Raw genomic sequence first — 112,639 nt, 5'->3', positions numbered from 1 at the left:
GCAACCACCCTCGTGCACGGCGAACGGCCTGTTCAACGGCTGTCAGAGCGCTGTGGCACGGAGGTGACCGTTCCGCAACGCGGGAACCATCGGCCCTCCGGCGTCGTCACCTGACCAGACCGGACACAAGCGAGGAAGCCGTGGAGGTGGGCGATGGGCGGCTGGCAGCCGCTGCCGGACGATCTGCCGCCGGAGGTGCGGCACTTCGTGGAGCAGTTGCGCCTCCTGAAGGACCGCACGGGGCTCAGCCTCGTCGCACTCGGCGCCCGCACCGCGTACAGCAAGTCCTCCTGGCACCGCTACCTCAACGCCACCCAGCCGCCGCCCCGGCAGGCGGTCACGGCCCTGTGCCGGATCGCGGGCCTGGAGAGCGCGGAGGCCGAACGCTTCACCGTGCGCTGGGAACTGGCCGTCCAGGCCTGGCCCCGCCCGGCGAGGCCCGCCGGGGACGAGAGCGCGCCGGAGTACGAGGACGACCCCACCCTGCCCTGGTGGGACACCCCCGAGGAGGCGGCCGGGCGCAGGGCCGGCGCGGGGCTGATCCTCTACGGCGTACTGCTCCTCGTCCTGATGCTGCTGATCCTGCTCGTCGCCGCCGTCGCGTTGGGGTGAGTTGCCCCTGAGTGGGATGAATGCGGCCGTGACGCCTGGGGTTGTCCATGTGTGTCTGCGGTGTCGATGTATTGGCAAGTTCGCGGATTTGACACGGAGTTGTTCGCCGCGCCAGCTAGCGTGAACGGGTCCGGCCGGGCGGTGGAGGGGGCCGTCGGCGGGACACTGGACCATGGCCGGGTCGGCGTGCAACGGTGCTTGCCGAGCCGCCCGCACGCTCCCGTGCGCCCCCATCCCGGGAACTGAGATCCTTGTCGGGCGCATCCCTGTGGGTAGCCACAACGGGCATCACGCGCGGGAGATCTGCGAGGAAGACCAGCACCAACCGGGGGGAAGAGGGGGGAAGCAATGCCTCGTTGGAGGGCCTTGCCGGACGAACTCGATCCACAGGTCAGGGAGTTCGCGAGCCAGCTGCGGCGGCTCGTGGACCGCAGCGGCCTGAGTATCGCGTCGGTGGCCGACCGCACGGGCTACAGCAAGACGTCTTGGGAGAGATACCTCAACGGCCGGCTGCTCGCGCCCAAGGGGGCGATCGTGGCGCTGGCCGAGGTGACGGGCACCAATCCGGTCCATCTGACGACCATGTGGGAGCTCGCCGAGCGCGCCTGGAGCCGTTCGGAGATGCGTCACGACATGACCATGGAAGCCATCCGCATCTCCCAGGCGCGGGCCGCGCTCTCGGAGTTCGGGGCGCCGCCCGCCGACGCGAAGGGCGGCAAGGCGGCCCGCAGATCAGGCAGCGCGACGGCGACGCCGGGTGTCGCGGGACCGGCGGGAGTGGCCCCGTCGGTGCCGTCGCAGCCGACGGGGCCCGAGGTACGGGACGCGGAGCCCACCTCCGCGCAAGGACCGCAGGCTCCGCAGACCTCACAGGCTCCGCAGACCTCGCAGACTGGCTCGTCCGGCGCCAACTCCTGGGGGCTGGCCGGTTACAAGGGCCCGGCGCCGACCGGTGCCCGGCCGACGGGGACCGGGTCGCCGACGCCCGCGACCACACCCCCGTCGGCGTCCTCTGCTGAGGATCCTGCCTGGACGCCGGGCACACCTCCGAGCCCGTTCGGCGAGCCGCCGCAGGGTCCGCGGCCCGGCGGAGGTCCTTCCTCGCAAGGCGCGGGCCGGCGCAGGCTGACGATGTTCCTCGCGGGTGTCGTCGGAGTGCTGGTGGTGATCGCAGGCGTCTTCTTCCTCACCGACCACGGCGGCGGCAAGAAGAACGAGGGCGGCGCCAAGCCGTCCCCGTCCGCCAGTGCGCAGACCGATCTGCCGCCCGGTGTGAAGTGCGCCGGGGCCACCTGCACCGGCAAGGACGCGGAGGCCATGGGCTGCACCAAGGACGTGACCGCCGTGACCACCGCCAAGACCGCGGTGGTCGGCGCGACCACCGTCGAGGTGCGCTACAGCAAGACGTGCGGCGCCGCTTGGGGCCGTATCACCCAGGCGGCGCAGGGCGATTCGGTGCAGGTGACCGCGGGTGGTGCCGCGCAGGACGACAGCATCACCACGGCCGGGGACACCATCGCGTACACCCCGATGGTCGCGGTGAAGGACGCGGGCGAGGCGCGGGCCTGCGCGACGCTGGCGTCGGGCCAGAAGGGGTGCACGAAGTAGCCCACAGAGGGGGCGGCCGCCCGTCCGGGAGAGGGGGGACAGAGGCGGCCGCCGCTGGGGGATACCGACTGTGCCGGACTCCCGTGGGGGTAACGGTTCGCGTGCCCGGGTTGGAAGGGACTATTCCTGCCGCCCGGGTTTTCTTCGTACGGGGCACGCTCTGTGGGGCGGGCCACACGGACCCGGACGTCCGGGGTTCGGGATGCGCGATAGCCTGACCGGTGGATCTCTCTTGACACCAAGAGATCGATCATTTGTACGTCCGTCCGCACCCCAGGGCAAGGACGCCCACCGACAGCTGTCATACGGAGAACGCCATGACCCGCACTCCCGTGAACGTCACCGTCACCGGCGCGGCCGGCCAGATCGGTTACGCCCTCCTCTTCCGCATCGCCTCCGGCCAGTTGCTCGGCGCGGACGTGCCGGTCAAGCTCCGCCTCCTCGAGATCACGCCCGCGCTGAAGGCCGCCGAGGGCACGGCCATGGAGCTCGACGACTGCGCCTTCCCGCTGCTGCAGGGGATCGACATCACCGACGACCCGAACGTCGCCTTCGACGGCACGAACGTCGGTCTCCTCGTGGGCGCCCGTCCGCGCACCAAGGGCATGGAGCGCGGTGACCTCCTTGAGGCCAACGGCGGCATCTTCAAGCCGCAGGGCAAGGCCATCAACGACCACGCCGCGGACGACGTCAAGGTCCTCGTCGTCGGCAACCCGGCGAACACCAATGCCCTGATCGCGCAGGCCGCGGCGCCGGACGTACCGGCGGAGCGCTTCACCGCGATGACCCGCCTCGACCACAACCGCGCGCTGACCCAGCTCGCGAAGAAGACGGGCTCCACGGTCGCCGACATCAAGCGGCTGACCATCTGGGGCAACCACTCCGCCACCCAGTACCCCGACATCTTCCACGCCACGATCGCCGGCAAGAACGCCGCCGAGACCGTGAACGACGAGAAGTGGCTGGCCGAGGAGTTCATCCCGACCGTCGCCAAGCGCGGTGCCGCGATCATCGAGGCCCGTGGCGCCTCCTCCGCCGCGTCGGCCGCCAACGCCGCCATCGACCACGTGTACTCCTGGGTCAACGGCACCGCGGACGGCGACTGGGTCTCCATGGGCATCCCGTCGGACGGCTCCTACGGCGTCCCGGAGGGCCTGATCTCCTCCTTCCCGGTCACCACCAAGGACGGCGCCTACGAGATCGTCCAGGGCCTGGAGATCAACGAGTTCTCCCGCGCGCGTATCGACGCCTCCGTCAAGGAGCTCGAGGAGGAGCGCGAGGCGGTCCGCGCCCTCGGTCTCATCTGATCCCCCGGTCTCATCCGGGGTCTCGTCCGAGCCCTTCACGGTTTCGTCACGACCCTGCACGGGCCCCGTTCCGGTTCTCGCCGGAACGGGGCCCGTGGCCGTTTTCGCCGCTACCGTCGGACTGCGATACCCAATGGGGTGATTCGGGGGCATGTCATGAACGGTTGGGACGGCTACGACGAAGACCGCCGCTCCGGTTCGGGTCCGGAGCGCGAGCCCAGCGAGGAGAGAGGCCAGGCGGCCTGGTCCACCCGGCCGCCGGGTTCCGTGCCGCCGTGGGCGTCAGCCGAGACGCAGGCCGGGCAGACGCCACCGCCGTGGGCGTCCGCGCAGACCCACACCGGCAACCCGCGTCCGTCGGCCTGGCCGCCGCCCCCGCCGCCGCCCCCTCCGGGCCCGGCGCCGAGCCCCGTACCGACGACCGTCCCGACCCCGGCGGTCGCCCCCGCGCCACGTCGTGGAGCCCGCAATGTGCTGCTCGCCTTCGTCGCCATGGCCGTCATCGGCGCGGGCGCCGGAGCGGGCGTGTGGTACCTGACCCGCGACAACTCGACCGACGATACGGCCACTTCGGGCACGAGCGTCAGCGTCACGGCCACCACCACGCCGTCGCAGAGCCCGGCGCCCAGTGGCAGCGACACCCCGACACCCACCGGCACCGCGACGGCCTCGGCGCTCGCGTCCGCCTCGCCCTCGGTCGGCTACCGCCGCGCCCAGGACCCGGTCGGCTACACGGTCGACGTCCCCGAGGGCTGGGTCCGCAGCCAGCAGCAGGGCAAGCTGGCGCCCGTCGTCTACTACGACGCCCCTTCCGGCGGCCGTCAGCTGCAGATCTTCGAGGTCACCGAGGCCACCCCGTACGAGTCGCTGACCCTGGCCGAGACCGACTCGGGGTTCGGCTTCCGCAAACTGCCCGGCTTCCAGGTCGTCGAACGCGACCGCGGCGACACCTGGGCCGAGCTGTTCTACCGCTACGACTCCACCCAGAAGGGCCTGAAGGGCCCCCGCCAGGTCATCGACCACCGCTTCCGCGCGGCCGACGGCACGCTCTACGCGATCCGCTCCAGCGCCCCCGCGAGCGCGGACCCGGAGCAGGTGCGCGAGCCACTCGCAACAGCGGTGCGCTCCTTCTGCCCGACCGACGCGCAGTGCGGCTGACCGCTACTCGAGCCCGCGCTTGCCCGGTGCCCAGAACGGCTTGGTGAGCACGGACCGGCGGTCCCAGCCCGCGTCCCGCACCAGCACTTGCCGCACTTGCTGCACGGTGCGCGCCTCCCCGGCGACGTAGGCGATCCCGCCGGGCGCGGGGGCCAGGTCCCGTACGGCGTCGGCGAGTGAACCATCCCTGGGCAGCGACCAGTTGAGGTGGTGGCCGTGCGGCAGGGGGAGACGGTCGGCCTCCGTCGCGGTCTGGACGCAGCCGGAGATGTGCGCGTCCTCGGGCAGCGCGGCGAGCATCGCGCCGAAGGCCACGGAGGCCGTCTCGTCGCCGACGAGGACATGGTGGGCGGCGTCGGGCCGCAGCACGAACGTCCCCTCCGGCTTGCGCAACCGGACCGGGTCACCCACCGCGGCGCCGTGTCCCCACCGCGCCCCGGGCCCGCCCCCGGAGTGGTCCAGCACGCACAACTCGACGGCGCCGGCGGGGTCGTAGCGCCAGATCGAGTACGTGCGCAGGGTCAGCCCGCCGCCGACCACGACCCGTACCTGCTGACCCGGGCGGACGGACAGCCCGGACAGCGCCTCGCCCTCGATGCGCAGACGGCGGATGCGGGCGGAAAGAGCCTCGGTCTCGGTGATGGTGCCCCGGAGCGTGAGCAGGTCCAGGACCGGGGAGAGCAGGGCGGGCATGGGCGGCTCCTCGGAACGTGCAAGCGGGGAAGGGAAGTTGGGGGTCATGACCGTCCCGAACGCGATAGTGCGCGTTCCTCACCGGACGCGATAGTGCGTGTTTTCGCGCGCTTGCCGTAACCGGCCACGACCACCGCCGTCGCCGCGAGGACCAGTACGGCCACCGTCCGTAGGGCCGGGCCAATGCCGTGGGCGAAGTCGGGGTGGGCGGCCAAAACCGTGCCGGTGACGGCGATGCCGAGGGCCGCGCCGACCTCGCGGGCCGAGGTGCCGAGCCCGGAGCCCAGGCCCGCCTGCCCCGCGGGCAGCGCGGTGACCACGCCGAGTGTGAGCGCGGGCATCGACAGACCCGTACCGGCCGAGATGACCAGCAGCCAGCAGGCGTACGCCGGGTAGGACGTGCCCGCGTCCGCGGTGGACGCGCCGAGCAGGCCCAGCCCGATCAGGGCGAGGCCCCCGCCGATGACCGGCCGCGGACGCGAGGCCCAGCGCGCCGCCAGCCTCGGCACCAGTGCCATGCCGACGATCAGCGGGGTGATCGCGACGCCGGTGGTGGCCGGGCCGTAGCCCTTCACATCCTGCAGATACTGCGAGTTGACGTAGAAGAGCGAGAACAGGCCGAAGAAGCCCGTGGCCATGCCGAGTGAAGTGGCGCGCAGCCGGGCGGACTTGAAGACGCGCGGGTCGAACAGGGGGGTGCGGGAGCGCAGGGCGTGCAGGGTGAAGGCGGTCAGCAGTGCCGCGCCCGCGGCGAAGACCCCCAGGATGCGCGGTGAACCCCAGCCGTACGCCGGGCCCTCGATGATGCCGAACAGGAGGGCGACCAGGGCCGCGGTGAGCAGCAGGGTGCCGAGGGGGTCGGGGTGGTTGCCGGGGGCGCGCTCCGTGCGCGGGGTGGTGAGCGCGACGGCGAGGGCGAGCAGTGCGGCCAGCGGGACCATCACGCCGAACAGGGCGCGCCAGCTGAGGAATTGCCCGACCAGACCGCCGCCCAGATTGCCGAGCATCCCGCCGAGACCGAGCGACAGCGTCCAGGAGGCCATGGCCTGGGCCCGGCGCTCGAGACCGGCCAGACGCATCAGGATCGACAGCGTGGACGGGGTGATCAGGGCGGCGCCCGCGCCCGACAGCCCCCGCCCGGCGACGAGCACCGCCGGATCCGGTGCGAGGGCACTGGTGGCAGCGCCCGCCGCGAACAGGGCGAGGCCGGTGAGCAGGGCGCCCTTGCGTCCGTAGCGGTCGCCGAAGGCGCCGGCCGGGATGAGCAGGGAGGCGAAGACGATGACGTAGGCGTCGACGGTCCACAGCACCTCGGTGTGCGAGGGGTGCAGCGAGGACGAACTCAGCTGCGGGATCAGGAGGTTGATGGCGGCGACCATGGACTGGGCGACCAGGACGCAGGCGCACATGACCAGCAGCGTGGACCGTTTCAGGGCGTGCGGGGGCATGGCTCCTCCTCGGGAGCTCGGGCTGGTGCGGGATGCCCTGTCACCGTAGGCTCGGCACCGTCCTGCACTCCAGTGCAACCTTTGCAAGGGATCGATGCGTGTGACGCAATCCGAGAATCCGGGCGGTCCGGCGGGCCTGGACCTCAATCTGCTCGTCGCCCTGGACGTGCTCCTGGAGGAGCAGAGCGTCAGCGGGGCCGCCCGCCGGATGCATCTGTCGGAACCCGCGATGAGCCGCACCCTCGGCCGGATCCGCAAGGCGCTCGGCGATCCCGTCCTGGTGCGCGCCGGGCGGCAGATGGTGCCGACGCCGCACGCGCTCGCGGTACGGGCCGAGGTGAGCGCGGTGGTGGAGCGGGCCAGGGCGCTGTTCGCGCCGGGCCGGAACGCCGACCTGCGCACCGTGCGCCGCACCCTCACGATCATCGGGAGCGACGCCGTCGCCGCCTCGCTCGCGCCCGCCCTGTTCGCGCGCGCCGCCGAGGAGGCTCCCGGCATCCGGATCCGGTTCCTCTCCGAGAGTCACGCGGACGAGCCGTATCTGCGCGAGGGCACCGCCGATCTGGAGGTCGGGGTCGTCGACACCACGGCGCCGGAGGTGCACGTGGAGACCCTGCGCGAGGACCGGATGCTGGCGGCCGTACGGGCCGGACACCCGCTGTTGGAGGGCGAGTTGACGGCCGAGCGGTTCGCCGAGGAGGTCGATCACCTGATCGTGTCCCGGCGGGGGAGGCTGCACGGCCCGGTCGATGCCGCACTCGCCGAACTGGGCCTCAGGCGACGGGTGGTGGGGACCGTGGGTACGTTTCCGGCTTCCCTGTTCGTGCTGCGGGAGACCGATCTGACCGGGCTGATCACCTCATGGGCGCTGCCGCAGGTGACCGCACTGGGGCTGGCCGTCTACGAGGTGCCGCTTCGGCTGCCGCCGCTGGAGGTGGGGCTTGCATGGCATCCTCGGCATGATGCGGACCCGGCGCATGCGTGGCTCAGGGGGGTGGTGCGGGAGTTGTTGGCCGAGTGGGGTGGCTAATCCCTGTGGGTCGGGTGCCGGTTCGTCGTGGCTGGTCGCGCAGTTCCCCGCGCCCCTAGGGGCGCGCCTCTGAGGGGGTTGCCAAGCGCTTCTCGAACCAGTGGTGGGCGTAGATGTGGTCGACGTACGGCGGGATCTCGGTGTAGCCGGACGCCCGGTACATGGCCTGCGCTTCCGTGAGTGTGCGATGCGTGTCGAGGCGTACGACGTACAGGTCGTGTTCGGTCGCCGCGCGTTCCAGTTCGGTGAGGATGCGGCGGGCCAGGCCCAGGCGGCGGGTGTCGGGGTGGATCCAGACGTGGCGGATCTCGCCGACGCCGGGTTCCAGGCGGCGCAGCGCGCCGCAGCCCACCGGGTGCCCCTCCTCGTAGGCAACGAAGAACGCGCCCGCGTCCCCGGACACCTCCTCCGGTTTCACCAGGTCGGACTTGTCGAAGCCCTCCGGGAAGCGGGCGTCGATGTCGGCGGCGTAGGCGTCCAGGCAGGCGCGGGCGTCGGGGGCCGCGCCGTCGACGCGTTCGACGGTGATGGCGGCCAGCCGCAGCAGCCGCTGCGAGGTGGCCATCGCCTCGATCAGCTGGGCGCGCCGGTCGGCGTCGAGTGCGTCGAGCAGGCCCTCCGCGAGCGCGTCGGCCCGACGGTTCTGCTCGTCCACCTCGATACGGCCGGCCGGCGTGAGTTCGATCATCCGCAGCCGGCTGTCGGCCGGATGCACCCGCACCCGGACCATGCCCTGCGACTGCAGCGCCTTCGTCATCCGGCTCAGATACCCGGCGTCCAGGCCGAGACGGCTCCTGAGCTCGCGCAGCGAGACCCCGTCGCCGATCTCGAACAGCAGCCGTGCCTCGCCGAGCGGGCGGTCCTGGCCGAGGTAGTGGTCGTCCAGTACGCCGATACGGCGCGTGAAGTAGCGGTTGAACCGGCGGAGGGCCCTCACCTGCGCCCTCACGTCTTCACTCGCAGGCTCCCTCGTCTGCTCCCCAGTCACAGGGTGCGTACGTCCTGACTCCATGTTCTTTGACTTTAGTCAAAGGATTAACGAGCGTCCATCGGGTTACCCGTACCAGGACGTTTCTCCGTGACACGGCGCACTTTCGGCACCGATCACGCATGTATCCGAGGGCGGAGGGGCAGGCGCTCCCGGTCCTCGTGGGTGACACCTGTGTCACCCAGGGATGCGAACAGGAACGGAAGGCAACACGGAACATGGCGGACAGAGCGGAAACCCAGGGGCTGGACGCGCAGGCGACCATCCACGTGGCGGGCGAGTGGCGGGAAGCCGCCTCCGGAGCCACGCGCGAGATCATCGACCCGGCGGACGGACAGCCCTTCGCTCTGGTCGCGGAGGGTGATGAGAAGGACACGGACCTGGCGGTCGCGGCGGCCCGCCGCGCCTTCGACGACGGCCCATGGCCCCGCACCCCCGTCGCCGAGCGAGCCGCACTGCTGCGCCGCGTCGCCGACCTGCTGGTGCGCGACCGCGAGCGGCTCGGGCGGCTGGAGAGCCGCGACGCCGGCAAGACCGTGGAAGAGGGCCGGGTCGACATCGACTGTGTCGCCGACGCCTTCCGCTACTTCGCCGACCTGGTCGCCGGCGAGGCCCCGGGCCGCGTCGTCGACGCCGGCTCGCCCGACATCCACAGCGTCGTCGTGCACGAGCCCGTCGGCGTCTGCGCGCTGATCACGCCCTGGAACTATCCGCTGCTGCAGGCCAGCTGGAAGATCGCCCCGGCCCTGGCGGCCGGCAACACCTTCGTGATCAAGCCGAGCGAGATCACCCCGCTGACCACGATCGCCCTGATCGACCTGCTCAACGAGGCCGGGCTGCCCTCCGGCGTCGCGGGCATCGTCACCGGCCCCGGCCACTCGGTCGGCGCCCGGCTCGCCGAGCACCCGGACGTGGACCTGGTCTCCTTCACCGGCGGCCTGGTCAGCGGCACCAAGGTCGCCGAGGCCGCGGCCCCCTCGGTGAAGAAGGTCGCCCTCGAACTCGGCGGCAAGAACCCCAACGTCGTCTTCGCCGACGCCTGCGCCACCGACGAGGGCTTCGACACCGCCGTCGACCAGGCCCTGAACGCCGCCTTCATCCACAGCGGCCAGGTCTGCTCGGCCGGCGCCCGGCTCATCGTCGAGGAGAGCCTGCGCGAGCGGTTCGTCGCCGAACTGGCCCTGCGGGCGAGCCGTATCCGCCTCGGCCGCGGCAGCGAGGACGGCGTCGAGTGCGGCCCGCTGGTCTCCGAGCAGCAGCGCGCCAAGGTCGAGTCCTACGTCGCCTCCGCGCTGGAGGAGGGCGCCGTGCTGCGCATCGGCGGCAAGCGTCCGGACCCGTCGCCCGAGCGGCCCGAGGGCGGCTACTTCTACGAGCCGACGGTCCTCGACCAGTGCCACCGCGAGATGCGCGTCGTGCGCGAGGAGGTCTTCGGACCCGTCCTCACCGTCGAGACCTTCCGCACCGAGGACGAGGCGGTCGCCCTCGCCAACGACACCGAGTACGGGCTCGCGGGCGGCGTGTGGACCACGGACGCCGGCCGCGCCCGCCGGGTCGCGGCGCGGCTGCGCCACGGCACCGTCTGGATCAACGACTTCCACCCCTACCTTCCGCAGGCGGAGTGGGGCGGCTTCGGCAAGAGCGGCACGGGTCGCGAACTCGGCCCCGCCGGACTGGCCGAATACCGCGAGACCAAGCACGTCTACCAGAACCTCGCGCCGAGGCCGGTGCGCTGGTTCGCGGGCTGAGCCGAACCGCCCCCGACCGATCCCCCCATCCCCGGACGCCTCTTGGAGCACCATCCCCCATGCCCGAGAACAACCAGGTCTACGACTACGTCGTCATCGGCGGCGGCACGGCCGGCTCCGTCATCGCCTCGCGCCTGACCGAGAACCCGGACGTCACCGTCGCCGTCGTCGAGGGCGGCCCCAGCGACGTCGGCCGCGAGGACGTGCTGACGCTGCGCCGCTGGATGGGTCTCCTCGGCGGCGAGCTGGACTACGACTACCCCACCACCGAGCAGCCGCGCGGCAACAGCCACATCCGGCACAGCCGGGCCCGGGTCCTCGGCGGCTGCTCCTCGCACAACACGCTGATCGCCTTCAAGCCGCTGCCCTCCGACTGGGACGAGTGGGAGGAGGCCGGCGCCAAGGGCTGGGGCGCGGTGCCGATGGAGGCGTACTACGCCCGGCTGCTCAACAACATCGTCCCGGTCGACGAGAAGGACCGTAATCCCATCGCCCGGGACTTCGTCGACGCAGCTCAGCATGCGACGGGGGTTCCCCGCGTCGAGGGCTTCAACCGCGCCCCGTTCACCGAGGGCACCGGATTCTTCGACCTCGCCTACCACCCCGAGAACAACAAGCGGTCCTCGGCGTCGGTGGCGTATCTGCACCCCGTGATGGACGAGCGCGACAACCTCACGATCCTGCTGGAGACCTGGGCGTACCGGCTGGAGCTGAACGGCACCCGCGCCGAGGGCGTGCATGTGCGCACCAAGGACGGCGAGGAGATCCTCCTCACCGCGCGCAACGAGGTCGTGCTGTGCGCGGGCGCCGTGGACTCGCCCCGTCTGCTGCTGCACTCCGGCATCGGCCCGCGCGCGGACCTCGAAGCGCTCGGCATCCCGGTCGCGCACGATCTGCCGGGCGTCGGCGAGAACCTGCTCGACCACCCCGAGTCGGTGATCGTCTGGGAGACCCACGGGCCGATCCCGGAGAACTCCGCGATGGACAGCGACGCCGGTCTCTTCGTGCGCCGCGACCCCGAACACGCGGGCCCGGACCTGATGTTCCACTTCTACCAGGTCCCCTTCACGGACAACCCCGAGCGCCTGGGCTACGAACGCCCGCCGCACGGCGTCTCGATGACCCCCAACATCCCCAAGCCGAAGAGCCGCGGCCGCCTCTACCTGACCAGCGCCGACCCGTCGGTCAAGCCCGCCCTCGACTTCAAGTACTTCACCGACGAGGACGACTACGACGGCCGCACCCTCGTCGACGGCATCCGTATCGCCCGCGAGATCGCGCGGACCCAACCGCTCGCGAGCTGGCTCAAGCGCGAGGTGGCCCCCGGGTCGCACCTCACCAGCGACGAGGAACTGAGCGAGTACGCCCGCAAGGTCGCGCACACCGTGTACCACCCGGCGGGCACCTGCCGCATGGGCGCCGCGGACGATCCGCGGGCGGTCGTGGACCCGGAGCTGAAAATCCGCGGGCTGGACGGCATCCGCATCGCCGATGCCTCCGTGTTCCCGACCATGACCGCCGTGAACCCGATGATCGGAGTGCTGATGGTCGGGGAGAGGGCCGTAGACCTGATGGGAAGTGGTGCGTGATGAGTACCCCGGTCTTTTCCGTGGAGGGGCTGTGGAAGGTGTTCGGCCCGAAGGGCGACCGCGTTCCCGGCGACCCCGAGCTGACGGCACTGGAGCCCGCCGAACTGCGCTCGCGCACCGGCTGCACGGCCGCCGTCCGTGACGTCTCCTTCGACGTCCACAAGGGCGAGGTGTTCGTGGTGATGGGCCTGTCCGGCTCGGGCAAGTCCACCCTCGTGCGCTGTCTGACCCGGCTGATCGAGCCAACGGCGGGCAGCATCGTCATCGACGGCGAGGACGTCCGCGCCATGGACAAGACCCGGCTGCGCGAACTGCGCCGGCACCGCGCCGCGATGGTCTTCCAGCACTTCGGCCTGCTCCCGCACCGCACCGTCATCGACAACGTCGCCTACGGCCTGGAGATCCAGGGCCTCGGCAAGGCCGAGCGGCGCGCCCGCGCCCAGGAGGTCGTCGCCAAGGTCGGCCTGGAGGGCATGGAACAGCGCCGCCCCGCCCAGCTCTCCGGCGGCCAGCGCCAGCGCGTGGGCCTGGCCCGGGCGCTCGCCGTCGACCCCGAGGTGCTGCTCTTCGACGAGCCGTTCAGCGCGCTCGACCCGCTGATCCGGCGCGACATGCAGGAGGAGGTCGTGCGCCTGCACAGCGAGGAGGGCCGCACGATGGTCTTCATCACCCACGACCTGTCCGAGGCGCTGAAGCTGGGCGACCGTATCGCCCTGATGCGCGACGGCCGCGTCGTGCAGCTGGGCACCCCGGAGGAGATCGTCAGCCACCCCGCCGACGACTACGTCCGCGAGTTCGTCCGGGACGTGGCGCGCGAACAGGTCATGACGGTCCGTACGGCCATGCGGCCCGGCGGCTGCGACGGCACCGAGCACCCCGGCGCCCTCGACCCGGACGAGGTCGTCGCCGACGCGATCAAGGTCGTCGCCCGCAGCGGCAGGGCCGCCTGCGTCGTGGAGGACGGCCGCTGCCTCGGCGTCGTCGACCACGAGCGCCTGCTCGGGGTGGTGGCGGGAACGGAGCCGAAGAAGGAGGCCGTCTGATGGCGACGGTCACCGCATCCGCCCCGCGCGTCGGCCTGCCCGGCGTGCTGAAACACCGCGCCGCGCAGAAGCTGCTGCTGCTGGCACTCCTCGCGGCCGTACTCGTGCCCCTCGCCGACGCCCGCTGGGCCAGCGGCAGCTGGCCGCACGCCCTCACCGTCGACGTCTCCAAGCCGCTCGCCGACGCCAGCGACTGGATCATCGACAACCGCGACAGCCACCCGCTGTTCCTGTACTTCTTCGGCTACATCAGCAACGCGGTCGTGCTCTGCGTACGCGCCGTCTATCTGCTGCTGCTCGCCGCGGGCTGGGCCGGAGTCACGGCCATCGGAGCCGTCGTCGCCTGGCGCGTCGCCGGGGTGCGGCTCGCCGTCGGCACGGCCGCCGCGTTCCTGGCCTGCGGGCTGCTCGGCATGTGGGTGCCCACCATGCAGACGCTCGCGCTCATGGTCGTCGCCGTGCTCGTGTCGGTGCTCGTGGGCCTCGTGCTCGGCCTCGCCGCCGGTCTCTCCGACCGCTTCCACCGGGCCCTGCGCCCGGTCCTGGACACCATGCAGGTGCTGCCGGCCTTCGCGTATCTGCTGCCCGTCGTGCTGATCTTCGGCATCGGCGTGCCCGCGGCCGTCCTCGCCACCGTCGTCTACGCCGCCCCGCCCATGGCCCGGCTCACCGCCCTCGGCCTGCGCGGCGCCGACAAGGAGGTCCTCGAGGCGGTCGAGTCGCTCGGCGCCACCGCGCCCCAGCGGCTGCTGACCGCCCGCATCCCGCTCGCCCGCAAGGAACTCCTGCTGGGCCTGAACCAGACGATCATGATGGCGCTCTCGATGGCCGTCATCGCCTCCGTCATCGGCGCGGGCGGCCTCGGTGACCGCGTCTACCAGGCGCTGGCCTCGGTCGACGTGGGCGCGGCCCTCGAAGCCGGCATCCCGATCGTGCTGCTGGCCGTCGTACTGGACCGCATCACCGCCGCCGCCGGCGAGCGCGCGGGCGAGGCGCCCGGAAGCCGCCTCGCCTGGCTCTACGCGGCCGTCGCCGCCGTCGTCGTGGCGCTCGCCGGACGGCTGGCCGGCCGCCTCGACTGGCCCGACTCCTGGACCGTGAACCTCGCCGACCCGGTCAACCGCGCCGTCGACTGGATGACCGCGCACCTGTACTCGGGCGTGCCCGTCGTGGGCGGCACCGCCGACTGGGCGGGCCACTTCACCACCTGGGTCCTCGACCCGGTCCGCAGCGGACTGCAGTGGCTGCCCTGGTGGGCGGTCCTGCTGCTGGTCGCCGCGCTCGCCTGGCTCATCGGCACCTGGCGCACCGCGCTCACCGCGGTCCTCGCCATGGCCGGGATCGGCGTGCTCGGCGTGTGGAAGCCCTCGCTCGACACGCTCTCCCAGGTCCTGGCGGCCGTCGCCGTCACCCTGGTCCTGGGCTTCGCGACGGGCATCGCGGCCGCCCGCAGCGACCGCTTCGAACGCCTGCTGCGACCCGTCCTGGACGTCTTCCAGACCATGCCGCAGTTCGTGTACCTGATCCCGGTCGTCGCCCTCTTCGGCGTGGGCCGCGCCCCCGCGGTCGCGGCGGCCGTCGTCTACGCGCTGCCCGCCGTCGTCCGGATCACCACCCAGGGTCTGCGCCAGGTCGACCCGGCGGCGCTGGAATCGGCCCGCTCGCTCGGCGCGAGCAGCACCCAGCAGCTGCGGCAGGTCCAACTCCCGCTCGCCCGGCCCGCGTTGCTGCTCGCCCTCAACCAGGGCGTGGTCCTGGTCCTCGCCGTCGTCATCATCGGCGGCCTGGTCGGCGGAGGCGCGCTCGGCTACGACGTCGTCTTCGGCCTCGCGCAGGGCGACCTGGCGACCGGTCTGGTGGCCGGGGCCGCGATCGTGTGCCTGGGGCTGATGCTGGACCGGGTCACGCAGCCGACGCAACGCCGAACGAAGGGTGGCGTGTGACACGTGACATGTGACATTGCACTGAGCCGCAGGACAGCCCTCATCACCACCACGGCCGCCGCCCTCTGCCTCGTCACCGGCTGCGGCGCCGCCGACATGACCAAGCAGGCGTCGCCGTTCGCCAACGCGCAGGGCGCCAAGACCGTGACCCTGTCCGTGCAGTCCTGGGTCGGCGCGCAGTCGAACGTCGCCGTCGCCCAGTACCTGCTGGAGCACAAGCTCGGCTACCGCGTCGACACCGTCCAGGTCGACGAGGTGCCCGCCTGGGACGCCCTCAGCCAGGGCCGGGTCGACGCGATCCTGGAGGACTGGGGCCACCCCGACCAGGAGAAGCGGTACGTCACCGACAAGAAGACGATCACCCGCGGCGGCGGACTCGGCGTCACCGGCCACATCGGCTGGTACGTGCCGACCTACCTGGTCAAGCAGCACCCCGACATCACCAACTGGAAGAACCTCGACAAGTACTCCTCGCTCTTCCGCACCCCGGAGAGCGGCGGCAAGGGCCAGCTGATGGACGGCTCCCCGTCCTACGTCACCAACGACAAGGCCCTGGTGAAGAACCTCAAGCTGAACTACCAGGTCGTCTTCGCCGGTTCCGAGGCCGCGCAGATCACGCAGATGAAGCAGTTCGCCAAGGAGAAGAAGCCCTTCCTGACGTACTGGTACGCGCCGCAGTGGCTGTTCAAGAAGGTCCCGATGACCGAGGTGAAACTGCCGCCGTACAAGGAGGGCTGCGACGCGGACGCGGCCAAGGTCGCCTGCGCCTATCCGCACACCCCGCTGCAGAAGTACCTCAACTCCGGCTTCGCGAAGAACGGCGGCAAGGCTGCGGCCCTCCTGAAGAAGTTCAAGTGGACGACCGAGGACCAGAACGAGGTCTCCCTGATGATCGCCGACCAGAAGATGAGCCCGCAGGACGCCGCGAAGAAGTGGGTGGACAGCCATGCGTCCACCTGGAAGGCGTGGCTGTCCTGATCACCGCTGCTTGCGCAGCTCGTCGGTCATCCCGCGCAGCGCCAGCGCCGCCCACCGCAGCAGGCCCGGCCCGAACGTGATGCGCGTGGCCCCGAGTTCACCCAGTTCGGTGAGCGAGGGACCCTTGCCGTCGAGCCGGGCGAGCATGTTGACCGGCCCCTGGATGCCTGACCGCAGCAGCGGCAGTACGTCCGCCGGGGCGCCGATCGGATAGACGCAGTCGGCGCCGGCGGCGACGTACAACGCGGCCCGCTCGATGGCCTGTTCGGGGTCGCCGTCGCCGTGCGCGAAGGTGTCGACGCGGGCGTTCACGAAGAGCCGGTCGCCCGCCGCGGCCCGCACCTCGGCGAGCCAGTCCGCGTGCCGGCGCGGGTCCTTGAGCTCGCCCGCGTGCGAGTCCTCCAGATTGCAGCCCACGGCTCCCGTCTCCAGCAGCCGTTCCACCAGCTCCTTCGGCGCCAGCCCGTAGCCGTCCTCGACGTCCGCCGACACCGGTACGTCCACGGCCCGCACGACGCGCGTCACCGCGGCGAACATCTCGTCGGCCGGGGTCGAGCCGTCCTCGTGGCCGAGCGAGGCGGCGATCCCGGCGCTGGGCGTCGCCAGCGCGGGAAAGCCCGCCTCGGTGAACACCCGGGCGCTGACCGCGTCCCAGGGGCCGGGCAGCACGAGCGGGTCGCCCGGCAGCCGGCCGTGGTGCAGTGCGCGGAAGGCCTCCACCTTGCTCATGGTGTGTAACCCCCCGGCGCCACACGGCGGGTGACCATCACCCGGTTCCAGTTGTTGATGGCGACGACCAGGGCGATCAGATGGGCCAGCCGCGGCTCGTCGAAGTGCTTCGCGGCCCGCTCGTACACCTCGTCCGGCACGAAGCCGTCCGTCAGCACCGTGACCGCCTCGGTCAGCGCGAGCGCGGCCCGCTCCCGCTCGTCGAAGACGCCCTCGGCCTCCTCCCAGGCCGCGAGCAGATCGAGCTGCTGCTCGCTCACGCCGTGCTTCCGGGCGACGGCGAGATGCATGTCGAGGCAGAACGCGCAGTGGTTGAGCTGCGAGGCGCGGATCACCACCAGTTCGGCGAGGGCGGGGTCGCCCAGGCCCCTCTTGGCGGCGGCGCTGACCGCGGACATCGCCGTCCCCACCGCGCGGTCGAGCACCTGCGTACGGGCCGTCACTTGAAATCGCCCGGCTGGTAGTGACCCGGCACGGCGCGCGTGGTCACGCCGAACCGGTTCCATGCGTTGATCACCGCGATGGTGGCGATCAGCTGGGCCAGCTCGGCCTCCTCGAAGTGCTTGGCGGCCTTCTCGTACACCTCGTCCGGCACGAAACCGTCCGTCAGCACGGTGACGGCCTCCGTCAGCTCGATCGCGGCGAGCTCCTTCTCCGTGTAGAAGTGCTTCGACTCCTCCCACGCGTTCAGCTGCACGATCCGCTGGATGTTCTCGCCCGCCGCGAGCGCGTCCTTGGTGTGCATGTCGAGACAGAAGGCGCAGTGGTTGATCGCGGAGGCGCGCAGCCGCACCAGCTCCACAAGACGGGGGTCCAGGCCCTGCTTGGCGGCCGTGTCGAGGCGGGCCATCGCCTTGTAGACCTCGGGCGCGTGCGAGGCCCAGCGCATCCGGGCCGGCTGCTCGGCGGCGTACTCGGTGTCTTCGTCTGTGGTCATGCTCTCGACCCTAGGTTCCGGGCAGCCCAGGGGTATGGTCCATTCTCATGGCGAAATCGTGGGCCACTTTGGGTGTGGACCTGCATCTGGAGCCGACCGGCCCAGGGGTCCGCAGGGGTCTGACCGACGCCCTGCGCGAGGCCGTGCGCACCGGCCGGCTGGCCCCCGGCACCCGGCTGCCTTCCTCCCGGGTCCTCGCCGCCGACCTGGGCATCGCCCGCAACACCGTCGCCGAGGCCTACACCGACCTCGTCGCGGAGGGCTGGCTCACCGCCCGCCAGGGCTCGGGCACACGGGTGGCGCAGCGAACCGTCGTCCCGCCGGCCGGCGCCGCACCCCGCCGCCGCCCGCGCAGCCGCCCCGCCCACAACCTCGTCCCGGGCCTCCCCGACCTCGCGACCTTCCCCCGCGCCGAGTGGCTCAAGGCCGCCCGCCGCGCGCTCACCACCGCCCCGAACCAGGCCTTCGACTACGGCGACCCGCGCGGCCGCACCGAACTGCGCACCGCCCTCGCCGGCTACCTCGCCCGCGCCCGGGGCGTACGCGCCGACCCCGAACACATCCTGGTCTGCGCGGGCATCTCGCACGGGCTGCAGATCCTCGGCGCCGCGCTGCGGGCGCGCGGCGCACGGACGGTGGCCGTGGAGTCGTACGGCCTCGATGCGCACTGGAGGCTGCTGGCGAACGCCGGACTGCGCACCGTCCCGCTGCCCTTCGACGAACGCGGCACCGACCCGGGGGAGTTGACCGACCAGGCGGCCGTCCTGCTCACCCCCGCCCACCAGTTCCCGATGGGCGGCACCCTGCACCGCGACCGCCGCGCGGCCGTCGTCGACTGGGCGCGCCGCACCGGCGGACTGGTCGTCGAGGACGACTACGACGGCGAGTTCCGCTACGACCGCCAGCCCGTCGGCGCCCTCCAGGGGCTGGACCCCGACCACGTGGTCTACGCGGGCACCGCCAGCAAGTCCCTCGCCCCCGGCCTCAGGCTGGCCTGGCTGGTGCTGCCGCCGGATCTGGTCGAGGAGGCGGCGAGGGCGAAGGGCGGCAAGGACATGTGCGGGGTCCTGGACCAGCTGACCCTCGCGGAGTTCATCACCTCCGGCGCCTACGACCGCCATGTGCGCGCCGCCCGGCTGCGCTACCGGCGCCGCCGCGACGCGCTGGTGGCCGAACTCGCCCGGCGCGCCCCGCAGGTCCACGCCACCGGCATCGCGGCCGGCCTCCACGTGGTGCTCCGGCTGCCGCCCGGCACCGAACAGGCGACGCTCAGGGCAGCCGCCTGGCAGGACCTGGCCGTACACGCCCTGCACCGCTACCGCCACCCCGAAGCCCCGGTCGAACGACTGGACGCCCTGGTCGTCGGCTACGGCACACCCCCGGACCACGCCTGGTCAGGCGCACTCGACGCCTTGTGCGCGGCACTGCCGGACTCGCCCGAGCCGTGAACCCAGCGGTTCCTTCTCGCCGGACCCACGCCCCTGCGCGCGGCGGACCTCGACAGCTCAGGCCCTCGAATCCGCCGATTCCGTGCTGGGTGCCTCCCCGAACCGTGCCAGGGCCAGCGCCCCCGCGACGGCTACGGCACACCCCCGGACCACGCCTGGTCAGGCGCACTCGACGCCTTGTGCGCGGCACTGCCGGACTCGCCCGAGCCGTGAACCCAGCGGTTCCTTCTCGCCGGACCCACGCCCCTGCGCGCGGCGGACCTCGACAGCTCAGGCCCTCGAATCCGCCGATTCCGTGCTGGGTGCCTCCCCGAACCGTGCCAGGGCCAGCGCACCCGCGACGGCGATGGCGAACCCCGCGACCGCCAGCCAGGCCAGCCCCTCGCGGGTGCGGTCGCCGAGCCAGATCACGCCCACCAGGGCCGGTCCGATCGTCTCGCCGATCACCATTCCCGCGGTGGCCGTGGTGACCGAGCCGCGCTGAAGGGCCGAGGTCAGCAGCAGGAAGGCAGCACCCCCGCCGATGAGCAGCGCGTACGTCGCGGCATCGGTGAGCAGGTCCGACGGCGCGAGCGAGTCGATCAGCCGCACCGACACCTCCACCACCCCGAACCCGATCCCGGCGCCCGACCCCAGCACCAGCGCCCGCCCCCGCCCGGACCAGCGCCCGCCCGCCGGCCCCAGCAGCAGCACCACGACGGCGATCGCGAGCATCACCCACGGCAGCGCCGCCGGACCCTCGCGGTCCCCCTCGGCCCCGGATGCCAGCCCCAGCATCGCGAGCCCCGCGCACACCACCCCGACCGCGGCCCACTCCGTCCCGGTCAGCCGCACCTTCAGCAGCCGCGCCGCGACCACCCCGGTCACCGCCAGGCTGGAGGCGAGAGCCGCCGCGACCGCGTAGATCGGGATCGACCGCAGGGCGGCGATCTGCAGCACGAACCCCAGCCCGTCCAGCGCCAGTCCGGCCACATACCGCCACTGCCGCACGGCCCGAAGCAGCAGCGCCGCCTCCCCGCCGGCGCCCCCTTCCGCACCGGCCGCCCGCGCCGCGACCGCCTGCAACACCGTCGCGGTACCGAAGCAGACCGCCGCGCCAAGAGCGCACACCATGCCAAAGATCACAAAGTGACTGTAGGGGAGGCGCGCGACGGGTGGGGTCCCTCTCGGTGCGCTCACACCTGTCTCTAGGCTGACCTCCTGTCACATCAGCAGAACCGGCCACATCGGCCGTACCAACGGGGAGACACGGACATGGCGGACGTACGTCGGCAACTTCGCTCGGGCACGGTCGTGCTCGGCGGCATGGGCCTTCTCGCCGCGACCCTCACCGCCTGCTCCTCGGACCCCGACAAGCGCTGCGTGGACCGCGACAGCTACCACCTCGCCAAGGGCTACAAGGTCGTCTCCGACAAGAACTGCACCTCCACCAAGAGCTCCGCCCACGGGGTCTGGTACTACGGCGGCAGCAAGAACGGCTCCTGGGTCGACGACGGCTCCTTCACCAAGCCCCGCAAGGCGTCCGGCGGTTCGGGCGGCTCCGGCGGGCACGGCGTCTCCCGCGGCGGCTTCGGCGGCGGCAAGGGAAGCTCCGGCGGCTGAGCCCGGACGCGGCACACACCATGCGACGCCACACCATCACCCCCCGCCCCGACTGGCAGCGGACCGTCGAGGAACAGGGCCTCATATACCCCCTCACCCGTCACCCCGACGACTCGCTGCGCCCCTACTGGGACGAGAGCGCCTACTACTCCTTCACCCTCGACGAGGTGGAGGCGCTGGAGGAGACCGTCGAGGAACTGCACCGCATGTGCCTCGCGGCGGCGGACCACATCGTCACCGCCGGCCGCTTCGCCGACCTGGGCGTCACCGACCCCCGGGTCGCCGACGCGGTCGCCGAGGCCTGGCACCGGCGCGCTGAACTCCCCTCCGTCTACGGCCGTTTCGACCTCCGCTACGACGGCACCGGCCCGGCGAAGCTGCTGGAGTACAACGCCGACACCCCCACCTCCCTCGTCGAGGCCGCCTCGCCCCAGTGGTTCTGGATGGAGGAGCGCTTCCCGGGCGCCGACCAGTGGAACTCCCTCCACGAACGCCTCGTCGCCGCCTGGAAGAAGCAGGCCCCGCTGCTGCCGCCCGGCAGCCCCCTGTACTTCGCGCACTCCTCGGACGACGAGCTCGGCGAGGACCTGATGACGGTCGCCTACCTCAAGGAGACCGCCGAGCAGGCCGGCCTGGACACCGACTGGATCTCCATGGAGGAGATCGGCTGGGACTCCCTCTCGGGCCGCTTCGTCGACAACCAACTGCGCTTCATCCGCAGCTGCTTCAAGCTCTACCCCTGGGAGTGGCTCACCACCGACCGCTTCGCCGGCCATGTCCTCGACACCCTGGACAACGGCGGCGGCACGGGGAGCACGCTGTGGATCGAACCCGCCTGGAAGATGCTCCTCAGCAACAAGGCCCTCCTGGCGATCCTCTGGGAGCTCCACCCCGGCCACCCCAATCTCCTCCCCGCCTACCTCGACGGCCCCCGTGAACTGGCAGGCACCACGGGCTACGTCGCCAAACCGCTGCTCGGCCGCGAGGGCGCCGGAGTGACCGTCCACGAGCCCGCCACCGGCCCCTCCGGCACGGCGCAGCACCCGGACGGCACCCGTGACGAAGCCTGCTGCTACCAGGAGCTGGCCCCACTGCCCGACTTCGACGGCAACCGCGTCGTCCTCGGCGCATGGGTCGTGGAGGACGAGTCGGCCGGCCTCGGCATCCGCGAGTCCTCGGGCCTGATCACGGACGAGTACGCCCGCTTCCTGCCGCACGTCATCCTCTGACGCCCGCGCCCACGCCCCGCTGGTTCGCCCGCCCACCCGTCGCTCGCATGGTGGACGCCGGACCTCCGGCTTTCGGCGCGGCCGGTAGGCTGACCGGCGGGCCGTGACTGGCGCGCTGGGATGGGACCGACCATCGGGGAGCGGCTCGTGCAGTGAGCGAGTGCCGTGCGCCTGGGCAGACCGTGAACCGTGAATGCTCCCAGCCACGCCATCCGGAGGCCGACGACATGTCAGAGCAGCAGCCCCTGTCCACCGAGTCCACCGCCTTCCGTGCCGCCCTCGACGTGATCCGTGCCGTCGAGCCGCGAGTCGCCGACGCCATCGGCCAGGAGGTCCACGATCAGCGCGAGATGCTGAAGCTGATCGCCTCCGAGAACTACGCCTCCCCGGCCACCCTCCTCGCGATGGGCAACTGGTTCAGCGACAAGTACGCCGAGGGCACCGTCGGCCGCCGCTTCTACGCCGGCTGCCGCAACGTCGACACCGTCGAGTCCCTCGCCGCCGAGCACGCCAGGGAACTCTTCGGCGCCCGTCACGCCTATGTCCAGCCGCACTCCGGCATCGACGCCAACCTGGTCGCCTTCTGGGCCGTCCTCGCCCAGCGGGTGGAAACCCCCGCCCTGGAGAAGGCGGGCGTCCGCCAGGTCAACGAGCTCTCCGACGCCGACTGGGCGGAGCTGCGCCAGGCCTTCGGCAACCAGCGCATGCTCGGCATGTCCCTGGACGCGGGCGGCCACCTCACCCACGGCTTCCGCCCGAACATCTCCGGCAAGATGTTCGACCAGCGCTCCTACGGCACCGACCCGGTCACGGGCCTCATCGACTACGACGCCCTCCGCGCCCAGGCCCGTGACTTCAAGCCGCTGATCATCGTCGCCGGCTACTCCGCCTACCCCCGCCTGGTGAACTTCCGCATCATGCGCGAGATCGCCGACGAGGTCGGGGCGACGCTGATGGTGGACATGGCGCACTTCGCCGGACTGGTCGCGGGCAAGGTGCTGACCGGCGACTTCGACCCGGTACCGCACGCCCAGATCGTCACCACCACCACGCACAAGTCGCTGCGCGGCCCGCGCGGCGGCATGGTCCTGTGCGACGACTCCCTCAAGGACCAGGTCGACCGCGGCTGCCCGATGGTCCTCGGCGGCCCGCTCCCGCACGTCATGGCCGCCAAGGCCGTCGCGCTCGCCGAGGCCCGCCGGCCCTCCTTCCAGGACTACGCCCAGCGCATCGTGGACAACTCCCGCGCCCTGGCCGAGGGCCTGATGCGCCGCGGCGCCACCCTCGTCACCGGCGGCACCGACAACCACCTCAACCTGATCGACGTCACCACCTCCTACGGCCTCACCGGCCGCCAGGCCGAGGCCGCGCTCCTCGATTCCGGCATCGTCACCAACCGCAACGCCATCCCGGCCGACCCCAATGGCGCCTGGTACACCTCCGGCATCCGCATCGGCACCCCCGCCCTGACCACGCGCGGTCTGGGCACGGCGGAGATGGACGAGGTCGCGGGCCTGATCGACCGCGTCCTCACCACCGCCGAGCCCGGCACCACCAAGTCGGGCGCCCCCTCCAAGGCCCAGCACATCCTGGACCCGAAGATCGCGGACGAGATCTCCCACCGCGCCACCGACCTCGTCTCCGGCTTCCCGCTCTACCCGGAGATCGACCTGGGCTGACGCCCGCTGCCTTGTGCGACCGTCAAAGGTCGATGAGTTCCTGTCGTGGCTCCTCGCGCGGCGGTCCGGCTCCGTGCCGGGCCGCCGCGCGGCGTATCAGCAGCGTGCCGCCGACGCCGATCACCAGTCCCGCACCCAGCCCCGGCAGCGCCCACCAGGCATGCCCCACATCCCAGCCGGACCCGTCCCGCGCGGTCGCGGCACCCGAGGCCCGGGCCGAGGGGGCGCTGTCACCCAGCCCGACCAGCACCTTGTCCTGCTTCAGCTCGGCGAAGATCGAGCGCGGTGCGCGGTGCCAGCGGATGTCGTCGTCCTGGATGTCCGGCGCCGGATCCGTCCGTATCCAGGGCGTACCGTCCGCCGCCAGCAGTAGCTGGTCCTGCCGCTCGACAGCCACGTCACCGCCGGGTGCACGGTTCGTCTGCGGCCAGCCGCCAATCCCTGTCAGCCCCCAGACCACCGTGAAGTCCACGGGCGGATACCGCCCCTCGCTCCACGCCTGCGGCACCCGCTCCGTCCCCATGTAGTCCGGCCTTAGCAACTGCCGCAGATGGGCGAAGGCGGGCCGGCCCTTCCGCAACACCGTCGTACGTCCCGTGCCGCCCGCGATGATCATCGCGAGGTCGGGGTGATCCGGGGCCTCCGCCTGCGTCGCCGCTGACGTTGCCGCTGCGAATGCCGCCGCCTGACCCGGCATCCCGCACAGCACCAGCACGGCCACCGCCGCCAGAACCACCACCAGCCGCGACCTGACCCTCACGCTCCGACCTGCCACGCCTCCCCAGCTTCCCGGGCGTGCCACGCCTCCCCAGCTTCCCGGGCCTGCCACGCCTCCCCAGCTTCCCGGGCCTGCCCGGCCTCCCAGACCTGCCAGGCCCCCCATGCCAGCCATTCCCGCCATTCCTCCCCCTCCTCCCCACCCAAGCCCTCTCATACGTCCCGCAGCTCCTGCCTGGAACCGCCGTCCCGCACCCGCCTCCACCGGTTCACCGGCCCACGCGAGGCGAGCGGCCCCACAACCAGCGTCAGCGCAACCCCCACCGCCACGCCGGGCAGGCTCCACCACCAGTTGGCCCACCACTCGGCCCCCTCGTCCGCCCCGGATGCGCCGACCCGCACAGCGGCCGTATCCGCGGCCGTGTCGGCCGTGTCCGCAGCCGAGTCCGCAGCCGGGGTCGAAGGACCCGCAACCCCCGGCTCCCGCGACTCCCAGGGCGCCGGGAAGATCCCCCCGTAGCCGTCACCCGTGTCCTTGCCCATCACGCCCAACTTCCCTAGCAAGGAGCGCAGTTGGGCGGGGTGTTCGGCTCGGTGCCAGTAGCCGTTCATGCCGTTGGGTATGTCGGCCGCCGTATGGATCCAGACCGGGCCGGAGCCGGAGTAGCCCGGGAAGATCCGGTCCACGCGCCAGGGCGATATGTCGTGCGCCATCCAGGTGGCGTTGATCTGCCGCTCGCCGCCCAGTTCCCTTTCCGGCGGCTGAGCCCTGCTGCCCGTGCCCGAGGGGCCGAGCAGTTGCTCCAACTTCCCGTACTCCGCGTCCGCGTAGTACAGCGCGGTGGCCTCCGCGCTCTGCGGCGAGGTCACCAGCACACTCGTCGGCCCACCCGCCGAGGCCGACGACGCGCCCCACACCATCAGAGCGAACGTGACCGCCAACACCCCGGTCAGCGCCGCCAGTTCACGAGCCCGCCGCCTGTACCCACGCATTCCGTCCCCCTGTCAGAAGGTCTCCCGCGGCCCTCCCCGAGCCGCGTGTCACTTCTGGTACACCGCCCGGCCCGCCGGGGTTCCCACCACCCGTGAACTATTTCGGTGAACTACTTCGAGGACGTCCCCGCCGCCCCGTCGAGCGACTGCGCGATCTCCACGGCACGGCTCTTGGACGTCACCCCCTCCAGCCGGAGCGTCACGCTCCCTGCGCCGGTCTCATGGGTCCACAGCAGCGTCGGCCCGGCCGTCCGCTCCTTGCGGGTGAAGCGGTCTCCGCTCGCGTCGACCAGCCAGAAGCTCAGCAGATGGGGGCGGGGGAACCACAGGGCGTAGTTCGGATTGCCGTCGGCCGAGGGCTTCCCGTGCAGTTCGAGCCACTCCGGCGGCTCGCGCAGGGTCTTGGTGAAGCCGATGTCCAGCCGGGCCGGGAACTCGTCCAGCCGGACCGTGCGCCCGTCCTCGCGCCAGCACAGGCCGACCAGGAAGCGCCGGTGCGGTTCGCTCGTCACCTCGACTGTGTCCGGGACGCCGAGCGAGCGCGGAACCAGCGGCTCGAACCCGGCCCGCTGCCGTGCCTGCCCGAGCGAGACCGACCTGCCGCAGCCGGGCACCTCGGCCCCCGGCGAAGGCACCGCGGACGGGTCGTACCGCACCTCGACACCGCCGAAGTCGAACCAGTCCAGAACCGCCGCCCGCACCGGGGGCGTGAGCGCGAGAACCGTCAGCAGGCCGCACAGGCACGCGGTCAGCGAACGCCACCGCAGCCGCGTCCAGCGCCGCAGGGCACGCAGCCGCTCACCGGCGCCCCGGGGCTCGGCGACCGGAACCGGCATCCGCTCGGCCAGTATCTGTCCCAGCACGCGCTCGACCATCGTCTCCGAGTCGAGGGGATCGCCGCCGTTGCCGCCGCCCGTCCCGGGCGCATCCAGCGACCGCCCGAGCGACCTCAGCTCGTCCGGCAGCCGGGAGGCATCGCCCGCACGTCCCGGCCTCCACGGCCGCCACGCCCGGTCACCGCCCCGCCCGCGCGGCCCCCGGCCACCGGGACCCGCCGGGCCGCGGCCGCCGTCGCCCTCGCCGTCGTAGGCATCGCGTCCCTCACTCACGCTCATCACCTCCTTCCCGAGGCTCGAAGTCCGGCAGGAGCCGGCCCAGTTTGCGCAGGGCGCGGTTGAGGCGGGACTTGACCGTCCCGCGCGGCCAGCCCAGGGCCTGGGCCGTCTCGGACTCGTCCATCTCCAGGAGGTAGCGGTAGGTGACGACCAGGCGGTGCTCCTCGCTCAGCTTCTCCAGCGCGGACAGGAGGGCGCTGCGGCGCTCCGTCTCCAGCGTCGCCACCGCGGGATCCGCCGATTCCGGTATCAGCGGCTCGGCCTGGGCGAGGGCCGCCTCCCGGCCGGCGAGCGTGCGCTGCCGGGCCGCCGTGCGCACGGTGTTCCTGGTCTCATTGGCGACGATCGACAGCAGCCATGGCTTGAAGGACGCGCCGTCGCGGAATCCGCCCAGCGCGCAGTACGCCTTCACGAAGGCCTGCTGCACCACGTCCTCCGCGTCCGCTCCCGCCCCGAGTGCGGCGGCCGCCCTCAGCGCGATGCCCGTGTGGGCCCGCACCAGATCCGCGTACGCCTCCGCCTCCCCGGCGCGTACGCGTGCGATCACCGCGGCCTCATCGACGATGCGGCCCCCCTCCCGCGTTCTCACACCCTTGTTACACCGCAGCAGACGGATCGGTTCCCATCTGTTTCCGACCAGTTCCGGATCGGTCCCCGGTACCTGAGAGAATGGTGAACATGGCCTCTGACAGTCCCCGCGTGCTCTCCGGAATCCAGCCCACCGCAGGCTCGTTCCACCTCGGCAACTACCTCGGCGCCGTACGTCAGTGGGTGGCCCTGCAGGAGTCGCACGACGCGTTCTACATGGTCGTCGACCTGCACGCGATCACCCTTCCGCAGGACCCGGCACAGCTGCGCGCCAACACCAGGCTCGCCGCCGCCCAGCTCCTCGCGGCCGGTCTGGATCCCGAGCGCTGCACGCTGTTCGTCCAGAGCCATGTTCCCGAGCACGCCCAGCTGGCCTGGGTCATGAACTGCCTCACCGGCTTCGGTGAGGCCTCCCGCATGACCCAGTTCAAGGACAAGTCGGCCCGGCAGGGCGCCGACCGCGCGAGCGTCGGCCTGTTCACCTACCCGATCCTCCAGGTCGCGGACATCCTGCTGTACCAGGCGCACGAGGTCCCGGTCGGCGAGGACCAGCGCCAGCACGTCGAGCTGACCCGCGACCTCGCCACGCGCTTCAACGGACGCTTCGGCGAGACCTTCACGATCCCGAAGCCGTACATCCTCAAGGAGACGGCGAAGATCTACGACCTGCAGGACCCGTCGATCAAGATGAGCAAGTCGGCGTCCACGCCCAAGGGTCTGATCAACCTCCTCGACGAGCCCAAGGCCACCGCGAAGAAGGTCAGGAGCGCGGTCACGGACACCGACACCGTCATCCGCTACGACGCCGACAAGAAGCCCGGCGTCAGCAATCTGCTCACCATCTACTCGACCCTCACCGGCAGGTCGATCGCCGAGCTGGAGCGGGACTACGAGGGCAAGATGTACGGCGCGCTCAAGACGGACCTCGCCGACGTCATGGTCGACTTCGTGACGCCCTTCCGGGAGCGCACCCAGCAGTATCTGGACGACCCGGAGACGCTGGACTCGATCCTGGCCAAGGGGGCGGAGAAGGCGCGTGCCGTCGCCTCCGAGACCCTTTCGCGGGCCTACGACAAGGTGGGTTTCCTGCCCGCCAAGCACTGACCCCGCCGCCGGGCGGACGTACCGGCACAGACGTACCACTGGCAGAGCGCTGCACATCACTCCGGTTGCGCCTGCCCGCAGCACAGCCGTGGCCGTACAGTCGATAGCCGACGGCCCAGAACAAATCCGTCACGACGACAGGAGACGACGTGGGGACCGTAACGATCGGCGTGTCGATCGCGGTCCCGGAGCCTTACGGCAGCCTGCTCCAACAGCTGCGCTCGGGCTTCGGTGACGCCGCGGCCCACGGCATCCCCACGCACATCACCCTGCTGCCGCCGACGGAGATCGACGGCGGCGACCTGGCGGCCGTCGAGGCGCATCTGACCGAGGTCGCCGCGGCCGGGCGGCCGTTCCCCATGCGGCTGTCCGGGACCGGCACCTTCCGGCCCCTGTCACCCGTCGTCTTCGTGCGGGTCGACGAGGGCGCCGAGGTGTGCACACGGCTGCAGAAGCAGGTCCGCGACGCCTCCGGCCCCGTGCCGCGCGAACTGCAGTTCCCGTACCACCCCCACGTCACCGTCGCGCACGGCATCGACGAGGAGTCGATGGACCGCGCCTTCGAGGAGCTCGCCGACTACGAGGCCGAGTGGTCGTGCACCGGATTCGCGCTGTACGAACAGGGCCCCGACGGGGTCTGGCGCAAGCTGCGCGAGTACCCCTTCGGCAGCTCGGTGGTGCCGCCCCAAGGTGGTCATGTACGGGGCAGCATCCCCAGCCGTTGAAGATCCCCGGCGCCGTCGGCTAGACCGCCAGCCGCCGCAGCACCGCGCGCGGCAGATGCCGTAGCGCCGACATCACGAAGCGCAGTGCGCCGGGCACCCACACGGTCTCCGAGCGCCGCCGCAGCCCCAGTTCGATGGCCGTCGCGACGGCCTCCGGTGTGGTCGCGAGCCGCGCCTGCGGGCGTTCCGGGGTCGTCTGCGAGCGGACGAAGCCGGGGCGTACGACCATGACGTGCGCGCCCGTGCCGTGCAGCGCGTCCCCCAGGCCCTGCGCGAAGGTGTCCAGGCCCGCCTTGCTGGAGCCGTAGATGAAGTTGCTGCGGCGGGCCCGCTCGCCGGCCGCGGAGGAGAGCACCACCAGCGAGCCGTGGCCCTGCGCCTGCAGCGCACAGGCGCTCACCAGGGCCGCCGACACCGCGCCCGTGTAGTTGGTCTGCGCGACGCGCACCGCGGCGGCCGGCTCCCGCTCGTCGCGTGCCTGGTTGCCGAGGATGCCGAAGGCCAGCAGCACCATGTCGACGTCGCCCTCGGCGAAGACCTTGCCGAGGACGGTCTCGTGGGAGTCCGGGGCGAGCGCGTCGAAGGCGACGGTGTGCACATCCGCGCCCAGGCCGCGCAGCTGCTCCGCGGACCGGTCCAGGGCGGGCGAGGGGCGTCCCGCGAGCCACACCGTGCGCGTGCGGCGGGTGATGAGACGGCGGGCGGTGGCGAGCGCGATCTCGGACGTACCGCCGAGGACGAGCAGGGACTGGGGGAGGCCGGAGGCATCCTTCACGACAGCGGCTCCTAGGTGTCTTGAGGGCGGGACGGCGGGGCAGGTCGCCGGGATGCGGTGACCGTATCGTCCCGGTATGAGCGAGCGGCATCGACACCCTTGTTCGCCCACGGCGTCATAACAGTCCCGTCCATTCGGGGTACTCGCACATCGCGCTTCTCTGGCGAGGGGAGAGTCGGATCATGGACTGGCTGAAGAAGCTCCCCGTCGTCGGCCCGCTGGTGGCCCGCCTGATGCTCACGCACGCGTGGCGCTCGTACGGGCGCCTGGACCGGGTGAAGTGGACCCGCCTCGCCGCCGCGATGACGTTCACCAGCTTCGTCGCGCTCTTCCCGCTGCTCACCGTGGGCGCCGCGATCGCCGCCGCCACGCTCAGCGAGGCACAGCAGAATGACGTCCAGAACAAGATCGCCGAGCAGGTGCCCGGGATCTCCGACCAGCTCGACATCCAGGGCCTGGTCGACAACGCGGGCACCATCGGCCTCATCGCGGGCGCCCTGCTGCTGTTCACCGGTATCGGCTGGGCGGGCTCCATGCGGGACTGCCTGCGGGCGGTGTGGGAGCTGCCCGACGAGGAGGAGAACCCGCTCCTGCGCAAGGCCAAGGACCTGGGCATCCTCGTCGGACTCGGCGGCGCCGTCCTGGTCACCATCGCCGCCTCCACCGTCGCCTCCGCGATGGTCGGGTGGATCACCGACCGGATCGGCATCGACAAGAACGGCTGGGGCAGCGTCCTGCTGTACGTCATCGCGTTCGCGGTCGCCGTGTGCGCCGACTTCCTGCTGCTCCTGGTCGTGCTGACCCTGCTGCCCGGCGTCGAGCCGCCGCGCCGCCGGCTGATGGTCGCCGCGCTGACCGGCGCGATCGGCTTCGAGCTGCTGAAGGCCCTGCTGAGCGGCTACATGCAGGGGGTCGCCGCGAAGAGCATGTACGGCGCGTTCGGTGTGCCGGTGGCCCTGCTGCTGTGGATCAACTTCACCGCGAAGCTGGTCCTGTTCTGCGCCGCGTGGACGGCGACGCAGAGCAAGGAGCAGGAGGGGGTCACGGACGAGTCCGGCGACGTACCAGATCGGGCAGCGGCCAGCGGCGGTTGACCAGGAACGTGGCCGCGGCCAGCAGCACCAGCACGCCACCCGCTATGGCCAGTGCGACCCCCATGCCGCCGGAGCCGCCCCTGGCGGCGTCGCTCGCCACCGGCTTGGCGGACGCGTCACCGGCCGCCCCGCCCGCCTGGCCCGACGCCTCCGGTCGGGCGCTGGGCTGCGCGCTCCTCGGCGCCACCAGCGCGCCCACCGGCTTCGCCTTGCCGGATGCCTTGAAGCCCCAGTCGAGGAGCTTGGCGGCCTCCTTGTAGACCTCGTTGTGCTCGGCCTTCTCCGGGTGCATGACGGTGACCAGCAGCACCCGGCCGTTCCGCTCGGCGACGCCCGTGAAGGTCGCGCCCGCGTTCGTCGTGTTGCCGTTCTTGACGCCCGCGATGCCCTGGTAGACGGGGGTGTCGTAGTCGCCGCTCAGCAGCCGGTTGGTGTTCTGGATCTCGAAGGACCCGCGGACCGGCTTGCCCGCGTTCTTGCCCTTCTTGGCCTTCTTCGTCTCGCCCGGGAACTGGGCGCGCACGGTCGAGCAGTACTCGCGGAAGTCCTTCTTCTGCAGCCCGGAGCGGGCGAACAGCGACAGGTCGTACGCCGAGGAGACCTGCTTGGGGGCGTCGTAGCCGTCGGGTGTGACCACGTGCGTGTCGAGGGCCTGGAGCTCCTCGGCGTGCTCGTTCATCTCCTTGACGGTGTTGCCGACGCCGTCGTTCATGGCCGACAGCACATGCACGGCGTCGTTGCCGGAGCGCAGGAAGACACCGAGCCACAGGTCGTGGACCGTGTAGGACTCGCCCTCCTTTATCCCGACCATGCTGGAGCCGACGCCCATGCCGGCCAGGTCGGAGGGGACGACCTTGTGCTTCTCGGTGCTCGGGAACTTCGGCAGCACCGTGTCCGCGAACAGCATCTTCATCGTGCTCGCCGGAGGCAGCCGCCAGTGCGCGTTGTGCGCGGCGAGCACCTCGCCCGACTCGGCGTCCGAGACGATCCAGGAGCGGGCGGTGAGGCCCTTGGGGAGCACAGGGGCGCCGCTGCCGAGATCCACCTGCGTGCCCGGCTGCCCGAGACGGGCACCGCCCACGCTCGACATCTTCGCCGGGGGAGTGGCCGACGGACTCGTGGACGGGTGCGGAGCCGCGAGGGCGACCGGCGCGGCAAGAGCCAGCGAAGACAGGGCTGCGGAGGTGACCAGCAGGGATCGCCTGACGGTCTTCTTGGGAGCGGGCACGGACGGAAACGTACATGCAGTACGCCGTGAAGTCCCGCCTCCCACCCCACCCCGGCCGCCGAACGGCACAGGGGGCGGCGATACTGGACGCATGAAGCTCAGTCGCCCCGTCTCCTGGTTCCTGCTCGCCTTCGGGGTGTGGAGCTGGATCATCTGGGTCACTTTCGTCAAGAACCTGGTCAAGGACGGCAGCGGCCTCGCGTTCGACGACGGTCACCCGACGGCCTACTTCTGGGTGCATCTGACGCTCGCTGTCGTCTCCTTCGTATTGGGGACGGTCATCGGGTGCATCGGGTTGCGCGGGCTGCGCGCATTGCGCCAGACCTCATAGCCGCGATGGTCGTCGTCTACGTCCTGGCCGCCCTGCTCGCGCTCGGCGTGCTCGTCGCGGCCAACTGGTATCTGTGGCGCCGTCTGTTCCGCGACACGACCGCACGGCCGGGCCCGGTGCGCCGGGCGGGCGTCGCGGTCATCGCCGGCGGCTGGGTGCTGGCCGTCGGGGCCCTCGTCGCCGAGCGCGCCGGCGCGCCCTTCTGGCTCCAGCAGGTGCTCGCCTGGCCGGGCTTTTTGTGGCTCGCCCTGTCGATCTACCTGCTGCTGGCCGTCGTGGCCGGTGAGGTCGTACGGCCGCTGCTGCGACGTGTACTGGCCCGCCGGGGGCGCGGCGCCGCGGTACCGAAGGAGACGGAAACGCAGCCGGAGACGGAAACGCAGCCGGGCACGGAGGCTGAATCCGGGCCCGGATCCGCGCCCGTCCCGGACCCCTCGCGTCGTCTCTTCGTCTCCCGGGTCGTCGCGGGCGTGGGCGCCGCGGCCGCCGTGGGGACCGTCGGCTACGGCACCTACGGCGTGCTGCGCGGCCCGCGCGTGAAGCGGGTGACCGTGCCGCTGGCCAAACTCCCGCGCGCGGCGCACGGTTACCGCATCGCGGTGGTCAGCGACATCCATCTGGGCCCGACCCTCGGCCGGAGCTTCACGCAGAAGGTCGTCGACACGATCAACTCCACCCAGCCGGACATCGTCGCGGTCGTCGGCGACCTGGTGGACGGAAGCGTGCACAACCTGGCTCCGGCGGCGGCACCGCTGCGGCAGCTGAAGGCGCCCTCCTACTTCGTCACCGGCAACCACGAGTACTTCTCCGGCGCCGAGCAGTGGGTCGCGGAGGTACGGCGGCTCGGGCTGCACCCGTTGGAGAACGCCCGCACCGAACTGCCGTGGTTCGACCTGGCCGGCGTCAACGACATCGCCGGCGAGAGCACCGGCCAGGGCCCCGACTTCGGCAGGGCGCTCGGCGACCGGGACACGGCACGCGCGTGCGTGCTCCTCGCCCACCAGCCGGTCCAGATCCACGACGCCGTCAAGCACGGCGTCGACCTCCAGCTCTCCGGCCACACCCACGGCGGCCAGCTCTGGCCCGGCAACTTCATCGCGGCGGCCGCCAACCCGACCGTCGCGGGCCTGGAGCGCTACGGCGACACCCAGCTCTACGTCAGCCGGGGCGCGGGCGCCTGGGGGCCGCCCACGCGCGTGGGCGCGCCCTCGGACATCACGGTGATCGAACTGGCGTCGACGCGGGCCTGACCCACCTCACCCCAAATCCGGCGCGAGCGCGCGGCGTTGACATTCACGACCGTGACGACGCAGGCTCACCCGACGCAGCACGATGTGACGGAGGTGCGCGTGGGGTGAGGAGAAGACGTGTTGAGACGCAACTCCTTCCGGCTGCCCCGGCATCCGGCATCCGTCGGTCTGGCCCGGCACCGGGTCCGGGACCATCTGGCCGACTGGGGCCACGCACCGGACGATCCGGCGCTGGCCCACGCGGTCCTGCTGGTCTCCGAGCTCGCGACCAACGTCGTACGCCACGGGCCTTTGCTGGAGCGGGAGTTCGAGGTGGCGGTGACCGCGCTCGGGGACGGGTCCTGTCTCATCGAGGTGTCGGACGAAGGGCAGTTGGAGCCGCGGTTGCGCATCGTCGGTGACGCGGACGAGGCCGGCCGCGGCCTGCACCTGGTGGAGAGCGTCTCGGCGGCCTGGGGGGTGTGGAGCAGAGGGCGGCACGGCAAGACGGTGTGGGCGCTCGTCGCCCCGCTGACGGCGGAGTGACGGCCAGTGATGGCTGGCGGCGGCTAGCGGCGCAGGGACGCTCCGGGCAGCGGCGTGTCTCCCCGTTCGCGGCTGCGAGGCGTCAACGGCTGATCGCGCGGCTCCCCGCACCCCTGCGTGGGCAGCGTGACGCTCACCCGCAAGCCCTCGCCCGGCGCGGTGTCGACCGCCACCTCACCGCCGTGGGCCTCCACCACCCCCTGCACGATCGCCAGGCCCAGACCGCTGCCCGCGCCGCCGCCGGCCCGGAAGAAGCGGTCGAAGACCCGCGCCGCGTCCTCGTCGCTCAGCCCCGGACCCCGGTCCGCGACACACAGGCGTACGTTCCCGTCCTCGCGGGTCAGCTCCAGCCGTACGGGGACGTCCGCGGGCGTGTGCGTGCGCACGTTGCCCAGGAGGTTGCCGAGCACCTTCCTCAGGCCCGACTCGTCGGCCCGCACCAGCAGGGTGCCGTCGGCGTCCACCGTGATCGGCCGCTCCGGCTGCTGCACCCGCAGGTCCTCCGCCGCGTCCCGCACCAGGCGGCTCAGGTCGACGTTGCGGAAGCGCAGTTCGGGCTGCTGGTCCAGGCGGGCCAGGGTGAGCAGCTCGTCCACCAGCCGCCCCATGCGGTCCGTCTCCGCCAGCACCCGCTCCCAGGCACGCTTGCGCTCGTCCGGATCGCTGAGCATGCCCTTGTCGTACAGCTGGAGATAGCCCCGGATCGCGGACAGCGGGGTGCGCAGCTCGTGCGAGGCGTCGGCGACGAAGCGGCGCAGCTGGGCCGCGCTGTGCTCGCGCGTGCGGTACGCCGACTCGACCTGGTGGAGCATGGAGTTCAGGGCGAGCCGCAGCTGCTCGACCTCCTGCGTGGGATGGGTGCTGGAGGGCACGCGCAGGGTCAGATCGCCCTCGGCGATCGCCGACGACGTCTCGACCATGTCCTCCAGCGGCAGCATCCGGCGCCGCACACTGAACAGCGTGACGCAGGCCAGCAGTACGAGCAGCAGACCGCCGACGGCGAAGTCGAGCTTGAGGGCCTTGCTCATCCCGTTGTGCAGGGCCTCGGTGGAGCTGGCCATCAGCACATAGGTGCCGTCGGACAGCTGGACGGCGGTGACGCGGTACGCGGTGCCGTGCACCTTCACGTCGTGCGGATCGGCGTCCCGGGACAGGGCCGCGGCGTCGCCGACCGCGTGGGCCAGGCCGATCTGCGCCTCGGTGGGGTCGACCCCCAGGATGCCGATCGCGGTGCCCCGGGAGTTGAGCGCCGCGTAGATCGAGTCCGGGTCCGAGCGCTGCTTGTCCGGGACCAGCCGGTCGTGGACGAAGGACAGGGCGCTCAGCGAGTCGATCTGCCGGATCGTGAGCTGCGAACCGCCCAGCGAGTCACGCATCTTGGTCAGCTGCGAGTCGACCTGGTCGAGCAGGTAGTACCGCATGCCCATCAGGCTGATCGCGGTGGTCGCCACGATGCCGAGGGCGAGCAGCGCCACATTGGTCAGCGTCAGCTTGGCGCGCAGCGAGTGGACGCCGCGTTCGCAGTTCAGCCAGCGGATCCTCATGCCAGCCCGTACCCCACGCCGCGCCGGGTGGTGATCACCGGCGGGCCGAGCGCCTCCAGCTTGCGGCGCAGATAGCTGATGTAGGTCTCCACGATGGTCGACTCGGGCGGCGTGTGCTCGTACTGCCAGACGTGGCGCAGCAGTTGCTCCTTGGGCACGATCCGGCCGCCGTTGCGCACCAGGAAGCGCAGCAGGGCGTACTCGGTGGGGGTGAGCTCGACGCTGCGGCCCGCGCGGTGGACGCTGTACGTCGTCTCGTCCAGCTCCAGGTCGCCGTAGGTCAGCGGGGGCCGCTGCGGCAGGACGTCCGCGGGGCGGGTGCGGCGCAGCACCGCCGTGATCCGCGCGATGACCTCGTCGATGTTGAACGGCTTGGTGATGTAGTCGTCGCCGAAGCCGAGGGCGCCGACGATCTCGGCGGGCGAGTCGCGTGCGGTGAGGAAGACCAGCGCGAGGTCGGGCTGCCGCTCGCGCAGTTCGCGGCCCAGCGCCCGTCCGTCGCCGTCCGGGAGCATGACGTCGAGCAGCGCCGCGTCGGGCCGGGTGCGCTCGATGAGCGCGAGTGCCTCGCGGACGCTGCCCGCGATCATCACCTCGAACCGGTGGAAGCGCAGGGCGATGGCGAGGACGTCCGCGATGCTCGGCTCGTCCTCCACCACCAGCACGGTGCCTGGAGCGGTCGTCATGTCCCCAGTATCGGGCGGAGCACCGGCGGCCGGGACGGATCGGTCTTTGGAGTTCCTTGAGAGTCATGCCTCTCTCGTGTCCACACGCGTGCCACGCCGCCAATCCTGGTGCCCAGGACCTGGGGGACCAACCGACGACCGACAAAGGAGCGTTGATCGTGGCGGCATTGGCACGGTGGTGCTATCGGCACCGGCTGGTGGTCCTGTTGCTATGGGTGGGGGCGTTGTTCGGCGTGGGCTTCTCGGCCTCGAACGCGGGCACGGACTACGCGAACGTCTTCTCCCTCCCCGACACGGACTCCAAGAGCGCGTACGACCTGATGCAGAAGGCCTTCCCGAGCACCTCGGGCGACACCGACACGGTGGTGTGGAAGGTCGACGACGGCTCGGTGAAGGACCAGGCGGTCCGCTCCCGCATCCAGCCCGCCCTGGACAGAATCGCGAAGATGCCCGGCGTCGGCGAGGTGACCAGCCCGTACGCGGGCGCCCGCGGGGCCGCGCAGATCAGCGGCGACGGCAAGATCGCGTACGCCCAGCTGACCTTCGCCAGGCGAGCGAACGAGGTGCCCAAGGACCTCGTGCAGAACGTCGTCGACACCGCGCAGAACGCCGAACGCGGCGGCCTGCAGGTCGAGTTGGGCGGCCAGGCGATCCAGCGCGTCCAGGAGCCGCCACAGGGCCTGTCGGAACTGGTCGGCATCGTCGCCGCGGCCGTCGTGCTCTTCCTGGCCTTCGGCTCGCTGTTCGCGATGCTGCTGCCCATCGCGATCGCCGTCTTCGGCGTGGGCATGGGTCTGTCCTCCACCCAGCTGCTCAGCCACGCCACCGACATCCCCGACATCGCCCCGCTGCTGGCCTCCCTGATCGGCCTCGGCGTCGGCATCGACTACGCCCTGTTCATCGTCACCCGGCACCGGCGCGGCATCCAGCGCGGGCTCGATCCCGAGGAGTCGGCGGTCACGGCCCTCAACACCTCGGGCCGGGCGGTGCTGTTCGCGGGCGGCACCGTCTGCATCGCCCTCGCCGGCATGCTCGTGACCCGGCTGCGCTTCCTGGACGGCGTGGTCATCGCCACCTCGCTGACCGTGGTGCTCAGCGTCCTCGCGGCCACCACCCTGCTGCCGGCCCTGCTCGGCCTCCTCGGCCCGCGCGTGCTCAGCCGCCGCCAGCGGCGCAGGCTCGCCGCGAGCGGTCCCGAGGCGGAGACGGCGAGCGGGCTCGCCGCGCGCTGGTCGGCGAACGTCCAGAAGCGCCCCCGCAGGATCGCCGCGCTCGCCCTGGTCGTCATGGCCGTCCTCGCCATTCCCGTCCTCTCGCTCCGCCTCGGCGCCACCGACCAGGGCAACGACGACGCGTCGACGACCACCAGGAAGGCGTACGACCTGCTCGCCGACGGCTTCGGACCCGGCTTCAACGGCCCGCTGCAGGTGGTCAGCGAGGGAGGTGACACGGCCACGCTGGTCAAGGGCATCGAGTCGGCCTCCGGGGTCGCACGGGTGGCCGCGCTGCCGCCCGCGAAGGGCGTGACGGTGATCCAGGTCGTACCGACGACGTCACCGCAGTCCGAGCAGACCGACGACCTGATCGACACCCTGCGCGACGAGGTGATCCCGCAGGCGGGCGCGCAGGCCCATGTGGGCGGTGTGACCGCGGTGTCCAAGGACTTCGCGTCGGTGACGGGCGACCGGCTGCCGCTGTTCATCGCGACGATCATCGGCCTCGGTTTCCTGCTCCTGCTGGTCGCCTTCCGCTCGCTCGTGGTGCCGCTGACGGCCGCCGTGATGAACCTGGTCGCCGCGGCCGCCTCCTTCGGCGTGCTGACCGCGATCTTCCAGTGGGGCTGGGGGCTCGACCTGCTCGGCCTCGGCAAGGAGGGGCCGATCAACGCCTTCCTGCCGGTGATCATGCTGTCGCTGCTCTTCGGCCTCTCGATGGACTACCAGGTGTTCCTGGTCAGCCGGATGCACGAGGAGTGGGTGCACACCAGGGACAACGCGCGCGCGGTGCGGGTGGGCCTGGCGGAGACCAGCCGGGTCATCAACAGCGCCGCCCTGATCATGGTCTGCGTGTTCCTGGCGTTCGTCCTCAGCGGCGACTCGGGGGCGGCGATGGCGGGCGTGGGCCTGGCGGCCGCGGTGGCCCTGGACGCCTTCATTCTCCGTACGGCCCTGGTGCCGGCCGCGATGCATCTGCTGGGTAAGTCCAACTGGTGGCTGCCGGCCTGGCTGGAGAAGCGGCTGCCGCACCTCGCGGTCGAGCCGAAGGAGGACGCCGCGCCCCGGTCACCGGAAGCGGACGGTCCCTCCTCGGTGGTGCACGGCTTCATCCGCACGGCCGACGGCGAGCCCGTCGACGGTGCCTCGGTGACGCTGCTCACCTCGGGCGGGCGCCAGCTGGACCGGGTGACCTCCCTGGCCGACGGCTCGTACATCGTGTCGGTGCCCGCGCCGGGCACGTACCTGCTGGCGGCCACGGCCACGTCGTACGGCTCACGGGCCGCCCATGTGGTGGTGGCGGAGGGGCCGCTGGTCTTCGACGTCGAGCTGGCGGGCGAGGTGGACGCGGTCAACTGACCGCGCCCCGAGTCGAATACGGCTAGGACTTGCTGCCGGGGGTGGGGAGCACCTTCGTCATCCCCGGCAGGAAGTCCGTGAACAGCTCGTGCACCTCCCGCACCAGCGGGCGCAGCACCCGGAAGCGGGCCAGATACACGCCGCGGGCGGTCAGCCGGGCACCCCGCTCGGCCAGCCGGTAGCTGCGTTCGCGGTCCGGCGTGCGGTCGAAGATCCAGTACAGCACCAGGCCCATCTGGGAGAGCCACATCAACTCCGGCAGGACGTCCCGCAGATCCTCGGGGACCTTGGTCTTCGTCGCGCCCGCCAGGACCTCGCGGTGCAGGGAGATGGCCTCCTCGCGCGCGTGCTCGGACTCCGGGGAGAAGGGGCTGAGCGGGCTGTCCGGGTCGGCGGCGTTCTTGAAGAACTGCACCGCGAACTCGTGGTACGGCGTGGCGATGTCGAGCCACACCCGCAGCACCCCGGCGAGCCGCGCCTCCAGTTCGCTCTCGCGGTCCAGCACCTCCCGGACCGCCACCCGGTGTTCGGCGGCGATCCGGTCGTAGAAGCCCTGGATCAGGTGCTCCTTGCCGGCGAAGTAGTAGTAGGCGTTACCCACGGAGACGCCGGCCTCCGTGGCGATGGCCCGCATCGTCGTCTTGTCGTAGCCGCGTTCCTGGAACAGCCGCATCGCGGTCTCCAGGATCAGCGCGCGAGTCTGCTCGGACTTGGTCGGGTTGCCGCCCTCTTCGGGGCCGTCGTTCTTCGCAGGCACGGAATCAGAGCCTAAGGGGTCACGCAGGTTCCGCCGTCGCAGCGGGGTGCGCTGTACGTCCACCCCTGGCGCGGGTCGTACGACCATCCGTCCGCGGGACGGTAGACCGCGCCACCCCACTGCGTGCCCCGCCACTTGGCGGCGGCCAGGACCGCGCCCTTGGCCAGCTTCATCCCCGTCGGTGTGCTGAGCCGGTGAGCGAGCGGCCGGTGCTCGCGCAGCGCCCACAGGGTGACGATCCAGGCGGCGGCGGAGCGGTAGACCTGTCCGCCGTCGCCGACCACGGTGATGTCGTCGAGGGTGGCGCGGTGGTCCAGGCCGGGGAAGCGCCGACGGGCCTCCTCCGACGCGGCGGGCACCAGGTCCAGCGGCACCAGCTGCGGCTGCCGGGTGAGCCAGTCGCGCAGGAAGGCGCACAGCGAGCAGTCGGCGTCGTACAGGACCGTGAGCCGGCGGACCGGGACCCGGTCCGCCGCGGTGACGCCCGTGCCGCTCACGCCCGGACCCAGTCCTGCGGCGCTACCGGCGGCACCTGCTCCCGCTCCAGTGCCCCGCGCCGCCTGATCCGGTTGAGGACCCAGACGTTGCCCAGGTGCATCACGCCGAGCACCAGCAGCACCACGCCGAGCTTGGTCGAGAGGGTCTCGAAGATCTGGCGGGTGTCCTCGATGGTCTTGTCGCCGCTCAGGTACAGGGCTATGAAGCCGAGGTTGACGAGATAGAAGCCGACCACCAGAAGGTGGTTGACCGCCTCGGCGAGGTTCTCGTTCCCCTTGAGCACATCGGCGAGGAAGATCCGTCCGTTGCGGCTGAGCGTGCGGGCCACCCAGATGGTCAGCGCGATGCTGACCAGCAGGTAGATGACGTAGGCGACGACCGTGCGGTCCATGCCCCCACCCCTTCTTGAACGCGTTCAAAACGCTGACAGGGATGACTGTAGACCTATTTTTGAACGTGTTCAACCAAGGAGAAGGGTGGCTGTTTCAGGGGCGGCGGCCCAGTTCCGGGCGCTTGCTGTAGTCCGTGAACCCGACGACGTTCCCCCAGGGATCGGCGATCTCCACCGTCCAGCCCGTGGCCACGGAGAAGGGCTCGTCGAGCGGGGCGATGCCGGCCGAGGCGAGGGTGCGGGCCGTCGTGCGGGCGTCGGGGACCTCGATCCACAGCCGCGTCGAGGGCCAGGGCGGCGGCCGGTGCCCCAGCCCCTCCTCCGCCCGCAGCAGGACGCCGGGCGTCTCGTCCCCGACCTTCAGCAGGGCGATCCCGGCCTCGTCGAACCGGAACCCCACCGTGAACCCGGCGCTCTCGTAGAAGCCGACCGCCACGTCGAGATCCCCGACCGGCAGCAGGACGTTGTCGAATCCGAGCATTTCGTACGAGCGATCGCCTGGCATACCGTCACAATAGGTGCACGGGCCGCCGGAATCGGTGATTGCCGCAGACGCGAGAAGGCCCCGCCCCGGTGCGAAACCGGAGACGGGGCCCGTGCCGCCGTAGGGGCAGCGAAGCTCAGAAGCGGCGGGTGATCAGCGCCCGCTTGACCTCCTGGATCGCCTTGGTGACCTCGATGCCGCGCGGGCAGGCGTCCGTGCAGTTGAAGGTCGTGCGGCAACGCCACACGCCGTCACGGTCGTTGAGGATCTCCAGGCGCTGCTCGCCGGCCTCGTCGCGCGAGTCGAAGATGAAGCGGTGCGCGTTGACGATGGCCGCCGGGCCGAAGTACTGGCCGTCGTTCCAGAAGACCGGGCACGAGGACGTGCAGGCGGCGCAGAGGATGCACTTCGTCGTGTCGTCGAAGCGCTCGCGGTCCTCGGCGGTCTGGAAACGCTCGCGCGTGGGCTCGTTCGTCTCCTTCGTGATCAGGAAGGGCATCACGTCCCGGTACGCCTGGAAGAACGGCTCCATGTCGACGACCAGGTCCTTGAGGACCGTCAGGCCCTTGATGGGCTCGACCGTGATCGGCTTCTCGGGGTTGATGTCCTTGATCAGCGTCTTGCACGCGAGGCGGTTCTTGCCGTTGATCCGCATGGCGTCGGAGCCGCAGATGCCGTGCGCGCAGGACCGGCGGAAGGTCAGCGTGCCGTCGACGTCCCACTTGATCTTGTGCAGACCGTCGAGGACGCGCTCCTTGGGGTCGATCTCCAGCTGGAAGTCTTCCCAGGTCGCCTCGGCGGAGACCTCCGGGTTGAAGCGGCGGACCCGGAAGGTGACGGTGATGTAGGGGGAGTCGGCGAAGCCCGGCTCGGGCTGCCCGGCCGCGCCTTCCTTCTCCAGAACAGGGGTAGCCATCAGTACTTACGCTCCATCGGCTGGTAGCGGGTCTGGACGACCGGCTTGTAGTCGAGACGGATGGACTCGGTGCCGTCGTCGCCCACCTCGCGGTACGCCATGGTGTGGCGCATGAAGTTGACGTCGTCGCGGTTGGGGTAGTCCTCGCGGTAGTGACCGCCGCGGGACTCCTTGCGGGCCAGCGCGGACACGGCCATGACCTCGGCCAGGTCGAGCAGGTTGCCCAGCTCGACGGCCTCCAGCAGGTCGGTGTTGAACCGCTTGCCCTTGTCCTGGATCGCGACGTTGCGGTACCGCTCGCGCAGCTCGGCGATCTTCTCGACCGCGGTCTTGATCGTCTGCTCGGTGCGGAACACCATGACGTTCGCGTCCATGGCCTCCTGCAGCTCGCGGCGGATGTCCGCCACACGCTCGGTCCCCGTCGAGCTGCGCAGTCGCTCCACCTGGTCGAGCACGAGCTGCGCCGGGTTCTCCGGCAACTCGACGAAGTCCGCCTTCTGGCTGTACTCCGCCGCCGCGATACCGGCCCGGCGGCCGAACACGTTGATGTCCAGCAGCGAGTTGGTGCCCAGCCGGTTGGCGCCGTGCACCGACACGCAGGCGACCTCGCCGGCCGCGTACAGGCCCGGGACGACCGTCGTGTTGTCGCTGAGGACCTCACCCTCGACGTTCGTCGGGATGCCGCCCATCGCGTAGTGGGCCGTCGGCTGGATCGGGATCGGGTCCGTGTAGGGCTCGATGCCGAGGTAGGTGCGCGCGAACTCCGTGATGTCCGGGAGCTTGGCGTCCAGCTGCTCCGGCGGCAGGTGCGTGAGGTCGAGGTAGACGTGGTCGCCCTCGGGACCGCAGCCGCGGCCCTCGCGGATCTCCGTGTAGATGGAGCGCGAGACGACGTCGCGGGAGGCGAGGTCCTTCATGACCGGCGCGTACTTCTCCATGAAGCGCTCGCCGTCCTTGTTGCGCAGGATGCCGCCCTCACCGCGGGCGCCCTCCGTCAGCAGGATGCCCATGCGCCAGATGCCGGTCGGGTGGAACTGGAAGAACTCCATGTCCTCCAGCGGCAGCCCGCGCCGGTAGACGGCCGCCTGGCCGTCACCGGTCAGGGTGTGCGCGTTCGAGGTCACCTTGAAGAACTTGCCGCAGCCACCGGAGGCGTAGATCACGGCCTTCGCCTGGAAGACATGGATCTCACCGGTCGCCAGCTCGTACGCCACCACACCGGCCGACCGCTTGACGCCGTCGACCTCGGTGATCAGCTGGTCCAGGACGTAGAACTCGTTGAAGAACTCCACGCCCTCCTTGACGCAGTTCTGATAGAGCGTCTGGAGGATCATGTGGCCGGTGCGGTCGGCCGCGTAGCAGGAGCGGCGGACCGGGGCCTCGCCGTGGTTGCGGCTGTGACCGCCGAAGCGGCGCTGGTCGATCGTCCCGTCGGGCGTCCGGTTGAACGGCAGGCCCATCTTCTCCAGGTCGAGGACCGAGTCGATGGCCTCCTTCGCCAGGATCTCGGCGGCGTCCTGGTCGACCAGGTAGTCACCGCCCTTGATCGTGTCGAAGGTGTGCCACTCCCAGTTGTCCTCCTCCACGTTGGCGAGCGCGGCGGCCATGCCGCCCTGCGCGGCGCCCGTGTGGGAGCGGGTGGGGTACAGCTTGGTCAGCACGGCGGTGCGGCTGCGCTTCGTCGACTCGATGGCGGCGCGCATGCCGGCGCCGCCGGCGCCGACGATGACTGTGTCGTACTTGTGGATCTTCATGGGTGTTTCTCTCAGTCCCTCAGTCCCGTGCGCCTAGCGGATGTTCGGGTCGAAGGTGAAGATCACCAGCGTGCCCAGCAGGATGGTGAACACCGTGGCCGTGTAGAGCAGGCCCTTGAGCCACAGGCGGGTGTTCGCGCGCTCCGCGTAGTCGTTGATCACCGTGCGCAGGCCGTTCGCGCCGTGCAGCATCGCCAGCCACAGCATCAGCAGGTCCCAGACCTGCCAGAAGGGGGAGGCCCAGCGGCCGGCCACGAAGGCGAAGCCGATCTTGGACACGCCGCCGTCCAGCACGAGCTGGATCAGCAGGTGCCCGATGACCAGGACGACCAGCACGACGCCGGACAGGCGCATGAAGAGCCAGGCGGCCATCTCGAAGTTGCCCCGGGTCGACCTCGGGGTCTTCTTGGTGCGCTTGCGCGGGGCCTCGATCAACGGCGCCGGGTTGTCGACGTTGTAGACCGAGGCGCCCTCGACGGGGCCGATCCCGGACGCGGTGGTTTCAGTGGTGGCCATCGGTGTCAGCTCCCGAACAGTTCACGAGCGGCGTGCCCGAGGACGGGGTAGATCGCCCCGGCCATCAGCACGACCCACAGGCCGACGACGGACCAGAGCATCTGCTTCTGGTAGCGCGGGCCCTTCGACCAGAAGTCGACGGCGATGACGCGCAGGCCGTTCAGCGCGTGGAAGAGGATGGCGGCGACGAGGCCGTACTCCAGCACGGCGACGATCGGTGTCTTGTACGTGGACACGACCTTGTCGTAGTCCTCGGGGGAGACACGGACGAGAGCGGTGTCCAGCACATGAACGAACAGGAAGAAGAAGATGAGGACGCCGGTGACTCGATGAGCCACCCAGGACCACATTCCTTCCCGGCCGCGGTACAGCGTTCCAGCCGGCACGGAAGTCCCTCCGGGAGCGGGGATTGGAGCCGCGCCGGCTTGTGCTGTCGGTCGGGCCCGGCCGGGTACGGTCCACCGGCCCCCAGCATCGTACTCAGGCCACGGCGCCGGGCTTACCTGGGGCCTACCGGTGTGATCAAAGTGGCACGCGTATGGCTCAGGGGCGCGGGCCGCGGGGCGAGATGCCCCGGTGTGCGCCGTACGTCCCCGTGAGGTGGTGCACGAGGCGCTCCCGGGCCAGCCGTCGCAGCTCCTCCGCGGCCACCACCCGCTCCTCCTCCGGATCGTTCGTCAGCCGTGACCGGATGCCCTCGAGGATGCGGTCGAGGTACTCGCCGGCCGGTGCGTCCCCTACGCAGATGACGAAGGCGTGTCCGAAGCGGGCCTCGTAGGCCGCGTGCGCCGCGCCGAGCGCCGTGTGCGCGGCCGCGTACGTCTCCTCCGGGAGGGCCGGCAGGGTCTCGCCCGCCAGGGCCTCGGCGAGGTCGGCGGGGGAGAGGTCGTAGGTCGCTTCGTCGGAGGCGGCGAGAAGGGAGTCGAGGTCCGGGTACGGGCGGTGGGCCGCGATCCGATGGGACCAGCTGAGGCTGCGGAGGCAGGTGAGGAGGAGACGGCGGACCTCGTCCACGGGCGCGGTGTTGAACTTCTCCAGCGCGTTCGTGGACGGTGGTGTGCGCGTCTGCTCGGGCAGCGCCGGTATGGCGGCGACTCGGCCAGGAAGGTGTGTGGGCGTCACGTGGGTTTCGGCAGAGGATGCTGTGGGAGGTGTGACGTCACGTTATCGAGAGTGGGCATGACGTGTCCGACGGATGCCCGAATTTCACCCGCAGGGGAGAGTTTCGGAACGTGTGGTGGACACATCGTGGTGCCCGAGGGTCTTAGGTTGGCTGCGTGAGCCAGCACAGGCGCCGCCCTCCGGCGCGCAAGGTGAAGCACAGGCGGACGATCGTCGCGGGCGCGTTCGCCGGCACGATCGCGCTCGGGATCGGCCTGGGCTTCTGGGCCTCCGGTGACGACAGCAGCCCGGCGGGAGCGGCGCGGCAGCAGCCCTCCGCCGACGGGAGTGCCGACGCGACCGGCGCGTCCGGCGGGAGCCCGACTCCGAGCCCGACCCGTTCCTACGCCCTGTCCAAGGCGCCCGCGACCATCCCCGCCGTGCGCTCCCACACCGCGGCGCGCGGGCCCGGCTGGCGTCCGGCGCACGGCGCCCGCGTGGTGGTCAGCGACGCCGACCTGGCCGACGAGGGCCGGCTGATCGCCGGTGAGCTGGGGATGACGTACGCCGGGGAGAAGGACGACGTCAGGGCGGGGGACGTACGGCTGGCGCTGAACGACGACGAAGGGGCGGACCCGGAGTCGTACACGATGACCGTGCGCGGCGGGCGGGTGGTCATCAGCGGGCCCGCCGACGCGGGGGTCTTCTACGGCACGCGCACCCTCAAGCAGGAGGTGCACGGTGGCGGCACGGCGCCCGAGGGGGTCGTCAAGGACCAACCGGCCAAGCCGGTGCGCGGGTTCAACCTGGACATCGCCCGCAAGTACTTCACCGCCGGCTGGATCGAGGACCGGGTGCGGGAGCTCGGCGATCTGAAGTTCAACGAGCTGGGGCTGCACTTCTCCGACGACCAGTCCTTCCGCATCGAGTCCGACTCGCACCCCGAGATCGTCTCCAAACAGCACCTGACGAAGGCCCAGGTCAAGAGGATCGTCGACCTCGCCGAGAGCCGCCACATCACCGTGGTGCCGGAGATCGACTCGCCCGGACACCTCGGGGCCGTGATCGCCGCCCACCCCGATCTGCAGCTGCGCAACGCGCGGGGGGTCGCGGCGCGCGGAGCCGTCGACATCTCCAAGCCCGCGGCCGCCCACCTCGTCGACGACCTGCTGAACGAGTACGCCGGCCTCTTCCCCGGCGGGCAGTGGAACCTCGGCGCCGACGAGTACCAGGCACTGATGGTCTCCAGCCCGTCGGCGTCCTACCCGCAGCTGGCCGCCGCCGCCAGGAGCGCCTACGGCTCCGGGGGCACCATCTCCGACCTCGCGACGGGCTGGCTGAACGACCGCGCCAAGACCGTCCGCGCCCACGACCGCACGCTGCGGGCCTGGAACGACGGCTTCTACGCGGGGACGTCCGTGCAGCCGGCCAAGGACCTCCAGGTGGCGTACTGGACCGGCAAGGAGTTCGGGGCGCGGCAGCCGGTGGCGTATCTGAGCGCCGGGCGCAAGCTCGTCAACTACAACGACGAGTACCTCTACTACGTCCTCGGGCAGCCGAACAACTTCGTGTACCCGACCGGGGAGCGGATCTACGGGCAGTGGACCCCGCGCGTGGTGCGCGGTACGCAGGCGGTGCCGGCGAAGTACGACGCGCAGATCCTCGGCGGCTCCTTCGCGGTCTGGTGCGACCTCGCCGGCTCCCAGACGCAGGACCAGGTCGCGGCCGGGATCCGGATGCCGCTGCGGGCGACGGTCCAGAAGCTGTGGGACCCGCGCAAACCCGCGCTCACCTGGCCGCAGTTCCGGGCGCTGGCCGGCCGGCTGGGCTGAGCGCGCTGGCGCCCCCGGCCTGTTGCGGCATACGGCTGCGAACAGGCGTACGGCTGTGGTGTATTCGGCGCGGGGCCGAAGCCGACGAGCCGTGGGGGAACGGGACATGGGCTACTGGGGGTACTTCGTCGTGGGCCGCAGCGAGCGGCCGCTCGCCGGACTCGACGCGCTGTCCGGCGCCAAGGGCATGGAGCTGCGCAGCGAGGCGCCGGGCGGCTGGCAGGTGTGGGAGTACCCGAGCGGCGACGGCGAGGTCGGGAACATGAACGTCCTCGCCGAGGAGACCGGAGTGCCCGCTCTCTTCGGCTACGTCATGGACAGCGACTGCGTGGTCGTCGAGGCGGCGGCGCCCGCGAGCGGGGCGTGGACGGCCTGTCTGGGGCGGGCCGCGATGGCCGGGTACGTCGGCGCCGGGGCCGAGGGGCTCACACTGGAGGACTACTTCCTGGACCCCTCCGACGCCGCGGACCGGGCGGTCGCCTGGGCCGCCGAGGCGGGGCACGACGTGGCGCCGGGCCCGCTGGTCGACGTACTGACCGCCGAGGCGGACCCGTTGGCTGAAAACCTTTTCTTCCGGCTGCTCGACCGGCTGGGGGTGGTGCCGCTGTGACACTCCCGGGCGATCGCACGCAGTAAGGGGAAATGCGGGTTCCGTAAGGGAAGCGCCCTGCTGAGCCCGGCATGGAACCCGCAGAGGGAGGCGTGGATGAGCCTGGTGGACCTGATCGCTCAGGCCGACGAACGCGGCCTGGCGGCCAGCGGGTTGGCTTGTTTGGATCGCTGCGTGCCGCTGCTGGGCGGCGACGACGAGGTGCTGCGGCCGCTGTGGGCCAGCCTCTCCGACGCCGACGAGAGCGCGGACTGGGGCGAGGGGCTCCGGCAGGCGCGCGAGAAGCTCGGCGGGCCGGAGGGGTCCGGCGAGGGCGAGGCGTCCGGTGAGGGCGAGGGTTCCGGCGACGGTGAGGCGTCCGGTGAGGGCGAGGCCGCGCTGCTGGCCCGCCGGATGCTGAGCGCGGCGCCGGACGACCGGTGCGCGGACCGGGTGCGGGTGTGGGCGGACGCCTGCTCGGTCGCCGCGCTGCAGATCCACCGCCTGCTGGATTCCGTGGGTGACCCGGACGTGTCGCTGGACTCGCGCCGTGCAGGGCGTACGGAGGGGATGTCGCCGCTGGTGGCGGCGGAGCTGCGCCGTCAGGTCACCGTGCTGGAGGTGCTGGCCGGGCACGGTACGGGCGGGCTGCGCCGGGCGCTGGAGGTCTCGATCGAGGGGCGCCGGGTGCTGCAGGCCGTCGTGGCGCGGCGCGCCCGCCTGGGGTAGCGCGCCGCACGTGAGGGAGTCCTGTGAGTGTCCTGCGGCGGCGCTGGGGCGGTCCTGCGCCGGTCTCGGGAATCCCCCCGGATGCCTGTGACGTCCGGCACGCCGGCCTCGCTCCTGTGTATGTGACTACCTTCCACGAGACCAGGCCGAACGCGGCGACGAAGCCCGTGCGGTGGGCGGCGGACGCCGTCGCGGCGATGCGCGAGGGGGCGCGGCTGCGCCTCGACTACTCGGTGCAGAGCCTGTGGCGCGTCGACCGGATGATCGAGGGGATACGGCGTGAGGAGGCGCCGTACGCCGCGGTGGAGAGCGTGCTGCGCGGGTTCGGGGCGTATGCCGGTGAGGTGATCAGCCGTCAGACCGGCGCCGAGTGGCTGTCGGTGGGCGGGCAGTACTGGATCCGGACACCCGACGGGCGGATGTGGGACCCGGTCGACGAGGCCAGGCGCTGTTTCCACGGGGACGGCTCGCTCAGGCTGCTGTGCCGGGACGCGGCGTCGACCCCGTCCTGGGCGGCAAAAAACTCGTAATAAGAGACGCCTGCGTTCACAAACGGGGGTCGGCGGGCGCACGATGGCCTCATGGCTGACAACCGTCGTTGGTGGGCGCTGGTCGTGATCGCCCTCGCCCAGTTGATGGTCGTACTCGACATGACCATCGTGAACATCGCCCTGCCCTCCGCCCAGTCCGACCTGAACATGTCGGACGGAAACCGTCAGTGGGTGATCACCGCCTACACGCTGGCCTTCGGCGGACTGCTGCTGCTCGGCGGCCGCATCGCCGACCTGGTCGGCCGCCGCAACACCTTCGTCATCGGACTGCTGGGCTTCGCGTTCGCCTCGGCGCTCGGCGGGGCCGCCGCGAACTCCGGGATGCTGTTCGGGGCGCGCGCCCTGCAGGGCGTGTTCGCCGCGCTGCTCGCGCCGTCCGCGCTCTCGCTGCTCGCCACGACCTTCACCGACCAGAAGGACCGCAGCAAGGCGTTCGGCATCTTCGGCGCCATCATCGGCGCGGGCGCGGCCATCGGCCTGCTCGCGGGCGGTGTGCTGACCCAGTACCTGAACTGGCGCTGGTGCCTCTACGTCAACATCCCCATAGCCCTGGTCGCCTTCTTCGGCGCGCTGGCCCTGCTCGCGCCCGGCGAACGCCACCCAGACGCCCGCCTCGACGTGCCCGGCGCACTGCTCGGCTCGGCCGGGATGCTCTCCCTCGTGTACGGCTTCTCCGAGGCGGAGTCGCGCAGTTGGCACGACGGGCTGGTGCTGACGCTGCTGGCCGCCGGTGTCGTCCTGCTCGCGGTCTTCGGGCTGTGGCAGACCCGGGCGCGGGTGCCGCTGCTGCCGATGTCGGTGGTCAAGGACCGGCAGCGGATCGGCGCCTTCCTGACCGTGCTGCTGGTCACCATCGGCATGTTCGGCGTCTTCCTCTTCCTGACCTACTACCTCCAGACCGTCCTCGGCTGGTCGCCGCTGAAGACCGGCGTCGCCTATCTGCCGATGACGGTCGCGATGGTCGTCGGCTCCACGCAGATCGCCGCCCGGCTGCTGACCCGGGTGCCGCCGCGCGTGGTGATCGTGCCGGGGCTGCTCCTCGCGGCGGGCGGGCTGGTGGTCATCGCGGGGATCGGCGTGGAACCGGCGTACGCCTCCCGTGTCCTGCCCGGCATGCTGATGCTGGGGCTCGGCATGAGCTCGGCGATGATGACGTCGGTGTCGCTGGCCACCGGAGGCGTCGCACCGCGTGACGCGGGCGCTGCCTCGGCGACCTTCAATACCGCGCAGCAGGTGGGCGGTTCGATCGGTACGGCGCTGCTGAACACGATCGCCGCCAGCGTGACCGCGCGCTATCTGACCGCGCACGCGGGACCCGGCGTGGACCGCCGGCTGCTCGCGGCGAAGGCCACCGTGCACGGCTTCAACGTCGCCACCTGGTGGGCGATGGGGGCGCTGCTGGTGGCGGCCCTGGTCGCGGGAGTGGTCGTGAACGCGGACCGCGCGCCCACGATGCAGAGCGCCGCGCCGAAGACGCCCGAACCGGTGGATTCGACGCTGTGAGCCGCTGCCCGGCGTAGACCGGGAGACCGGGCCGCCCGTCGTGATCGCCGGGCGGCCCGCCGGTGCCGACCCCCCCACCTGTCCCGGGCGGCGGCGCCGACGCACGGCGCACAACTCTGACGCGCAACTCTGTGCACGACTCTGACCGAACATCACCTGTGACACTTCCGTCACGCCGTACGCAGATGACCGTGGGGGCGTGTTCACGGGCCGACGTGGCGCACGGTGCGGGTTCCGCTCGGCCGGGACCTGCCGGATCAGTCGCACGAACGACGAGGACGGTGTTGGGCCAGCAACGGGAACCCCGCCGCGCGCAGGCGCACGACGGGGAGTTGGGGGAGGCGGTCGCGCGGGCCCAGGAGGGCGACGAGGCCGCGTTCGCCGTCGCGTACCGGCTCGTGCAGCCCGGACTCCTCGGCTATCTGCGCGGGATCGTCGGCGACGACGCCGAGGACGTGGCGTCCGACGCCTGGCTGGAGATCGCCCGGGACCTCGGGCGGTTCAAGGGCGACGGGGCGGGCTTTCGCGGCTGGACCGCGACCATCGCCCGGCACCGGGCGCTCGACCATCTGCGCCGGCAGCGGGTACGGCCCCGGTCGGCCGGGCTGGAACAGGACGTACTGGACCTGGCGGGCCCGCACAGCACCCACGACCAGGCCCTTGAGGCGCTCTCCACCGAACGCGCCCTGGAGCTGGTGCGCAGCCTGCCCCCCGACCAGGCCGAGGCCGTGCTGCTGCGCGTGGTCGTCGGGCTCGACGGCCCCGCCGCGGCCCGCGTCCTCGGCAAGCGGCCCGGCGCGGTGCGCACGGCCGCGCACCGCGGGCTGAAGCGCCTTGCGGCCGTGCTGGGCGGCCCGGGTGTGACGAATGAGGACCCCCGGACGCTGGGGGAGTCGAAATGAACGTCAGCGAAGGCACGAGCGGCCACGAGCGGGACACGGACGGATACGGACATGGGTGACCGGCACAGCGACGGCACTGCCCGCGCCGGTCGCCGCGGGGAGGGGCGGTTCGGCCCGGTGACGGAGAGCCTGATCGCCGACGCGGTGCGCTCGCACGCGCTGGACACCGACGCTGAGCAGCGGGCGGTGGCCGCGTTCAGGGCCGCCCGGGACGCCGGGGCGCACGGCTCACGCACCCGCCGCAGGGACGACTGGCGCCCGCGCGAGCACCGCCGTGTCCGGCGCTCGCTGCGGATCACCTTCACGCTGTCCCTGGCCTGCCTCACCCTGGGCGGGGTCGCGTTCGCGGCGATCGACTCCGTCGGCGGCCCACCGGACGGCGGACACGCCGACGCCCACAGCACGCAGCCCCCGGCCACCACCACGCCCCGCACCCCCGGCCCCTCCGCCGCGCAGAACCGCCCGGCCACCGCGAAGGACACCGAGGCGCACTGCCGGGCGTACGAGAAGAAGCTCACCGGCCACGGCAAGCCCCTCGACTCAACGGCCTGGCACCGCCTGATCACAGCCGCCGGCGGCAAGAAGAACGTCCCGGCGTACTGCACCGAGCAGCTACGCGACAAACCGGCCACCGCGCCCTCGCCGAACAGGCCGGGCAACGGCAAGGGACCCACCAAGCCGGAGAAGACGGCGAAGCCGGAGCGGACGGACAACGGCAAGAAGGCCGACAAGGGCGCTGACAAGAGCGCCGACAAGGGCTCCGACAAGGGCTCTGACGGGAACGCCGGCCAGGGCAACGGCAAGAGCAACTGACGTCCGACCGATCGGTGTGACGTCGTCTGCGACTGCCTCGATGTGACCGCCCGTTCGTCCCACCCGTTCCTGGTGATCGACGAGTTGCAGGCGTCCGGTCGGCGGACGTGGACCCCGTCGCGCATGGGCGCCGACGGGCCGGGGGATCGTCTTTGGTGTGAGCGGACGCTTCCTTCCCTGGCTGGGAGTGCCGCTGCAGCACGGCCCCTGGATCGCCGCGCTCGCGGTGCTTGCCGTCACGCCGGGCGGCCTGTGGCTGCTGGCGCTGCTGCTGGAGCGACGCCTGATGGGTTTCCGTACCGGGTTCGTGGCGGTGCTGCTCGGTGATCCGCTGCTGGCCGTGGCGGTCGCGCTGGGAGTGTGGCGGATGGGTACGGCGGCGCCGGGTGGGCCGGCCGGGCCGTGGTGGGGGATCGCGTCGGGCGGGCTGTGGCTGTGCTTCGGCCTGGTGCAGTGGTGGGCGGAGCTGCGGGCGGGGTTCTTCACCCGTCAGCAAGCCCTCGCTCCGACCAAGATCTGGCATCAGCTGGTGGTCTATCCGCTGCTCGGATACTGGCTGTGGACCGCCGGCGTCGGTGGCCTGCGCGCGCCTGGAGCGCACGTGAGCGATGCCGCCGGGCGCGTGCTGATCGTGGTGTGTGTCGCAGGCTGGGCGCTGATCAACGGCTACGATCGGCGCCGTCCGAAGCTGGGGCATCCGCCGTACGACTGGCGGCGGCTTCGCCCCTTCCCGCAGCCCTGGCCGGCTTCGTCCCGCAGCCTGCGCGCCTATCGGACCGGGACCGGTGCCGGTTCCGGTGCCGACGAGCCGACCGGCCGACGCTGATAGCCGTCGTCGCGTTGCCCTGCTAGCCGGCGTGCTGCGCGGCTGTATGCGGTTCGGCGCTCAGCAGCGGGCGCAGCGCCCCCCGGTTCAGGGCCGCGACCAGGGGGGTGGCCCAGCGGCGCAGTGCCAGGCTGGTGAAGTAGGCGACGGGCAGGGCCAGGAGGGCGGAGCCGAGGACGTCGTGGGGGTAGTGGGCGCCGACGTAGACGCGGGTGAAGCCCTCCACCAGCGCGAACACGGCCGCGATGGCACTCAGGCGGCGGTCCAGCAGGAACAGGGCGGCCACGGTCGCGGCGGCGACGGTGGTGTGGCCGCTGGGGAAGGCGTAGTCGGAGGGCGCGGGGCAGGCGTCGACGACGTAGGCGTGCGGCATCGACCGGCAGGGCCGTACCTCACCGACGATCTTCTTGACCACTTCGGCGGCGGCGAAGGCGACCATGACGGCGACCGGTGCGGCCAGCGCGACGGTCATCGCCCGGGTGCCGCGGCGGCGCGCGTTCCACCAGCCCATGAGCATGAGCACCGCGAAGACGCCCAGGCCGACATTGGTCCACAGTTCCAAGGGGGTGTTGAGCCACTTGGTGTCGCGGGCGAAGTCGGTGACGGAGGTGAACAACGAGCCGTCGATGCCGGATCCGTCGAGGGCCAGTCGCGCGGTGGCGGCCGCGGGCATGGGCACGTCCTTCCGTGTCGGTGAGACGCGGCGCGGATCGGTCCGGCGCCGTCGGCCCATCCCCGCTCCGGCGATGACATGTTGGTGACATCGCGGTGAATCAGCGGTGGCCGCCCCCTCAATCTACTACATGGTGTAGAACCATGTACTGGGGTCGCCCTGCCGGCCGGAGCGCCGCCCGCGGGGCGTCGAGATGCACCCGTCACGAGGTGGACGGCTGCCGATCCAGGTGGACGGCTGCCGATCCCGGTGGACGCTCCCCAAGTTCTACATCATGTAGTAGCTTGTGCTTCCGGCGCCCCCGGACCGAGTGGCCACGCTCGGCCGTGCAGGGGCGCGGCCCCGTCCTTCCTGCGCACGGCCCCATCGGACCCGGGCATCTGCGGCCGTGCGTCCATCCCCGTCAGGAGGCTGATCCAGCGTGGCCCAACGCGACGACCTGATGCCGAAGGCGGCCCCTTCGGCATCCGCCGCAGACCTGCCGGGCTCAGACCCCGGGCGGATCGCGATCATCTCCGCGAGCGTCGGCGCGGGCCACGACGGGGCCGCGGCCGGGCTGGCCGACCGGCTGGCCGCGCACGGCTTCCAGGTGGACCGGTACGACTTCCTCGACCTGCTGCCCGCGCGCACCGGCAAGCTGATCTGCGACGTCTACCACCGCATGCTGACCTGGATGCCGGCGAGCTATCAGCGCCTGTACGCGGCGACCGAGCGCGCCTCGCGCCCCGGCGCGGTGTGGCGGGCGCTGTTCCGCGGCGCCGAGCAGCCCACCCTGCGGGCACTCGGCCCGGACACGTGCGCGGTCGTCTCGACCTATCCGGGGGCCAGTCAGGTCCTGGGCGCGCTGCGGCGGCGCGGCCTGCTGGGGGTGCCGGCCTTCACCTACCTGACCGATTTCTCGGTGCACTCCCTGTGGGTGGCCCGCGGAATCGACGCGCACCTGGCCGTGCACGCGATCCCGGCGGCCCGGGCCCACGCCCAGGGCGCGGTTGCCGTCACCGTCGTCGGCCCCGTCACCGGCCCGCGGTTCGCCCCCGCCACCGACGCACAACGCCGGGCCGCACGTGCCCGGTTCGGCCTGCCCGAACAGGCGCCGCTGGCCCTGCTGGTCGCGGGTTCGTGGGGGGTCGGGCCGGTGGGGCGGGCCGCCGCCGAGATCCGGGAGACGGGGGTGGCGGTGCCGGTGGTGGTGTGCGGGCGCAACCAGGCCCTCGCCGACGAGCTGCGACGAGACGGCATCGAGCACGCCTTCGGCTGGGTGGACGACATGCCCGGCCTGATGCACTCCTGCGATGTGCTGGTCCAGAACGCCGGTGGACTGACCTCGCTGGAGGCGTTCGCCGCCGGGTTGCCGGTGGTCAGCTACCGCTGCATCCCCGGCCACGGCCAGACCAACGCCGCGGCCCTGGACGAGGCGGGCCTCGCGGCCTGGATCCGCGATCCCGCGGACCTCGGCCCGGTGCTCACCGAACTCCTCTTCGGCCCCCGAGGCCAGGCCCAGCGCGCGGCAGGACTCGAACTGCACCGCTCCGCTCCCGGCCCGGTACCCGCCATATCCGCCAGGACCGGGCGCCAATCGCCCACCGCCGCCCAGCCCGCGACGAGGCGCCGCCCCGCGAGGCGGCGGTGGGGTCTGGCTGCTGCCGGTACGGCGGCCACGCTCGCCCTGGGCGTCGCCGCACCCGTCGCCTACGCCGAAGCCCCCGAGCACTTCCCCGCCGTCACCCACTACCTGGAGAGGGCCTGGTGATGACCCCGTCGCGTCTCGCCCGCGCCGCCGCACTCGCCTCGGTGACCGCACTGCCCGCGCTCGCCGTCCTCCAGGCGGCGCCCGTGGTCTCGACCTTCGGCCCGCTGCGCAACAGGGCCATGCCGCGTCTGTCCGGGCAGGGCGACCCGGGGCACATCGCCCTCACTTTCGACGACGGCCCCGACCCCCTGTCCACCCCGCACTTCCTCCGCCTCCTCGACGCGCGTGGGATACGTGCCACCTTCTTCCTGCTCGGCTCGATGCTGGAGCGCTCGCCGGGACTGGCGAAGGAGATGTCCACCGCCGGGCACGAGATCGCCGTCCACGGCCGGCACCACCGCCCCCTGCTGCTGCGCGGCCCCCGAGCCACCTACGACGACCTCGCCCGCGCCCGCGACGCCGTCACAGACGTCACCGGCCGGCCACCGGCACTGTTCCGGCCCCCCTACGGGGTGATGAGCACCGCCGCCCATCTGGCCTGCCGCCGCCTGGAGTTGACCCCGGTGCTGTGGACCTGCTGGGGCGAGGACTGGCGCAGGCGGGCCACCCCTCGATCCGTCGAAAACACCGTTCTGCGGGACCTGTACGGGGGTGGCACCATCCTGCTGCACGACTCCGACTGCACCTCCGCCACCGGCTCCTGGCGCACCACCCTGCGTGCCCTGCCCCGCATCCTCGACGCGTGCCAGGCGCACGGCTGGCAGGTCGGCCCGCTGCGCGAGCACGGTGTTCCCGGCTTGCCGGGTGCCGTCCCCTCCGCGGCCAGTCCGTCTGCCCCGGCAAAGGGCCGAGGAGTTCAGGAAGGCCCGCAGGCCACCGCCCAGCGGGGCGACGCCGCAGGCGCGTGAGCACCGAGCCGGCGAGGACGGCGCAGGCGTGGGTGAGGGTGGCGAGTGCGGCTGCGGCGGCGGCGAGCAGCGGGCCTCCCGCGTCGCCGGGTCGGTGGCCGAGGGGCGCCCATGGTCCGGTCGAGGCGTTCGGCGGGGTGGCGGCGGCCAGGGCGGCACGAACGGCGCGAACGGGGACCCCGGTCAGGCCCGGCGCCACCGCCCAGCCCGGCCCGGCGGCGGTGGCCAGTTGTTCTGCCGCGATGTTGGCCCGGTATCACCGCCCAGCCCAGCCCAGCCCAGCCCAGCCCAGCCCAGCCCCGCCCAGCCCCGCCCAGCAGCGGTGACCAGTTGGCCCGCCGCGATGCCGGGCCGGGGCGCCGGGTGCCCGGCGAACGGGCAAGCCGGGTCTCACCTCATGCCGCGACCTGCGCGCCCCTGTCGCGTTGTGACACCGCCAAGTAGCCGACGAATCCGATGATGGCGACCGTCCAGGCGAGGGTGACCGGCCCGAGGCCGAGACCGAGGCCGCCGCGGCTGTGGCCGAGGGCCATCCAGTCGGCGAGGGACGCTCCGAGGGGGCGGGTGATGACGTACGCGGTCCAGAACGCGGTGACCGGGCCGAGGGCGCCGAGTCGATGGGCCAGGGCGGGCGCGCAGATGCCGGCCCCGAAGAGGGCGACCGAGCCCAGGTAGCCGAAGCCGGCGGTGGCAGTGAGATCACCCGCGGCGGTGCCCAGGGCGAAGGTGGCGAGGACAGCGGCCCAGTAGAACGCCTCGCGGCGGCGGGTTCGGATGGTGTGGATGGACAAGGTGCGCTCGACGGCGTACCAGAGCGCGAAGACCGCGGTCAGTGCGAGGAGGAAGGCCGGGGTCGACACGGCGTAGGGCACGCCGAGGCCGACGTGCAGGACGTCGGCGGCCATGGTGCCGAACACGCTGACCATGACGACGGCCGTCCAGTAGGCCCAGGCGACGTACCGGCGGAGTGTGAACTGGACCGTCAGGGACGCCGTCAGGGCGAGAGCGCCGAGCGCCACTGCCGGAAACGGGCCGAGGGCTCGGGCCAGGAGGTCCGATGCCGTTTCACCCATCCCGGTCGTCAGCACCTTGATGATCCAGAAGTAGACGGTCACCTCCGGCACCTTGTTCGCCAGTTGACGTACGGGAGCGAGGGGCCGGTCGTCGAGAACGTGCTCTGCGGTCATGATCCGCACGATGGCACGCCGAGCCTGAACGCAACCTGAACGGTGCACGGGGCGGCGGCGGCACGCGGTACCTCGTCGGCACTACGCCGTTCGACCCTCTCCAGTGGGCCGCTGCCCGCCGTTTGTCTCACCTTGGAGGAGCGACCGCAGCGTGTTCTCACCCGCCTCTAACCGGCGAACCGTACTGTGAGATGTTCTCCTACGAGATGTAGGAGAAGGCGGTTCCGGGGGCAGGTGAGGACGAGAGGTGCGGTATGGCCGACGGCGCGAACCTCACGAGGACCCGTGCCTCGCGCACCGGCTTCCCGCCGCGGACCGTCCGGCCTCGGCGCCGCTGGGGCGAACACTGGCTCGCGGCTGTCGCGGGGGCCTTCACGCTCGCGCAGCTCGTCCTCGTACGGCCGGACCTCGGTCTCGGCTGGGACGAGACGGTCTACGTCAGCCAGGTCGGCGGCCATGTGCCCGCCGCCTTCTTCAGCGCGCCCCGCGCCCGCGGCATCTCGCTCCTCGTCGCGCCGATCGCGTCGTGGTCCGACTCCACCGCCCTCCTCCGGGTCTACTTGGCGGTCCTGGCCGGTCTGGCCCTCTACGTCGCTCTGCGCATCTGGCGAGCTCACGTCGGGCCGCGCGTCCTGGCCCTGGCGGGTGCTCTGTTCGTCTCCTTGTGGGTGACCGTGTTCTACGGCCCGCAAGCCATGCCGAACTACTGGGTCGCCGTGGCAGCCCTGGCCTGCGTCGGCTGTTTCGTTCGAGTCCGGGCGAACGCAGGTGACCGGACGGCCTGGTGGGGCGTGTTCGCGGGGGCGGCGCTGATGGCGTTGATGCGTCCGACGGACGCCGTCTACGTGGCGCTGCCTCTGCTCGTGCTCTCCCTGCGCCGACCACGCCTCCTCGCCGTGCTGGCCGCCGGGCTCCTCGCCGGCGCCGGTGAGTGGGTGATCGAGGCGTACCTGAGCTACGGCGGCCTCGCGCAACGTCTCTTTGACGCCTCCCGCATCCAGGGCGGTCTCGGCCGGCACCTGGCGGTCGTCGACCAACTGCGCAGTCTCGGCGGGCGCACCCTCTGCCGCCCCTGCACCGGATCGACCCCCAACCCGGTGGTGACCCTGTGGTGGTTCGCGCTGCCGGTCCTCGCCGGGCTGGGCGCTGTGGTCGCCGTCCGTGCCCGGCGCACTCTGCCTCTCGTGCTCCCGTCGGCCTGCGCGGTCACGGCCGCCGTCCCCTACCTGTTCCTGATCGGCTACGCGGCCCCCCGATTCCTGCTGCCCGCCTACGCCCTGCTCGCCCTCCCCGTCGCCCACGGTCTCCAGCACCTCGTCGGCGCCCAGGCCCGGGGGACGGCGCGGGTCCTCGCCGTGAGCCTGTTGGCGGTCTGCCTGGCAGGCCATCTGGCGGTGCAGTACGCCGTCCTGGAACGCACCGTGCACAGTTCCGCCGCCAACCGTGACGACTGGTCCCGCACCGCGTCCGCCCTCCACGCTCTCGGCGTGCGGCCGCCGTGCCTGCTCAACGGGTACGAGGCCGTGCCGATCGCCTACTACACCGGCTGCGGCTCGGCACAGACCGTCGGCCACGACACCAGCACCACCGTGGCCGCACTGACGCGCGACGCCCACCGGACCCCCGTAGCAGTCCTCGCCCTACCCGGGGACGGTCCGCCTGCCTACGCGCGCACCTGGCCCGTGGAGCGGGTCGGCCATCTCCACGCCTACGTCGCTCCCTTCGTCCGGCGAGGGCGGTGACTGCCATGGCCGTGTCCGACTGCGCGCCCGTGACCGCGGGCAGGCACCTCTTTCTCCGGTTGGGGATCACTCTGGCGGTGCTGATCGCCGCGGGCGCCATGCTCGCCGCGCACCGGGCCATGCTCGACAGCGGCACCGAGCAACTGGCCGCCGCAGACGGGGAATGGCTGCTGCTCGCCTGTTGCGCCACCCTCGCCACGTGGGTGTGCGCGGCCGTGGCACAGCAGGGGGCGGTCGTCGAGCGGCTGCCGCGAGGGCGGCTGGTGGCCGCGCAGTTCGCGGCGTGCGCCGCCAACCACATCCTGCCCGCGGGGGCCGGGGCGGGCCTGGTCAATCTGCGCTTCCTGACCCGATGCGGCCTGTCCACCAGACGCTCGGCGACCGCGCTGGCCGTGAAGGCGACCGTCGCCGGAATCGTCCGGTGCGTGCTGGGGGTCGTCCTGCTGGTGGCATCTCCGGGCGTTGTCCCGCTGTCGGTACGGGCGCCGCACGTGCTGGTCCTGGTGCCGATCGCGGTGGCGGTCCTCGCCCTGGCGGTCATGGCCGACGGCCGGCTCAGGCGGGTGGTGGGGCGGGCCGTGGCCGACGTACGGGAAGTGCATCGGTCCCGAGCGCGCGCCTGCGCGCTGTGGGGCGGCTCGGTCGCCTTCGCGTTGCTGCACGCGGGCGTGGTCGTGGCCGTGGTCCACGCACTCGGCCTCGCGCTGCCCGTGGGCCATGTGGTGATGGCGTACCTCGTCGCCAGCGGGGCGGCGGCGCTGCTTCCCACGCCCGGCGGACTGGGGTCGCTGGACGCCGCGCTGGCTCTCTCGCTCACGGCCGCCGGAGCACCGGGGCAGACGGCGGTCTCGGCGGTCATCGGCTACCGCCTGCTGACCGGCTGGCTGCCCATGGTCCCCGGCCTTTTGGTGCTGGGTCTGCTGGCCCGCCGCTCCGCCCTGTGACATCGCCTCGATCTGCCTCGACCCGGCGGATCGGGAGCCGGCCGGGGCACGGTGACAGGTCCCGCCCCGGACTACGGCCGCTCGACGGCCAGCAGTGCCGGGAACGCCTCGCGCAGGGCCTCGCGCCAGTCGCGGATCGGCTCGATGCCGGCGGTGGACCAGCGGTCGTGGCCGAGGACGCTGTAGGCGGGCCGGGGAGCGGGGCGGACGAAGGCGGCGCTGGTGGTCGGGCTGATGCGTGCGGGGTCCGCGCCGAGCAGCCGGAAGATCTCGTCGGTGAGGCCGAACCAGGTGGTCTCGCCCCCGCTGGTGCCGTGGTAGATCCCGGCCGGAGCGGTACCTGCCAGCGCCGAGCGCCCGAGCCGGACGAGGCGGTCGGCGAGGTCGGCGGTCCAGGTGGGCTGGCCCCGCTGGTCGTCGACCACGTCCAGGACGTCCCTGACGCTCTCCAGCCTGATCATCGTACGGACGAAATTGCCGCCTCCCGCGCCGTACAGCCACGCCGTGCGCACCACGTAGCCCGCGTCGGGGAGCGCGCTCAGCACCGCCTGCTCGCCGGTCAGCTTGGTACGGCCGTAGGCGCTCCGGGGGGCCGTGGGGGCATTCTCGGCGTACGGAGAGGTGCCGTCGCCCGCGAAGACGTAGTCCGTGGAGATCTGGAGCAATCTCGCGCCGGTCCTGGCGCACGCCGCCGCGAGGTTGCGGGCGCCGTCGCCGTTGATGCGAAGGGCCGCGGGCTCCTGGCTCTCCGCGTCGTCGACGGCCGTCCAGGCGGCGCAGTTGACGACCACATCGGGCCGGTGCCGCGCCACGGCCGTGTGCACCGCCTCCGGGTCCGTGATGTCGAGGTCCGTGCGGGCCAGGCCGACGCTCTCTTCTCCGTCGGCCGTCAGGCGGGCCAGGAGGTCCTGGCCGAGCATGCCGCCCGCGCCGGTGACGAGCCAGGTGGATGTCACAGCGCCGCGCGCCCCTTCAGCGGCTCCCACCAGTCACGGTTGTCCCGGTACCAGGCGACGGTCTCGGCGAGGCCGGTGGCGAAGTCCTTGCGGGGTTCGTAGCCCAGCTCCGTGCGGATCTTGGTGCAGTCCACGGAGTAGCGGCGGTCGTGGCCCTTGCGGTCCTGGACGTACTCCACGCTCTCGTCCCAGTCGGCGCCGCACGCCTCGAGCAGCAGCCGGGTGAGCTCCTTGTTGGACAGCTCGGTGCCGCCGCCGATGTTGTAGACCTCGCCGGCGCGTCCCTTGGTGCGCACGAGTTCGATGCCCTGGACGTGGTCGTCGATGTGCAGCCAGTCGCGGACGTTGCCGCCGTCGCCGTACAGCGGGACCTTCCTGCCGTCCAGCAGGTTCGTGATGAACAGCGGGATGACCTTTTCCGGGAAATGGTGGTGCCCGTAGTTGTTGGAGCAGCGGGTCACCCGCACATCGAGGCCGTGGGTGCGGTGGTACGAGAGGGCGATCAGGTCGCTCGACGCCTTGGCCGAGGAGTAGGGGGAGTTGGGCTGCAGCGGGTCGGTCTCCGGCCAGGAGCCCTCGTCGATGGAGCCGTAGACCTCGTCGGTGGAGATGTGCACGAAGGTCTGGATCCCGGCCCGGTGCGCGTGGTCGACCAGGGTGTGGGTGCCCATCACGTTCGTACGGACGAACTCGGCGCCGCCGTCGATGGAGCGGTCCACGTGCGACTCGGCCGCGAAGTGCACCACCTCGTCGTGCTCGGCCATCAGCTTCCCGACCAGCTCGGGGTCGCAGATGTCGCCCCGCACGAAGGCGAAGCGGGGGTGGTCGCGCACCTCGTCGAGGTTGGCCGGGTTGCCGGCGTAGGTGAGCTTGTCCAGGACGGTCGCCGTGACGTCGCCCGGGCCCTGCGGGCCCAGGAGGGTGCGGACGTAGTGGGAGCCGATGAAACCGGCGCCGCCGGTCACGAGGATTCTGGTCGTCATGAGGAGATCTGTACCTTGCTGTGGTCGCCGAGGACGAGTCGGTGGGCCGAGGGGGTGCGGGGCGCGGGGGTGACCTGGACGTTGCGCCCGATGAGCGAGGTCTCGATGCGCCGTACGCCGCAGATGGCGGAGTCGCGCAGGACGATGGAGTACTCGACCTCGCTGTCGTCGATGCGGCAGTCCTCGGAGATCGAGGTGAACGGGCCGATGTACGAGTCACTGATCACCGAACCGGGGCCGATGACGGCGGGGCCGACGATGCGTGATCCGCGGACCTCGGCACCGGCGTCGATGCGCACGCGGCCGATGATCTCGCTCGACTCGTCGACGGTGCCCTCGACGGCGGGCTCGAGCGTCTCCAGAACGGAGCGGTTGACCTCCAGCATGTCGTCGACGTTCCCGGTGTCCTTCCAGTAGCCGGAGATGGTCGTCGAGCGGACGTCCTTGTGCTGGTCGATCAGCCACTGGATCGCATGGGTGATCTCCAGCTCGCCGCGCCAGGACGGCTCGATGCTGCGGACCGCCTCGTGGACGGCGGGGGTGAACAGATACACACCCACCAGCGCGAGGTCGCTCCTGGGCTTCTCCGGCTTCTCCTCCAGGCCGGTGACACGGCCGTTCCCGTCGAGCTCGGCGACACCGAACGAGGTCGGATCGGGCACCCGGGTCAAAAGGATCTGGGCGTCGGGGCGCTCCGCGCGGAATCCGTCGACGAGCCCGGTGATGCCACCGACGACGAAGTTGTCGCCGAGGTACATCACGAAGTCGTCGTCACCCAGGAACTCGCGGGCGATGAGCACCGCGTGGGCCAGGCCGAGCGGCTGTTCCTGCGGAATGTAGGTGACCTCGATCCCGAATTCCGAGCCGTCGCCGACTGCTTCCCGGATCTCGTCGGCGGTGTCGCCGATGATGATCCCGACGTCCGTGATGCCGGCGTCGGCGATCGCCTCCAGCCCGTAGAACAGCACGGGCTTGTTGGCGACGGGCACCAACTGCTTGGCGGACGTGTGGGTGATGGGACGCAGGCGCGTGCCCGAGCCACCGGAGAGAACAAGAGCTTTCATTCGCGGCATGTCGAATCCTGCAGATGAGGTGGACGATCGAACTCTACAACATGTAGTAGATTAAGTCGTACGTGATGTAGTAGTTCCGGCGTCGGTCAGTAGCGGAGGCAAAAGGCACGTGCCCATCAAGGTGAGCGTGGTGATCCCGGTCTACAACCCGGGCGCCTATATCGAGGACTGCATCGCTTCTCTGCTGCGCCAGAGCCTGCCGGACGACGAATACGAAGCGATCTTCGTCAACGACGGCTCCACCGACGGGACCCCCGGGAGACTGGACCGGCTCGCCGCCGAGTACCCGCACATGCACGTCATCCATCAGGAGGCATCGGGCTGGTCCGGCAAGCCGCGCAACGTCGGCATCGGCGCCGCCAGGGGTGAGTTCATCCAGTTCGTGGACAATGACGACTGGCTCGGTGACGAAGCCCTGGAGCGTATGTACAACTACGGCGTGGAGAACGACGCCGACGTGATCGTGGGCAAGATGGCCGGCAAGGGCCGCACCGTCCCGCGGGAACTGTTCCGCGAGAACCGCCCGCACGCGAACGTCGGGGACGCCCCGCTGATCGACAGCCTCACCCCGCACAAGATGTTCCGCAAGATCTTCCTGGACAAGTACAACCTCCGTTACCCGGAGGGGCGCCGCCGCCTGGAGGACCATGTCTTCGTCACCGAGGCATACCTGCGGGCCGCGAACGTCTCCGTCCTCAGCGACTACATCTGCTACTACCACGTCAAGCGGGACGACGCCTCCAACGCGGGCTTCCAGCGGTTCGACCCGGCCGGCTACTTCAAGAACCTCCGAGAGGCCCTCGACGTCGTCGAGGAACTCACCGAACCCGGCCCGCTGCGCGACCGGCTCTTCCGCCGGTGGCTGCGCGTCGAGATGGTCGAGCGGATGCGCGGGCAGCGGCTGCTGAAGTTGCCGCAGGACTACCGTCAGGAGCTGTTCGGCGAGATCCACAAGGTGGTCGTCGAACGCTTCGGCCCCGGTGTCGCCGCGGGCCTGCAGCCCACCCAGCAGATCGTCGCCGGGCTGATCGCGGCGAACCGCCTGGATGACATCGAGGCATTCGCCAAGTGGGAGAAAGGCATCAGGGCTTCCGGCGCCCTGGAGAGCCTGAGCTGGGACGACGGCACGCTGAGGGTCGGCTTCACCGCCGAATGCGCCTCGGGTGGCAAGCCCGTCACCTTCCGCGCGGACGGCGACAAGCACCTGCTCGCCCCGCCGCTGCCGCAGAGCAGTCTGGACGCCATCGCGCTGTCGGGCGCGGACACCTCGGCTCCCCTGGGCCAGTCCAGGGCGGACCTGGTCCTGCGCGAGCGCGGCACGGGGGCGGAGTTCTTCCAGCCCGTCGAGCTGTCCCGCGAGAGTGCCGCTGTGAAGGGCCGGGTCGGCTACTCGCGGCAGATCCTGCGGGCCACCGCCGAGATCGACCCGCGCACGGCGGCGAACGGCGCGGAGCTGGGCGACGGCATCTGGGACGTTCTCGTCCGCATCAGCTCCTGCGGCTGGGCCAAGGAGACCCGCCTGGGTTCCGTGCGCAGTGACGACGCGGGCCAGGGGCGCACCGGCGCCCTGGTCGGCTCCCCGGCCCGCCTGGTCCTGCCGTACTGGACCGACCCGCACGGCAACCTCTCGCTGGACATCGGCCTGCGGACCGACCGGCTCTCGTACGACCTCGCCACCGTGACCCCGGCCGAGGTCACGGTCACCGGCGACGTCGCCCGCCTCACGGCAACCCTGCCGCTGCACGTCCCGGGCAGGGCCGATGTCATGCTCAAAATGACCGGCCTCGGCACGAGCCCCACCTGGAACGTGCCCGTTGTGCTGACGGATCGTCCGGCCGGCGGCGCCGAGCTGATCGCCGACCTGCCGCTGGGCGACCTCGCCGACGGGCGGTGGCGGCCGGGGCTGCTTCTGCCCGCCGCCCGTGAGGGCAGGTCCGTCGCACTCGCCCTGACCCTGCGGGCCGACGGCGGCACTGTCGTCGTCGAACCGGTCGCGGCCGTCGCCAAGTCCCCGGCCCCGGCGCGCAGGTCGATGCTGCGTCGCCTCGCCGGCAGGGTCCGCCGCGCCCTCAGGACGTACAAGAAGTAAGGAACAGGGACGACATGCGACCCCTGGGTATCGAAGGCGCGTGGGTGCTGGAGCCGAAGGTCTTCTCCGACGACCGGGGGAGCTTCCACGAGTGGTTCCGGGGCGCCGAGTTCCGCGCGGCGACCGGCCAGGACCTCAAACTGGCCCAGGCCAACTGCTCGGTCTCGAAGTGGGGCACCCTGCGGGGCATCCACTTCGCGGATGTGCCACCCGGCCAGGCCAAATACGTCCAGTGCGTACGCGGTGCGGTCATCGACGTCGTCGTCGACATCCGCGTCGGCTCACCGACGTACAGGCAGTGGGAGGCCGTCCGGCTCGACGACGACACCCACCACGCGGTCCATCTGTCGGAGGGCCTCGGCCACGCGTTCTTCGCGCTGACCGACCGTGCCACGGTGGTCTATCTCTGCTCCGAGGGTTATGCCCCCGAGCGCGAGCACGGCATCCACCCGTTGGACCCCGACCTCGCCATCGAGTGGCCCGCCGGCATCGAGCCGCTGCTGTCCCCCAAGGACGCGCAGGCACCGACCCTGGTCGAGGCGGAGGCACGGGGTCTGCTCCCGGCCTACGAGGATTGCGTGGCCTTCCGCAGGACGCTCCGCGACGACTGATCCGCCCGGCCGCGATCACGAGTCGTCATGCCACTCATGCCACTCATGGTGCTCGTGCGGGGCGGCTGGGGCAGACGATGCCGCACGGTGGTCAGGATGCGTTCAGGTATCTCGTGACACGGTCGGGCCCCATGACATACGAGACCTCACAGAGCCCCGCTCCCTCGGCGGCCGGTAGCGGGATGACCCCCTCCGGTCGCCGACCGGGCTGGAACAAGGTGCCCGAAGTCACCGTCTACTTCTGGATCATCAAGGTGCTGTGCACGACAGTCGGCGAGACCGCGGCGGACCTGCTCAACGAGAAGGCCGGCCTGGGCCTGACCGGTGTGTCGGTCCTCATGAGTGCCCTGCTGGCGGTCGTCCTGGTCGTGCAGTTCCGCACCACCGCCTACCGCGCGGGCGTGTACTGGCTCGCCGTCGCCCTGATCAGCGTCGTGGGCACGCTGATCAGTGACAACCTGACCGACAACATGGGCGTTCCGCTCGAGACCAGCACCACCGTCTTCGCGGTCGTCCTCGCGATCGTCTTCGTGGTCTGGTACCGGCGCGAGCGGACCCTGTCCATCCACCACATCGACACCACGAGCCGCGAGGCCTATTACTGGCTCGCCGTCCTGTTCACCTTCGCCCTCGGCACCGCGGCCGGTGACCTTCTCTCCGAGCGCATGGACCTGGGCTACTGGCTCTCCGCGGTCCTGTTCGGCCTGGCCATCGCCGCGGTCGCCCTCGCCCACTTCAAGCTCGGCCTGGACGCGGTGTGGAGCTTCTGGATCGCGTACATCCTCACCCGTCCGCTCGGCGCGTCCATCGGCGACTACCTCTCCCAGCCCACCGGAGACGGCGGCGTGGGTCTGGGCACCGTCATCACGAGCGCGCTGTTCCTCACGGTCATCCTCGGCCTCGTCGTGTATCTCGCGATCACCCGCAAGGACGTGGCGGAGCCGCAGCGCGCAGCCCGCCACGCAGCCTGAGCGGGCACGTTGCAGGCGTTCAGGATGCGTTCAGGCCGGAGCTGCCAAGCTCGGCTCCGCGACTGCCCTGTCGTACTCCCGAACAGGAGCCCCCCACATTGGAGCAACCGGAACTCGTCACCGACCTGGACGTCGCGAGCTCGACCAGGTCGGTGACGAAGAAGCTCCCAGAAGTGACGCCGGCGTTCTGGATCATGAAGATCGCCGCCACCACCCTCGGCGAGACGGCCGGCGACCTCTTCGCGCAGACTCTGCGGCTCGGCTACTTCCTCACCACGATCGCCCTGATGCTCATCTTCGTGCTGACCCTGGTCGTCCAGCTCAGGTCCAGCCGCTACAACCCGTTCTTCTACTGGACGGTGATCCTCTCGACCAGCATGGCCGGCACCACGATGTCCGACTTCATGAACCGTGACGCGAGCGCCAAGTACCTCTCGGGCGACGCCACTTCACTGGGCTGGGGTCCGCAGGGCCTCGGCATGGGCTATCCGACCGGTGCCGCGATCCTCATCTCGATCCTGTTGATCATCTTCGCCGCCTGGAACGCGACCGGCATGACCTTCCAGATCCGGGACATCGTCACCTTCCGCGCCGAGGTTCTGTTCTGGTCGGCGATCCTCGTCTCCAACACCCTCGGCACCTCCATGGGCGACTTCCTCTCCGACAGCTCCGGACTGGGTTACGCCGGGGGCGTGCTGGTCGTGACGGGCGGGCTGGTCGTCCTGGTCGCCCTGATGAAGGTGCCGGTGGTGCCGAACGTGCTGCTGTTCTGGATCGCCTTCGTCCTCACCCGCCCCCTGGGCGCCACCGCCGGTGACCTCCTGACCAAGCCCGTCGCCAAGGGCGGTCTGAACCTCGGCACCGCCGGTTCGTCGGCCGTGCTCCTGGCCACCCTGGTCGGCCTGATGGCCTACGCGCAGGTCCAGGAGCGCCGGACCGCGCACCCGCGCCCGACGGAACGGGAGGCGGTCGCCCAGCGGACCGACTGAGTCCGGTCAGTCCGTCGGCAGGTCGACCAGGAAGCGTGCCCCGGAGGTGTACGCCGGGTCGTGGCAGACGTCGCCGCCGGCGGTGCGGGCCAGCCGCCGCGCCAGCGGCAGCCCCAGGCCGGCGCCGTCGTGCCCGTCGTCCGGGTCGGCGCGGCGGCCGGGTTGGAAGAGGTCTTCGACGAACGCCTCCGGTACGCCCGGTCCGTCGTCGGTGACGTCGATGCGGACGCCGCCGGGCCGCTGCCGTGCGGAAAGGGTCACCGAGGAGCGGGCGTGGCGAACGGCATTGGCCAGCAGCGGGCTGACGATGCGTTCGAGCAGGGCGGGCGCGACGCCCGCCGTCAACTGCGGGTCCGGTCCGTCGATGACGGTCCTCACCTGCTCCCGCGCGTCGAAACGCTCGACCAGTTGACGCAGCACGGGGCCGACGGCGGTGGCTCCCCCGATCGGGGTGGTGTTCCGCGCGCTTTCGCGGGCGTCGTTCAACAGCGTGTCGCAGATGGTGCGCATGGACTGGGCGGCCTCCGCTATCACCGCGTGGGTGGCGTGGGTCTCGGCGGCCGAGCGCGGACGGGCCTGCCACCAGTCGAGCTCGATGATGATCCGGGTCAGTGGTGTGCGCAGTTCGTGGGACAGCTCGCCGGTCAGCTGCTGCTCGTGGCGCAGCACACCGCGTATGCGGTCCAGCAATGAGTCCAGGGAAGCGCCCAGGCCGGACAGTTCGGTCGGATGGTCCTCGGCGCCGAAGCGTTGGTCGGAGCCGGTGGCGCTCCACTGGGTGGCCTGGTCGGTCATGGTGCGCACGGGCCGCAGCGCCCGTCCGACGGCCAGGCGCGTCAGCGCATAGGTGCACACGAGCATGACGGCGTCCAGGACCAGCGAACCCAGCAACAGGGTGTCGGCGGAATTGCGGTAGGGGGCGAGGTCCAGGGCCGTGACGACGGTGGCGGTGCCGCTGTGGCCGGACAGGGGCCGGGAGCACAGGCGGACGAAGCGGGAACCGTCGGAGTGCACGGTGGCGCAGGTCTGTTTCCCGCGTGCGGCGAGCCGGCCGGCGGCTCGGGTCAGCGTGCCGCCGGCCGTGCTGGACGGGGGCTTCTCCAGGAGTCGTGGCCCGGCGTAGATCCACACGTTGGCGTCGAGGAGGCTGTCGTTGACGGTCTCCAGGACCCGCACTCGGGGGCCGCTGGCGTCGATGGTGGTGGCGACGGCGGCCGCGCGGGTGCGCAGCTCGTCGTCCGCCTGGTGCTGGAGGTGCCGGTCCGTCGCTGTGTTGAAGACGACGGTGAGGATGGTCATCAGAAGCGCGGCGGTGGTCAGTGCCACGAGCGAGAGCCGGCCGCGCAGCGTCCGGGGCGCCAGGCAGTTCATGCGCCGTTTCATGACAGCCTGTGCCCGATTCCGCGCACTGTGGTCAGGCTGAGGCTGCTGCCGGCTTCGCGGAGTTTGCGGCGCAGTCGGCTCAGGTACTGGTCGAGGGTGTTGTCGCTGACCTGTGCGCCGTCCGGCCAGGCGGTCCTGACCAGCTCGCGGCGGGGCACGAGGGTGCCTGCCGCGGCCACCAGCGTGGCCAGCAGACGGAACTCCGTGGGGGACAGGTCGACGTGGCTCCCGCCGACCTGCGCGGTGTGCCGGGTCGCGTCCAGGACCAGATCTCCGGCCGTCGCCACGGCCGGTGGCGCGGCCCGTTTGAGCGCGGCCCGCAACCGGGCGACGAGCTCGGCGAGATGGAACGGTTTGGGCAGGTAGTCGTCGGCCCCGGCGGAGAATCCGGACAGCCGGTCGGTGAGGTGCCGGCGGGCTGTCAGGAAGATGATCGGGGCGCCGAAGCCGTTGGCGCGCAGCGCCTGGCACACGTCCCGGCCGTCCGCGTCGGGCAGCCCGACGTCCAGGACGACCGCGGCGATGTCGCCGCCGGCCAGCCGCAGGGCCGTGGCGCCGTCGGCAGCCGGCACGGGCTCGAAGTCCTCGTCCAGAAGGCCGCGGCGCAGCACGTCACGCAGGGCGTGATCGTCCTCGACGACCAGGATTCTCTGCCGCATGGCCCTCCGTCGGACAAATTCACGTAGACCGCTTACCGACTACATCCTTGTAGACGTCCGCTGAACCGTAGACGCTCGACTGGAGGCCGGAAGTTCCCGCCTCCGTTCGTGACGCGGAGTCGTCCGATATGCGCGCGGCGGCCCGTGGGGAATCGCACGCGCCGAGCTTACCTCTACGAGATGTAGTAGATGTTCTGGGACGGCGAGCCAGAGGAGACGGGCGTCATGGCTGACACCGATCGCATCGGGACCGGTACCGGGACTCGGCGGCGTGCGGCCACGAACCCGGCGGCGCCACCCCCGGCCCCGGCACGGGCGACCGGTGGGCCGGACACCGGGCCCCAGCCTCTGCACCGCGGGATGACTCTCGTGGCCACGATCAGCCTGTTCATCGGGGCCCGGGCCGCCTGGACCCACGCCATGGCCACCCGTCCGGCCGTCGCCGGCGTCATCTCACTCTGTTACGCCTCGATCCTCATCTGTGCCGTCGCCGGCCTCCTCGTGCGGAGCCGCCGTGCGCTGCTCAGGGTCGACGCCGTCGTCCTGGCGACCGCTGTCGCGCTGGTGATCTGCGGCTACCTGCTCGATCACTCGGGCACCGACGAGGGGGTGCTGACCGCCCAGGCGGCGAACGAGATCCTGCACGGCCATCGGGTCTACGGCCAGCCATGGCCCTGGCTGTTCGGCACACCGCGCGTCGGGATCACCAAGACCATGTCCGGGGGCGCCGACTACACCTACGGCTACCCGCCGCTGACCGCGCTGCTCGCGGCCCCGGTGCACGCCGTCGTCCACTCGGCGGCGGCCGCCACCCTGGTCACCACGGTCGCGTTCATCGTCTCGTCGGTCCTGTTGTGGTTCCTGCTTCCGGCGCCCTGGAGGCCGGCGGCCACCGCGGTCTGCCTCGGCTTCGGATTTCTGCCGCACTACGCCTACGCGGGCTACCCCGCGATCACGGCTCTCGCTCTGCTCGTCCCTGTCGTGGTCCGCTGGCCGGTCACGGGTGCGGGTGGTCATCTCGGCTCCAGGGGAGTGCTGCGGGCGGCGTGCCTCGGCGCCGCCTGCGCGGCTCAGCAACTCGCCTGGTTCCTCGTCCCGTTCCTGCTGATCGGGCTGTACGCCGTCAGGCGCGGGGAACTGGGCCGGAGGCGGGCAGCGGCGGTGACCGCACGCTACACGGCCACCGCCGCTCTCACCTGGGCCGCGGCCAACGCCTACTTCGCTGTCGCGGACTTCCCGGCCTGGCTGCACGGCGTGCTGCTGCCGCTCGACCAGAAGGCGATCCTGCACGGCCAGGGCCTGATGGGCATCTCCTACTACTTCACCAACGGCAGCAGCCGCCTCGACTACTACTCCTACGGCAGCCAGCTGCTCCTGTTCGGCCTGCTCGCCGCCACCGTGCTGTTCGTCCGCCGGCTCGGCCCCGCCCTGACCGTGCTGCCGTGGTCGGTGTTCTATCTCGCGACCCGCTCCCAGGACGGTTACTTCCTGATGATGACCCCGCTGTGGCTGGCGGCAGCCGCCACCGTCCCCGCGGCCGCGTTCGCCACCGCCTGGCAGCCGCGTCTTCCCCACGTCACCGGCGACCGCGCGAAAACCGTCCTGGCGGCCGGGTTGCTCACCCCCGCCCTGCTGTGCGTCGCGATCGCCGCGATGAGCCCGCCGCCCCTGCGCCTGAGTCTCTCGCCGCACTTCGCCACGCACCACGCGCGCGTGGGTGTCACCGCCATCGACGTACGGGCCGTCAACACCACCGGCACGGCCCTCACGCCGCACTTCGCGAGCCGCACCGGCCAGGGCGCCTCCAACTGGTGGAGCATCGCCTCCGGCCCCGCAGTGCTCGCCGCGCACGCCACCGGCGAATATCACGTGGAACCCGAGGGGGGCTTCCGTGCGATGCCGGCCGGCCACGGCCCGGGGACCTGTCTCATCGCGGTCACCGGCACCCCGATGACGATCACCACGGCCCACATCCCGCCAGTTCCTTCCGCGGCCTGAACCTCCTACAAGTAGTAGGAGACTGTTGGGTAGTCTGTGCGGACGGGGGGCGAAGGGAGGATTCCGGTGGAAGAACCAGGGGATGAGGGCGCGTCCGGGGTGTTGGGGCGGCGGGCCCGCGGTGAACTGGAGAGCGATGTCCTTGCCGCGCTCTGGGCCTCCGACGGACCTCTGACGGCACGCCAGGTCCGTGGGGCGCTGCGAGGCGACCTGGCTTATACGACCGTCCTGACCATCCTGTCGCGGCTGTACGAAAAAGGCATGCTCGTCCGGCACCGCGAGGGCCGCAGCTATGCGTACGAGCCGGTGCGGGACGAGGCGTCGCACACCGCCCAGCGCATGCGCTCGTTGCTGGAGGGTGGTTCCGACCGGCAGGCGGTTCTGGCGCGCTTCGTCTCGGAACTGTCCGAGCAGGACGAGCACTTGCTGCACCAGCTCCTGTCCGGGAGCGAAGCCCGCGTCGAGGACGACCGCTCCGGGGGGAGGGCGTAAGGCCGTGCTGTACAGCGTCTACGTCCCCTTCGCGGTCACGGCCGTGCTCGCCGTTTTCGCGCCCCGACTGGTACGAGCGCTGCCCCCACGTCGCGCTGCCTGGGCACTGGCCTGTGCCGCACTCGTGACGGCGGTCGGCTGGGCGGGGGCGCTCACCCTGCTCGCCTTCACCGGCGTGGCACAGATCCCGGAGATCGCGGAAGAAGGCCGCTGGTCGGTGGCCGTGCTGAGGGCCGAGGACCCGGTCTACCTCGTCGTTGCGGGAGGCAGCGCCCTGATACTGGCCGTCGGCGTCGTCTCGCTCGGTGTGGCCGCCGTGAACCAGGTCCGGCACTTCGTCCGGGCGCGGCGGGAGTGCGCCCGGCTGCCCGAGGCCACGGAGCTGGTAGTGGTGGACGATGACGTCCCGATGGCCTTCGCGCTGCCCGGGGCACCGGGCAGGATCGTCGTCTCCCGGGGGATGCTGCACTGTCTCACCGACCGCGAGCGCGAGGCCCTCCTCGCGCACGAGCGGGCTCACCTGCGCCGGCGGCACCACCTCTTCCAGAGTCTGTGGAGGCTCACGGCGGCCCTGAACCCGCTGCTGAGGCCGCTGGTTGCTGCGGGCGAGTTCGTCCTCGAGCGCTGGGCGGACGAGGAGGCCGCGGAGCACGTCGGCGACCGTGCGATCGTCGCGCACGCTGTCGGGCGCGCCGCGCTGGCGTCCGCCGGTGCCTCGCGTCCGGCCGCGCTGGCCGCGACCGGCGGGGAGGTTCCGCAGCGGGTACGGGCCCTGCTGGCTCCGCCACCTGCCCGACGTAGTCTGCCTCTGGCAGTCGGCGGCCTGTTGCTCGCCGTGTGTTGTGTCAGCCTCGCGAATGCCGCATCCGACAGCGATCGGATGGTGGACAGCGCGCAGTGCGCGTCGTATGCCGCTGCCGCTGCCGCGGGCGCACCGCCCGCGGGAGACCACCGGTACGGGCCCGACTTCAGTTGCGGGGAACACGGATGACCGCGTGTTTCCGGAGCGCCATCCGTAGGAGAGCGGTCGGGGGCCGAGCCATGTTCACCGAGGCAACGGCCGGGGCCGCCACCCCCCACAGGAGAGGCCCCGGCCGTCGCGCGGCACGGGCCGCGCGGCGACCCGTACTTCCTACAGCGCCGTGAGTGCGGTTTCTGTCACACCGCAGGCGTTCCGTCCCCATCACATGTGGTTGCGCGTTGTACGAACATGGACGAGCAGTGGTTTCAGGCCGTAACGTGCCTTTCGCGCCGGGCGCGGAAGACGAGATGATCATCGTAACGATCGGCGGCCTCGACGCCACGACCACCGAACGAGGAACCACTGGTGCTGGGGGACGACGCGGAGCTGACGGCCGCGGTGCTTGCGGCGCAGGACGGGAACGAGACCGCGTTCCGGACTGTGTACCGCGCGGTGCACCCGCGCCTGCTCGGATACGTCCGGACACTGGTCGGCGACCCGGACGCCGAGGACGTCGCGTCCGAGGCCTGGTTGCAGATAGCCCGTGACCTGGAGCGCTTCGAGGGCGACGCGGACCGCTTCCGCGGCTGGGCCGCCCGGATCGCCCGCAACCGCGCGCTGGACCACATACGCATGCGCGGCCGCCGCCCCGCCATCGGCGGCGACGAGACGGAACTGACCGGCAGGCCCGCCGAGTCCGACACCGCCGGCGAGGCCATGGAGTTGCTGGCCACCGACAGCACGCTCTCGCTGATCGCCAGCCTGCCCCAGGACCAGGCCGAGGCCGTGGTGCTGCGGGTGGTCGTCGGCCTCGACGCCAAGACCGCCGCCGAGACGCTCGGCAAGCGCCCCGGAGCCGTCCGTACGGCGGCGCACCGGGGCCTGAAGCGGCTGGCCGAACTGCTCGCCGACGATCCGGAATCGGCCGGTGGTCTGGACGGTCTGCCACCCCAGCGAGAACCGCGCGGTGCCGCGGTGACGTCCGCGAGTGTGACGCATACGCGTGCGCGGACGCAGAAGGACATGTGATGGCCGACGAGCAGTACAAGTGGCTGGACCGCGAAACAGCGGAGCTTTTGCTGCGCGGTGCGTCACTGGAGGCTGTCGACGCGGCCGACCGCGACCAGGCCGAGCGGCTGGCGAAAACCCTCGACGGACTGACCGTCGAACCCGCCCTGAGCAGCACCGAACTCCCCGGCGAGGCCGCCGCGCTGGCCGCCTTCCGCGCCGCGCGGTCCGCCTCCCGCGCCGGGCCCACGGCCACCGGTCCGCACCCCGCGGCACCCGCCGAACCCGGAGCCCCCTCTCCGTCCGACGCCGGGCTGATCCGCATCGGCGCACCCGCCCGGCGCGAGCCGCGCTCCCACAGCTTCCGGTCCGCGCGCTACGTGCTCACGGCCGTACTGACGGCCGGCATGATCGGCGGGGTCGCGTTCGCGGCCACAAGCGGAGTGCTGGGCCCCTTCGGCGACGACACGCCCAACCCCGGGGCGTCGGTCACGGCCGGGGTCACCCCGAACCGCCCACTGGTCTCGCCCTCGCCCGACAACGCCCGCCGCGAGCCCACACCCCACAGCTCCTCCGGCCGCCCCACCGGCCCGGCCACCGAGCCCGGCGGCGCCGTCTCCGCCAGACCCGGCTCCGACGACGACCGGAGCGCCGGCTTCGGCCACTGGTGGAGCGGAGCCCCCTCGGCCTGCAGCGACGTACGCCACGGCAAGAAGCTGAGCCCCGACCGCAGACGGGCCCTGGAGGACGCGGCGGGCGGCTCCAGCCCGCGGCGCGTGTGGAAGTACTGCAAGCGCGTCCTCGCCCTGACCGAGGGCGCGGGCCCGGGCAGGGACCGGGACACGAACGGGTACAAGGACCGGTCGGACGACCGGGACGGCAGGAGCAAGGGCGACTCCGGCGGCCAGGACGGGCAGGACGGGCACGACAACGACAGCGGCCAGGGCGGCGACCAGGGCGACCAGGGCGGTGACGACGACGGCCACGGCATACTGCCGGGTGGCGTCGGCGGTACCGGCGTGTCGCCCTCCGTGCACCCCCTGCTGCCCAAGCAGCTGATCAAAACCCCCGAGCCGTCGCCGAGCACCACCTACAGCGCCCTCTGAAGCCCCGCTGTCACGCCCTCAAACGCCCGCCGTCACACCCGCTGACCTGCGACGATGTGATGCGGCACATTTTCCCCGGCTTTTCCCCGCCACCCCAGTAACGTTTTCGGCCGCACCCGCGCAGTACTGAGTGAGCCGACTGGTCATCGGCCGTCGCACAGAGCCGGGGTTCCCCCCGTACCCACGGCTCGTGCACCTAGGCGCGGGCGGGACACGTTCCCCCGGTCCCGCCCGCGCCCCGCACACTTCTTCCGCCCCGGCGACGTCACCGGTACACGACGACCTTGTCGCCGGTCCTGACCTGCGCGTAGAGATCCGAGATCGCCGCCTCGTCGCGGACGTTCACGCAGCCGTGCGAGGCTCCCACGTAGCCGCGGGCGGCGAAGTCGTAGGAGTAGTGCACGGCCTGGCCGCCGCTGAAGAACATCGCGTACGGCATGGACGAGTCGTAGAGCGTCGACCAGTGGTGGCGGGACTTCCAGTACACGTGGAACACGCCCTCGCGGGTCGGCGTGCCCGTCGCGCCGAAGCGGACCGACATCGTCGAGACGGTCCGGCCGTCGATCATCCAGCGCAGGGTCCGGCTCGTCTTGTCGATGCACAGCACCCGCCCGGTCAGACAGCGCGGATCGGCGGGTCCGGCGGGCTGGCCGCCCATCAGATACAGCTCCCACTTGCCGGGCTCGTGCGTCATCCGCCGCAGCCGCTGCCAGGTGACGGTGTCCGTCTCACCCGTCTTCGGCAGCCCGCGCTTGCCCTGGAACCCCTTGACCGCGTCCTCGGTCAGGTCGTCGTACGTCCCGGTCGGACCGTCGAAGAGCCAGTCGACCTGCCGCAGCCGGGCCTGGAGTTCCCGTACGCCGTCGCCGCTGTCGCCGCGGGACCACAGCACCGGGGCGCCGGACGTGGCCGAGGGCGCGCTCGGCCCGTCGTCGGTGGAGCCCGTACCGCCCGGCTTGTCGTCGGACCGGTTGTCGTCGGACCGGGTGGAGGGCGCCTTGCTGCCCGGCAGCTCTATGTGCACCGGCGAGTGGCCCTTGCCGTCGGCGCCCTGGACCGTACAGCCGCACACGGTGAACAGGGCCGCGAGTGCCGCACCTGCGGCGATCGATCTCCCCATGCCCGTAGTACGCACCACGACCCCCCTCGTTCTCACCCACCGACCCGCGGGTCACCCCAGATGCTGCCCGCGGATGACTCCTCGCGAACAGCGGGGCATGGTGGTGACCGGGACGGTGAGAGTGCCACCCGGGTCCTCACCGGTCCGCACCCAGCGGGAGGCGGTACACCATGGCACGCGAGTCGGAGTCCCGACTGCCCATCGAACCGGTCTACGGGCCGCAGGACCTCGCGGGCTGGGACCCGGCCGAGAAGCTGGGCGAGCCGGGGTCGTACCCCTTCACCCGAGGCGTCTACCCGTCGATGTACACGGGCCGCCCGTGGACCATGCGCCAGTACGCCGGTTTCGGTACGGCGACCGAGTCCAACGCCCGCTACCGGCAGCTGATCGCCCACGGCACGACGGGCCTGTCGGTCGCCTTCGACCTGCCCACCCAGATGGGCCACGACTCCGACGCGCCCCTCGCGCACGGCGAGGTCGGCAAGGTGGGGGTGGCCATCGACTCGATCGACGACATGCGGGTGCTGTTCGGCGGGATCCCGCTGCACGAGGTCTCGACGTCGATGACCATCAACGCACCGGCCGCCCTGCTGCTGCTCCTGTACCAACTGGTCGCCGAGGAGCAGGGAGTGAGCGCCGACCGGCTCACCGGCACCATCCAGAACGACGTGCTGAAGGAGTACATCGCGCGCGGGACGTACATCTTCCCGCCGGGGCCCTCGCTCCGGCTGACCGCCGACATCTTCAGGTACTGCCGGGCCGAGATCCCGAAGTGGAACACGATCTCGATCTCCGGCTACCACATGGCCGAGGCGGGCGCGTCGCCCGTGCAGGAGATCGCCTTCACGCTCGAGGACGGCATCGAGTACGTCCGCACGGCGGTCGCCGCCGGCATGGACGTGGACGACTTCGCGCCGCGCCTGTCCTTCTTCTTCGTGGCCCGTACGACGATCCTGGAGGAGGTCGCCAAGTTCCGTGCGGCGCGCAGGATCTGGGCCCGGGTGATGCGCGAGGAGTTCGGCGCGAAGAACCCCAAGTCGATGATGCTGCGCTTCCACACGCAGACGGCCGGGGTGCAGCTGACGGCCCAGCAGCCCGAGCTGAACCTGGTCCGGGTCGCGGTCCAGGGCCTCGGCGCGGTCCTCGGCGGCACCCAGTCGCTGCACACCAACTCCTTCGACGAGGCGATCGCGCTGCCCACCGACAAGTCCGCGCGCCTGGCCCTGCGCACCCAGCAGGTGCTGGCGTACGAGACGGACGTGACGGCGACCGTCGACCCCTTCGCCGGCTCCTACGTCGTCGAGCGGATGACGGACGACGTCGAGGCGGCGGCGCTCGACCTGATGCGGAAGGTCGAGGACCTGGGCGGCGCGGTCGGCGCCATCGAGCACGGCTTCCAGAAGGCCGAGATCGAGCGCAGCGCCTACCGGATCGCCCAAAAGACCGACTCCGGCGAACGGGTCGTGGTCGGCGTCAACCGCTTCCAGCTGGACGAGGAGGAACCGTACGAGCCGCTCCGCGTCGACCCGGCCATCGAGGCCCAGCAGGCGGAGCGGCTCGCGAAACTGCGCGCCGAGCGCGACCAGCCGGCCGTGGACGCCGCCCTCGCCGCCCTGAAGCAGGCGGCCGAGGGCGAGGGCAACGTTCTGTATCCGATGAAGGAGGCGCTGCGGGCGCGGGCAACCGTGGGCGAGGTGTGCAACGCGTTGCGGGAGGTGTGGGGGACGTATGTCCCGAACAATGTGTTCTGAGCTGGGCGAATACTCCGTATGAGTGATCATGAGCCGAGTCGGCCGGTATCCGGTTACTCTCGTTGCAGAGTGGGCCCCAAAAGGAGGACGCCATGGCCGTAATGCAGCAGGAGCTGACCCTGGGCGAGGCTGCCGACCAGCTCGCCCGTGCACTGCCTGGCCACCGCGTGGAGATTCTCCAGGGGAGGCTCGTTGTGACACCGCCGCCGGATGGCTCGCGTGCCCTGTCGTTGTCCTGGCTGGTCGTGGAGTTCCATGGGGCCGGAGCCCGGAAGGCCGGGGTCAGGTACGTCCAGGGAGTGGGCCTCTGGCTGCCCACGTTGCCGCAGGACTTCGCCATCCCCGACTTCTCTGTCGTCGACGAGGACTTCCGCGACGCCCACGTCACGAAGAACTACTACGCGCCGAACGTCTTCCGCATGGTCGTGGAAGTGACGTCGTCGAACTGGTCGGACGACCTCGGCCCCAAGGTCGAGTGCTACGCCCAGGCCGGTGTCCCCGTCTACCTCATCGCCGACCGCAAGCACGACGAGGCGCTTCTCTACGCCGACCCCACCAACGGCAAGTACCCCGACCCCGTCCGCTACAAGCGAGGCCAATCCGTCCCCGTCCCCGACTCCGTAGGCGTCAGCCTCGAACTCTCCGTGGACACCCTCCTCGACGGCGACGACTGATCACCGGCGCAGGCCGAACCGCGCGAGGTACTCCTCGATCCCGTCCGCCGAGTCGCCCGCCAGACCGACGTAACCGTCCGGACGTACCAGGAACAGCCCCTTCCCATACGGCAGTTGAGCCGCCCCCTGCACACAGCGCACCGACTCCGGCAACCCGGGCGCGTCCACGCCGAAGGCCAGCAGCGTCCAGTGCGGTCCCCGGAACGCGTCGAAGAGCCGCTTGCCCGCCACCCGAGTGTCCGGTGCGCGGTCGCCCGCCCGCACCTCGGCGTCCATGTCCGTGTCCGTGTCCGCCGTAGGCCGAGCGTCCTCGCTCAGTGACGACTCCCGGTAGCCGAGCCCCAGTTGCATCGTCGCCGCCCCGCGCTGCACCTCGCCGCGGTGCACGCCCGTGGAGACGCCGAGCATCTGCGCGGCGATGGGGCGCCGTTCCTCCTCGTAGGTGTCCAGGAGGGCCGGGTCGGCCCCGTCCCGCAGCACCGCGCCCAGCTTCCAGCCCAGGTTGTAGGCGTCCTGGACGCTGGTGTTGAGGCCCTGGCCGCCGGCGGGGGAGTGGACGTGCGCGGCGTCCCCGGCGAGGAAGACGTGCCCGGAGCGGAAGCGGTCCGCGAGGGCCGCCCGCGGCCGGAACTCCGAGGCCCAGCGGACCTCCGTGATGTCCTCGGGCGCGAGATGCGAGCGGGCGGCGGTGACCTTGCGGATGGCATCCAGGGACGTGTCCACCGTGGTGCCCTGCGGGAACTGGGCGACCAGCTGGAAGTCCTCGGTGCCGGCGAGCGGGCAGATCGCCAGGAAGCCGTCGTCGCCGTTCGGCGGGAACACATGCCAGTTGTCGCGGTCCAGGCCGGTGATCCGGACGTCGCAGACCAGGACCGGGTTCGGGTCGACGGTCTCGCCGGTCATCCCGATGCCGAGCGCGCGCCGCACGGCCGAGCGGCCGCCGTCGGCGGCGACGACGTAGCGGGCGCGCAGGTCGGGGCCGGACGCGCAGTGCAATGTCACATATTCCTCGTCCTGGTCGAGCCCGGTGATCTCCCGCCCGAACTCCACCCGCCCGCCCAGCTCCTCGAGCCGGTCGAAGAGGATCTCCTGTGTCCGCCACTGCGGCACCATCCACGGCACGTTGAACGCCGAGTCGCCCGCCGCGCGCTTGATCTCCTCGGGGTCGAGCATGACGTGCTCGCCCACCCGCTCGCCGTCCTTCCAGACCATCCCGACCGGGTACGTCCCCCCGGCCGCCTGGATCGCGTCCATCACCCCGAGGTCCTCCAGGACCTCCATGGTGCGCGGCTGCAGACCCTTGCCGCGGGAGCCCGGGAAGAGCCCGTCCGCCTTCTCCACGACCAGCGCGTCCACTCCGCGCCGGGCGAGGTCGACGCCCAGGGCAAGGCCGGTGGGGCCCGCGCCGACGATCACGACATCCGTCGTACTCATGATCCACTCTCCTTAACGCTGTTAAGTGCCGTCAACCCCGAGGATGCCCTTAACGCTGTTAAGCTGTCAAGTGTGAGTACGGAGAAACGCGCGCCCCTCGACCGCAAGCGGGTCGCCGACACGGCCCTGAAGCTGCTGAACGAGACCGGCCTGGACGGTCTGACGCTGCGGGCCATCGCCAAGGAGCTGGACGTCAAGGCGCCCGCTCTGTACTGGCACTTCAAGGACAAGCAGGCGTTGCTGGACGAGATGGCGACGGAGATGTACCGCCGGATGGTCGCCGGAACCGCTCTCGACCCGGACGACACCTGGCAGGAGCGCATGCGCAAGGTCAACCACGGGCTGCGCGCGGCCCTGCTCGCCTACCGCGACGGAGCGCGGGTCTACAGCGGCTCACGCTTCACCGGGACCGACCACGCCCGGGAGATGGAGGAGAACCTGCGGCTGTTCACCGCGGCCGGCTTCACGCTCGCCGAGACGGTCCGCGCGAACGCCACCGCGTACGCGTACACCATCGGCTTCGTCATCGAGGAGCAGGGCGTCAAGCCGCTGCCGGGGGAGCGGCGCGAGGGCTACGACCTCGGGGACCGCGCCCGCATGCTGGCCGAGTACCCGCTCGCGGCCGCGGCCGGAGCGGAGATCTTCGAGGACTACGACCGGCACTTCGAGGAGGGTCTGCAGCTGCTGATCGCGGGAGTCGCGGCGCAGTACGGGAGGTAGGGCGCGGCGCCGGGAAACCTGACGCGCCGAAACGGTGGGGCGGCCTGTGCGGTCCGAAGGACCTCCAGGCCGCCCCACCGTCGTGCCGGCTGTGTGCGTCACATGGGCTCCCTGCGGGGACTCGCTCAGCGCTGCACGGCCTTCCTGATGGCCCGCGCCCTGCGCACCACCCGCCGTGCCGTGGAGTTGCGGGGCAGGAAGGCCAGCCGCTCCGGGATGCCGCCGGGCAGACCCAGCGAGGTGAGGCGCCTGCGCTTGAAGTACCGCTTGGTGCGCGCCGTGAGATGCCGGGAGAGATAGCGCTCCGCCGCCGCGCGCAGACCGGGGTGGATCTGCGACTGCATGGTGTAGCTGAGCGCGGCCATCAGACCCTCCAGCGTGTCCGCCGGGATCGTCTCCTCCCCCTTGCGGCCCTCCAGGTCCGGGAGCAGGCCGTCGGCCAGTACGGCCGGGACGCGGTTGCTGTTCTGGTACGGCGTCAGCCGGTCCAGCAGCGGCTCGGTGCCGAGGCGGGCGACCGGCAGGCCGTAGAAGGCGGACGCCGTGAACAGTGCCGTGGAGAAGCAGCCGACGACCAGTCCGGGCGGCGACTTCTCGAACAGCACCTCGGCGAGGACCGGCAGGTCGACGACGGTGAGATCGACGCCGAGCTTCTCGGCCTCCGCCTCCAGGGCGCGGCTGTAGCGGGCCGGTGCGGTGGGGTGCGGCTTGAACACGATCGCCCGGTGGCCCCGCTCGACCGCCCCGCGCAGCATCCGCACATGCAGGTCCTCCTCCTCCTCGGGGGAGAGGATGCCGAGCGCGGACAGATACTGGCCGAGCAGCAGCGCCGAGTCGTCCGGCAGGGTGGGCAACTCGCGTACGGAGGCCGCGAGTTCGCCCATCACCTTCAGGAAGGCCTCGGTCGGCAGGACCTGCGCCGGGACGTCGAACTCGGTCAGCAGCATCGGGGTGAGCCCCGGCACCAGGTCCAGGTGCAGCAGCCGCCGCACCCGGGTGCCGACCAGCGGGTCGAGTTTGTTGCGGGTGGGGCCGTAGCTCATCAGGCCGTCGGCGTAGACGTCGACGGGGGCGTCGGTGAACAGCTGGGCCACGCTCAGCGCGGGGGTGACCTGGATGGACTCCAGGACCAGCTCCACCCGGTCCTCGCCCAGGCCCCACAGCAGCCGCAGATAGCGCTCGAACAGCGGGATGTCGTCCGAGCGCGGGGTCCAGGCACCGGGGTGGAAGGGGCGGATGGCCTCGTTCCAGGACAGGACGGCGTCGAAGTGGCCGCGCAGCGGCTCGAAGCCCGGCATCTCGTCGACGGGCGGAGTGACCTCCGGCGTCGCCGAGTTGTTGAAGACCAGCAGCAGCCGGCGGGCCGGTTCCCCACCGTCTTGCTCGCGGCCGTCCTGCTCGCGGAAGCAGCCCGAGTCGATCGCGGCGGCGAGCGTGGCGGCGCCGTACAGGGTCGAGACGCAGAAGATGCGCGTGGTACGGGACGACATCAGGCAGCCGCCTTCGCGGTCGTGGCCCGGCGGCGCAGCCGCCGCAGCTTGGCGGAGCGGTGGATGTCCATGGTCTCGAGCACGTCGCCGAGGGCGTCCTGCGGCATGCGCTTGATCGCCGCCGCGCTCATGGCCCGCAGCTGCCGGTGCACGGACGGCTCCCATTTCTCCTCGTCGGACAGGTGGTGGGCGATGATCGCGCAGTACGTCCGCACGGCCTTCGGCAGCAGCCTGTCCGCGTCCGGGTCCTGCGCGGTCTCCTCGATGACCTGGTCGAAGGCGCGGATGAAGTCCAGCTGGCGGACGTCGCCGATCTGGGTCAGGGAGGAGGCGACCCCGCGCCGGTAGAAGACGCCGAGCAGGCTCACCACGGCGAACGACTCCGCCTCGCGGTGCAGCTTCCAGATCCACGGCCGGTCCTCGGCGGTGCGCAGACCGTCGGTGAAGTGCAGCAGGCCCCTGTCGAGCAGCCGGCGGTGATAGGCACCGGCCCACGCGTAGGCGTAGTCGACGGAGGTGCTGCGGTCGGCGGGCAGGATGGCGGCGCGCGGGTCGATGGACTCCCAGCGGCGGCCGATCGGCACCCGGTGCACGCTGCGCGCGCGTGCGGTGGCCTGCACATGGTCGGTGCGGACGAAATCGCAGCCCAACTTCTCGATGGCGCCCACCAGTTCGGCGAAGTAGCCGGGGGCCAGCCAGTCGTCTCCGTCCAGGAACGTCAGGTACTCGCCCTGCGCCGCGTCCAGGCCGGTGTTGCGCGCGGTGGCGAGTCCCCCGTTCTTCTCATGGCGGATATAGCGCACCTGCGCCACGTCCGAGAGTTGCTCGGCGGCGCGTTCGAGAATGGCCGGAGTCTCGTCCTTGGAATGGTCGTCGACCAGGATGAACTCGAAATCCTGTCGAGCGTTCAACCGAAGACTTCTGAGGGTGTCCGGGGCGTATTGCTGCACGTTGTAGAACGGCACGATGACGGAAAGCTTTGGCACGTGCGAAAGCGTAGGAGGCCGTCCGTCGGGGGAACTTTACGGTATCCGTACAGAGGGTGAACTCAATGTGTCGGATCGGTGCATCGCCTGTACTTCCGGGGCTTCGGCGAGCCAGTTCGGTTCTCGGGGGGGTGTTGTTAACCGTTTGTTGAGGTGCGGTTGGGCCGCTCCTCGGAATTGCTTCCTAGCGTCTTCGACGTGCCACCAAGTACCTCGAAGCCCACGCGAATCGCCGTACTCGCGGACTCCGACACCCGCTGGAAATGGGGTGCGCTGACCGCGGCTCGTATCGCCCCGGGCCCGTCCATGGAAGCCGTATCTCCCGAGAACGCGCAAGTCGGTCTCGAGTTGAGCGGATTCCTGCTGCGCGGACGGGCGACTCCGACCGCCCGCCAGCTGGCGGAGGTCGGTGTGCGCGCCGACTCGCTCAGGGAGGTCACGAGCGTCGAGTTCCTGCGGGCCATGGCCGAGGAGTCGTACGACGTGGTCGTGCTCGCGCTCGTCGGCGGCGGCGTGCAGGCGATGCTGCACGGGCTCAAGCGGGTGTGGGAGAGCCGGGCCGAGCGCCCCGTCGTCGTCACCGGCTATGTCGGCGTCGTCTACGAGAAGCTCGCCGACGGACTGCTTCTGCGGCACGGCGCGGACCTCGTCCTCGCCAACTCCCGCCAGGACGCGGAGCGTTTCCGGGCCGTGTACGAGGGCGTGGGCGCCGACGCCTCGTCGGTGACCGAGGTGGCGCTGCCGTTCCTCGGCGGCGCGCCCTACGAAGGTGAACACGACCCGTACACGGTGGTGTTCGCCGTGCAGCCGTCCGTCCCGGACAGCCGCAAGGACCGCACCTACCTGCTCAACCGGCTGATCCAGCACGCCAAGTTGCACCCCGGCCGCGAGGTGCTGCTGAAGCTGCGCTCCCGGCCGGGCGAGCACACCACGCACATCGAGGAGCAGCCCTACCAGAAGCTGGTCCAGCGGCTCGATCCGCCGGCCAACTTCCGCCTGGTGTACGGGCACATGGGCGAGGTCCTCGACCGCACCGACCTGCTGGTCACCATCAGCTCGACGGCCGCGCTGGAGTCCCTGCACCGCCGTATCCCCACGGTCGTCCTGACCGACCTGGGCATCCGGGAGACGCTGGGCAACCACCACTTCGTCGGCTCGGGCTGCCTCGCCTCCTGGGACCAACTCGACGCCGGACACCGGCCCGTGCCGGACGCGGACTGGGTGGCGCGGCAAGGCGTCGTGGCCGACGGATCGTACGCGTACGCCTTCGACGCGGCCCGCGAGCGCATCGCCAAGCTGCTGGCGCAACCCGGTGGCCTGCCGCCGCTGACCCCCTACTACACACCCGCGACCGCGCCCGGCTATCTGCCCGGCATCCTCGCCCGCCACCACCTCGGCCCCGACGGCAGCGTGTTGCCGGGGGCACCCTCCGCCGACAAGGAGCCGGGGCCCGTTCGGCAGATAGTGCGCCGGGCCGCTCGGGGGGCGTATCGGCACGGGGTGCAGCGGGTGGCGCCCGTCATCCGGCGGATGGGGGAGCTGTGAGCCGCACGATCCCACTTCAAGGAGCTGAACCCATGTCCAACCCGCAAGCGGGCCAAGGCGCTTCGATGCGCCGGGTGCTCGCGGTGATCCCCGCGCGCGGCGGCTCCAAGGGTGTGCCCGCGAAGAATCTGCTGCCCGTCGGCGGTGTGCCGCTGGTGGCGCGGGCGGTGCGTGAGTGCCGGGCGTCCCGGCTGGTGACCGATGTCGTGGTGTCCACCGACGACCAGGCCATCGCCGCGGCGGCCCGCGAGGCGGGCGCCGAGATCGTGCTGCGGCCCGCGGCCATCGCCGGGGACACGGCGACCTCCGAGGCGGCCGTGCTGCACGCGATGGACGCCCACGAGGCGCTGCACGGCTCGCCCGTGGACGTGGTGCTGCTGGTGCAGTGCACCAGCCCCTTCATCGTCCGCGAGGACGTGGACGGCGTCGTCGAGGCCGTCGCGCACAACGGCGCCGACACCGCCCACACCGTGGCCCCCTTCCACGGCTTCGTGTGGCGCGACGCGGACGACGAGGTCACCGCGGGCAGCGTCGCGGAGGCCGACGCGGCCACCGGCGGCGGCTACGGCATCAACCACGACAAGTCGTTCAGGCCGCGCCGCCAGGACCGCCCGCAGGACTTCCTGGAGACCGGCGCGGTCTACGGCATGGACGCGGCCGGCTTCCGCAAGCACCAGCACCGCTTCTTCGGCCGCACCGAACTGGTCCGCACCGACCCCGCGCGCGTGCTGGAGATCGACGACCCGCACGACCTGGCCCGCGCCCGCGCGCTGGCCCCCCTCTTCGACGCGGACCGCCCCGGTTCGCTGCCGACCGCCGACGACATCGACGCGGTCGTACTGGACTTCGACGGCACCCAGACAGACGACCGGGTGCTGATCGACTCCGACGGAAAGGAGTTCGTCTCCGTGCACCGCGGGGACGGCCTCGGCATCGCCGCCCTGCGCAGGAGCGGGCTGGACATGCTGGTCCTCTCCACGGAGAAGAACCCGGTCGTCGCCGCACGGGCCCGGAAGCTGCAGATCCCGGTCCTGCACGGCATCGACCGGAAGGACCTCGCACTGAAGCAGTGGTGCGAGGAGCAGGGCATCGCGCCCGAGCGCGTGCTCTACGTCGGCAACGACGTCAACGACCTCCCGTGCTTCGCCCTCGTGGGCTGGCCCGTGGCGGTCGCGAGCGCCCACGACGTGGTACGCGGCGCCGCCCGTGCGGTCACCACCGTCCCCGGTGGCGACGGCGCGATCCGAGAGATCGCCAGCTGGATCCTCGGCCCCTCTCTCGACTCCCTAACCAAGTAAGGACAGTTCTGCCATGAGCACCAACTCCCGCCTGCGTAAGTTCGGTTCCTCGCGCCTTGCCGGACCGGGCCAGCCGGTCTACATCTGCGGCGAGATCGGCATCAACCACAACGGCGAGCTGGAGAACGCGTTCAAGCTCATCGACGTGGCCGCCGAAGCCGGCTGCGACGCCGTGAAGTTCCAGAAGCGCACCCCCGAGATCTGCACCCCGCGCGACCAGTGGGACATCGAGCGCGACACCCCCTGGGGCCGGATGACCTACATCGACTACCGCCACCGCGTGGAGTTCGGCGAGGACGAGTACCGCCAGATCGACGAGTACTGCAAGGAGAAGGGGATCGCCTGGTTCGCCTCCCCGTGGGACACCGAGGCCGTCGCCTTCCTGGAGAAGTTCGACGTCCCCGCCCACAAGGTCGCCTCCGCGTCCCTGACCGACGACGAGCTGCTGCGCGCGATGCGCGCGACCGGCCGCACGGTCATCCTGTCCTCCGGCATGTCGACCCCGAAGCAGATCCGCCACGCGGTCGAGGTCCTCGGCAGCGACAACATCCTGCTGTGCCACGCCACTTCGACCTACCCGGCGAAGTCCGAGGAGCTCAACCTGCGCGTGATCAACACGCTGCAGGAGGAGTACCCGAACGTCCCGATCGGCTACTCCGGCCACGAGACCGGCCTGCAGACCACCCTCGCCGCCGTCGCCCTCGGCGCCACCTTCGTCGAGCGTCACATCACCCTGGACCGCGCGATGTGGGGCTCCGACCAGGCCGCCTCCGTCGAGCCGCAGGGCCTCACGCGCCTGGTCCGCGACATCCGCACCATCGAGGCCTCCCTCGGCGACGGCGTCAAGAAGGTCTACGACTCCGAGCTCGGCCCCATGAAGAAGCTGCGCCGTGTCGCGGGCGTCGTCGCCGAGGCGGAGATCGCCGCCGCCGCGGGCGAGCCGGTCGCGGTCTGACACCTCCGATATCGCTCTACGACGGGACGGTCGTACGTAGATGAGCCCCCGCGCCGGGTCAGCCGGCACCCACACTCTCGCCTTCGTCGAGAGCCCGGTACAGCTGCTCAACGTGCTGGAGTGGGCGCACCTCCATGCCCCCGTGGCCGCGGAGGCATCCGACGCGGGACGCGCGGCCGGTGACGCACCGGCTCTCACGCTCGTCGTGCTGTCCCCGAACGACCCCATGACCCGAGGCCAGCTGCGCCGGATGGCGGAGCTGGCCCGGGACGAGGGGTACGAGGTCCGCTGGGAGGAGGCGCGCGGCGGCCCGGGCGCCCCCTTCCAGACCATCGGCGGTCTGACACCGCTGCTGCGCAGGGCGCGCCGGGTCGTGATGGGCGACCCCTTCTCCCGCTACGTCCAGCTGCTGCTGACCATCACCAGGGCGCGTGACCTCGTCGTGGTCGACGACGGCACGGCCACGATGGAGTTCGTCGCGCAGCTCGCCCGTGGGGAGCGCCTGGTGCGCTGGCACCGCAAGGGCGGCCGCCCCGGCGCCCGGGACCTGATCTTCGCGCCCGTCTCCTCCTCGGCCCGCCGCCGGCTGACCCCCGGCGCCAAGCGGCACGTGGAGATCTTCTCCTCGATGCCGGTGGACGAGCGGCCGGAAGGGGTGACCGTGACGGCGAACGACTTCGCCTGGACCCGGGCCCGCTTCGGCCCGCCCCGCATCACCAGGACCGCGGACATGGTGGGCACCTCGCTGGTGGAGACCGGCGTGGTCGACGGCGACCACTATCTGGAGGCCGTCCGCACCCTGGCCAAGGCGCACGGCGTCACCCGCTACTTCGCCCACCGCCGCGAGAGCACGGACAAGCTCCACCGGCTGGCCACCGAGACCGGCCTGGAGATCGTCCGCCCCGACCTCCCGCTGGAGCTGATCGCCCGCCGCGGCCCCATCGGCCGGACGATCCTCAGCTTCCCCTCCACGGTCGTCCACACCCTCCCCCTTGCCCTGGCCGGTACGGAGGTCCGCGTCGCCGTCTGCGACATCGACCCCGCCTGGCTCACGGACAACGCCTCCCCCCGGGCGCAGGGCTTCCTGTCGGGAGTCACGGGAACGGCCCGGGACGTCACCCGGCTGTCGGCGGTGACGGCGGCCTGAGCGGCCGCCGGACAGAAGCGGCCGTTCCGACAGGTGGACCAGAACCGCCGTGGCCGCGCCGAGCGTGGTATGCGTAGAGAAAAGACAAGTTTACCCATCTCTACACACAGCTATGCGTCGAGCGGCCAGATTTTCTTCCCCTGAGGGGTTGAACTTTTGTTGATCGAGGGTCAGTTGGCCACCCCGGCGTCCTACGCTTTAGAGGGTGAAGCAACTGATGTCTGACGAGCCCGAGGTCGACCTTCCCGGGGAAGCCGCGCTCCCCGGCACGCTGCCCGAAGAGCTGCGTGCCGAACTCGTGGCGTTCCGGCGCGACCTGCACATGCACCCCGAACTGGGCAACCAGGAGTTCCGCACCACCGCCGCGATCAAGGCGCGGCTGGAGGCGGCAGGCCTAGCGCCGCGGGTGCTCGCCACCGGTACCGGGCTCGTGTGCGACATCGGAGAGTGGGACGGCGGGCGGCCCATGCTGGGTCTGCGCGCCGACATCGACGGCCTGCCCATCCCCGACACCAAGAGCGAGTGCGCCTACCGCTCCACCGTGCCCGACCGGGCCCACGCCTGCGGTCACGACGTGCACACCACCGTGGTCCTGGGCGCCGGTCTCGTCCTCGCCGACCTGCACCGGCGCGGCCTGCTGCCCCGGCCGGTCCGGCTCGTCTTCCAGCCGGCCGAGGAGGTCCTGCCCGGCGGCGCCGCCGACGCCATCGAGTGCGGGGTGCTGGACGGGGTGGGCCGGATGATCGCCGTGCACTGCGACCCCCGGGTGGACGTCGGGCGCATCGGCCTGCGGCAGGGCGCCATCACCTCCGCCTGCGACCGCCTGGAGGTCGGCCTCGACGGCCCCGGCGGCCACACGGCGCGCCCCCATCTGACCACCGACCTGGTCACCGCCGCCGCCCGCGTCGTCACCGACGTACCCGCGCTGGTCGCCCGTCGGGTGGACACCCGCAGCGGGCTCGCCGTCACCTGGGGCCGGATCGAGTCCGGGCACGCCCCGAACGTCATCCCGCAGCACGCCGAGCTGTCCGGCACGGTCCGCTGCCTCGACATCGACGCCTGGCGGCAGGCCCCGGACATGGTTGTCGCCGCCATCGACGAGATCGCCAACCTGCACGGCGCGAAGCCGGAGATCAACTACGTGCGCGGAGTCCCGCCGGTCGTCAACGACCCCGACGTGACCGACCTGCTGCGCGACGCCATGACCGCGCGGCGCGGCGCGCAGTCCGTGGAGGGCACCGAGCAGAGCCTCGGCGGCGAGGACTTCTCCTGGTATCTGGAGCAGGTGCCCGGCGCCATGGCCCGGCTCGGCGTGCGCACCCCGGGCGAGCGCACGGTGCGTGACCTGCACCAGGGCGACTTCGACGCCGACGAGTCGGCGATCACCGTGGGCGTGGAGCTGTTCACGGCGGCGGCTCTGCTGGACGCGGCCGGTAACTGAACCCCCGGTCGGGCGGCCCCCGCGGGGGCCGTTCCGCCGTCCGGCGCAACACGGTTGTAAGCCATTCGTTCACCCTTCGAAATGATCGGTTCGAGGCCGCAAGGTCCCGAGTTCAGACGGTGTTTGCCTCGAATCGATAACGGCTTCGCGAGAGGTGTTTTTCTGACATCTACGCGCGTTACGATGCCGCGAAGCCAACGCCGCCGGGGCGTTCCGGCTCGAGCACTGGCATGGTGCTCACATCAAGCGCCGACGAGGCGCTCAGGTCAGGTGAAGGAGCCTTCCCGTGCGCCGGGTAGCCAAGCTTTCCGCTGCGTGTATCGCCACCGCAGCTCTCGCACTGTCTGCCACAGCATGTGGCAGCACCTCGTCCGACAGTGACAGCTCCTCGTCCGCCTCCTCCGGCGGCGGCAAGGGCATCAAGATCGGCCTCGCCTACGACGTCGGCGGCCGCGGAGACCGTTCCTTCAACGACTCCGCCGCCCGCGGCGCCGACAAGGCCAAGTCCCAGTTCGGCGGCTCGATCAAGGAGCTGACCGCCAAGACCTCCGACACCGAGGCCGACCGCGAGCAGCGCCTGACCGACCTGGCGGACGCCGGCTACAACCCCATCGTCGCCGTCGGCTTCTCCTACGCCACCTCGATGCAGAAGGTCGCCACGAAGTACCCGAAGGTCAGCTTCGGCATCGTCGACTCGGTGGTGAACGCCAAGAACGTCGACAGCATCACCTTCACCGAGGAGCAGGGCTCGTACCTGGCCGGTGTCGCCGCGGCGCTGAAGACCAAGAAGAACCACGTCGGCTTCATCGGCGGTGTCGACACCCCGCTGATCAAGAAGTTCGAGGCGGGTTACGTCCAGGGCGTCAAGGACACCAACTCCAAGGTCAAGGTCGACGTGCAGTACCTGACGCACGGCTCCGACCTCTCCGGCTTCTCCAGCCCCGACAAGGGCAAGGAGGCCGCGCAGGGCATGCTCGACAAGGGCACCGACGTCATCTACACGGCGGCCGGCTCCTCCGGCAACGGCGCGATCGAGGCCGTCCACGGCGTCAAGGGCGCCTGGGCCATCGGCGTGGACTCCGACCAGTACAACATCCCGGGTCTGGCCGCCTACAAGAGCTCGATCCTGACCTCGATGGTCAAGAACGTGGACGTCGGCGTCTTCGACTTCATCAAGTCGGTGCACGACGGCAAGCCGCTGACCGGCAACCAGGTCTACTCGCTCTCCAAGGGCGGCGTGAAGCTGGCCACCAGCGGTGGCTTCATCAATGACATCCAGCCGAAGCTGGACGCGGCCAAGAAGAAGATCGTCGACGGTTCCATCAAGGTCAAGACCACTCCGTGACCTGACGGTTCCCGCCGGACCACGGCTCGGCGAAGGGGCTGGTGACAACCCCCTCGCCGAGCCATAACAATGTGTCAACTCTACGCGTGTAGCACGGAGTTGCCGCGCTAGCGTCGCCGACGCCTGCCCTCCCCTACGCAGCCCCTTTCCCCCAGGAGAGTGCGCCATCAACGCGTCCAGCCCTCCCGCTGCCGTCGAACTGCGCGGCATCACCAAACGTTTCCCGGGTGTCGTGGCCAACCGCGACATCGACATCACCGTCGCCGCGGGCACCGTCCACGCCCTCTGCGGAGAGAACGGCGCCGGCAAGTCCACCCTGATGAAGATCCTCTACGGCATGCAGCAGCCGGACGAGGGCACCATCACGGTCAGCGGCGAGCGGGTCGTCCTCAACAACCCCGCAGACGCCATCGCGCGCGGCATCGGCATGGTGCACCAGCACTTCATGCTCGCCGACAACCTCACCGTCCTGGAGAACGTCGTCCTCGGGGCGGAGAAGCTGCACGGCATCGGCGCCGGGGCCCGCGCCAGGATCAAGGAGATCTCGGAGGCGTACGGGCTGAACGTGCGGCCCGACGTCCTGCTGGAGCAGCTCGGCGTCGCCGACCGCCAGCGCGTGGAGATCCTCAAGGTCCTCTACCGCGGCGCCAAGACCCTCATCCTCGACGAGCCCACCGCCGTCCTCGTGCCGCAGGAGGTCGACGCCCTCTTCGACAACCTGCGCGAGCTCAAGGCCGAGGGCCTCACGGTCATCTTCATCTCCCACAAGCTGGGCGAGGTGCTCTCCGTCGCCGACGAGATCACCGTCATCCGTCGCGGCACCACCGTCGGCACCGTCGACCCGCGCCACACCACCTCCAAGCAGCTCGCCGAGCTGATGGTCGGCAGCGAGCTGCCCACGCCCGAGACCGAGGAGTCCACGGTCACGGACGTACCGATGCTGAAGGTGTCGGGGCTCCACCTGAGCCAGACCGACCTCGACGGCGTCGAGCGGATCATCCTCGACGAGATCGGCTTCACCATCCACAAGGGCGAGGTCCTCGGCATCGCAGGCGTGGAGGGCAACGGACAGTCCGAGCTGGTCGAGGCGATCGTCGGCATCCGCGAACCCGACGCCGGCTCCATCACGCTCGACGGCACCGACATCTCCCGCGTCCCGACCCGCCGCCGCCGCGAGGCCGGCGTCGGCTACATCCCCGAGGACCGGCACCGCCACGGCCTGCTCCTCGAGGCCCCGCTGTGGGAGAACCGCATCCTCGGCCACGTCACCGAGAAGCCCAACTCCCGCGGCCGGCTGCTCGACATCAGGGGTGCCCGCGCCGACACCGAGCGCATCATCCAGGCCTACGACGTCCGTACGCCCGGCATCGAGGTGACCGCCGCGTCGCTGTCCGGCGGCAACCAGCAGAAGCTGATCGTCGGCCGCGAGATGAGCCACGCGCCGAAGCTGCTCATCGCCGCCCACCCCACCCGCGGTGTGGACGTCGGAGCGCAGGCCGCGATCTGGGACCACATCCGCGAGGCCCGCCGCGAGGGTCTCGCCGTGCTGCTGATCTCCGCCGACCTGGACGAGCTGATCGGGCTCTCCGACACCCTGCGGGTGATGTACCGCGGCCGGCTGGTCGCCGACGCCGATCCCGCCACGATCACTCCCGAGGAGCTGGGCTCCGCCATGACGGGTGCGGCCTCCGGCCACCTGGAGCACGCAGAGAACGACGAGGACGGCGCCCGATGAAGAAGCTGACCCAACGCATCGACAGGGAGCGGCTGCTCCTCGGCATCGCGGCACCGCTGCTGGCGATCGTCGCCGCGATCATCGTCACCACCCTGGTCATCCTCGCCACCGGCAAGAACCCGGGCGACGCCTTCAGCGACATGGTCACCTACGGCACCGCCAGCGACAGCCAGGTCTACATCCTGAACAAGGCGACGACGTACTACCTCGCGGGCGTCGCGGTGGCCATCGGCTTCCGGATGAACCTGTTCAACATCGGCGTCGACGGCCAGTACCGCATCGCCGCGTTCTTCGCCGCCGTCCTCGGCGGCGCGCTGACCACGCCCGGCTGGATCTCCATCCCGCTGATCATCCTGTGCGCCATGGGCACCGGCGCCCTGTGGGCGGCCATCGCGGGGATTCTGAAGGTGACCCGAGGGGTCAGCGAGGTCATCTCGACCATCATGCTGAACTCGATCGCCACCGCGATCATCGCCTACCTCCTGCAGCCGGGGAAGCTCGCCGAACTGCAGAGCGGCGGCACCGTCGTCTCCACCAAGCCGCTGCCGAAGGACTCGTACTTCTTCAGCTTCGACACCGGCCCCGCCGGTGAGCTGTGGGGCTTCATCGTCATCGCCGTACTCGTCGGCATCGCCTACTGGTTCGTGCTCGGCCGCACCCGCTTCGGCTTCGACCTGCGCACCGTCGGCCAGTCCGAGAGCGCCGCCTCCGCGAGCGGTGTGTCGGTGAAGAAGATGGTCGCCACCAGCATGGTCATCTCGGGTGCGGTGGCCGGCCTGATCGGCATGCCGACCCTGCTCAACGACAGCCACCAGTTCAGCAACGACTTCCCGTCCGGCATCGGCTTCACCGGCATTGCCATCGCGCTGCTCGGCCGCAACCACCCCGTGGGCATCGCGCTCGGCGCCCTGCTGTGGGGCTTCCTGGAGCGCACCACCAACCATCTGGAGTTCCAGGGCTACGACAAGGAGATCCTCGGCGTGATCCAGGGCGTCATCGTCCTGTGCGTCGTCATCGCCTACGAAGTCGTACGCCGCTACGGCCTCAGGCGCCAGCAGCAGCGGGTCGGCGCCGAGCTCGCCGCCCAGGCCGCCGCCCCGACCCAGAAGCAGGAGGTGGCGTGATGACTGCCACGATGACCGACACGCCGCCGCCCGCGGCACCCAAGGCGGACTCCCCGCGCACCGGTTCGGGCCGCTCGCTCGGCCGGATCCTCACCATCCTCGCGGCCGGCCTGGCCCTGGTCGCGATCGTCCGCATCATCACCGGCGCCGACCAGCTCACCTCCGAGGGGCAGATCTCCGCGGCCCTGGGCCTCGCCGTGCCGATCGGCCTCGCGGGCCTCGCCGGCCTGTGGTCCGAGCGGTCCGGCGTGGTCAACATCGGCCTCGAGGGCATGATGATCCTCGGCACCTTCGGCGCCGGCTGGATCGGCTGGCAGACCAACCCCTGGCTCGGCCTGCTGTGCGGCATCGGCTTCGGTGTCCTCGGCGGCCTGGTGCACGCGATCGCCACCGTCACCTTCGGCGTCGACCACATCGTCTCCGGTGTCGCGGTCAACCTGCTCGCGCTGGGCGCCACCCAGTACCTCGCCAAGCTGTTCTTCTCGGACGGCAAGGCCGCCGACAAGGGCGGCAACCCCAAGCAGTCCCCGCCGGTGGACTCACTGCCCAACTTCGACATCCCCGGGCTCTCGGACGCGTTGCACTCCGTCGAGAAGCACCACTGGTTCGTGATCTCCGACATCGCGGGCATCCTCGGCGGCCTGGTCACCGACCTGTCCGTGGTGACGATCCTGGCGGTGGTGCTCTTCATCGGCAGCTGGTGGGTGCTGTGGCGCACCTCGTTCGGACTGCGCCTGCGCTCCTGCGGCGAGAACCCGATCGCCGCGGAGTCGCTCGGCGTCAACGTCTACCGCTACAAGTACGTGGCCGTCGCCATCTCCGGCGGTCTGGCCGGCCTCGGCGGCGCCTTCCTCGCGCTGGTCACCTCGCACACGTACCTGGAGAACCAGACCGGCGGGCGCGGATACATCGGTCTCGCGGCCATGATCTTCGGCAACTGGCGGCCCGGCGGTCTCGCCATGGGCGCGGGCCTGTTCGGCTACTCCGACGCGCTGCAGCTGCGCAACGGCGGCGAGACCGTCCACGCCCTGCTGCTCCTGCTGTTCGTGCTGCTGGTGGGCCTGGCCGGCTGGAAGCTGTACAAGAAGGCGATGTGGCAGGGCCTGACCAGCGCCGTCGTCGCCGTACTGGTCCTGGTCTGGTACCTGACCACCGACGAGGTCCCCAGCGACTTCGTGGGCGCCACCCCGTACGTCGTCACGCTGCTCGTGCTGTCGCTGTCCGCGCAGCGCCTGCGGATGCCCAAGGCGGACGGCATGCGCTACCGGAAGGGCCAGGGCAAGTGACCTCGCGGTCCGCCGTCGACTGGGAGGCGCTGCGCACCGAGGCCCGCGAGGCCATGACGCACGCGTACGTCCCCTACTCGGGCTACCCCGTCGGCGTCGCAGCCCTGGTCGACGACGGCCGCACGGTGTCCGGCTGCAACGTCGAGAACGCCTCCTACGGCCTCAGCCTGTGCGCCGAGTGCGGGCTGGTCTCGCAACTGCAGCGGACCGGCGGCGGCCGCCTGACGCACTTCACGTGCGTGGACGGACGGGGCGACATCCTGGTCCCGTGCGGCCGCTGCCGCCAGCTGCTGTACGAGTTCGGGGGACCGGACCTCCTGCTGGAGACCCCGGCGGGGATCCTCCCCCTCTCGGAGATGCTGCCCCAGGCCTTCGGCCCGGACCATCTCACCCAGTGACTCCCGTGCGGCCCCTTTGACGTGTGCATCGCGCGGAGGGGTCGTACGGCTTCTGGAACCTTCGGAAGGAACGCACGCCATGGCCATGGACGCCATCTCCGTCATCCGCACCAAGCGGGACCGCGCCGAACTCAGCGACGAGCAGATCGACTGGGTCATCGACGCGTACACCCGCGGGGAGGTCGCCGACGAGCAGATGTCCGCGCTCGCGATGGCCATCCTGCTCAACGGCATGAACCGCCGCGAGATCGCCCGCTGGACGGCCGCGATGATCGCCTCCGGCGAGCGTATGGAGTTCTCGTCGCTGTCCCGGCCGACGGCCGACAAGCACTCGACGGGCGGCGTCGGCGACAAGATCACGCTGCCTCTCGCCCCCCTCGTGGCGGCCTGCGGCGCGGCCGTCCCGCAGCTGTCGGGCCGCGGCCTCGGCCACACCGGCGGCACCCTGGACAAGCTGGAGTCGATCCCCGGGTGGCGCGCCCTGCTCTCCAACGAGGAGATGCTGAACGTACTGGACACCACCGGCGCGGTGATCTGCGCGGCGGGCGACGGCCTCGCGCCCGCCGACAAGAAGCTCTACGCGCTGCGTGACGTCACCGGCACGGTCGAGGCGATCCCGCTGATCGCCTCCTCGATCATGTCGAAGAAGATCGCGGAGGGCACGGGTTCCCTGGTCCTGGACGTGAAGGTCGGCTCGGGCGCCTTCATGAAGACCATCGAGGACGCGCGGGAGTTGGCCTCCACGATGGTGGGCCTGGGCACCGACCACGGCGTGAAGACGGTCGCGCTGCTGACGGACATGTCGACCCCGCTCGGCCTGACCGCGGGCAACGCCCTGGAGGTCCGCGAGTCGGTGGAGGTCCTGGCGGGCGGCGGCCCCTCGGACGTCGTGGAACTGACCCTCGCGCTCGCCCGCGAGATGCTGGACGCGGCGGGCATCACGGACGCCGACCCGGCGAAGGCCCTGGCCGACGGCTCCGCGATGGACGTCTGGCGCCGCATGATCGCCGCGCAGGGCGGCGACCCGGACGCGCCGCTGCCCACGTCGAAGGAACAGCACGTCATCAAGGCCCCGTCCTCCGGCGTCCTGACCCGCCTCGACGCCTACGGCATCGGCGTCGCCGCCTGGCGCCTCGGCGCGGGCCGCGCCCGCAAGGAGGACCCGGTGCAGGCGGCCGCGGGCATCGAACTCCACGCCAAGCCGGGCGACAAGGTCACCGAGGGCCAGCCCCTGCTGACCCTCCACACCGACACCCCCGAACGCTTCGACTACGCGCTCCAGTCGGTGCAGGGCTCCTACGACATCGCGTCCCCGGACACGCCGTTCACGGCCGCTCCGGTGGTGCGGGAACGTATCGCCTGACCTGGACTTTCCTCGTCCGGATGAACGGGACCGGTGGACCCCCGCCGGTCCCGTTCGGCATGCTGGGATCGGTGACGACCGATTGGAGACCGCCATGAGCGCACTCGCCGCCGAGTCCGGGACCCCGAGGGGCACGGACTGGGCCGAGATCGTCCGTGTCTGGGAGGAGACGGACGCTCCCGAGGGCAGCAAGGTGGAGATCATCGAAGGGATCGTCACCGTGTCGCCTCCGCCGTCCGAAGAGCACAACGACACTGCTGAGCTGGTTCACCGTCGCCTGTACTCAGTGATTCCGGACGACTGGGGCGTCTATCAGACGCTCGGGTTGACGTGCCCGGAGACGGGCAGTCTCTTCGTCCCCGACCTGTGCGTGGTACCGAGAGCTGCCCTACGCCGCGGAGAGCGCGTGCCCGCCGGCGAGGCGGAACTGGTCGTGGAAGTCACGTCCAAGAGCAACGCCAACCACGACCGCATCAAGAAGGCCCACGGCTACGCGGTCGCCGGCGTCCCCCTGTACCTCCTGCTGGACGCCTGGCAGTCAGGGCGCCCCACGGCAACGCTCTACGGAGAACCGCAGAGCGGCACCTACAGAGTCCTCTCCTCGGTGGAGTACGGCGAGGAACTCACCCTGCCCGCCCCCTTCGAACTGGCCCTGGACACCGGCATCTTCCCGCTGAACTGAGGCCCTCAACCCAGCAGCGCAGCGATCACCACCAGCACCGGCACCGACAGCACCGTCGACACCAGGATGGAGTCCCGCGCCAACCCCTCCGCCACGCGGTAGCGGCTCGCGAAGGTGTACAGGTTCTGGGCTGCCGGGAGTGCCGACGTGACGACCACGTCGAGGAGTTGGTGGCCGTGCAGGCCGAAGACGCCCGTCGCCAGGGCCCAGGCCACCACCGGCTGGCCCACCGCCTTCAGGGCGACCGAGAGGAACACCGGGCCCTTGTCGGCGCCCCGGCCCGGCATGGTGCTGCCGCACAGGGAGATGCCGAAGGCCATCAGGACCGCGGGGACGGACATGTTGGCGATCAGGGCGGCGGGATCCATGATCGGATCGGGCACCTTCAGGCCGGACGCCGACACGGCGACGCCCGCCAGTGAACCCACCGCGATCGGATTGCGCAGCGGAGTGAGCAGCCGCATCCACAGCGGGCCCTTCGCGCCCTTGCCCGACAGGTCGAGGATCGTCAGCGCGACCGGGGAGACCGCGATGATCTGGAACAGCAGCACCGGCGCCACCAGGGAGGCGTCGCCCAGCACGTACACGGCGATCGGGATGCCGAGGTTGCCCGAGTTGACGTAGCTGGAGCACAGGGCGCCGATGGTGGTGCGGCCCACACCCCAGCCCCGTACGGCACCCACCGCGACGAACACCCCGGCCGCCGCTGCCGTGCTCATCGCCGTCACCAGCAGCCGGCTGGAGAAGATCACCGACAGGTCGGCCCGCGCGAGCGTGGTGAACAGCAGCGCCGGGGTCGCCACATGGAAGGCCAGCTTGGTCAGCACCTCGCGGCCGTGCTCGCCGAGATAACCGCCCCGCCCGATGACGTACCCCACCCCGATGACGACCGCGATGACCGCGAAGCCCGTCAACACGCCTTGCACGGCGCCCCCTCAGCGAAGCGGAGGCCGTCGGGTATCCGGGGCGGTGCTGATCGGTGGGACATACATCCAACCCTCCTGGGGAGAAGGGTGGCAGGTCAATGTGATCCCGATGGGCGGACATCCGGCGTCGGAGGTGCGCCCCGATGAGCTCGCGACGAGGCCCCGATGAATTCCGCCCGCCCGCCCGGTCTACCGATCGTGGACCCTATGACACCCGACGTACTCGTGCTGCCGGGCCCTGTCACCCGTGACGAGGTGACACGGCTCTGCGAGGACGTGCGCGCCCTCCTGGAGACCGGCCGCACGGGTGTCCTCGTGGTCGACGTCGCCGCCATCGGGCCCCCGGGCCTCGGCGCCGTGGACCTGCTGGCGCGGCTGGAGCTGGCCGCTCGGCGGGCCCGGGGCCGGATCCGGCTGCGCGACCCCGCCCCCTCCCTACGCGCCCTCCTGGACCTGGTCGGACTCCGCATCGAGGTGGAGAGGCAGACCGAACAGCGGGAACCACCGCTGGGTGTCGAGGAAGAAGTGGAACCCGGTGAGCCGGCCGTCTGAGATCTCCAGCACCTGCACCGCCCAGGGGCTGTGACCGCCCTTGTCCGGGTCCGGCTTGTACTGCGCGAACCCCGGCAGGCCGTTGACCTGGACCGGCACCAGGCGCGAGCCCTCGCAGGCCGAGCCCAGCGTCGTCATGAAGCCCGTGATGTCGTCGTGGCCCGTCAGCCACAGGTCGAACGGCGGCATCGTCATGACCGCGTCCTCGTGCAGCAGTGCGGTCAGCGCCGTCATGTCGTACCCCTCGAAGGCCGCGACATAGCGCTCCAGCAGCTTCTGCTGCTCCTCGTCCAGGGGGTCGGAGACGGCCGCGTGCGCCGCCCTTTCGTCCCGCTCGGCGAGCGTCGCACGGGCCCGCTGCAGCGCGCTGTTGACCGACGCGACCGAGGTGTCCAGCAGCTCGGCGACCTCGCTAGCCTTCCAGGCCAGCACCTCGCGCAGGATGAGCACCGCGCGCTGCTTGGCCGGCAGCTGCTGCAGGGCCGCCATGAAGGCGAGCCGCACCGACTCCTTGGCGACGGCGGCCTCTGCGGGGTCCTCGACGGTCGGCAGCACCCGGGCGTCCGGCATCGGCTCCAGCCAGGTGTTGTCGGGGCGGGGGGAGAGGGCGGCCTGGGCGAGGGGCGTCGACTCGCTGAGGTCCATGGGGCGGGCCCGCTTGTTGCCCGCCGTCAGCATGTCCAGGCAGACGTTCGTCGCGATGCGGTACAGCCAGGAGCGGAGGCTGGAGCGGCCCTCGAACTTCTCGTAGCTCCGCCAGGCGCGGACCATGGTGTCCTGGACCGCGTCCTCGGCCTCGAAGGAGGAGCCGAGCATGCGGTAGCAGTAGCCGGTCAGCTCGACGCGGTGTTTCTCCAGCCTGACGTCGAGGTCCGCCGTCGTGGTCGCCGTCGTACCGTCACTCATCGTCCACCCACCCCTGTGGCCGTTCTGTGTCGCGCCTTTGCGCCCCAGTACCTCGGAAGCTACCGCAGGGCACTGACAATGGCGCCCGGAGTGGGGAAAGCGGCAGGTCAGCAGGGTGCGCCGAGGGAAGCGGGCCGGTGCTCGCGGCGCGCCGCGACCCGTGCCGCACGGGTGCCGAGCACCGTGATCGTCACGACCCCGAGCACGGCCAGCAGGCCGACCCCGACGGTCCCGGCCCAACCCGTGGCGTGGAAGGCGACGGCGCCGACCGTGCTGCCCGCGCTGGAGCCGATGTAGTACGAGGACTGGTAGAGGGCCGCTGCCTGGGCGCGCCCGTGGGTCGCGGTCCTGCTGACCGCGGACGACGCGACCGCGTGCCCCGCGAAGAAGCCCGCGGTGATCAGCACCAGACCCAGCAGGACCGGCACGAGGGAGCCCACGAGGGACAGCACCAGGCCCGCCGCCGTCGTACCGGCGGCCAGGTACAGGGCTCCGCGGCGGCCAAGGCGCGCGACGAGCCGGCCGGCGGTGGAGGCGGAGACCGTGCCGACCAGGTAGACCAGGAAGACCGATCCGATGATGCCCTGGGGGAGCGAGAAGGGCGCCTCGGTCAGGCGGTAGCCGATCACCGTGTAGACGCCACCGAACACCGTCATGAACAGCGCGCCGATCGCGTACAGGCGGCGCAGCAGCGGGTCGGCGAGGTGGTCGCGCACCGTGCGGGCCAGGACCCGGGGCCTCAGCGAGCCCGCCCTGAAGTGGCGCGGAGCGGGCAGCAGCAGCCGGAAGGCCACCGCGCACGCCACCGCGATCACCCCGATCACGCCGACCGCGACGCGCCAGCCCCACTCCTGCGCGACCCAGCCGGTGATGATCCGGCCGCTCATGCCGCCCACGCTGTTGCCCGCCACGAACAGTCCGATAGCCGTGACCAGCGCCCCCGGCCGGACCTCCTCGGCGAGATACGCGGTCGCGGAGGCCGGCAGCCCGGCCAGCGCCGCTCCCTGCACGGCCCGCAGCACGACCAGCGCGGTCAGCGAGGGCGCGAAGGGGACCAGGAGCCCCACCGTCACGGCGACCGCCAGCGAGGCGGTCATCACCGTGCGGCGGCCGAACCGCTCCGACAGCGCGCTCATCGGCAGCACGAACACCGCGAGACCGCCGGTCGCCGCCGCCACGGTCCAGCTCGCCGAGCTCGCCGCCACGCCGAACTCGCCCGAGATCAGCGGCAGCAGGGCCTGGGTGGAGTAGAGCAGCGCGAAGGTCGCGACCCCCGCGAGGAAGAGGGCGAGGCTCATCCGGCGGTAGCCGGGGCCGCCGGGGTTCATGCGGGTGTCGGCGACGGAGGCGGGGGAGTCGACGGGGGCGGCGGGGGCGGCAGAGGTGGCGGCCACGGTGGTGGACGCCCCGGTATCGGCGGGAGACATGCTTCGACGCTACGGACGCCCCCGCTCATCCGTCCAATGCACGGAATCGCCATAATCGTTCCCATGGTGCATCAACACAGCTCACAGGCCCGTCTGTCACCGTCCAGTGACACAGAAGACATGGTGATGTTGCTGGCTCCGCGCCTCGCCCACTTCGCAGGGGTGGCGCGCACCGAGCACGTCACCCGGGCCGCGCAGGAACTCCAGGTGCCGCAGTCGACCCTCTCGCGCGCCATGGTCCGGCTGGAACAGGACCTGGGCGTCGACCTGTTCGCCCGCCACGGCCGCACACTCTCCCTCACCCCGGCCGGCCGCACCTTCCTCGGTTCGGTCGAACCGGCCCTCGCCGAGATCGGGCGGGCCGCCGAGGAGGTCCGCGCCGACGCCGACCCGTCCACCGGCAAGGTCGCCTTCGGCTTCCTGCACACGATGGGCGCGGAGACGGTCCCGGGGCTGCTGCAGGCCTTCCGCGTGGATCATCCGCGCATCCGCTTCAGCCTGGTCCAGAACTACGGCGAGGCGATGCTGGAGAAGCTGCGGGCGGGTGAACTCGACCTGTGCCTGACCTCGCCGGTCCCGGACGCCCCCGGCCTGGTGGCGCGCCGTCTCGACGAGCAGAAGCTGCGCCTGGTCGTCCCCGCCGACCACCGCCTCGCGGGCCGCCGCCGCATCCGGCTGGCCGAGGCGGCCGAGGAGACCTTCGTGACCCTCGAACCGGGTTACGGCCTGCGCCGTATCACCGACCATCTCTGCGAGGAGGCCGGGTTCCGGCCCAGGACCGCCTTCGAGGGGGAGGAGACGGAGACCCTGCGAGGTCTGGTCGCCGCGGGTCTCGGCGTCGCCCTGCTGCCGCCACCGACCGTGCCCCGTCCGGGAGTTGTGGAGCTGGCGATCACCGGGCAGCGCGCGGTCCGGGAGATCGGGGTGGCCTGGCTGGAGGACCGTCCCGACACCCCTCCCGTGGCCGCCTTCAAGAAGTTCCTGCTCTCCAGAAGGGGCAGCCTGCTGCCGGACTGACGTGCCTGCCGGGGGTTGTGTGTCTGCCGGGCCTGGCTGCCGCCCGGGCTGGCGTGTGTCTCGGGCCTGTGGGTCGGCCGGACTGGCGTGTGCCCCGGGCTGGCGTGCCGTCCGGGCTGGCCTGCGGGTCGGCCGGGCTGGCGTGCCGCCCGGAGTCGTCTGCGTCCCGGGCCCGCGTGCCACTCGGGTCGGCGTGCCGTCCGGAGTGGTGTGTGTCTCGGGCCTGCGTGCCGCTCGGGTTTGCGTGTGTCCCGGGCCGGCGTGCCGTCCGGAGGGGCGTGTGTCTCGGGCCTGCGTGCCGCTCGGGCCCGCGTGCAGCTTGGAGTGGCGTGTGTCCCGGGCTGGCGTGCCGTCCGGAGGGGCGTGTGTCCTCGGGCCCGTGTGCCGCTCGGGCTTGCGTGTGTCCCGGGTTTGCGTGTGTCCCGGGCTGGCGTGCCGTCCGGAGGGGCGTGTGTCCTCGGGCCCGTGTGCCGCTCGGGCTTGCGTGTGTCCCGGGTTTGCGTGTGTCCCGGGCTGGCGTGCCGTCCGGAGGGGCGTGTGTCCTCGGGCCCGTGTGCCGCTCGGGCTTGCGTGTGTCCCGGGTTTGCGTGTGTCCCGGGCTGGCGTGCCGTCCGGAGGGGCGTGTGTCCTCGGGCCCGTGTGCCGCTCGGGCTTGCGTGTGTCCCGGGTTTGCGTGTGTCCCGGGCTGGCGTGCCGTCCGGAGGGGCGTGTGTCCTCGGGCCCGTGTGCCGCTCGGGCTTGCGTGTGTCCCGGGTTTGCGTGTGTCCCGGGCTGGCGTGCCGTCCGGAGGGGCGTGTGTCCTCGGGCCCGTGTGCCGCTCGGGCCCGCGTGCAGCTTGGAGTGGCGTGTGTCCCGGGCTGGCGTGCCGTCCGGAGGGGCGTGTGTCCTCGGGCCCGTGTGCCGCTCGGGCTTGCGTGTGTCCCGGGTTTGCGTGTGTCCCGGGCTGGCGTGCCGTCCGGAGGGGCGTGTGTCCTCGGGCCCGTGTGCCGCTCGGGCCCGCGTGCAGCTTGGAGTGGCGTGTGTCCCGGGCCTGCGTGCCGCTCGGGCCCGCGTGCAGCTTGGAGTGGCGTGTGTCCCGGGCTGGCGTGCCGTCCGGAGGGGCGTGTGTCCTCGGGCCTGTGTGCCGCTCGGGCTTGCGTGTGTCCCGGGCTGGCGTGCCGTCCGGAGGGGCGTGTGTCCTCGGGCCCGCGTGCCGCTCGGGCCCGCGTGCCGCTCGGGCCCGCGTGCAGCTTGGAGTGGCGTGTGTCCCGGGCCTGCCCGGACTGGCGTGTGTCCCGGGCCCGTGTGTCGCCCGGACTGGCGTGTGTCCCGGGCTTGCGTGCCGCCCGGGGTGGCGTGTCCGCCGCGCCTGCGTGCCGCCCGGTCTGGCGCGTCCGCCCGGACCGGCATGTGTCCCGCGCCCGCGTGCCCCCGGACCGGCGCCGCCCCGCGCCGTTCAGCGGCGCAGCGACTTGCCGAACCCCGCGGCGAGCGGCATCCGCAGGCCCAGCGGGGGCGGCGCCGCGAAGGCGTCCTCGACAGGCCGGGAGAAGCGCCTGCCGAACAGGCTGCCGATCACGAAGTTCTCGGCCAGCGCGTGGACTTCGCTGCGGTACTGGTGCAACCCGTGGCCGTCGGCGTGGACTTCGAACCGGCACACGTCGCGGTTGGCCTTCTTCGCCCGGGCCGCAAGCCTGAACGACAGCTCGGGGTCGGTGCGTTCGTCCTTCGTGCCGTGCACGATCAGCACCTGACGCCCCACCAGTTGCTTCACCGGTTCGGGCGAGGCGGCCACGTCCTCCTCGGGCAGCCAGGGGGCGATCGCCAGTACGGAACCGACGGCCTCGTGCCCGCCCGCGCGCAGCGCGGCCCGGCCGCCCATGTCGAGGCCGACCAGGCACACGGGGACGTCCCCGTAGCGCCGTACGACCTCGTCGGCCGCCCAGGTGGCGTCCTGGGCCAGGTGCGCCTCGCTGCCGTTCCAGCCGCGCCAGCGGTAGTGGACGACGTGGGTGGCCAGGCCCTCCGCCCGGCCCGCGCGGGCCAGCCGGCGGCCCAGCGCGCGTACGGATGCGGTCGCCAGCACGGGGGACGGTCGGCGGGCCGACTCCTCGGCGCCGCCGGGGAGCAGCAGGACCACTCCGCTCACCGCCGTGGGCTCCTGGCCGAGCGCCCGCCCCAACCGGGCCTGAACCGGCATCGCTTGGTGTGCCATGACAGAACAGTGTCAGAAGCGCCGGTGTACCTCACCCGTCCTTGCGGTCACCGTTACATATCGACGGTCCTGTACACCAAGTGATCTACGCGCGTAGGAGGTAGAGTGCGGAAATGACGAGCCAGACCAAGTCGAACACCCCGACGCCGGACCAGATCCGCCGGGCGCCGAAGGTCCTGCTGCACGACCACCTCGACGGCGGCCTCCGCCCCGGGACGATCGTCGAACTCGCCCAGGAACAGGGCTACTCACGCCTCCCGGAGACCGACCCCGGCAAGCTCGGGATCTGGTTCCGCGAGGCCGCCGACTCCGGTTCGCTTGAGCGCTATCTGGAGACCTTCTCCCACACCGTCGGCGTCATGCAGACCCGGGACGCGCTCGTCAGGGTCGCCCGCGAGTGCGCGGAGGACCTCGCCGAGGACGGTGTGGTCTACGCCGAGGTGCGCTACGCCCCCGAACAGCACCTGGAGGGCGGCCTCAGCCTCGAAGAGGTCGTCGAGGCGGTCAACGAGGGCTTCCGGGAAGGGGAACGGCTCGCCCGGGAGAGCGGCCACCGCATCCGCGTCGGCGCCCTGCTGACCGCGATGCGGCACGCGGCCCGTTCCCTGGAGAGCGCCGAACTCGCCAACCGCTACCGGGATCTGGGCGTCGTCGGCTTCGACATCGCGGGCGCGGAGGCCGGTTACCCGCCCACCCGGCACCTCGACGCCTTCGAGTACCTCAAGCGCGAGAACAACCACTTCACCATCCACGCCGGGGAGGCCTTCGGACTGCCGTCCATCTGGCAGGCGCTGCAGTGGTGCGGCGCCGACCGGCTCGGGCACGGGGTGCGCATCATCGACGACATCCAGGTGCGCCCCGACGGCACGGTGAAGCTCGGGCGCCTCGCCTCCTACGTACGGGACAAGCGCATCCCGCTGGAACTGTGCCCCAGCTCCAACCTGCAGACCGGCGCGGCGTCGTCGTATTCCGAGCATCCGATCGGGCTGCTGCGCAGGCTGCACTTCCGTGCGACCGTGAATACGGACAATCGGCTGATGTCGGGCACCGGTATGAGCCGGGAATTCGAGCACCTTGTCGAGGCGTTCGGTTATTCGCTCGATGACATGCAGTGGTTCTCCGTCAATGCGATGAAATCAGCGTTCATTCCTTTCGATGAACGACTGGCGATGATCAATGACGTGATCAAGCCCGGATATGCCGAGTTGAAGTCCGAATGGCTGTTCCAGCAGACCGCCTCGACCAGCGATTCTGCGCCCCGGGAGAGCTGATCCCGGATTTCGGGGTGTGTGGCATGCGGACGGGTATTCACAACCCGTCCGCATTTTGATGTTTGCGGCGGACGGCTGTGCGTGTTTACGGTCGTGGCACCGCTCACATCCCCATAACCCCATTTCGAGGACGCATTTTCATGAAGCAGTCTGCTGCCAAGACCCTCGGTGTCGCCGCTCTCGGTGCCGCCTTCGCCGCCGCGGGTGCGGGCGCCGCGAACGCGGCCCCGGCGCTTCCGGACGCAGGCGGGACGCTGGACAGCGTCACCAGCCAGCTCCCGGCGCAGAACGTCTCCCAGGCGCTGCCGGGTGCCCAGGCGGCCGTGGCTCAGGGCAAGCCCACCATCGAGCGCGGTCTCGCCTCCGTGCAGCCGGCCGCCCAGCGGGCCATCGCCGACGGTCCGTCCACCCCGGTCGCCGGGCTGCTCGGCGGTCTGCCCGTGCAGGGCGGCGTGCCGGTGAAGGGCCTGCCGCTCGGCGGCTGATCCCTGCGCACAACGCGCCGATGGGGCGCACCCCCTTGGACCGGGGTGCGCCCCATCGGCGTTCGTACGGCCGGTGATCACCAGGCGGCGCGGGCCGCGGCCTTCTCCTCGGAGGGCAGCAGGATCCACAGCGCTATGTAGACCAGGAACTGCGGGCCCGGCAGCAGGCACGAGACCAGGAAGATCACACGCATCGTGGTCGCAGAGGTGCCGAAGCGCCGCGCCAGGCCGGCGCACACGCCGCCGATCATGCGGCCGTGGGTGGGGCGGACGAGGGCGGACATGTGCGGCTCCTTCGTGAGCGTCGTCTGAGGCGGCCCGTACGGCTTCCTCATCTGCCTTCAACGCTACGTCGACGAAGGGGGCAAAGCGTCGCTCTATGGTGCGATACCGACCCTGGGAAACGTCGGGGTTCGACCCTGAGCCGCTTCCTCCTGACGGACGGCGGCCCGCTCCTGCCGCTCGGACCTGCGGCGGAGCCCGGACCGGGACGCGGGGACGACCGCGAGGTGCGCGAGGGCCACGCCCACGGTGTTCAGCAGCAGCGAGTCCACGTCGGGGACCCGGCCCGGCACCCCGGTCTGCAGCAGGAGGATGCCCAGCGAGACCAGGAAGCCCGCGGCGACCGTCCGCATGAAGCTGGCGAACGGGACGGCCCGGATCCTGCCGTGCGCCATCGGCAGCAGCACGCCGAGCGGCGCGAGAAGGGCGAGACCCTCGGCGATACGACAGGCCGCGGCCGGCCCGCCCAGGGCGAGATCGGCCCGTACGCCGGCGAACGGCTGCAGGTTGGGGGGCGTCACCCAGGGCACATCCAGCGGACGCAGCGTGAGCCAGGCGACGAATGCCAGGTGCGCGACCAGGAGGACACCTCCTGTCACACGGATGCGGATCTCGGCGCTGCCGCCGATGGAGCCTTCACGCTGCACGCCCCCCAAGACGCGGCCTCCGGCAGGATCGGTTCCGCGTTGCCCCGAGGTACGTGTGTGAGTCCTGCGCCACACGCCCTGGCGCGGCCCGGTCAGCCGTCCGTGACCTGGCTCGACGGCGGCTGCGCGGTGCCCGGGCGGGAGCGGACCTCGTCCGTGCACTCGTAGCGGCGCAGCGGCTCGCGCCCCGGGCCGCCGAGGACGACCGAGCCGTCGCCCTCGGCCGCGGCCGAGTCGGAGAACGTGCAGACGACCTGGGCGAGCGCGAAGGACGTGAGGTCGGCGGGCGGGGTGCTCAGCCGGAGCGCGTCCTCGGGGTCCCCGGCGTGCGGGCCGCCGACGTTCATGCCGCCGCGCACGTCCGTGGTGTACCCGGCCTCCTTCTCGGCGGCCGAAGGAGTCGCCGCGAGCTGGTCCAGCAGCCCCTGCGCCACCAGCACCCGGCGCTGCGAGTCCGCGGTGCCGTCCGGCACCCGTACCGTCCGGTCCACGGCGACCAGCGACGCGCCGCACAGCAGGAACACCTGCACCGCCAGCCCGCGCGGGGCCTGCGTCGAGACGTCCGGCCCGGCGAGCGAGCACTGCACCTTCGAGGGCGCCGCCCCGAAGTCGGTCGGCACCTGGGTGGAGCGGATGCCGCACCCGGCCAGCAGCACGGCCAGCACGGGGAGGGCCAGCAGACGTCGTACGACCATCACGCGTCCCCGTTCTTCGCCGTGTCCTTCTCGGACTCCTCCGCGAGCTCCGACGCGTCCCGCGGCAGCCGCAGCGTGAACACCGCACCCCCCTCGGGGGAGTTCGCGGCGGTGATCTCACCGCCGTGGATGTGGGCGTTCTCCATCGCGATGGACAGGCCCAGGCCGCTGCCGTCGGAGCGTGGCCGGGAGGCGCTGGCCTTGTAGAAGCGGTCGAAGACGTGCGGCAGCACATCCTCGGCGATGCCGGGCCCGTGGTCCCGTACCGCGATGACGACCTCGGCCTGCTCTCCGGCGCTCGCGTCCGACGCGCGCACCGCGACCCGCACCGGGGAGCCGCCGTGCTTGAGCGCGTTGCCGATGAGGTTGGCCAGGATCACGTCGAGGCGGCGCGGGTCGAGCCGGGCGTGGATGCCGCGCTCGGCGTCCAGTTCCACCGCGTCCAGCCAGGCCCGCGCGTCGATGCAGGCGGTGATCTGGTCGGCGATGTCGACGTCGTCCAGGACGAGGCGGGCGGTGCCCGCGTCGAAGCGGGTGACCTCCATCAGGTTCTCGACGAGGTCGTTGAGCCGCCGGGTCTCGCTGACGACGAGCCGTACGGCGGGTTCGATCATCGGGTCCATCGACCCGGTCTCCGCCTCCAGCTCCTCCTCCAGGATCTCGGTCACGGCGGTGATCGCGGTGAGCGGCGTACGCAGTTCATGGCTCATGTCCGCGACGAAGCGCCGGGACGCCTCGTCGCGTGCGGCCATGTCGTCGACCCGTTTCTCCAGCGCCTCGGCCGCGTGGTTGAACGTCCGTGACAGATCGGCGAGTTCGTCGGTGCCGGACACCCTGAGCCTGGTGTCCAGCTTGCCCTCGCCGAGCCGCCGCGCGGCGACCCCGAGGCGCTGCACGGGCTTGAGCACGGTCGAGGCGGCGGCCTGCGCGAGCAGCGCAGAACCGATCAGCGCCAGCCCGGTGGCGATCCCCAGCGACCAGGCAAGGGAGTTGAGGTCCTTGGCCTCCGGCTCCAGCGACTTGAGCATGTAGCCGGTCGCCCCGCCGTCGATCACCCGCGTGCCCGCCACGAGATACGGCGTGCCGTGCTCGACGACGCGCTGCCAGTACAGGTGGTAGGCGTACTTGTTGCCGGAGTCGGCGTCGACTGACTGCTTCTTGTTCACCGCCGCCCGCAGCGAAGCGGGCACGTCCTGCAGCGAGAAGCCATCGAGACCGCCCGAACTGCCGTACACCGTCCGGCCGTTGTCGTCCTCGGCGACGAGCAGCACGCTGAAGCGCTGGCTGGAGTTGGCCATCTGGCCCGCCGTGCGCTGCAGTTCGTCCTGGGAGGGGTGCGAGGGCAGGGTGCCCGCGCGGTTCTGCATGGCCTGCTTGAAGTCGCCGAGCACGGCGTCCTGGGTGCGGGTGAGCACGGCCTCGCGGTTGAGCCAGTACGCGATCCCGGACGCGGACACCGCCGCGGTCAGTGCCACCAGCCCGAACACCACGACCAGGCGCAGCCGCAGACTGGTGAAGCGCAGTCGTGACAGATGTCCCTTGCGGGTCGCGGCCCAGCCGCGAACTCCCCCTTGCGCTGGTGTCACTGAGGGGTGTCCAGCCGGTAGCCCACGCCACGCACGGTACGGATCAGCGTCGGGGACGATGGCACGTCCTCGACCTTGGCCCGCAGCCGCTGGACGCACGCGTCCACCAGCCGGGAGTCGCCGAGGTAGTCGTGCTCCCACACCAGCCGCAGCAACTGCTGCCGCGACAGGGCCTGACCGGGCCTGCGGCTCAGTTCGAGCAGCAGCCTGAGCTCGGTCGGGGTGAGCTGCAGGTCCTCGCCGTTCTTGGTCACGGTCATGGCGGCGCGGTCGATCACCAGGCTGCCGAAGCTCGCCGAGTCGTTCGACTCCCGCTCCCCGCGCCGCAGTACGGCCCGGATCCGGGCGTCGAGCACCCGCCCCTGGACCGGTTTGACGACATAGTCGTCGGCGCCGGACTCCAGGCCCACCACCACGTCGATGTCGTCGCTCCGCGCGGTCAGCAGGATGATGGGCAGCTGGTCGGTGCGCCGGATGCGCCGGCACACCTCGAACCCGTCGATGCCGGGCAGCATCACGTCCAGCACGATCAGGTCCGGTCGTTGCTCGCGCAGCAGCTTCAGACCGTCCTCACCGGTGGCAGCAGTGGCAACCCGGTGGCCCTGGCGCGTCAGGGACAGCTCCAGGGCCGTACGGATGGCGTCGTCGTCCTCGATCAGCAACAGGGAAGGCACGGGCTCATTCTGGCCCATGGCAGGCCAGGGTTTCGACTCCTGTACGAGTACGTGCACGTACAGCTCCTCTCTGTGACGGTGCTGTGCTCGTCGTACGAGGGACCCCTGTGACAGGTCTGTGACAGTCGGCGGACACGGCGATGAAGGTGCCGGGGCAAGCTTTTCGGCACAGGCAAGGAAGCACCGCCTGAGAAGACCGAACACCGGAAGTCCACGACGGGGGGCGCGAGATGAACACGCTGCACGGCACCAGCATCAGCGCAGTGATCACGCGTCTGCACGACGTGAACGGGGGCCGGGGTTCAGAGAAGTCCGGTGCCGTGAGCGGGCGGGGGTGCGCTCGCGGCACCGGGCGTCAGCACACCGGGTACATGTCGGTGGTTGACACCACGGGGGAAACGCACGGGGGCAGCGCGTACGGGGAGGACCCGGGGGAGCGCCGTTCGCTGTCGGAAGCGGAGTTCACCGCCTACGTCCAGGAGCGCCGCGCCTCCCTGTACGCCACCGCCTACCACCTGACCGGCGACCGCTTCGAGGCCGAGGACCTGCTGCAGAGCGCGCTGTTCTCGACGTACCGGGCCTGGGACCGGATCAGCGACAAGGCGGCGGTCGGCGGGTATCTGCGACGCACGATGACCAATCTGCACATCAGCGCGTGGCGCCGCCGCAAGCTGAACGAGTACCCGACCGAGGAACTGCCGGAGACGCCCGGCGACACGGACGCGATGCGCGGCACCGAACTGCGCGCGGTCCTGTGGCAGGCGCTCGCCCGGCTGCCCGAACTCCAGCGCACCATGCTGGTCCTGCGCTATTACGAGGGCCGCACGGACCCGGAGATCGCGGAGATCCTCGACATCAGTGTCGGCACGGTGAAGTCCAGCATCTGGCGGTCGCTCCGCCGGCTGCGCGAGGACGAGGTCCTCAGCTTCGGCCGTGACGAGGAGGACGCCTTCGGGGAGCTCGTCGCCTGAGGGTCGGGGGGACACGGGGGAAAGTACCGGGGGAACGGTCGCCGGGGGGACCCACGGGGGAAACGGGGGTCACGGGGGACCGGCACAGGTGGTCCGGGGGGAGCACCACGGGGGAACGGGGGAGAGCGGGACTGGAGGGCCGGGGGGTCCGTCCAGTCCCGCTTTTCGTGTCTGCCGTGCGGCGGTCGCTCAGGTCGTGCGCGCCGCTGCCGGGCGGCGGCCCACCGCGGCGGCGGCCATCCGGCTCAGGGCCTCGTCGCGGTCGCAGGCGTGGGCGCCGAGCGCCGTCTGCCGGGCGATGATCGAACGTTCCTGCCGCATCAGCCGCCAGCCGCGGCGGAGCAGGAACGGCACCGACTTGCGGCCCTCCCTGAGGTCGCGCAGGAAGCGGCGGCGGAAGGTGCGCATCGGGCCGCGGTTCAGGCACAGGGCGTCCGCCAGCAGCCCTGCCCGCCGGCAGTGCTCGACGATCTCGGCCGCGAAGATGCCCTCCGCGATGAACAGCGGTGTCCGCCCGATGTCCACGCTCTCCTCGCCGGTGCGGGCGCTGAGCGAGAGGTCGTACACGGGGACGTTCGTACGGCCTGTGCGGCACAGCTCCGCTATCGCGGCGACGGCCATGTCCGCGTCCCAGGAGCCGGGATGGTCCCAGTCGATGTCCCGGCTGCCCGCGACCAGCGGCAGCGTCGGGTCCTCGCCCTCCTTGTAGAAGTCGTCGAGGCGCAGCACGGGGAGCCCGGAGCGGGCGGCGACCAGGGACTTGCCCGAGCCCGAGGGGCCGCAGAGCAGCACGACGCGGGCGGGCGGGGAGGGAAGGTTGCTCACGGGACACCAGTTTGACGCATTCCGTACGCCCTGCCGACCCCGCGGGTCGGCTTTTGAGCGTGCGTCACACCTCAACTACCCTTCG

General features: G+C 71.3%; 107 protein-coding genes and 1 riboswitch. Of the genes, 62 read left to right on the top strand and 45 right to left on the bottom strand.

Annotated elements, in window-relative coordinates:
• Window positions 1-153 precede the first annotated feature (153 nt).
• From JYK17_RS10960 to JYK17_RS10945, 4 genes are all read left to right on the top strand, one after another.
• Window positions 154-612, top strand: a complete 459-nt coding sequence (locus tag JYK17_RS10960) for a helix-turn-helix domain-containing protein (RefSeq protein WP_108013219.1) — start codon at window positions 154-156, stop codon at window positions 610-612.
• Window positions 613-960: 348 nt separating this feature from the next.
• Window positions 961-2,220, top strand: coding sequence for a helix-turn-helix domain-containing protein (locus JYK17_RS10955; protein WP_222810256.1), 1,260 nt, complete (start codon window positions 961-963; stop codon window positions 2,218-2,220).
• A gap of 317 nt (window positions 2,221-2,537) precedes the next feature.
• Window positions 2,538-3,527 (top strand): malate dehydrogenase, encoded by a 990-nt coding sequence (locus tag JYK17_RS10950; protein WP_108013217.1) that lies wholly within the window; start codon window positions 2,538-2,540, stop codon window positions 3,525-3,527.
• Between the two features lie 156 nt (window positions 3,528-3,683).
• Entirely contained in the window at window positions 3,684-4,685 is a 1,002-nt protein-coding gene (locus tag JYK17_RS10945; protein WP_222810255.1) for a serine/threonine kinase C-terminal domain-containing protein, read from the top strand.
• A 3-nt stretch (window positions 4,686-4,688) separates the two neighbouring features.
• Here the strand turns inward: JYK17_RS10945 and JYK17_RS10940 are convergent, their stop codons facing one another.
• Together JYK17_RS10940 and JYK17_RS10935 are read right to left on the bottom strand one after the other, a co-directional pair.
• A complete protein-coding gene (locus JYK17_RS10940; RefSeq protein ID WP_222810254.1) occupies window positions 4,689-5,378 on the bottom strand; it encodes a siderophore-interacting protein in 690 nt (229 codons plus the stop codon).
• Between the two features lie 44 nt (window positions 5,379-5,422).
• Window positions 5,423-6,826 carry an MFS transporter gene (locus JYK17_RS10935; RefSeq protein WP_222810253.1) on the bottom strand — a complete coding sequence of 468 codons (1,404 nt, stop codon included), beginning with the start codon at window positions 6,824-6,826 and terminating at the stop codon, window positions 5,423-5,425.
• A 94-nt stretch (window positions 6,827-6,920) separates the two neighbouring features.
• Between JYK17_RS10935 and JYK17_RS10930 the strand changes: the two genes are divergently transcribed.
• Window positions 6,921-7,856 (top strand): LysR family transcriptional regulator, encoded by a 936-nt coding sequence (locus JYK17_RS10930; RefSeq protein WP_222810252.1) that lies wholly within the window; start codon window positions 6,921-6,923, stop codon window positions 7,854-7,856.
• A gap of 55 nt (window positions 7,857-7,911) precedes the next feature.
• Here JYK17_RS10930 and JYK17_RS10925 read toward each other — a convergent pair whose 3' ends face one another.
• Entirely contained in the window at window positions 7,912-8,793 is an 882-nt protein-coding gene (locus JYK17_RS10925) for a bifunctional helix-turn-helix transcriptional regulator/GNAT family N-acetyltransferase (RefSeq protein WP_222810251.1), read from the bottom strand.
• Between the two features lie 269 nt (window positions 8,794-9,062).
• Here JYK17_RS10925 and JYK17_RS10920 point away from each other — a divergent pair, with 269 nt between their 5' ends.
• The 5 genes from JYK17_RS10920 to JYK17_RS10900 all read left to right on the top strand — a co-directional run bounded on the left by JYK17_RS10920 (window position 9,063) and on the right by JYK17_RS10900 (window position 16,145).
• A complete protein-coding gene (locus tag JYK17_RS10920; RefSeq protein ID WP_108013211.1) occupies window positions 9,063-10,592 on the top strand; it encodes an aldehyde dehydrogenase family protein in 1,530 nt (509 codons plus the stop codon).
• 59 nt (window positions 10,593-10,651) lie between these two features.
• Complete coding sequence (locus JYK17_RS10915; RefSeq protein ID WP_108013210.1) at window positions 10,652-12,181, top strand: GMC family oxidoreductase; 1,530 nt, start codon at window positions 10,652-10,654, stop codon at window positions 12,179-12,181.
• On the top strand, window positions 12,181-13,224 hold the full coding sequence (locus JYK17_RS10910; protein WP_108013209.1) for a quaternary amine ABC transporter ATP-binding protein: 1,044 nt from the start codon (window positions 12,181-12,183) through the stop codon (window positions 13,222-13,224). The genes JYK17_RS10915 and JYK17_RS10910 overlap by 1 nt, the downstream gene beginning before the upstream one ends.
• The gene (locus JYK17_RS10905) at window positions 13,224-15,167 is read left to right on the top strand and encodes an ABC transporter permease subunit (RefSeq protein ID WP_108013208.1); all 1,944 of its coding nucleotides are present in this window, start codon (window positions 13,224-13,226) and stop codon (window positions 15,165-15,167) included. The genes JYK17_RS10910 and JYK17_RS10905 overlap by 1 nt, the downstream gene beginning before the upstream one ends.
• A gap of 96 nt (window positions 15,168-15,263) precedes the next feature.
• Window positions 15,264-16,145 (top strand): ABC transporter substrate-binding protein, encoded by an 882-nt coding sequence (locus tag JYK17_RS10900; protein ID WP_234548468.1) that lies wholly within the window; start codon window positions 15,264-15,266, stop codon window positions 16,143-16,145.
• On the opposite strand, the gene JYK17_RS10895 is transcribed toward JYK17_RS10900, so the two are convergent.
• The 3 genes from JYK17_RS10895 to JYK17_RS10885 are packed head-to-tail and all read right to left on the bottom strand — an operon-like array spanning window position 16,146 to window position 17,811.
• Window positions 16,146-16,874, bottom strand: a complete 729-nt coding sequence (locus JYK17_RS10895) for an isocitrate lyase/PEP mutase family protein (protein WP_128802746.1) — start codon at window positions 16,872-16,874, stop codon at window positions 16,146-16,148.
• Complete coding sequence (locus JYK17_RS10890) at window positions 16,871-17,317, bottom strand: carboxymuconolactone decarboxylase family protein (RefSeq protein WP_108013206.1); 447 nt, start codon at window positions 17,315-17,317, stop codon at window positions 16,871-16,873. Before JYK17_RS10890 ends, JYK17_RS10895 begins: the two co-directional genes overlap by 4 nt.
• Complete coding sequence (locus tag JYK17_RS10885; RefSeq protein ID WP_108013205.1) at window positions 17,314-17,811, bottom strand: carboxymuconolactone decarboxylase family protein; 498 nt, start codon at window positions 17,809-17,811, stop codon at window positions 17,314-17,316. The genes JYK17_RS10890 and JYK17_RS10885 overlap by 4 nt, the downstream gene beginning before the upstream one ends.
• A gap of 47 nt (window positions 17,812-17,858) precedes the next feature.
• On the opposite strand from JYK17_RS10885, the gene pdxR reads away from it, so the two are divergent.
• A complete protein-coding gene (gene pdxR / locus JYK17_RS10880; protein ID WP_222810250.1) occupies window positions 17,859-19,259 on the top strand; it encodes a MocR-like pyridoxine biosynthesis transcription factor PdxR in 1,401 nt (466 codons plus the stop codon).
• A gap of 270 nt (window positions 19,260-19,529) precedes the next feature.
• Here pdxR and JYK17_RS10875 read toward each other — a convergent pair whose 3' ends face one another.
• Window positions 19,530-20,372, bottom strand: a complete 843-nt coding sequence (locus JYK17_RS10875) for a DMT family protein (RefSeq protein WP_108013203.1) — start codon at window positions 20,370-20,372, stop codon at window positions 19,530-19,532.
• A 141-nt stretch (window positions 20,373-20,513) separates the two neighbouring features.
• Here JYK17_RS10875 and JYK17_RS10870 point away from each other — a divergent pair, with 141 nt between their 5' ends.
• The 3 genes from JYK17_RS10870 to JYK17_RS10860 all read left to right on the top strand — a co-directional run bounded on the left by JYK17_RS10870 (window position 20,514) and on the right by JYK17_RS10860 (window position 23,769).
• On the top strand, window positions 20,514-20,861 hold the full coding sequence (locus tag JYK17_RS10870) for a hypothetical protein (protein ID WP_222810249.1): 348 nt from the start codon (window positions 20,514-20,516) through the stop codon (window positions 20,859-20,861).
• Window positions 20,862-20,881: 20 nt separating this feature from the next.
• Complete coding sequence (locus JYK17_RS10865) at window positions 20,882-22,090, top strand: glutathionylspermidine synthase family protein (RefSeq protein WP_222810248.1); 1,209 nt, start codon at window positions 20,882-20,884, stop codon at window positions 22,088-22,090.
• 93 nt (window positions 22,091-22,183) lie between these two features.
• A riboswitch (ZMP/ZTP riboswitch) is annotated at window positions 22,184-22,274 on the top strand.
• Between the two features lie 43 nt (window positions 22,275-22,317).
• Window positions 22,318-23,769, top strand: a complete 1,452-nt coding sequence (locus JYK17_RS10860; protein WP_128802750.1) for a glycine hydroxymethyltransferase — start codon at window positions 22,318-22,320, stop codon at window positions 23,767-23,769.
• A gap of 22 nt (window positions 23,770-23,791) precedes the next feature.
• On the opposite strand, the gene JYK17_RS10855 is transcribed toward JYK17_RS10860, so the two are convergent.
• From JYK17_RS10855 to JYK17_RS10840, 4 genes are all read right to left on the bottom strand, one after another.
• Window positions 23,792-24,466, bottom strand: a complete 675-nt coding sequence (locus JYK17_RS10855; RefSeq protein WP_261995620.1) for a hypothetical protein — start codon at window positions 24,464-24,466, stop codon at window positions 23,792-23,794.
• Between the two features lie 233 nt (window positions 24,467-24,699).
• Window positions 24,700-25,479, bottom strand: a complete 780-nt coding sequence (locus tag JYK17_RS10850) for a hypothetical protein (RefSeq protein ID WP_222810247.1) — start codon at window positions 25,477-25,479, stop codon at window positions 24,700-24,702.
• 110 nt (window positions 25,480-25,589) lie between these two features.
• Window positions 25,590-26,594: a hypothetical protein gene (locus tag JYK17_RS10845; RefSeq protein WP_234547935.1), complete on the bottom strand. Its 1,005-nt coding sequence runs from the start codon at window positions 26,592-26,594 to the stop codon at window positions 25,590-25,592.
• Window positions 26,581-27,141 (bottom strand): RNA polymerase sigma factor, encoded by a 561-nt coding sequence (locus JYK17_RS10840; RefSeq protein WP_108013198.1) that lies wholly within the window; start codon window positions 27,139-27,141, stop codon window positions 26,581-26,583. The genes JYK17_RS10845 and JYK17_RS10840 overlap by 14 nt, the downstream gene beginning before the upstream one ends.
• 131 nt (window positions 27,142-27,272) lie before the next feature.
• Between JYK17_RS10840 and trpS the strand changes: the two genes are divergently transcribed.
• Both trpS and JYK17_RS10830 read left to right on the top strand, forming a co-directional pair.
• A complete protein-coding gene (gene trpS / locus JYK17_RS10835) occupies window positions 27,273-28,286 on the top strand; it encodes a tryptophan--tRNA ligase (RefSeq protein ID WP_108013326.1) in 1,014 nt (337 codons plus the stop codon).
• A gap of 149 nt (window positions 28,287-28,435) precedes the next feature.
• Window positions 28,436-29,011, top strand: coding sequence for a 2'-5' RNA ligase family protein (locus JYK17_RS10830; protein WP_222810246.1), 576 nt, complete (start codon window positions 28,436-28,438; stop codon window positions 29,009-29,011).
• A 19-nt stretch (window positions 29,012-29,030) separates the two neighbouring features.
• Here JYK17_RS10830 and dprE2 read toward each other — a convergent pair whose 3' ends face one another.
• Entirely contained in the window at window positions 29,031-29,786 is a 756-nt protein-coding gene (dprE2, locus tag JYK17_RS10825; protein ID WP_108013196.1) for a decaprenylphospho-beta-D-erythro-pentofuranosid-2-ulose 2-reductase, read from the bottom strand.
• A gap of 182 nt (window positions 29,787-29,968) precedes the next feature.
• Between dprE2 and JYK17_RS10820 the strand changes: the two genes are divergently transcribed.
• On the top strand, window positions 29,969-30,880 hold the full coding sequence (locus JYK17_RS10820) for a YihY/virulence factor BrkB family protein (protein ID WP_108013195.1): 912 nt from the start codon (window positions 29,969-29,971) through the stop codon (window positions 30,878-30,880).
• On the opposite strand, the gene JYK17_RS10815 is transcribed toward JYK17_RS10820, so the two are convergent.
• A complete protein-coding gene (locus JYK17_RS10815; protein ID WP_372465063.1) occupies window positions 30,828-32,108 on the bottom strand; it encodes a D-alanyl-D-alanine carboxypeptidase family protein in 1,281 nt (426 codons plus the stop codon). The two genes, JYK17_RS10820 and JYK17_RS10815, sit on opposite strands and share 53 nt — an antisense overlap.
• Window positions 32,109-32,199: 91 nt before the next feature.
• Between JYK17_RS10815 and JYK17_RS10810 the strand changes: the two genes are divergently transcribed.
• The 3 genes from JYK17_RS10810 to JYK17_RS10800 all read left to right on the top strand — a co-directional run bounded on the left by JYK17_RS10810 (window position 32,200) and on the right by JYK17_RS10800 (window position 34,214).
• Entirely contained in the window at window positions 32,200-32,439 is a 240-nt protein-coding gene (locus JYK17_RS10810; protein WP_108013325.1) for an SCO4848 family membrane protein, read from the top strand.
• Window positions 32,440-32,444: 5 nt separating this feature from the next.
• The gene (locus JYK17_RS10805; protein ID WP_108013193.1) at window positions 32,445-33,689 is read left to right on the top strand and encodes a metallophosphoesterase; all 1,245 of its coding nucleotides are present in this window, start codon (window positions 32,445-32,447) and stop codon (window positions 33,687-33,689) included.
• 117 nt (window positions 33,690-33,806) lie between these two features.
• Entirely contained in the window at window positions 33,807-34,214 is a 408-nt protein-coding gene (locus JYK17_RS10800) for an ATP-binding protein (RefSeq protein ID WP_222810244.1), read from the top strand.
• Window positions 34,215-34,237: 23 nt separating this feature from the next.
• Here the strand turns inward: JYK17_RS10800 and JYK17_RS10795 are convergent, their stop codons facing one another.
• Together JYK17_RS10795 and JYK17_RS10790 are read right to left on the bottom strand one after the other, a co-directional pair.
• On the bottom strand, window positions 34,238-35,758 hold the full coding sequence (locus tag JYK17_RS10795) for a sensor histidine kinase (protein WP_234547932.1): 1,521 nt from the start codon (window positions 35,756-35,758) through the stop codon (window positions 34,238-34,240).
• Complete coding sequence (locus JYK17_RS10790) at window positions 35,755-36,444, bottom strand: response regulator transcription factor (RefSeq protein ID WP_108013191.1); 690 nt, start codon at window positions 36,442-36,444, stop codon at window positions 35,755-35,757. Before JYK17_RS10790 ends, JYK17_RS10795 begins: the two co-directional genes overlap by 4 nt.
• A gap of 167 nt (window positions 36,445-36,611) precedes the next feature.
• On the opposite strand from JYK17_RS10790, the gene JYK17_RS10785 reads away from it, so the two are divergent.
• Window positions 36,612-39,017, top strand: coding sequence for an MMPL family transporter (locus tag JYK17_RS10785; RefSeq protein WP_108013190.1), 2,406 nt, complete (start codon window positions 36,612-36,614; stop codon window positions 39,015-39,017).
• A 22-nt stretch (window positions 39,018-39,039) separates the two neighbouring features.
• Here the strand turns inward: JYK17_RS10785 and JYK17_RS10780 are convergent, their stop codons facing one another.
• The 9 genes from JYK17_RS10780 to JYK17_RS10740 all read right to left on the bottom strand — a co-directional run bounded on the left by JYK17_RS10780 (window position 39,040) and on the right by JYK17_RS10740 (window position 45,455).
• Entirely contained in the window at window positions 39,040-39,774 is a 735-nt protein-coding gene (locus tag JYK17_RS10780) for a TetR/AcrR family transcriptional regulator (RefSeq protein ID WP_108013189.1), read from the bottom strand.
• A gap of 11 nt (window positions 39,775-39,785) precedes the next feature.
• Window positions 39,786-40,271, bottom strand: a complete 486-nt coding sequence (locus JYK17_RS10775; RefSeq protein WP_308011678.1) for a thiol-disulfide oxidoreductase DCC family protein — start codon at window positions 40,269-40,271, stop codon at window positions 39,786-39,788.
• The gene (locus JYK17_RS10770) at window positions 40,268-40,663 is read right to left on the bottom strand and encodes a hypothetical protein (protein ID WP_108013188.1); all 396 of its coding nucleotides are present in this window, start codon (window positions 40,661-40,663) and stop codon (window positions 40,268-40,270) included. Before JYK17_RS10770 ends, JYK17_RS10775 begins: the two co-directional genes overlap by 4 nt.
• 94 nt (window positions 40,664-40,757) lie before the next feature.
• Entirely contained in the window at window positions 40,758-41,168 is a 411-nt protein-coding gene (locus JYK17_RS10765; protein WP_108013187.1) for a VOC family protein, read from the bottom strand.
• 115 nt (window positions 41,169-41,283) lie between these two features.
• Window positions 41,284-42,063, bottom strand: a complete 780-nt coding sequence (locus tag JYK17_RS10760; RefSeq protein ID WP_108013186.1) for a succinate dehydrogenase iron-sulfur subunit — start codon at window positions 42,061-42,063, stop codon at window positions 41,284-41,286.
• Window positions 42,063-43,817: a succinate dehydrogenase flavoprotein subunit gene (gene sdhA / locus JYK17_RS10755; protein WP_108013185.1), complete on the bottom strand. Its 1,755-nt coding sequence runs from the start codon at window positions 43,815-43,817 to the stop codon at window positions 42,063-42,065. The genes JYK17_RS10760 and sdhA overlap by 1 nt, the downstream gene beginning before the upstream one ends.
• Before the next feature lie 33 nt (window positions 43,818-43,850).
• Window positions 43,851-44,333, bottom strand: a complete 483-nt coding sequence (locus JYK17_RS10750) for a succinate dehydrogenase hydrophobic membrane anchor subunit (RefSeq protein ID WP_108013184.1) — start codon at window positions 44,331-44,333, stop codon at window positions 43,851-43,853.
• Between the two features lie 5 nt (window positions 44,334-44,338).
• Window positions 44,339-44,719 carry a succinate dehydrogenase, cytochrome b556 subunit gene (gene sdhC / locus JYK17_RS10745; protein WP_108013183.1) on the bottom strand — a complete coding sequence of 127 codons (381 nt, stop codon included), beginning with the start codon at window positions 44,717-44,719 and terminating at the stop codon, window positions 44,339-44,341.
• A 157-nt stretch (window positions 44,720-44,876) separates the two neighbouring features.
• Window positions 44,877-45,455 (bottom strand): 2-oxo-4-hydroxy-4-carboxy-5-ureidoimidazoline decarboxylase, encoded by a 579-nt coding sequence (locus tag JYK17_RS10740; protein WP_222810243.1) that lies wholly within the window; start codon window positions 45,453-45,455, stop codon window positions 44,877-44,879.
• A gap of 155 nt (window positions 45,456-45,610) precedes the next feature.
• On the opposite strand from JYK17_RS10740, the gene JYK17_RS10735 reads away from it, so the two are divergent.
• From JYK17_RS10735 to JYK17_RS10700, 8 genes are all read left to right on the top strand, one after another.
• Window positions 45,611-47,266 carry a beta-N-acetylhexosaminidase gene (locus tag JYK17_RS10735; RefSeq protein WP_234547930.1) on the top strand — a complete coding sequence of 552 codons (1,656 nt, stop codon included), beginning with the start codon at window positions 45,611-45,613 and terminating at the stop codon, window positions 47,264-47,266.
• Window positions 47,267-47,372: 106 nt separating this feature from the next.
• Entirely contained in the window at window positions 47,373-47,876 is a 504-nt protein-coding gene (locus tag JYK17_RS10730) for a hypothetical protein (protein ID WP_222810242.1), read from the top strand.
• A gap of 96 nt (window positions 47,877-47,972) precedes the next feature.
• The gene (locus JYK17_RS10725) at window positions 47,973-48,584 is read left to right on the top strand and encodes a hypothetical protein (RefSeq protein ID WP_222810241.1); all 612 of its coding nucleotides are present in this window, start codon (window positions 47,973-47,975) and stop codon (window positions 48,582-48,584) included.
• Between the two features lie 122 nt (window positions 48,585-48,706).
• On the top strand, window positions 48,707-49,114 hold the full coding sequence (locus JYK17_RS10720; RefSeq protein WP_164932228.1) for a hypothetical protein: 408 nt from the start codon (window positions 48,707-48,709) through the stop codon (window positions 49,112-49,114).
• Window positions 49,115-49,165: 51 nt separating this feature from the next.
• Complete coding sequence (locus tag JYK17_RS10715; RefSeq protein ID WP_222810240.1) at window positions 49,166-50,638, top strand: MFS transporter; 1,473 nt, start codon at window positions 49,166-49,168, stop codon at window positions 50,636-50,638.
• 284 nt (window positions 50,639-50,922) lie between these two features.
• Entirely contained in the window at window positions 50,923-51,540 is a 618-nt protein-coding gene (locus JYK17_RS10710) for an RNA polymerase sigma factor (protein WP_108013177.1), read from the top strand.
• 51 nt (window positions 51,541-51,591) lie between these two features.
• Window positions 51,592-52,353: a hypothetical protein gene (locus JYK17_RS10705; RefSeq protein ID WP_222810239.1), complete on the top strand. Its 762-nt coding sequence runs from the start codon at window positions 51,592-51,594 to the stop codon at window positions 52,351-52,353.
• 157 nt (window positions 52,354-52,510) lie between these two features.
• Complete coding sequence (locus JYK17_RS10700) at window positions 52,511-53,179, top strand: hypothetical protein (protein WP_181362505.1); 669 nt, start codon at window positions 52,511-52,513, stop codon at window positions 53,177-53,179.
• Between the two features lie 22 nt (window positions 53,180-53,201).
• Here the strand turns inward: JYK17_RS10700 and JYK17_RS10695 are convergent, their stop codons facing one another.
• Window positions 53,202-53,852: a phosphatase PAP2 family protein gene (locus JYK17_RS10695; protein WP_108013173.1), complete on the bottom strand. Its 651-nt coding sequence runs from the start codon at window positions 53,850-53,852 to the stop codon at window positions 53,202-53,204.
• A gap of 421 nt (window positions 53,853-54,273) precedes the next feature.
• On the opposite strand from JYK17_RS10695, the gene JYK17_RS10690 reads away from it, so the two are divergent.
• Together JYK17_RS10690 and JYK17_RS10685 are read left to right on the top strand one after the other, a co-directional pair.
• Entirely contained in the window at window positions 54,274-55,602 is a 1,329-nt protein-coding gene (locus tag JYK17_RS10690; RefSeq protein WP_308011676.1) for a glycosyltransferase, read from the top strand.
• On the top strand, window positions 55,602-56,450 hold the full coding sequence (locus JYK17_RS10685) for a polysaccharide deacetylase family protein (RefSeq protein ID WP_108013172.1): 849 nt from the start codon (window positions 55,602-55,604) through the stop codon (window positions 56,448-56,450). The genes JYK17_RS10690 and JYK17_RS10685 overlap by 1 nt, the downstream gene beginning before the upstream one ends.
• A 395-nt stretch (window positions 56,451-56,845) precedes the next feature.
• Here JYK17_RS10685 and JYK17_RS10680 read toward each other — a convergent pair whose 3' ends face one another.
• The gene (locus tag JYK17_RS10680) at window positions 56,846-57,637 is read right to left on the bottom strand and encodes a COG4705 family protein (protein ID WP_108013171.1); all 792 of its coding nucleotides are present in this window, start codon (window positions 57,635-57,637) and stop codon (window positions 56,846-56,848) included.
• A 254-nt stretch (window positions 57,638-57,891) separates the two neighbouring features.
• Between JYK17_RS10680 and JYK17_RS10675 the strand changes: the two genes are divergently transcribed.
• Together JYK17_RS10675 and JYK17_RS10670 are read left to right on the top strand one after the other, a co-directional pair.
• A complete protein-coding gene (locus JYK17_RS10675; protein WP_222810238.1) occupies window positions 57,892-59,379 on the top strand; it encodes a hypothetical protein in 1,488 nt (495 codons plus the stop codon).
• A 5-nt stretch (window positions 59,380-59,384) separates the two neighbouring features.
• The gene (locus JYK17_RS10670; protein ID WP_108013169.1) at window positions 59,385-60,323 is read left to right on the top strand and encodes a lysylphosphatidylglycerol synthase transmembrane domain-containing protein; all 939 of its coding nucleotides are present in this window, start codon (window positions 59,385-59,387) and stop codon (window positions 60,321-60,323) included.
• 71 nt (window positions 60,324-60,394) lie between these two features.
• Here JYK17_RS10670 and rfbD read toward each other — a convergent pair whose 3' ends face one another.
• The 3 genes from rfbD to JYK17_RS10655 are packed head-to-tail and all read right to left on the bottom strand — an operon-like array spanning window position 60,395 to window position 63,326.
• A complete protein-coding gene (gene rfbD / locus JYK17_RS10665) occupies window positions 60,395-61,279 on the bottom strand; it encodes a dTDP-4-dehydrorhamnose reductase (RefSeq protein ID WP_108013168.1) in 885 nt (294 codons plus the stop codon).
• The gene (rfbB, locus tag JYK17_RS10660) at window positions 61,276-62,262 is read right to left on the bottom strand and encodes a dTDP-glucose 4,6-dehydratase (protein ID WP_108013167.1); all 987 of its coding nucleotides are present in this window, start codon (window positions 62,260-62,262) and stop codon (window positions 61,276-61,278) included. Before rfbB ends, rfbD begins: the two co-directional genes overlap by 4 nt.
• Entirely contained in the window at window positions 62,259-63,326 is a 1,068-nt protein-coding gene (locus JYK17_RS10655) for a glucose-1-phosphate thymidylyltransferase (RefSeq protein WP_108013166.1), read from the bottom strand. The genes rfbB and JYK17_RS10655 overlap by 4 nt, the downstream gene beginning before the upstream one ends.
• Before the next feature lie 118 nt (window positions 63,327-63,444).
• Here JYK17_RS10655 and JYK17_RS10650 point away from each other — a divergent pair, with 118 nt between their 5' ends.
• The 4 genes from JYK17_RS10650 (at window position 63,445) to JYK17_RS10635 (ending at window position 67,995) form a co-directional block, all read left to right on the top strand.
• Entirely contained in the window at window positions 63,445-65,424 is a 1,980-nt protein-coding gene (locus JYK17_RS10650) for a glycosyltransferase family 2 protein (protein ID WP_108013165.1), read from the top strand.
• A gap of 14 nt (window positions 65,425-65,438) precedes the next feature.
• Window positions 65,439-66,035: a dTDP-4-dehydrorhamnose 3,5-epimerase gene (gene rfbC / locus JYK17_RS10645; protein ID WP_108013164.1), complete on the top strand. Its 597-nt coding sequence runs from the start codon at window positions 65,439-65,441 to the stop codon at window positions 66,033-66,035.
• A gap of 131 nt (window positions 66,036-66,166) precedes the next feature.
• Complete coding sequence (locus JYK17_RS10640; RefSeq protein WP_222810237.1) at window positions 66,167-67,006, top strand: COG4705 family protein; 840 nt, start codon at window positions 66,167-66,169, stop codon at window positions 67,004-67,006.
• A gap of 98 nt (window positions 67,007-67,104) precedes the next feature.
• Complete coding sequence (locus tag JYK17_RS10635) at window positions 67,105-67,995, top strand: COG4705 family protein (RefSeq protein WP_108013162.1); 891 nt, start codon at window positions 67,105-67,107, stop codon at window positions 67,993-67,995.
• 6 nt (window positions 67,996-68,001) lie between these two features.
• Here JYK17_RS10635 and JYK17_RS10630 read toward each other — a convergent pair whose 3' ends face one another.
• Window positions 68,002-69,366 carry an ATP-binding protein gene (locus tag JYK17_RS10630; protein ID WP_234547929.1) on the bottom strand — a complete coding sequence of 455 codons (1,365 nt, stop codon included), beginning with the start codon at window positions 69,364-69,366 and terminating at the stop codon, window positions 68,002-68,004.
• Between the two features lie 8 nt (window positions 69,367-69,374).
• Complete coding sequence (locus JYK17_RS10625; protein ID WP_108013160.1) at window positions 69,375-70,037, bottom strand: response regulator transcription factor; 663 nt, start codon at window positions 70,035-70,037, stop codon at window positions 69,375-69,377.
• A 225-nt stretch (window positions 70,038-70,262) separates the two neighbouring features.
• Here JYK17_RS10625 and JYK17_RS10620 point away from each other — a divergent pair, with 225 nt between their 5' ends.
• From JYK17_RS10620 to JYK17_RS10600, 5 genes are all read left to right on the top strand, one after another.
• A complete protein-coding gene (locus JYK17_RS10620; protein WP_108013321.1) occupies window positions 70,263-72,035 on the top strand; it encodes a hypothetical protein in 1,773 nt (590 codons plus the stop codon).
• A gap of 66 nt (window positions 72,036-72,101) precedes the next feature.
• Window positions 72,102-72,527: a BlaI/MecI/CopY family transcriptional regulator gene (locus JYK17_RS10615; RefSeq protein ID WP_234547928.1), complete on the top strand. Its 426-nt coding sequence runs from the start codon at window positions 72,102-72,104 to the stop codon at window positions 72,525-72,527.
• Window positions 72,528-72,531: 4 nt separating this feature from the next.
• Window positions 72,532-73,518, top strand: coding sequence for a M56 family metallopeptidase (locus JYK17_RS10610; RefSeq protein WP_222810235.1), 987 nt, complete (start codon window positions 72,532-72,534; stop codon window positions 73,516-73,518).
• Window positions 73,519-73,854: 336 nt separating this feature from the next.
• Entirely contained in the window at window positions 73,855-74,517 is a 663-nt protein-coding gene (locus tag JYK17_RS10605) for an RNA polymerase sigma factor (RefSeq protein ID WP_108013157.1), read from the top strand.
• Window positions 74,517-75,602, top strand: coding sequence for a hypothetical protein (locus JYK17_RS10600; protein ID WP_108013156.1), 1,086 nt, complete (start codon window positions 74,517-74,519; stop codon window positions 75,600-75,602). Before JYK17_RS10605 ends, JYK17_RS10600 begins: the two co-directional genes overlap by 1 nt.
• Window positions 75,603-75,867: 265 nt before the next feature.
• On the opposite strand, the gene JYK17_RS10595 is transcribed toward JYK17_RS10600, so the two are convergent.
• A complete protein-coding gene (locus tag JYK17_RS10595; protein ID WP_108013155.1) occupies window positions 75,868-76,722 on the bottom strand; it encodes a L,D-transpeptidase family protein in 855 nt (284 codons plus the stop codon).
• A 170-nt stretch (window positions 76,723-76,892) separates the two neighbouring features.
• Here JYK17_RS10595 and JYK17_RS10590 point away from each other — a divergent pair, with 170 nt between their 5' ends.
• Complete coding sequence (locus tag JYK17_RS10590; RefSeq protein ID WP_128802765.1) at window positions 76,893-78,473, top strand: acyl-CoA mutase large subunit family protein; 1,581 nt, start codon at window positions 76,893-76,895, stop codon at window positions 78,471-78,473.
• 92 nt (window positions 78,474-78,565) lie between these two features.
• Window positions 78,566-79,147 carry a Uma2 family endonuclease gene (locus JYK17_RS10585; protein ID WP_222810234.1) on the top strand — a complete coding sequence of 194 codons (582 nt, stop codon included), beginning with the start codon at window positions 78,566-78,568 and terminating at the stop codon, window positions 79,145-79,147.
• On the opposite strand, the gene JYK17_RS10580 is transcribed toward JYK17_RS10585, so the two are convergent.
• Window positions 79,148-80,581, bottom strand: coding sequence for an FAD-dependent oxidoreductase (locus tag JYK17_RS10580; protein WP_108013152.1), 1,434 nt, complete (start codon window positions 80,579-80,581; stop codon window positions 79,148-79,150).
• A gap of 72 nt (window positions 80,582-80,653) precedes the next feature.
• On the opposite strand from JYK17_RS10580, the gene JYK17_RS10575 reads away from it, so the two are divergent.
• The gene (locus tag JYK17_RS10575; RefSeq protein ID WP_108013151.1) at window positions 80,654-81,301 is read left to right on the top strand and encodes a TetR/AcrR family transcriptional regulator; all 648 of its coding nucleotides are present in this window, start codon (window positions 80,654-80,656) and stop codon (window positions 81,299-81,301) included.
• A gap of 125 nt (window positions 81,302-81,426) precedes the next feature.
• On the opposite strand, the gene JYK17_RS10570 is transcribed toward JYK17_RS10575, so the two are convergent.
• Both JYK17_RS10570 and JYK17_RS10565 read right to left on the bottom strand, forming a co-directional pair.
• Window positions 81,427-82,791, bottom strand: coding sequence for an alpha-2,8-polysialyltransferase family protein (locus JYK17_RS10570; RefSeq protein WP_222810233.1), 1,365 nt, complete (start codon window positions 82,789-82,791; stop codon window positions 81,427-81,429).
• A complete protein-coding gene (locus tag JYK17_RS10565; protein ID WP_108013149.1) occupies window positions 82,791-83,777 on the bottom strand; it encodes a glycosyltransferase family 2 protein in 987 nt (328 codons plus the stop codon). Before JYK17_RS10565 ends, JYK17_RS10570 begins: the two co-directional genes overlap by 1 nt.
• 198 nt (window positions 83,778-83,975) lie before the next feature.
• On the opposite strand from JYK17_RS10565, the gene JYK17_RS10560 reads away from it, so the two are divergent.
• From JYK17_RS10560 to JYK17_RS10505, 12 genes are all read left to right on the top strand, one after another.
• Window positions 83,976-85,322 carry a DUF6716 putative glycosyltransferase gene (locus JYK17_RS10560; RefSeq protein ID WP_108013148.1) on the top strand — a complete coding sequence of 449 codons (1,347 nt, stop codon included), beginning with the start codon at window positions 83,976-83,978 and terminating at the stop codon, window positions 85,320-85,322.
• Between the two features lie 32 nt (window positions 85,323-85,354).
• The gene (locus JYK17_RS10555; protein WP_222810232.1) at window positions 85,355-86,620 is read left to right on the top strand and encodes an N-acylneuraminate cytidylyltransferase; all 1,266 of its coding nucleotides are present in this window, start codon (window positions 85,355-85,357) and stop codon (window positions 86,618-86,620) included.
• 13 nt (window positions 86,621-86,633) lie between these two features.
• Entirely contained in the window at window positions 86,634-87,575 is a 942-nt protein-coding gene (locus tag JYK17_RS10550; protein ID WP_108013146.1) for an N-acetylneuraminate synthase family protein, read from the top strand.
• A gap of 40 nt (window positions 87,576-87,615) precedes the next feature.
• Window positions 87,616-88,722 carry a hypothetical protein gene (locus tag JYK17_RS10545; RefSeq protein ID WP_222810231.1) on the top strand — a complete coding sequence of 369 codons (1,107 nt, stop codon included), beginning with the start codon at window positions 87,616-87,618 and terminating at the stop codon, window positions 88,720-88,722.
• Window positions 88,723-88,939: 217 nt separating this feature from the next.
• A complete protein-coding gene (locus JYK17_RS10540) occupies window positions 88,940-90,163 on the top strand; it encodes a M20 family metallopeptidase (protein ID WP_222810230.1) in 1,224 nt (407 codons plus the stop codon).
• Window positions 90,164-90,449: 286 nt separating this feature from the next.
• Entirely contained in the window at window positions 90,450-91,508 is a 1,059-nt protein-coding gene (locus JYK17_RS10535; protein ID WP_108013143.1) for a BMP family lipoprotein, read from the top strand.
• 199 nt (window positions 91,509-91,707) lie between these two features.
• A complete protein-coding gene (locus tag JYK17_RS10530) occupies window positions 91,708-93,243 on the top strand; it encodes an ABC transporter ATP-binding protein (RefSeq protein WP_181362512.1) in 1,536 nt (511 codons plus the stop codon).
• Window positions 93,240-94,367: an ABC transporter permease gene (locus JYK17_RS10525; RefSeq protein WP_108013141.1), complete on the top strand. Its 1,128-nt coding sequence runs from the start codon at window positions 93,240-93,242 to the stop codon at window positions 94,365-94,367. Before JYK17_RS10530 ends, JYK17_RS10525 begins: the two co-directional genes overlap by 4 nt.
• A complete protein-coding gene (locus tag JYK17_RS10520) occupies window positions 94,367-95,653 on the top strand; it encodes an ABC transporter permease (RefSeq protein WP_108013140.1) in 1,287 nt (428 codons plus the stop codon). Before JYK17_RS10525 ends, JYK17_RS10520 begins: the two co-directional genes overlap by 1 nt.
• On the top strand, window positions 95,650-96,051 hold the full coding sequence (locus tag JYK17_RS10515) for a cytidine deaminase (protein WP_108013139.1): 402 nt from the start codon (window positions 95,650-95,652) through the stop codon (window positions 96,049-96,051). The genes JYK17_RS10520 and JYK17_RS10515 overlap by 4 nt, the downstream gene beginning before the upstream one ends.
• An 85-nt stretch (window positions 96,052-96,136) precedes the next feature.
• The gene (locus JYK17_RS10510; RefSeq protein ID WP_181362511.1) at window positions 96,137-97,414 is read left to right on the top strand and encodes a thymidine phosphorylase; all 1,278 of its coding nucleotides are present in this window, start codon (window positions 96,137-96,139) and stop codon (window positions 97,412-97,414) included.
• 94 nt (window positions 97,415-97,508) lie between these two features.
• The gene (locus JYK17_RS10505) at window positions 97,509-98,096 is read left to right on the top strand and encodes a Uma2 family endonuclease (RefSeq protein ID WP_108013137.1); all 588 of its coding nucleotides are present in this window, start codon (window positions 97,509-97,511) and stop codon (window positions 98,094-98,096) included.
• A gap of 5 nt (window positions 98,097-98,101) precedes the next feature.
• On the opposite strand, the gene JYK17_RS10500 is transcribed toward JYK17_RS10505, so the two are convergent.
• Window positions 98,102-99,022: an AEC family transporter gene (locus JYK17_RS10500; RefSeq protein ID WP_222810229.1), complete on the bottom strand. Its 921-nt coding sequence runs from the start codon at window positions 99,020-99,022 to the stop codon at window positions 98,102-98,104.
• A gap of 165 nt (window positions 99,023-99,187) precedes the next feature.
• On the opposite strand from JYK17_RS10500, the gene JYK17_RS10495 reads away from it, so the two are divergent.
• Window positions 99,188-99,574, top strand: a complete 387-nt coding sequence (locus JYK17_RS10495) for an STAS domain-containing protein (protein WP_222810228.1) — start codon at window positions 99,188-99,190, stop codon at window positions 99,572-99,574.
• On the opposite strand, the gene JYK17_RS10490 is transcribed toward JYK17_RS10495, so the two are convergent.
• A complete protein-coding gene (locus JYK17_RS10490; RefSeq protein WP_128802773.1) occupies window positions 99,458-100,480 on the bottom strand; it encodes a sigma-70 family RNA polymerase sigma factor in 1,023 nt (340 codons plus the stop codon). The two genes, JYK17_RS10495 and JYK17_RS10490, sit on opposite strands and share 117 nt — an antisense overlap.
• 107 nt (window positions 100,481-100,587) lie before the next feature.
• Entirely contained in the window at window positions 100,588-101,907 is a 1,320-nt protein-coding gene (locus JYK17_RS10485) for an MFS transporter (RefSeq protein WP_128802774.1), read from the bottom strand.
• Between the two features lie 63 nt (window positions 101,908-101,970).
• Between JYK17_RS10485 and JYK17_RS10480 the strand changes: the two genes are divergently transcribed.
• Window positions 101,971-102,924: a LysR family transcriptional regulator gene (locus tag JYK17_RS10480; protein WP_222810227.1), complete on the top strand. Its 954-nt coding sequence runs from the start codon at window positions 101,971-101,973 to the stop codon at window positions 102,922-102,924.
• Between the two features lie 1,435 nt (window positions 102,925-104,359).
• On the opposite strand, the gene JYK17_RS10475 is transcribed toward JYK17_RS10480, so the two are convergent.
• Complete coding sequence (locus JYK17_RS10475) at window positions 104,360-105,118, bottom strand: dienelactone hydrolase family protein (RefSeq protein ID WP_108013132.1); 759 nt, start codon at window positions 105,116-105,118, stop codon at window positions 104,360-104,362.
• A 113-nt stretch (window positions 105,119-105,231) separates the two neighbouring features.
• On the opposite strand from JYK17_RS10475, the gene JYK17_RS10470 reads away from it, so the two are divergent.
• Window positions 105,232-106,389, top strand: coding sequence for an adenosine deaminase (locus tag JYK17_RS10470; RefSeq protein ID WP_222810226.1), 1,158 nt, complete (start codon window positions 105,232-105,234; stop codon window positions 106,387-106,389).
• A 140-nt stretch (window positions 106,390-106,529) separates the two neighbouring features.
• Window positions 106,530-106,874, top strand: coding sequence for an ATP-binding protein (locus JYK17_RS10465; RefSeq protein ID WP_108013130.1), 345 nt, complete (start codon window positions 106,530-106,532; stop codon window positions 106,872-106,874).
• A 77-nt stretch (window positions 106,875-106,951) separates the two neighbouring features.
• On the opposite strand, the gene JYK17_RS10460 is transcribed toward JYK17_RS10465, so the two are convergent.
• The 5 genes from JYK17_RS10460 to afsQ1 form a co-directional block, all read right to left on the bottom strand.
• Window positions 106,952-107,158, bottom strand: coding sequence for a PspC domain-containing protein (locus JYK17_RS10460; protein WP_108013129.1), 207 nt, complete (start codon window positions 107,156-107,158; stop codon window positions 106,952-106,954).
• A 93-nt stretch (window positions 107,159-107,251) separates the two neighbouring features.
• Window positions 107,252-107,803: a VanZ family protein gene (locus JYK17_RS10455; protein ID WP_108013320.1), complete on the bottom strand. Its 552-nt coding sequence runs from the start codon at window positions 107,801-107,803 to the stop codon at window positions 107,252-107,254.
• A gap of 92 nt (window positions 107,804-107,895) precedes the next feature.
• On the bottom strand, window positions 107,896-108,498 hold the full coding sequence (locus JYK17_RS10450; protein ID WP_108013128.1) for a hypothetical protein: 603 nt from the start codon (window positions 108,496-108,498) through the stop codon (window positions 107,896-107,898).
• On the bottom strand, window positions 108,498-110,084 hold the full coding sequence (locus JYK17_RS10445; protein WP_108013127.1) for an ATP-binding protein: 1,587 nt from the start codon (window positions 110,082-110,084) through the stop codon (window positions 108,498-108,500). The genes JYK17_RS10450 and JYK17_RS10445 overlap by 1 nt, the downstream gene beginning before the upstream one ends.
• Window positions 110,081-110,758, bottom strand: coding sequence for a two-component system response regulator AfsQ1 (gene afsQ1 / locus JYK17_RS10440; protein WP_037782740.1), 678 nt, complete (start codon window positions 110,756-110,758; stop codon window positions 110,081-110,083). Before afsQ1 ends, JYK17_RS10445 begins: the two co-directional genes overlap by 4 nt.
• 230 nt (window positions 110,759-110,988) lie before the next feature.
• On the opposite strand from afsQ1, the gene JYK17_RS10435 reads away from it, so the two are divergent.
• Complete coding sequence (locus JYK17_RS10435; RefSeq protein WP_108013125.1) at window positions 110,989-111,729, top strand: SigE family RNA polymerase sigma factor; 741 nt, start codon at window positions 110,989-110,991, stop codon at window positions 111,727-111,729.
• A gap of 189 nt (window positions 111,730-111,918) precedes the next feature.
• On the opposite strand, the gene JYK17_RS10430 is transcribed toward JYK17_RS10435, so the two are convergent.
• Entirely contained in the window at window positions 111,919-112,554 is a 636-nt protein-coding gene (locus JYK17_RS10430; protein WP_234547925.1) for a uridine kinase family protein, read from the bottom strand.
• Window positions 112,555-112,639: the final 85 nt, after the last annotated feature.

It is taken from the genome of Streptomyces plumbidurans (assembly GCF_019857225.1).
GTDB classification, from domain to species: Bacteria; Actinomycetota; Actinomycetes; order Streptomycetales; family Streptomycetaceae; genus Streptomyces; species Streptomyces plumbidurans.
Note: the sequence above shows the minus strand (reverse complement) of the source record. Positions and strands in the feature narration are given on the sequence as shown.

Coding starts and splice junctions, on each gene's coding strand:
- JYK17_RS10765 (WP_108013187.1), bottom strand. CDS start 41,168: ATGCCAGGCGATCGCTCGTACGAAATGCTCGGATTCGACAACGTCCTG.
- JYK17_RS10600 (WP_108013156.1), top strand. CDS start 74,517: ATGGCCGACGAGCAGTACAAGTGGCTGGACCGCGAAACAGCGGAGCTT.
- JYK17_RS10505 (WP_108013137.1), top strand. CDS start 97,509: ATGAGCGCACTCGCCGCCGAGTCCGGGACCCCGAGGGGCACGGACTGG.
- JYK17_RS10790 (WP_108013191.1), bottom strand. CDS start 36,444: ATGACGACCGCTCCAGGCACCGTGCTGGTGGTGGAGGACGAGCCGAGC.
- JYK17_RS10695 (WP_108013173.1), bottom strand. CDS start 53,852: ATGCCCGCGGCCGCCACCGCGCGACTGGCCCTCGACGGATCCGGCATC.
- JYK17_RS10885 (WP_108013205.1), bottom strand. CDS start 17,811: ATGACCACAGACGAAGACACCGAGTACGCCGCCGAGCAGCCGGCCCGG.
- JYK17_RS10480 (WP_222810227.1), top strand. CDS start 101,971: ATGGTGCATCAACACAGCTCACAGGCCCGTCTGTCACCGTCCAGTGAC.
- JYK17_RS10680 (WP_108013171.1), bottom strand. CDS start 57,637: ATGACCGCAGAGCACGTTCTCGACGACCGGCCCCTCGCTCCCGTACGT.
- JYK17_RS10685 (WP_108013172.1), top strand. CDS start 55,602: ATGACCCCGTCGCGTCTCGCCCGCGCCGCCGCACTCGCCTCGGTGACC.
- JYK17_RS10715 (WP_222810240.1), top strand. CDS start 49,166: ATGGCTGACAACCGTCGTTGGTGGGCGCTGGTCGTGATCGCCCTCGCC.
- JYK17_RS10545 (WP_222810231.1), top strand. CDS start 87,616: ATGAGCCCCCGCGCCGGGTCAGCCGGCACCCACACTCTCGCCTTCGTC.
- JYK17_RS10920 (WP_108013211.1), top strand. CDS start 9,063: ATGGCGGACAGAGCGGAAACCCAGGGGCTGGACGCGCAGGCGACCATC.
- JYK17_RS10435 (WP_108013125.1), top strand. CDS start 110,989: ATGAACACGCTGCACGGCACCAGCATCAGCGCAGTGATCACGCGTCTG.
- JYK17_RS10655 (WP_108013166.1), bottom strand. CDS start 63,326: ATGAAAGCTCTTGTTCTCTCCGGTGGCTCGGGCACGCGCCTGCGTCCC.
- JYK17_RS10960 (WP_108013219.1), top strand. CDS start 154: ATGGGCGGCTGGCAGCCGCTGCCGGACGATCTGCCGCCGGAGGTGCGG.
- JYK17_RS10850 (WP_222810247.1), bottom strand. CDS start 25,479: ATGCGTGGGTACAGGCGGCGGGCTCGTGAACTGGCGGCGCTGACCGGG.
- JYK17_RS10845 (WP_234547935.1), bottom strand. CDS start 26,594: ATGAGCGTGAGTGAGGGACGCGATGCCTACGACGGCGAGGGCGACGGC.
- JYK17_RS10770 (WP_108013188.1), bottom strand. CDS start 40,663: ATGGACCGCACGGTCGTCGCCTACGTCATCTACCTGCTGGTCAGCATC.
- JYK17_RS10510 (WP_181362511.1), top strand. CDS start 96,137: ATGGACGCCATCTCCGTCATCCGCACCAAGCGGGACCGCGCCGAACTC.
- JYK17_RS10865 (WP_222810248.1), top strand. CDS start 20,882: ATGCGACGCCACACCATCACCCCCCGCCCCGACTGGCAGCGGACCGTC.
- trpS (WP_108013326.1), top strand. CDS start 27,273: ATGGCCTCTGACAGTCCCCGCGTGCTCTCCGGAATCCAGCCCACCGCA.
- JYK17_RS10620 (WP_108013321.1), top strand. CDS start 70,263: ATGGCTGACACCGATCGCATCGGGACCGGTACCGGGACTCGGCGGCGT.
- JYK17_RS10750 (WP_108013184.1), bottom strand. CDS start 44,333: ATGGCCACCACTGAAACCACCGCGTCCGGGATCGGCCCCGTCGAGGGC.
- JYK17_RS10795 (WP_234547932.1), bottom strand. CDS start 35,758: ATGAGGATCCGCTGGCTGAACTGCGAACGCGGCGTCCACTCGCTGCGC.
- JYK17_RS10870 (WP_222810249.1), top strand. CDS start 20,514: ATGGCGGACGTACGTCGGCAACTTCGCTCGGGCACGGTCGTGCTCGGC.
- JYK17_RS10905 (WP_108013208.1), top strand. CDS start 13,224: ATGGCGACGGTCACCGCATCCGCCCCGCGCGTCGGCCTGCCCGGCGTG.
- JYK17_RS10730 (WP_222810242.1), top strand. CDS start 47,373: ATGGGCTACTGGGGGTACTTCGTCGTGGGCCGCAGCGAGCGGCCGCTC.
- JYK17_RS10625 (WP_108013160.1), bottom strand. CDS start 70,037: ATGCGGCAGAGAATCCTGGTCGTCGAGGACGATCACGCCCTGCGTGAC.
- JYK17_RS10525 (WP_108013141.1), top strand. CDS start 93,240: ATGAAGAAGCTGACCCAACGCATCGACAGGGAGCGGCTGCTCCTCGGC.
- JYK17_RS10945 (WP_222810255.1), top strand. CDS start 3,684: ATGAACGGTTGGGACGGCTACGACGAAGACCGCCGCTCCGGTTCGGGT.
- JYK17_RS10540 (WP_222810230.1), top strand. CDS start 88,940: ATGTCTGACGAGCCCGAGGTCGACCTTCCCGGGGAAGCCGCGCTCCCC.
- JYK17_RS10820 (WP_108013195.1), top strand. CDS start 29,969: ATGGACTGGCTGAAGAAGCTCCCCGTCGTCGGCCCGCTGGTGGCCCGC.
- JYK17_RS10670 (WP_108013169.1), top strand. CDS start 59,385: ATGGCCGTGTCCGACTGCGCGCCCGTGACCGCGGGCAGGCACCTCTTT.
- JYK17_RS10875 (WP_108013203.1), bottom strand. CDS start 20,372: ATGGTGTGCGCTCTTGGCGCGGCGGTCTGCTTCGGTACCGCGACGGTG.
- JYK17_RS10485 (WP_128802774.1), bottom strand. CDS start 101,907: ATGTCTCCCGCCGATACCGGGGCGTCCACCACCGTGGCCGCCACCTCT.
- JYK17_RS10555 (WP_222810232.1), top strand. CDS start 85,355: ATGTCCAACCCGCAAGCGGGCCAAGGCGCTTCGATGCGCCGGGTGCTC.
- JYK17_RS10550 (WP_108013146.1), top strand. CDS start 86,634: ATGAGCACCAACTCCCGCCTGCGTAAGTTCGGTTCCTCGCGCCTTGCC.
- JYK17_RS10465 (WP_108013130.1), top strand. CDS start 106,530: ATGAAGCAGTCTGCTGCCAAGACCCTCGGTGTCGCCGCTCTCGGTGCC.
- JYK17_RS10805 (WP_108013193.1), top strand. CDS start 32,445: ATGGTCGTCGTCTACGTCCTGGCCGCCCTGCTCGCGCTCGGCGTGCTC.
- JYK17_RS10460 (WP_108013129.1), bottom strand. CDS start 107,158: ATGTCCGCCCTCGTCCGCCCCACCCACGGCCGCATGATCGGCGGCGTG.
- JYK17_RS10910 (WP_108013209.1), top strand. CDS start 12,181: ATGAGTACCCCGGTCTTTTCCGTGGAGGGGCTGTGGAAGGTGTTCGGC.
- JYK17_RS10955 (WP_222810256.1), top strand. CDS start 961: ATGCCTCGTTGGAGGGCCTTGCCGGACGAACTCGATCCACAGGTCAGG.
- JYK17_RS10520 (WP_108013140.1), top strand. CDS start 94,367: ATGACTGCCACGATGACCGACACGCCGCCGCCCGCGGCACCCAAGGCG.
- JYK17_RS10490 (WP_128802773.1), bottom strand. CDS start 100,480: ATGAGTGACGGTACGACGGCGACCACGACGGCGGACCTCGACGTCAGG.
- JYK17_RS10895 (WP_128802746.1), bottom strand. CDS start 16,874: ATGAGCAAGGTGGAGGCCTTCCGCGCACTGCACCACGGCCGGCTGCCG.
- JYK17_RS10860 (WP_128802750.1), top strand. CDS start 22,318: ATGTCAGAGCAGCAGCCCCTGTCCACCGAGTCCACCGCCTTCCGTGCC.
- JYK17_RS10570 (WP_222810233.1), bottom strand. CDS start 82,791: ATGTCGTCCCGTACCACGCGCATCTTCTGCGTCTCGACCCTGTACGGC.
- JYK17_RS10475 (WP_108013132.1), bottom strand. CDS start 105,118: ATGGCACACCAAGCGATGCCGGTTCAGGCCCGGTTGGGGCGGGCGCTC.
- rfbB (WP_108013167.1), bottom strand. CDS start 62,262: ATGACGACCAGAATCCTCGTGACCGGCGGCGCCGGTTTCATCGGCTCC.
- JYK17_RS10450 (WP_108013128.1), bottom strand. CDS start 108,498: ATGGTCGTACGACGTCTGCTGGCCCTCCCCGTGCTGGCCGTGCTGCTG.
- JYK17_RS10855 (WP_261995620.1), bottom strand. CDS start 24,466: ATGCCGGGTCAGGCGGCGGCATTCGCAGCGGCAACGTCAGCGGCGACG.
- JYK17_RS10675 (WP_222810238.1), top strand. CDS start 57,892: ATGGCCGACGGCGCGAACCTCACGAGGACCCGTGCCTCGCGCACCGGC.
- JYK17_RS10495 (WP_222810228.1), top strand. CDS start 99,188: ATGAATTCCGCCCGCCCGCCCGGTCTACCGATCGTGGACCCTATGACA.
- rfbC (WP_108013164.1), top strand. CDS start 65,439: ATGCGACCCCTGGGTATCGAAGGCGCGTGGGTGCTGGAGCCGAAGGTC.
- JYK17_RS10760 (WP_108013186.1), bottom strand. CDS start 42,063: ATGGCTACCCCTGTTCTGGAGAAGGAAGGCGCGGCCGGGCAGCCCGAG.
- JYK17_RS10640 (WP_222810237.1), top strand. CDS start 66,167: ATGACATACGAGACCTCACAGAGCCCCGCTCCCTCGGCGGCCGGTAGC.
- sdhA (WP_108013185.1), bottom strand. CDS start 43,817: ATGAAGATCCACAAGTACGACACAGTCATCGTCGGCGCCGGCGGCGCC.
- JYK17_RS10725 (WP_222810241.1), top strand. CDS start 47,973: ATGAGCCTGGTGGACCTGATCGCTCAGGCCGACGAACGCGGCCTGGCG.
- JYK17_RS10810 (WP_108013325.1), top strand. CDS start 32,200: ATGAAGCTCAGTCGCCCCGTCTCCTGGTTCCTGCTCGCCTTCGGGGTG.
- JYK17_RS10705 (WP_222810239.1), top strand. CDS start 51,592: ATGGGTGACCGGCACAGCGACGGCACTGCCCGCGCCGGTCGCCGCGGG.
- JYK17_RS10630 (WP_234547929.1), bottom strand. CDS start 69,366: ATGAACTGCCTGGCGCCCCGGACGCTGCGCGGCCGGCTCTCGCTCGTG.
- JYK17_RS10470 (WP_222810226.1), top strand. CDS start 105,232: ATGACGAGCCAGACCAAGTCGAACACCCCGACGCCGGACCAGATCCGC.
- pdxR (WP_222810250.1), top strand. CDS start 17,859: ATGGCGAAATCGTGGGCCACTTTGGGTGTGGACCTGCATCTGGAGCCG.
- JYK17_RS10595 (WP_108013155.1), bottom strand. CDS start 76,722: ATGGGGAGATCGATCGCCGCAGGTGCGGCACTCGCGGCCCTGTTCACC.
- JYK17_RS10940 (WP_222810254.1), bottom strand. CDS start 5,378: ATGCCCGCCCTGCTCTCCCCGGTCCTGGACCTGCTCACGCTCCGGGGC.
- JYK17_RS10585 (WP_222810234.1), top strand. CDS start 78,566: ATGGCCGTAATGCAGCAGGAGCTGACCCTGGGCGAGGCTGCCGACCAG.
- JYK17_RS10935 (WP_222810253.1), bottom strand. CDS start 6,826: ATGCCCCCGCACGCCCTGAAACGGTCCACGCTGCTGGTCATGTGCGCC.
- JYK17_RS10590 (WP_128802765.1), top strand. CDS start 76,893: ATGGCACGCGAGTCGGAGTCCCGACTGCCCATCGAACCGGTCTACGGG.
- JYK17_RS10580 (WP_108013152.1), bottom strand. CDS start 80,581: ATGAGTACGACGGATGTCGTGATCGTCGGCGCGGGCCCCACCGGCCTT.
- JYK17_RS10930 (WP_222810252.1), top strand. CDS start 6,921: ATGCGTGTGACGCAATCCGAGAATCCGGGCGGTCCGGCGGGCCTGGAC.
- JYK17_RS10915 (WP_108013210.1), top strand. CDS start 10,652: ATGCCCGAGAACAACCAGGTCTACGACTACGTCGTCATCGGCGGCGGC.
- JYK17_RS10900 (WP_234548468.1), top strand. CDS start 15,264: ATGACCAAGCAGGCGTCGCCGTTCGCCAACGCGCAGGGCGCCAAGACC.
- JYK17_RS10950 (WP_108013217.1), top strand. CDS start 2,538: ATGACCCGCACTCCCGTGAACGTCACCGTCACCGGCGCGGCCGGCCAG.